General features: G+C 65.1%; 110 protein-coding genes, 2 tRNA genes and 1 other RNA gene (2 of these 113 running past the window's edge). 60 read left to right on the top strand and 53 right to left on the bottom strand.

Going from position 1 to position 110,364, the window contains the following annotated elements; translation table 11 throughout:
- From XW59_RS07165 to XW59_RS07150, 4 genes are all read right to left on the bottom strand, one after another.
- Positions 1–217, bottom strand: the 5' portion of a protein-coding gene (locus tag XW59_RS07165) for a ribbon-helix-helix domain-containing protein (RefSeq protein ID WP_047144180.1). Its footprint begins 11 nt before the window's first position; the window shows 217 of its 228 coding nt (coding positions 1–217); its start codon is at positions 215–217; the stop codon falls past the left edge of the window.
- Complete coding sequence (locus XW59_RS07160; protein WP_047144181.1) at positions 214–411, bottom strand: DUF4169 family protein; 198 nt, start codon at positions 409–411, stop codon at positions 214–216. The genes XW59_RS07165 and XW59_RS07160 overlap by 4 nt, the downstream gene beginning before the upstream one ends.
- Positions 412–417: 6 nt before the next feature.
- Entirely contained in the window at positions 418–966 is a 549-nt protein-coding gene (locus XW59_RS07155) for an SspB family protein (RefSeq protein ID WP_047144182.1), read from the bottom strand.
- 151 nt (positions 967–1,117) lie between these two features.
- The gene (locus XW59_RS07150) at positions 1,118–1,765 is read right to left on the bottom strand and encodes a TetR/AcrR family transcriptional regulator (protein WP_047144183.1); all 648 of its coding nucleotides are present in this window, start codon (positions 1,763–1,765) and stop codon (positions 1,118–1,120) included.
- A 128-nt stretch (positions 1,766–1,893) separates the two neighbouring features.
- Here XW59_RS07150 and XW59_RS07145 point away from each other — a divergent pair, with 128 nt between their 5' ends.
- Positions 1,894–3,099: a multidrug effflux MFS transporter gene (locus XW59_RS07145; protein ID WP_047144184.1), complete on the top strand. Its 1,206-nt coding sequence runs from the start codon at positions 1,894–1,896 to the stop codon at positions 3,097–3,099.
- 71 nt (positions 3,100–3,170) lie between these two features.
- Here XW59_RS07145 and XW59_RS07140 read toward each other — a convergent pair whose 3' ends face one another.
- Positions 3,171–3,725: an AAA family ATPase gene (locus XW59_RS07140; protein ID WP_047144185.1), complete on the bottom strand. Its 555-nt coding sequence runs from the start codon at positions 3,723–3,725 to the stop codon at positions 3,171–3,173.
- Between the two features lie 107 nt (positions 3,726–3,832).
- Positions 3,833–4,192: a transfer-messenger RNA gene (ssrA, locus tag XW59_RS07135) on the bottom strand.
- Positions 4,193–4,352: 160 nt separating this feature from the next.
- Here ssrA and XW59_RS07130 point away from each other — a divergent pair.
- The 7 genes from XW59_RS07130 (at position 4,353) to XW59_RS07100 (ending at position 10,279) form a co-directional block, all read left to right on the top strand.
- Positions 4,353–4,664, top strand: coding sequence for a DUF2853 family protein (locus XW59_RS07130; RefSeq protein WP_047144186.1), 312 nt, complete (start codon positions 4,353–4,355; stop codon positions 4,662–4,664).
- Positions 4,665–4,800: 136 nt separating this feature from the next.
- Positions 4,801–5,595, top strand: a complete 795-nt coding sequence (locus XW59_RS07125) for a thymidylate synthase (protein WP_047144187.1) — start codon at positions 4,801–4,803, stop codon at positions 5,593–5,595.
- A gap of 74 nt (positions 5,596–5,669) precedes the next feature.
- Positions 5,670–6,182 (top strand): dihydrofolate reductase, encoded by a 513-nt coding sequence (locus tag XW59_RS07120; RefSeq protein ID WP_047144188.1) that lies wholly within the window; start codon positions 5,670–5,672, stop codon positions 6,180–6,182.
- 154 nt (positions 6,183–6,336) lie between these two features.
- Entirely contained in the window at positions 6,337–7,437 is a 1,101-nt protein-coding gene (gene hflK / locus XW59_RS07115) for an FtsH protease activity modulator HflK (protein WP_047144189.1), read from the top strand.
- A complete protein-coding gene (gene hflC / locus XW59_RS07110; RefSeq protein WP_047144190.1) occupies positions 7,437–8,396 on the top strand; it encodes a protease modulator HflC in 960 nt (319 codons plus the stop codon). Before hflK ends, hflC begins: the two co-directional genes overlap by 1 nt.
- 9 nt (positions 8,397–8,405) lie before the next feature.
- On the top strand, positions 8,406–8,591 hold the full coding sequence (locus tag XW59_RS07105; protein WP_047144191.1) for a DUF2065 domain-containing protein: 186 nt from the start codon (positions 8,406–8,408) through the stop codon (positions 8,589–8,591).
- Between the two features lie 149 nt (positions 8,592–8,740).
- Complete coding sequence (locus XW59_RS07100) at positions 8,741–10,279, top strand: DegQ family serine endoprotease (RefSeq protein ID WP_047144192.1); 1,539 nt, start codon at positions 8,741–8,743, stop codon at positions 10,277–10,279.
- Between the two features lie 44 nt (positions 10,280–10,323).
- On the opposite strand, the gene XW59_RS07095 is transcribed toward XW59_RS07100, so the two are convergent.
- Positions 10,324–10,893 carry a GNAT family N-acetyltransferase gene (locus XW59_RS07095; RefSeq protein ID WP_047144193.1) on the bottom strand — a complete coding sequence of 190 codons (570 nt, stop codon included), beginning with the start codon at positions 10,891–10,893 and terminating at the stop codon, positions 10,324–10,326.
- Entirely contained in the window at positions 10,890–11,777 is an 888-nt protein-coding gene (serB, locus tag XW59_RS07090) for a phosphoserine phosphatase SerB (RefSeq protein ID WP_082137449.1), read from the bottom strand. The genes XW59_RS07095 and serB overlap by 4 nt, the downstream gene beginning before the upstream one ends.
- Here serB and miaA point away from each other — a divergent pair.
- Positions 11,776–12,699 (top strand): tRNA (adenosine(37)-N6)-dimethylallyltransferase MiaA, encoded by a 924-nt coding sequence (gene miaA, locus XW59_RS07085; RefSeq protein WP_047144194.1) that lies wholly within the window; start codon positions 11,776–11,778, stop codon positions 12,697–12,699. The two genes, serB and miaA, sit on opposite strands and share 2 nt — an antisense overlap.
- A gap of 128 nt (positions 12,700–12,827) precedes the next feature.
- A complete protein-coding gene (locus XW59_RS07080; RefSeq protein ID WP_047144195.1) occupies positions 12,828–13,619 on the top strand; it encodes a GGDEF domain-containing protein in 792 nt (263 codons plus the stop codon).
- A gap of 63 nt (positions 13,620–13,682) precedes the next feature.
- On the opposite strand, the gene XW59_RS07075 is transcribed toward XW59_RS07080, so the two are convergent.
- Entirely contained in the window at positions 13,683–15,503 is a 1,821-nt protein-coding gene (locus XW59_RS07075) for an ATP-binding protein (protein ID WP_047144196.1), read from the bottom strand.
- 141 nt (positions 15,504–15,644) lie between these two features.
- Here XW59_RS07075 and XW59_RS07070 point away from each other — a divergent pair, with 141 nt between their 5' ends.
- The 11 genes from XW59_RS07070 (at position 15,645) to XW59_RS07015 (ending at position 24,270) form a co-directional block, all read left to right on the top strand.
- The gene (locus tag XW59_RS07070; RefSeq protein WP_047144197.1) at positions 15,645–16,205 is read left to right on the top strand and encodes an XRE family transcriptional regulator; all 561 of its coding nucleotides are present in this window, start codon (positions 15,645–15,647) and stop codon (positions 16,203–16,205) included.
- A 2-nt stretch (positions 16,206–16,207) separates the two neighbouring features.
- A complete protein-coding gene (locus tag XW59_RS07065; RefSeq protein ID WP_047144198.1) occupies positions 16,208–16,513 on the top strand; it encodes a hypothetical protein in 306 nt (101 codons plus the stop codon).
- A 293-nt stretch (positions 16,514–16,806) separates the two neighbouring features.
- Positions 16,807–18,594 carry an acetolactate synthase 3 large subunit gene (locus XW59_RS07055; RefSeq protein WP_082137450.1) on the top strand — a complete coding sequence of 596 codons (1,788 nt, stop codon included), beginning with the start codon at positions 16,807–16,809 and terminating at the stop codon, positions 18,592–18,594.
- 58 nt (positions 18,595–18,652) lie between these two features.
- Positions 18,653–19,225 carry an acetolactate synthase small subunit gene (gene ilvN / locus XW59_RS07050; protein WP_047144199.1) on the top strand — a complete coding sequence of 191 codons (573 nt, stop codon included), beginning with the start codon at positions 18,653–18,655 and terminating at the stop codon, positions 19,223–19,225.
- Positions 19,226–19,260: 35 nt separating this feature from the next.
- Positions 19,261–19,857 (top strand): LysE family translocator, encoded by a 597-nt coding sequence (locus XW59_RS07045; RefSeq protein WP_047144200.1) that lies wholly within the window; start codon positions 19,261–19,263, stop codon positions 19,855–19,857.
- 69 nt (positions 19,858–19,926) lie between these two features.
- Positions 19,927–20,421, top strand: a complete 495-nt coding sequence (locus XW59_RS07040) for a hypothetical protein (RefSeq protein WP_052958016.1) — start codon at positions 19,927–19,929, stop codon at positions 20,419–20,421.
- Between the two features lie 20 nt (positions 20,422–20,441).
- Complete coding sequence (gene nthA, locus XW59_RS07035) at positions 20,442–21,068, top strand: nitrile hydratase subunit alpha (protein WP_047144201.1); 627 nt, start codon at positions 20,442–20,444, stop codon at positions 21,066–21,068.
- The gene (gene nthB, locus XW59_RS07030) at positions 21,065–21,724 is read left to right on the top strand and encodes a nitrile hydratase subunit beta (RefSeq protein WP_047144202.1); all 660 of its coding nucleotides are present in this window, start codon (positions 21,065–21,067) and stop codon (positions 21,722–21,724) included. Before nthA ends, nthB begins: the two co-directional genes overlap by 4 nt.
- Complete coding sequence (locus XW59_RS07025; protein ID WP_047144203.1) at positions 21,711–22,061, top strand: nitrile hydratase accessory protein; 351 nt, start codon at positions 21,711–21,713, stop codon at positions 22,059–22,061. The genes nthB and XW59_RS07025 overlap by 14 nt, the downstream gene beginning before the upstream one ends.
- Positions 22,062–22,106: 45 nt before the next feature.
- Positions 22,107–23,075 (top strand): threo-3-hydroxy-L-aspartate ammonia-lyase, encoded by a 969-nt coding sequence (locus tag XW59_RS07020; protein ID WP_136068010.1) that lies wholly within the window; start codon positions 22,107–22,109, stop codon positions 23,073–23,075.
- A 67-nt stretch (positions 23,076–23,142) separates the two neighbouring features.
- On the top strand, positions 23,143–24,270 hold the full coding sequence (locus tag XW59_RS07015) for an ATP-dependent RecD-like DNA helicase (RefSeq protein WP_047144205.1): 1,128 nt from the start codon (positions 23,143–23,145) through the stop codon (positions 24,268–24,270).
- A gap of 30 nt (positions 24,271–24,300) precedes the next feature.
- Here XW59_RS07015 and XW59_RS07010 read toward each other — a convergent pair whose 3' ends face one another.
- From XW59_RS07010 to XW59_RS07000, 3 genes are all read right to left on the bottom strand, one after another.
- The gene (locus tag XW59_RS07010; RefSeq protein ID WP_047144206.1) at positions 24,301–25,167 is read right to left on the bottom strand and encodes a hypothetical protein; all 867 of its coding nucleotides are present in this window, start codon (positions 25,165–25,167) and stop codon (positions 24,301–24,303) included.
- Between the two features lie 90 nt (positions 25,168–25,257).
- Positions 25,258–25,599 (bottom strand): hypothetical protein, encoded by a 342-nt coding sequence (locus XW59_RS07005; RefSeq protein ID WP_047144207.1) that lies wholly within the window; start codon positions 25,597–25,599, stop codon positions 25,258–25,260.
- A gap of 33 nt (positions 25,600–25,632) precedes the next feature.
- Complete coding sequence (locus XW59_RS07000; protein WP_047144208.1) at positions 25,633–26,031, bottom strand: STAS/SEC14 domain-containing protein; 399 nt, start codon at positions 26,029–26,031, stop codon at positions 25,633–25,635.
- Positions 26,032–26,148: 117 nt separating this feature from the next.
- Here XW59_RS07000 and XW59_RS06995 point away from each other — a divergent pair, with 117 nt between their 5' ends.
- Together XW59_RS06995 and XW59_RS06990 are read left to right on the top strand one after the other, a co-directional pair.
- Positions 26,149–26,889, top strand: a complete 741-nt coding sequence (locus tag XW59_RS06995; RefSeq protein WP_047144209.1) for a pyridoxine 5'-phosphate synthase — start codon at positions 26,149–26,151, stop codon at positions 26,887–26,889.
- 138 nt (positions 26,890–27,027) lie between these two features.
- Positions 27,028–27,471 carry an SRPBCC family protein gene (locus XW59_RS06990; protein WP_047144210.1) on the top strand — a complete coding sequence of 148 codons (444 nt, stop codon included), beginning with the start codon at positions 27,028–27,030 and terminating at the stop codon, positions 27,469–27,471.
- Positions 27,472–27,611: 140 nt separating this feature from the next.
- On the opposite strand, the gene XW59_RS06985 is transcribed toward XW59_RS06990, so the two are convergent.
- Positions 27,612–28,124 (bottom strand): adenylate kinase, encoded by a 513-nt coding sequence (locus XW59_RS06985; RefSeq protein WP_047144520.1) that lies wholly within the window; start codon positions 28,122–28,124, stop codon positions 27,612–27,614.
- A gap of 232 nt (positions 28,125–28,356) precedes the next feature.
- Between XW59_RS06985 and XW59_RS06980 the strand changes: the two genes are divergently transcribed.
- Positions 28,357–30,282 (top strand): potassium transporter Kup, encoded by a 1,926-nt coding sequence (locus tag XW59_RS06980; protein WP_047144211.1) that lies wholly within the window; start codon positions 28,357–28,359, stop codon positions 30,280–30,282.
- A 38-nt stretch (positions 30,283–30,320) separates the two neighbouring features.
- Here XW59_RS06980 and XW59_RS06975 read toward each other — a convergent pair whose 3' ends face one another.
- The gene (locus tag XW59_RS06975) at positions 30,321–31,214 is read right to left on the bottom strand and encodes an SDR family oxidoreductase (protein WP_047144212.1); all 894 of its coding nucleotides are present in this window, start codon (positions 31,212–31,214) and stop codon (positions 30,321–30,323) included.
- Between the two features lie 137 nt (positions 31,215–31,351).
- On the opposite strand from XW59_RS06975, the gene XW59_RS06970 reads away from it, so the two are divergent.
- From XW59_RS06970 to XW59_RS06945, 6 genes are all read left to right on the top strand, one after another.
- A complete protein-coding gene (locus tag XW59_RS06970) occupies positions 31,352–31,765 on the top strand; it encodes a helix-turn-helix domain-containing protein (RefSeq protein ID WP_047144213.1) in 414 nt (137 codons plus the stop codon).
- Positions 31,766–31,771: 6 nt separating this feature from the next.
- Positions 31,772–33,037 carry an NAD(P)/FAD-dependent oxidoreductase gene (locus XW59_RS06965; RefSeq protein WP_047144214.1) on the top strand — a complete coding sequence of 422 codons (1,266 nt, stop codon included), beginning with the start codon at positions 31,772–31,774 and terminating at the stop codon, positions 33,035–33,037.
- A 104-nt stretch (positions 33,038–33,141) separates the two neighbouring features.
- Positions 33,142–33,885, top strand: a complete 744-nt coding sequence (locus tag XW59_RS06960) for a TetR/AcrR family transcriptional regulator C-terminal domain-containing protein (protein ID WP_246666020.1) — start codon at positions 33,142–33,144, stop codon at positions 33,883–33,885.
- A gap of 76 nt (positions 33,886–33,961) precedes the next feature.
- Complete coding sequence (gene ilvC, locus XW59_RS06955; RefSeq protein WP_047144215.1) at positions 33,962–34,981, top strand: ketol-acid reductoisomerase; 1,020 nt, start codon at positions 33,962–33,964, stop codon at positions 34,979–34,981.
- A 291-nt stretch (positions 34,982–35,272) separates the two neighbouring features.
- Complete coding sequence (locus XW59_RS06950; protein ID WP_136068012.1) at positions 35,273–36,334, top strand: hypothetical protein; 1,062 nt, start codon at positions 35,273–35,275, stop codon at positions 36,332–36,334.
- 29 nt (positions 36,335–36,363) lie between these two features.
- Positions 36,364–36,576, top strand: coding sequence for a hypothetical protein (locus XW59_RS06945; RefSeq protein WP_136068014.1), 213 nt, complete (start codon positions 36,364–36,366; stop codon positions 36,574–36,576).
- 76 nt (positions 36,577–36,652) lie between these two features.
- Here the strand turns inward: XW59_RS06945 and XW59_RS06940 are convergent, their stop codons facing one another.
- Entirely contained in the window at positions 36,653–37,141 is a 489-nt protein-coding gene (locus XW59_RS06940; RefSeq protein WP_082137451.1) for a BA14K family protein, read from the bottom strand.
- 174 nt (positions 37,142–37,315) lie between these two features.
- Between XW59_RS06940 and XW59_RS06935 the strand changes: the two genes are divergently transcribed.
- Positions 37,316–38,428, top strand: a complete 1,113-nt coding sequence (locus tag XW59_RS06935) for an endonuclease/exonuclease/phosphatase family protein (RefSeq protein ID WP_047144217.1) — start codon at positions 37,316–37,318, stop codon at positions 38,426–38,428.
- A 10-nt stretch (positions 38,429–38,438) separates the two neighbouring features.
- Entirely contained in the window at positions 38,439–39,161 is a 723-nt protein-coding gene (locus tag XW59_RS06930; RefSeq protein WP_047144218.1) for a hypothetical protein, read from the top strand.
- A gap of 12 nt (positions 39,162–39,173) precedes the next feature.
- Here XW59_RS06930 and XW59_RS06925 read toward each other — a convergent pair whose 3' ends face one another.
- From XW59_RS06925 to XW59_RS06915, 3 genes are read right to left on the bottom strand one after another with little or no spacing between them, the layout of a single operon-like run.
- Complete coding sequence (locus XW59_RS06925; protein WP_047144219.1) at positions 39,174–40,382, bottom strand: ABC transporter permease; 1,209 nt, start codon at positions 40,380–40,382, stop codon at positions 39,174–39,176.
- Positions 40,372–41,094 carry an ABC transporter ATP-binding protein gene (locus XW59_RS06920; protein WP_047144220.1) on the bottom strand — a complete coding sequence of 241 codons (723 nt, stop codon included), beginning with the start codon at positions 41,092–41,094 and terminating at the stop codon, positions 40,372–40,374. Before XW59_RS06920 ends, XW59_RS06925 begins: the two co-directional genes overlap by 11 nt.
- A 7-nt stretch (positions 41,095–41,101) precedes the next feature.
- On the bottom strand, positions 41,102–42,403 hold the full coding sequence (locus XW59_RS06915; protein WP_047144221.1) for an efflux RND transporter periplasmic adaptor subunit: 1,302 nt from the start codon (positions 42,401–42,403) through the stop codon (positions 41,102–41,104).
- Between the two features lie 122 nt (positions 42,404–42,525).
- On the opposite strand from XW59_RS06915, the gene XW59_RS06910 reads away from it, so the two are divergent.
- Positions 42,526–43,446 (top strand): PhzF family phenazine biosynthesis protein, encoded by a 921-nt coding sequence (locus XW59_RS06910; protein ID WP_047144222.1) that lies wholly within the window; start codon positions 42,526–42,528, stop codon positions 43,444–43,446.
- A 54-nt stretch (positions 43,447–43,500) separates the two neighbouring features.
- Here XW59_RS06910 and XW59_RS06905 read toward each other — a convergent pair.
- A tRNA-Lys gene (locus tag XW59_RS06905) sits at positions 43,501–43,576 on the bottom strand.
- A gap of 466 nt (positions 43,577–44,042) precedes the next feature.
- Here XW59_RS06905 and XW59_RS06900 point away from each other — a divergent pair.
- Entirely contained in the window at positions 44,043–44,303 is a 261-nt protein-coding gene (locus tag XW59_RS06900; protein WP_246666036.1) for a hypothetical protein, read from the top strand.
- A 20-nt stretch (positions 44,304–44,323) separates the two neighbouring features.
- Here the strand turns inward: XW59_RS06900 and XW59_RS06895 are convergent, their stop codons facing one another.
- Together XW59_RS06895 and XW59_RS06890 are read right to left on the bottom strand one after the other, a co-directional pair.
- Positions 44,324–48,925, bottom strand: a complete 4,602-nt coding sequence (locus XW59_RS06895; protein ID WP_082137452.1) for a translocation/assembly module TamB domain-containing protein — start codon at positions 48,923–48,925, stop codon at positions 44,324–44,326.
- Positions 48,922–50,796, bottom strand: a complete 1,875-nt coding sequence (locus XW59_RS06890) for an autotransporter assembly complex family protein (RefSeq protein WP_246666035.1) — start codon at positions 50,794–50,796, stop codon at positions 48,922–48,924. The genes XW59_RS06895 and XW59_RS06890 overlap by 4 nt, the downstream gene beginning before the upstream one ends.
- A gap of 412 nt (positions 50,797–51,208) precedes the next feature.
- Between XW59_RS06890 and XW59_RS06885 the strand changes: the two genes are divergently transcribed.
- The gene (locus XW59_RS06885) at positions 51,209–51,394 is read left to right on the top strand and encodes a DUF3008 family protein (RefSeq protein ID WP_047144526.1); all 186 of its coding nucleotides are present in this window, start codon (positions 51,209–51,211) and stop codon (positions 51,392–51,394) included.
- A 2-nt stretch (positions 51,395–51,396) separates the two neighbouring features.
- Entirely contained in the window at positions 51,397–51,594 is a 198-nt protein-coding gene (locus tag XW59_RS06880; protein WP_047144223.1) for a hypothetical protein, read from the top strand.
- A 19-nt stretch (positions 51,595–51,613) separates the two neighbouring features.
- Here the strand turns inward: XW59_RS06880 and XW59_RS06875 are convergent, their stop codons facing one another.
- On the bottom strand, positions 51,614–52,780 hold the full coding sequence (locus tag XW59_RS06875) for a diphosphate--fructose-6-phosphate 1-phosphotransferase (protein ID WP_047144224.1): 1,167 nt from the start codon (positions 52,778–52,780) through the stop codon (positions 51,614–51,616).
- Positions 52,781–52,991: 211 nt separating this feature from the next.
- Here XW59_RS06875 and XW59_RS06870 point away from each other — a divergent pair, with 211 nt between their 5' ends.
- Entirely contained in the window at positions 52,992–53,297 is a 306-nt protein-coding gene (locus XW59_RS06870; RefSeq protein ID WP_047144527.1) for a hypothetical protein, read from the top strand.
- Between the two features lie 32 nt (positions 53,298–53,329).
- Here XW59_RS06870 and XW59_RS06865 read toward each other — a convergent pair whose 3' ends face one another.
- On the bottom strand, positions 53,330–54,520 hold the full coding sequence (locus XW59_RS06865) for a pyridoxal phosphate-dependent aminotransferase (RefSeq protein WP_047144225.1): 1,191 nt from the start codon (positions 54,518–54,520) through the stop codon (positions 53,330–53,332).
- Positions 54,521–54,739: 219 nt separating this feature from the next.
- Here XW59_RS06865 and XW59_RS06860 point away from each other — a divergent pair, with 219 nt between their 5' ends.
- Complete coding sequence (locus tag XW59_RS06860) at positions 54,740–55,450, top strand: nitroreductase (protein WP_047144528.1); 711 nt, start codon at positions 54,740–54,742, stop codon at positions 55,448–55,450.
- Here XW59_RS06860 and XW59_RS06855 read toward each other — a convergent pair.
- Positions 55,443–56,057: a TetR/AcrR family transcriptional regulator gene (locus XW59_RS06855; RefSeq protein ID WP_047144226.1), complete on the bottom strand. Its 615-nt coding sequence runs from the start codon at positions 56,055–56,057 to the stop codon at positions 55,443–55,445. The two genes, XW59_RS06860 and XW59_RS06855, sit on opposite strands and share 8 nt — an antisense overlap.
- Positions 56,058–56,160: 103 nt before the next feature.
- On the opposite strand from XW59_RS06855, the gene XW59_RS06850 reads away from it, so the two are divergent.
- Positions 56,161–56,901 carry an SDR family oxidoreductase gene (locus tag XW59_RS06850; RefSeq protein ID WP_047144227.1) on the top strand — a complete coding sequence of 247 codons (741 nt, stop codon included), beginning with the start codon at positions 56,161–56,163 and terminating at the stop codon, positions 56,899–56,901.
- Positions 56,902–56,905: 4 nt separating this feature from the next.
- On the opposite strand, the gene XW59_RS06845 is transcribed toward XW59_RS06850, so the two are convergent.
- From XW59_RS06845 to XW59_RS06830, 4 genes are read right to left on the bottom strand one after another with little or no spacing between them, the layout of a single operon-like run.
- On the bottom strand, positions 56,906–57,493 hold the full coding sequence (locus XW59_RS06845) for a sarcosine oxidase subunit gamma (protein ID WP_047144228.1): 588 nt from the start codon (positions 57,491–57,493) through the stop codon (positions 56,906–56,908).
- Positions 57,486–60,479: a sarcosine oxidase subunit alpha family protein gene (locus XW59_RS06840; protein WP_047144229.1), complete on the bottom strand. Its 2,994-nt coding sequence runs from the start codon at positions 60,477–60,479 to the stop codon at positions 57,486–57,488. Before XW59_RS06840 ends, XW59_RS06845 begins: the two co-directional genes overlap by 8 nt.
- Complete coding sequence (locus XW59_RS06835) at positions 60,476–60,778, bottom strand: sarcosine oxidase subunit delta family protein (protein ID WP_047144230.1); 303 nt, start codon at positions 60,776–60,778, stop codon at positions 60,476–60,478. The genes XW59_RS06840 and XW59_RS06835 overlap by 4 nt, the downstream gene beginning before the upstream one ends.
- 11 nt (positions 60,779–60,789) lie before the next feature.
- Positions 60,790–62,049 (bottom strand): sarcosine oxidase subunit beta family protein, encoded by a 1,260-nt coding sequence (locus XW59_RS06830; RefSeq protein WP_047144231.1) that lies wholly within the window; start codon positions 62,047–62,049, stop codon positions 60,790–60,792.
- Between the two features lie 201 nt (positions 62,050–62,250).
- On the opposite strand from XW59_RS06830, the gene XW59_RS06825 reads away from it, so the two are divergent.
- From XW59_RS06825 to XW59_RS06795, 7 genes are all read left to right on the top strand, one after another.
- Positions 62,251–64,644, top strand: a complete 2,394-nt coding sequence (locus XW59_RS06825) for a mechanosensitive ion channel family protein (protein WP_052958020.1) — start codon at positions 62,251–62,253, stop codon at positions 64,642–64,644.
- Between the two features lie 107 nt (positions 64,645–64,751).
- The gene (locus XW59_RS06820) at positions 64,752–65,015 is read left to right on the top strand and encodes a hypothetical protein (protein WP_047144232.1); all 264 of its coding nucleotides are present in this window, start codon (positions 64,752–64,754) and stop codon (positions 65,013–65,015) included.
- Between the two features lie 167 nt (positions 65,016–65,182).
- Positions 65,183–66,616, top strand: coding sequence for a UbiA family prenyltransferase (locus XW59_RS06815; RefSeq protein ID WP_047144233.1), 1,434 nt, complete (start codon positions 65,183–65,185; stop codon positions 66,614–66,616).
- On the top strand, positions 66,617–67,966 hold the full coding sequence (locus XW59_RS06810; protein WP_047144234.1) for an FAD-binding oxidoreductase: 1,350 nt from the start codon (positions 66,617–66,619) through the stop codon (positions 67,964–67,966).
- A 75-nt stretch (positions 67,967–68,041) separates the two neighbouring features.
- Positions 68,042–68,476, top strand: a complete 435-nt coding sequence (locus tag XW59_RS06805) for a transporter (protein WP_047144235.1) — start codon at positions 68,042–68,044, stop codon at positions 68,474–68,476.
- Positions 68,473–69,483, top strand: a complete 1,011-nt coding sequence (locus XW59_RS06800) for an NAD(P)-dependent oxidoreductase (protein WP_047144236.1) — start codon at positions 68,473–68,475, stop codon at positions 69,481–69,483. Before XW59_RS06805 ends, XW59_RS06800 begins: the two co-directional genes overlap by 4 nt.
- 127 nt (positions 69,484–69,610) lie before the next feature.
- Positions 69,611–70,966 carry an aspartate aminotransferase family protein gene (locus XW59_RS06795; RefSeq protein WP_246666034.1) on the top strand — a complete coding sequence of 452 codons (1,356 nt, stop codon included), beginning with the start codon at positions 69,611–69,613 and terminating at the stop codon, positions 70,964–70,966.
- Between the two features lie 31 nt (positions 70,967–70,997).
- Here the strand turns inward: XW59_RS06795 and XW59_RS06790 are convergent, their stop codons facing one another.
- On the bottom strand, positions 70,998–72,740 hold the full coding sequence (locus XW59_RS06790; protein WP_047144238.1) for a hypothetical protein: 1,743 nt from the start codon (positions 72,738–72,740) through the stop codon (positions 70,998–71,000).
- A 253-nt stretch (positions 72,741–72,993) separates the two neighbouring features.
- Between XW59_RS06790 and XW59_RS06785 the strand changes: the two genes are divergently transcribed.
- Positions 72,994–75,507: an FAD-dependent oxidoreductase gene (locus tag XW59_RS06785; protein ID WP_047144239.1), complete on the top strand. Its 2,514-nt coding sequence runs from the start codon at positions 72,994–72,996 to the stop codon at positions 75,505–75,507.
- 118 nt (positions 75,508–75,625) lie between these two features.
- Positions 75,626–76,465 (top strand): DUF1194 domain-containing protein, encoded by an 840-nt coding sequence (locus XW59_RS06780; protein ID WP_047144240.1) that lies wholly within the window; start codon positions 75,626–75,628, stop codon positions 76,463–76,465.
- 14 nt (positions 76,466–76,479) lie between these two features.
- On the opposite strand, the gene XW59_RS06775 is transcribed toward XW59_RS06780, so the two are convergent.
- The 3 genes from XW59_RS06775 to XW59_RS06770 form a co-directional block, all read right to left on the bottom strand.
- Positions 76,480–77,478, bottom strand: a complete 999-nt coding sequence (locus XW59_RS06775) for a GlxA family transcriptional regulator (RefSeq protein WP_348639300.1) — start codon at positions 77,476–77,478, stop codon at positions 76,480–76,482.
- 201 nt (positions 77,479–77,679) lie between these two features.
- A complete protein-coding gene (locus XW59_RS29290; RefSeq protein ID WP_170990106.1) occupies positions 77,680–77,820 on the bottom strand; it encodes a hypothetical protein in 141 nt (46 codons plus the stop codon).
- 304 nt (positions 77,821–78,124) lie between these two features.
- Positions 78,125–78,307: a hypothetical protein gene (locus XW59_RS06770; protein WP_047144243.1), complete on the bottom strand. Its 183-nt coding sequence runs from the start codon at positions 78,305–78,307 to the stop codon at positions 78,125–78,127.
- A 130-nt stretch (positions 78,308–78,437) separates the two neighbouring features.
- Between XW59_RS06770 and XW59_RS06765 the strand changes: the two genes are divergently transcribed.
- Both XW59_RS06765 and ligD read left to right on the top strand, forming a co-directional pair.
- Positions 78,438–79,334, top strand: a complete 897-nt coding sequence (locus tag XW59_RS06765) for a LysR substrate-binding domain-containing protein (protein ID WP_047144244.1) — start codon at positions 78,438–78,440, stop codon at positions 79,332–79,334.
- A 169-nt stretch (positions 79,335–79,503) separates the two neighbouring features.
- Positions 79,504–82,062 (top strand): DNA ligase D, encoded by a 2,559-nt coding sequence (gene ligD / locus XW59_RS06760; RefSeq protein WP_047144245.1) that lies wholly within the window; start codon positions 79,504–79,506, stop codon positions 82,060–82,062.
- A 13-nt stretch (positions 82,063–82,075) separates the two neighbouring features.
- Here the strand turns inward: ligD and XW59_RS06755 are convergent, their stop codons facing one another.
- The gene (locus tag XW59_RS06755; protein WP_082137488.1) at positions 82,076–83,059 is read right to left on the bottom strand and encodes an alpha/beta hydrolase; all 984 of its coding nucleotides are present in this window, start codon (positions 83,057–83,059) and stop codon (positions 82,076–82,078) included.
- A gap of 843 nt (positions 83,060–83,902) precedes the next feature.
- Here XW59_RS06755 and XW59_RS06750 point away from each other — a divergent pair.
- On the top strand, positions 83,903–84,274 hold the full coding sequence (locus tag XW59_RS06750) for a hypothetical protein (RefSeq protein WP_047144246.1): 372 nt from the start codon (positions 83,903–83,905) through the stop codon (positions 84,272–84,274).
- Positions 84,275–84,515: 241 nt separating this feature from the next.
- Here XW59_RS06750 and XW59_RS06745 read toward each other — a convergent pair whose 3' ends face one another.
- From XW59_RS06745 to XW59_RS06710, 8 genes are all read right to left on the bottom strand, one after another.
- Positions 84,516–86,585, bottom strand: a complete 2,070-nt coding sequence (locus XW59_RS06745) for an ASKHA domain-containing protein (RefSeq protein WP_047144247.1) — start codon at positions 86,583–86,585, stop codon at positions 84,516–84,518.
- 576 nt (positions 86,586–87,161) lie between these two features.
- Positions 87,162–88,133 (bottom strand): methyltetrahydrofolate cobalamin methyltransferase, encoded by a 972-nt coding sequence (locus XW59_RS06740; RefSeq protein WP_047144532.1) that lies wholly within the window; start codon positions 88,131–88,133, stop codon positions 87,162–87,164.
- Between the two features lie 53 nt (positions 88,134–88,186).
- Positions 88,187–89,290: a methylenetetrahydrofolate reductase gene (locus XW59_RS06735; protein ID WP_047144248.1), complete on the bottom strand. Its 1,104-nt coding sequence runs from the start codon at positions 89,288–89,290 to the stop codon at positions 88,187–88,189.
- A complete protein-coding gene (locus XW59_RS06730) occupies positions 89,287–89,874 on the bottom strand; it encodes a methylenetetrahydrofolate reductase C-terminal domain-containing protein (RefSeq protein WP_047144249.1) in 588 nt (195 codons plus the stop codon). The genes XW59_RS06735 and XW59_RS06730 overlap by 4 nt, the downstream gene beginning before the upstream one ends.
- Entirely contained in the window at positions 89,867–90,169 is a 303-nt protein-coding gene (locus XW59_RS06725) for a virulence factor (RefSeq protein ID WP_047144250.1), read from the bottom strand. The genes XW59_RS06730 and XW59_RS06725 overlap by 8 nt, the downstream gene beginning before the upstream one ends.
- Positions 90,170–90,307: 138 nt before the next feature.
- Complete coding sequence (locus tag XW59_RS06720; RefSeq protein ID WP_052958021.1) at positions 90,308–90,970, bottom strand: exopolysaccharide biosynthesis protein; 663 nt, start codon at positions 90,968–90,970, stop codon at positions 90,308–90,310.
- A gap of 108 nt (positions 90,971–91,078) precedes the next feature.
- Positions 91,079–91,660, bottom strand: a complete 582-nt coding sequence (locus XW59_RS06715) for a DUF4893 domain-containing protein (protein WP_047144251.1) — start codon at positions 91,658–91,660, stop codon at positions 91,079–91,081.
- 68 nt (positions 91,661–91,728) lie between these two features.
- Complete coding sequence (locus XW59_RS06710; RefSeq protein ID WP_047144252.1) at positions 91,729–92,337, bottom strand: DUF1638 domain-containing protein; 609 nt, start codon at positions 92,335–92,337, stop codon at positions 91,729–91,731.
- Between the two features lie 54 nt (positions 92,338–92,391).
- Here XW59_RS06710 and XW59_RS06705 point away from each other — a divergent pair, with 54 nt between their 5' ends.
- On the top strand, positions 92,392–92,553 hold the full coding sequence (locus XW59_RS06705) for an entericidin (RefSeq protein ID WP_047144534.1): 162 nt from the start codon (positions 92,392–92,394) through the stop codon (positions 92,551–92,553).
- A gap of 23 nt (positions 92,554–92,576) precedes the next feature.
- Here XW59_RS06705 and XW59_RS06700 read toward each other — a convergent pair whose 3' ends face one another.
- Positions 92,577–93,275 (bottom strand): B12-binding domain-containing protein, encoded by a 699-nt coding sequence (locus XW59_RS06700; protein WP_047144253.1) that lies wholly within the window; start codon positions 93,273–93,275, stop codon positions 92,577–92,579.
- A 257-nt stretch (positions 93,276–93,532) separates the two neighbouring features.
- Between XW59_RS06700 and XW59_RS06695 the strand changes: the two genes are divergently transcribed.
- The gene (locus XW59_RS06695; protein WP_047144535.1) at positions 93,533–95,107 is read left to right on the top strand and encodes a trimethylamine methyltransferase family protein; all 1,575 of its coding nucleotides are present in this window, start codon (positions 93,533–93,535) and stop codon (positions 95,105–95,107) included.
- A 195-nt stretch (positions 95,108–95,302) separates the two neighbouring features.
- A complete protein-coding gene (locus XW59_RS06690; protein WP_047144536.1) occupies positions 95,303–95,998 on the top strand; it encodes a hypothetical protein in 696 nt (231 codons plus the stop codon).
- Positions 95,999–96,017: 19 nt separating this feature from the next.
- On the opposite strand, the gene bmt is transcribed toward XW59_RS06690, so the two are convergent.
- A complete protein-coding gene (gene bmt / locus XW59_RS06685; protein WP_047144254.1) occupies positions 96,018–97,031 on the bottom strand; it encodes a betaine--homocysteine S-methyltransferase in 1,014 nt (337 codons plus the stop codon).
- Between the two features lie 74 nt (positions 97,032–97,105).
- Positions 97,106–97,942 carry a helix-turn-helix transcriptional regulator gene (locus XW59_RS06680; protein ID WP_047144255.1) on the bottom strand — a complete coding sequence of 279 codons (837 nt, stop codon included), beginning with the start codon at positions 97,940–97,942 and terminating at the stop codon, positions 97,106–97,108.
- 154 nt (positions 97,943–98,096) lie between these two features.
- Between XW59_RS06680 and XW59_RS06675 the strand changes: the two genes are divergently transcribed.
- From XW59_RS06675 to XW59_RS06655, 5 genes are all read left to right on the top strand, one after another.
- The gene (locus XW59_RS06675; RefSeq protein WP_082137453.1) at positions 98,097–99,137 is read left to right on the top strand and encodes a fatty acid desaturase; all 1,041 of its coding nucleotides are present in this window, start codon (positions 98,097–98,099) and stop codon (positions 99,135–99,137) included.
- A 41-nt stretch (positions 99,138–99,178) separates the two neighbouring features.
- Positions 99,179–99,991, top strand: coding sequence for a PhnD/SsuA/transferrin family substrate-binding protein (locus tag XW59_RS06670; RefSeq protein WP_047144256.1), 813 nt, complete (start codon positions 99,179–99,181; stop codon positions 99,989–99,991).
- Between the two features lie 504 nt (positions 99,992–100,495).
- Positions 100,496–101,824, top strand: a complete 1,329-nt coding sequence (gene proS, locus XW59_RS06665; protein ID WP_047144257.1) for a proline--tRNA ligase — start codon at positions 100,496–100,498, stop codon at positions 101,822–101,824.
- A gap of 56 nt (positions 101,825–101,880) precedes the next feature.
- Positions 101,881–103,107 carry a lipoprotein-releasing ABC transporter permease subunit gene (locus XW59_RS06660; RefSeq protein WP_082137489.1) on the top strand — a complete coding sequence of 409 codons (1,227 nt, stop codon included), beginning with the start codon at positions 101,881–101,883 and terminating at the stop codon, positions 103,105–103,107.
- A complete protein-coding gene (locus XW59_RS06655; RefSeq protein ID WP_047144538.1) occupies positions 103,107–103,790 on the top strand; it encodes an ABC transporter ATP-binding protein in 684 nt (227 codons plus the stop codon). Before XW59_RS06660 ends, XW59_RS06655 begins: the two co-directional genes overlap by 1 nt.
- Positions 103,791–104,278: 488 nt before the next feature.
- On the opposite strand, the gene lipB is transcribed toward XW59_RS06655, so the two are convergent.
- Positions 104,279–105,022 (bottom strand): lipoyl(octanoyl) transferase LipB, encoded by a 744-nt coding sequence (lipB, locus tag XW59_RS06650; RefSeq protein WP_047144259.1) that lies wholly within the window; start codon positions 105,020–105,022, stop codon positions 104,279–104,281.
- A 186-nt stretch (positions 105,023–105,208) separates the two neighbouring features.
- On the opposite strand from lipB, the gene XW59_RS06645 reads away from it, so the two are divergent.
- Positions 105,209–105,293: transfer RNA gene (locus tag XW59_RS06645), tRNA-Leu, on the top strand.
- A 55-nt stretch (positions 105,294–105,348) separates the two neighbouring features.
- Here XW59_RS06645 and XW59_RS06640 read toward each other — a convergent pair.
- The 8 genes from XW59_RS06640 to XW59_RS06605 form a co-directional block, all read right to left on the bottom strand.
- Positions 105,349–106,194 carry a tyrosine-type recombinase/integrase gene (locus XW59_RS06640; RefSeq protein WP_246666019.1) on the bottom strand — a complete coding sequence of 282 codons (846 nt, stop codon included), beginning with the start codon at positions 106,192–106,194 and terminating at the stop codon, positions 105,349–105,351.
- 427 nt (positions 106,195–106,621) lie between these two features.
- Positions 106,622–106,870, bottom strand: coding sequence for a hypothetical protein (locus XW59_RS06635; protein WP_047144262.1), 249 nt, complete (start codon positions 106,868–106,870; stop codon positions 106,622–106,624).
- Entirely contained in the window at positions 106,870–107,817 is a 948-nt protein-coding gene (locus tag XW59_RS06630) for a hypothetical protein (RefSeq protein WP_047144263.1), read from the bottom strand. The genes XW59_RS06635 and XW59_RS06630 overlap by 1 nt, the downstream gene beginning before the upstream one ends.
- On the bottom strand, positions 107,814–108,215 hold the full coding sequence (locus XW59_RS06625) for an HNH endonuclease (RefSeq protein ID WP_047144539.1): 402 nt from the start codon (positions 108,213–108,215) through the stop codon (positions 107,814–107,816). Before XW59_RS06625 ends, XW59_RS06630 begins: the two co-directional genes overlap by 4 nt.
- A complete protein-coding gene (locus XW59_RS06620) occupies positions 108,215–108,808 on the bottom strand; it encodes a J domain-containing protein (protein ID WP_047144264.1) in 594 nt (197 codons plus the stop codon). The genes XW59_RS06625 and XW59_RS06620 overlap by 1 nt, the downstream gene beginning before the upstream one ends.
- Positions 108,808–109,581: a recombination protein NinB gene (locus XW59_RS06615; RefSeq protein WP_082137454.1), complete on the bottom strand. Its 774-nt coding sequence runs from the start codon at positions 109,579–109,581 to the stop codon at positions 108,808–108,810. Before XW59_RS06615 ends, XW59_RS06620 begins: the two co-directional genes overlap by 1 nt.
- A gap of 2 nt (positions 109,582–109,583) precedes the next feature.
- Complete coding sequence (locus XW59_RS06610; protein WP_047144265.1) at positions 109,584–110,216, bottom strand: lambda exonuclease family protein; 633 nt, start codon at positions 110,214–110,216, stop codon at positions 109,584–109,586.
- Positions 110,216–110,364 carry the 3' end of an ERF family protein gene (locus XW59_RS06605; protein ID WP_052958022.1) on the bottom strand. The gene runs 676 nt beyond the window's last position, so the window shows 149 of its 825 coding nt (coding positions 677–825); its start codon lies beyond the right edge, outside the window; it ends in the stop codon at positions 110,216–110,218. Before XW59_RS06605 ends, XW59_RS06610 begins: the two co-directional genes overlap by 1 nt.

Raw genomic sequence — 110,364 nt, 5'->3', positions numbered from 1 at the left:
GCGCGCGCTCCTTCAGACAGTCGAGCACGTGGAGCCTGAGCGCGGAGGACAGGTTGGTGTCGCGCCGTCGCTTCTCGTCGATCTCGCCGACAAGGGCCGCGAGCGCCATTCCGCGTGCCTCGGCTATCACGGCGAGTTCGTCGAAGAAGGGCTGTTCCAGGGAAAAGCTGGTTCTGTGACCGCGGATCGACACCGACCTCTTGACGACCGCGCTCAATCCTCGCGCGTCCCGTCGGTTTTTTCGCGCCGGTGGTTTTCAAGCGCGCTCAGCGCTCTTTCGCGCTCGGTGCTCGCCGCCTTGCGTTCCGCCTTCGGCAGGCCATGCAGGATGCGGTTGCGGTCAGCCTCGCGCTCCTTGTCGGCGCGCGCGCGGCGTTTTCGTGCCATCCGGAGATTGAGGATCTCCGCCATCGCCGATCACTTCTTGCGGAATGCGTCGAGCGAGACGACATCCGCGGATTTGGCCGCCTCCTTCGCTTCCTCGGGGGCGGTGCCCTTGTCCTCGGATTTTGCCTTGGCACGAGGCTTTCGCGGGGCGATCGCAGGCGTCGGCGCGGGAGCGGCTTCAGGCTGATCGCCTTCGTCGTCCACCTCCTCTTCCTCGTTTTCCGCCTTCACCTCGAATTCGAGCGAGAAGTCGACCGAGGGATCGTAGAACCCCCGCACGGCGGTGAAGGGAATCTCCAGTTTCTCCGGCACGTCGGAGAAGGAGAGGCCGACCTCGAAGCCGCTGTCGGTCACCTTCAGGTCCCAGTACTGATACTGCAGCACGATCGTCATCTGATCAGGATAGCGCTCGCGCAGGCGGCTCGATATGCGAACGCCGGCCGCCTTGGTGAGGAAGGTGATGAAGAAATGATGGTTGCCCGGAAGGCCGGTACGCGCGACCTCTCCCAGCACCTTCCGCATTACCCCGCGCAAGGCTTCCTGGGCAAGAATGTCGTAGCGTATCAGGTCTTCTGCCATGGGCACTTCCAGCCTTCATGAATCGAATTCACACACCTGTAATCAAGCTTGGTGCGGACGTAAACCGAATATAGCGCCGTCGCAGCCTTCGGCAGCCTTCGTGGTGAAGAACGTGAACGAAGAGCGGGGGACGACGAACGGTCCGAAGGAATTACGGGCGTTTTCCGTAGGCCCGCAGGAACATGCGCACCGCGTTCTGCGCGGATTGGCGCTGCTGCTCCTCCGAGGGCTGGCGGCCCATCTGCAGGAGCATCTGCAGATCGGCATTGATGAGGGCGAGGAACTGCCGCGCAACCATGTCAGGCTCGTCGATTTCGATGAGGCCGGCATGGGCGAGACGGGCGAAGCGAGCGCCGAGCGCGGCCCAGATCTTCGCCGGGCCCTGGTCGCACCAGCCGCTGAACAGCTCCGGATAGCGGTCGCTTTCCGCCTGCAGCAGCTTGCGCAGGAAGCGGCCCTCCGAATTGCAGACGCAGTTCCGGTTCAGGCGAACCGCGAACTCGACGAGATCGGCTTCAAGATCGTCGGGACGGTCGGGAAAGGTGGAAAGGGTTTCGAAGATCGCGGCGTTGGTGCGGTCGGATATGTCCTGGACGACGGCGACGAAGAGTTTTTCCTTGTCGCCGTGGTGATTGTAGACCGTCTGCCGGGACACGCCGGCTTCCGCGGCGATCAGGTCGATGTTGGCTCCCGCAAATCCCTCGCGGCAGAAGACGCGCGCCGCCGCCTCGATGATGCAGAGGCGCTTGGCCGAATGGCTGCGTGGCAGGGCTATGTCAGGAGCGATACCGGTCGTCATAAAAATCTATATAGGGCTGATTGACAATTTAGACAAGAATGTCCAAAAATATAGACCTATGCGAACGGCAACTCGTGGAGGAGAGGGGCGGTCGCATGAACACAGTTCAACTCCGAAAGATCCACGTCATGTCGCTCAACTTCCTCCGCATCGCGGTCGTGCTCGGCCTGTTGTCGGCAATCGGCCCCTTCGCCATCGATATGTATCTTCCCGCGCTGCCGACGATCGGCGCGGACCTCAATGCGAGCACCAGCGCCGTGCAGATGAGCCTGCTCGTGTTCTTCCTTTCCATGGGATTCGGCCAGATCGTCGTCGGTCCGATTTCCGACATGACGGGACGCAAGGCGCCGCTCTATTTCGGACTCGGCCTCTTCGCCGTCGGCGGCATCGGCTCGGCGCTCGCGCCGTCGATCGAATGGCTGATCGCCTTCCGTTTCCTGCAGGGGCTCGGCGCCAGCGCCGGCATGGTGGTGCCGCGCGCCATAGTGCGCGACCTGCACACCGGCAACGAGGCGGCCAAGCTCATGTCGCTTCTGATGCTGGTGTTCAGCGTCTCGCCGATCCTCGCGCCGCTGACCGGCAGCCTGGTCATCGAAGCGTTCGGCTGGCGCGCCGTGTTCTGGACGGTGACCGGCGCGGCTGTCCTCGCCGTCGTGCTGCTGACGACCTCGCTCGCCGAGACGCGGCCCGTCGAGCACCGGCAAGGCAGCTCCTTCGCCAGCGCGCTCGCCGGCTACCGCTTCCTGATGGGCGACCGCAACTTCCTCGGCTTGACGCTGATCGGCGGCTTCGGGATTTCGAGCTTCTTCATCTATCTGGCGAGCTCGTCCTTCATCCTGATCGACCATTACGGCCTGTCGCCTTCGGTCTACAGCGTCTTCTTCTCGATCAACGCGGTGGCCTTCATCGGCATGTCGCAGCTCACCGGCGTGCTGTCGGATCGCTTCGGCCTGCGCCGCGTCGTGCGGCTGGCGGTCGCCGGCTACACCACGACGATGGTCGTGCTGCTCGCGATCATGTCGAGCGGCGTCGACCGGTTGGATGTGATGGCCGCGCTGCTCTTCGTCGGCTACGGCTTCCTCGGCCTCGTCATCCCGACCACGTCGGTGCTGGCCATGGACGACCATGGCGAGATCGCCGGCACGGCGTCGGCGCTGCTCGGCACGCTGCATTTCGCGACCGGCGCGGTTGCCATGGCGGTCGCAGGCCTGTTCTTCGACGGAACGGCACTGCCGATGGTCGTCGGCATCGCCACCTGCGCCATCCTCGCCTTCGTGCTGACGCAACTGACGCTGGGCCGGGCGCGGCAGGTGGCCGAGGCGCCGGCGGAGTGAGACGCAAAGATACCCCACGACCGTTTACCCGGCAGGTGAGCGGTCGTGGGGCGGCCTGGCGAGGATCGCATTCAGGTTGACGCGCCGACCTCGGCCAACACGAAGCGCCGGCGTTCCTCGACCGAGGCCGGCGGAACGGCGACCAGCTCATAGCCGCAGGCCTCGTAGGCATGCGACACCGCCTCGAAGGTTCGGCGCGCTTCGTCCAGATCCTGCCTGCGCTCGGCGTCCTGCGTGAAGATTTCCGGCCAGGGCGGCAGCACGAAGACCTTGCGGTTGTAGCGGAAGATTTCCGCCGCCTTCCCGACATGCGCGGGCACGGGCAGTCCGGAGAGCTTCAGATAGCCGGCGATGTCCGGCACCCCGCGATCGAAGAACACGATCCCGTCTTCGTCTCGCGCGATCGCGTGCGAGCGCATTTCCCAGGACAGCATCGTCTCGGCAAAGAGCGCGGGATCGTTCCAGGGCAGCACGGGACCGGAAATCGCCATATGCTGCTGGATGATGCCACGCCCGGCCTCGACCGAGGAGACATGGCCTGAGTCTCGCAACGCCTCGATCAGCGTGGTCTTGCCCGATCCGGGCCCGCCGGTGAGCACGAAGAAACGGTCTGAGTCCGTCGACATGTGAATATCCTCGTTGAAGGCATGTTGCGCGCGAGGAGATGCAGCCGCGGGGAGACGGCCTGCGCGCTACGACTGATGATGTGAAGGAGAGATTTTTAGGAGAGGGAAGTGGAGGCTTCTGTTGCCAGGTGCCTCCGGACCCCGCCTAGACCTGCGACGGCCTAGGGCTTGAATTGAAGCTATCGCGCCGCATTAAGCAGCGAGACGTGCTTCCGCATAGTTGTCGTTGGCAACTATAATTGTAGCCCGATAACGGTGGTACAATGCCGGGCAAAAGTCCGATCTTTACACCCTCGTCGATCCTATTTCGCCCCCATCAGAAACCGTCGCTCGACGACGGCGGCTTCTGGTGGAGGCGCCGGGTACCGCCCCCGGGTCCGAATGGCTTATTTCATCGGCCGTTTATCGCCATAGTCAGGCAAGCTGACGGGGCGAATATAGGTGCGGGGAAAGCGAAATGGAAGGGGGGCGGGGACGTTAATCAGGCCGCAAAAGCAAGCCGAACCACAGGCTTGACACCGGTTGTGCAAGAACGGAAGCTTCAACCGGCTCGGCTCAGCGCATGATGCGCGGTCGCGCCGAGGCCGGATTTGCGAATCCACAACCGGATCAGGAGGGAAATATCCGATGGCCGACTACCTTGCAGATGTGAAGAAATACGATGCCAGCGCGAGCGAAGACGTCGTGAAGAAGATCGTCCGGCATCTCGGCATCGCGTTGCGCAACCGCGATTCGTCGCTGGTTGCCTGCCAGGATCCGGAGGAATTGAAGCGCGTGCGTCAGAAATGGTGCGCCAAGAAGCTCGGCGTCACCGACGAGGGGAAGGCGGACAAGGCGATCGAGCTCGTCTGCGAGACCATGGCGAAGGACAGCTCCAAGAGCCGCGTTACATTCTATTACCTGGTGGCCAAGCATCTGGGGAAGCTCGGGGACCTCTGATCAGCTCGACTTGAACGATCTTTCGCGGTCGCGGGGCGGGTTTTCCGCCGCGCGGCTGGGGAAAGACGCGGCGGCGCATGGGCGGACGCGACCCGCTGGTCTATGATGGGCCAAACTGTCGAATCGGCTGAGCCATATGCGTCAATATCTCGATCTTCTCGCCCATGTCCTGGAGAATGGCGTCGACCGCGACGACCGCACCGGAACCGGCACGCGTGGCGTCTTCGGCCACCAGATGCGCTTCGATCTCGCGCAGGGGTTTCCGGTCACCACGACCAAGAAGCTGCATCTGCGCTCGATCATCCACGAGCTGCTCTGGTTCCTGAAAGGCGACACCAACGTCGCTTATCTGCGCGAAAACGGGGTGACGATCTGGGACGAGTGGGCGGACGAGAACGGCGATCTCGGCCCCGTCTACGGGTCGCAATGGCGCTCCTGGCCGGCGCCGGATGGCCGCTCCATCGACCAGATCTCGAATCTTCTCAGCCAGATACGCTCGAATCCTAATTCGCGGCGGCTGATCGTTTCGGCCTGGAACCCGGCCGAAATCGACCAGATGGCCCTGCCGCCCTGCCATTGCCTGTTCCAGTTCTATGTTTCCGAGGGCCGGCTTTCCTGCCAGCTCTACCAGCGCTCGGCCGACATATTCCTCGGCGTGCCCTTCAACATCGCCTCCTACGCGCTGCTGACGATGATGGTGGCGCAGGTCACCGGGCTGAAAGCCGGCGACTTCGTCCACACGCTCGGCGACGCGCATATCTACTCGAACCATTTCGACCAGGCACGCGAGCAGCTTGCGAGGATGCCCAAGCCGTTGCCGGGCATGTGGATCAATCCGGAAGTGACGGACCTATTCGCCTTCCGCTACGAGGATTTCAGGCTCGAAGGTTACGAGGCCGATCCGCACATCAAGGCCCCGGTGGCGGTCTGATCCCGCAAAAGTATCCGGCCGCGGGTTCCTCCCGTCTCCGACCATTGCAGCGAAAGTACAGGACAGGAGAACGGATGAAGACGGCAATCGTCGTGGCGATCGGCGAAAACGGCGTGATCGGGAATGACGGCGGCCTGCCGTGGCGGCTTTCGACCGACATGAAGCGCTTCAAGGCGCAGACGATGGGCAAGCCCATCATCATGGGCCGCAAGACCTGGGAGAGCTTTCCGCGCCGTCCGCTGCCCGGTCGTCTCAACATCGTCATCACGCGCGACGGGAACTATCGGGCCGAGGGCGCCCGGGTCGTCGGATCGCTTGGCGAGGCGATTGCCATCGCCCGCGAGCAGGCGGAGGCGGACGGGATCGATGAAATCTGCGTGATCGGCGGCGGCGAGATCTATGCGCAGGCCCTAAATTCGGCCGATACCCTCCATGTGACGCATGTCGCGGCCGCTCCCCGAGGCGACACGCGATTCCCGGAAATAGATCCCGAAACGTGGTATGTTGCGGAGGAGGAAAGCTTTCCGGCTGGTGAAAAGGACAGTCACCCGACCCGCTACGTGGTCTATGAACGCCACAGGAAGTAGAAAATTCAAGAAAATGGCGCGGCGAACTGCCGCTAAGCCACTTAGACAAAGCGGGGCTCGTTGAAAGCATGACGGCGGGTGCCTATAACCACATGAAACGGCAACGCTCGGCGGAAGTTCCGTCGTAATGTGAATCCTAGACAAGAGGAAATATATGCCCTGGAACAATCAAAGCGGCGGAGGTCCGTGGGGAGGCGGCGGCAACAATGGCGGCGGGGGAGGACCTTGGGGACAGGGGCCGCGCGGCCCTGGCGGACCACAGGGAAATCCGCCCGACCTCGAGGACATCATTCGCCGCGGCCAGGATCGCCTTAAACAGGCGCTGCCGGGCGGCGGTCAGGCCAATCCGGCCTTCTTCGCGCTGGTGGCGGTGGCCGTCGTCGCGCTCTGGCTGTTCCAGTCGGTCTATACCGTCCAGCCGGACGAACTCGCGGTCGAACTGCGCTTCGGCAAGCCGAAGGAAGAAATTTCGGAACCGGGCCTGCATTTCCATTGGTGGCCGATCGAAACCGTGGAAAAGGCAAGCATCGCCGAAAAGCTTCTCAATATCGGCGAGGTGCGCGGCGGCTCGTCTTCGGGCCTCATGCTTTCAGGCGACCAGAACCTCGTCGATGTGAGATTTTCCGTCGCCTATCAGGTCGACGATCCCAATGCCTATCTCTTCAGGGTGGCTGCGCCCGACGAAATGCTGCGCCAGGTTGCCGAAAGCGCGATGCGCGAGGTGGTCGGGCGCCGTCCCGCGCAGGATATTTTCCGCGACGACCGCCAGGGCATCGCCGAGAACGTCCGTTCGATCATGCAGCAGACGCTCAACGACTTCGGAGCCGGGCTGGCCGTGAACGCCATCTCGATCGAGGACGCGGCCCCGCCGCGCGAAGTGGCCGACGCGTTCGACGAGGTGCAGCGCGCCGAGCAGGACGAGGACCGTTTCGTGGAGGAATCGAACCAGTACTCCAACCAGAAGCTCGGCCAGGCGCGAGGCGAGGCGGCTCAGATCCGCGAAGAGGCGGCGGCCTACAAGAACCGCGTCGTTCAGGAAGCGGAAGGTGAGGCCCAGCGCTTCATCTCCGTTCACGAAGAGTATGCCAAGGCCCCCGACGTGACCCGCCGGCGCCTGTTCCTGGAGACCATGGAGAACGTTCTGAAGAATTCCAACAAGGTGATCGTCGAGCAAGGCAACGGCCAGGGCGTGATACCGTATCTGCCGCTGCCCGAACTGCGTGGCCAGCAGACCGGACAGGGAGGAAACAACTGATGGGAAACCGTTTTCCGATCATCGCGGCCGTAGCCGCAGTCATCCTTTTCCTCCTCTATTCCTCGATCTTCGTGGTGAACGAGCGCGAGCAGGCGATCGTCCTGCGCTTCGGCGAGATCGTCGACGTCAAGACCGAGCCCGGCATCTACTTCAAGGCGCCGTTCAGCTTTCTGGAGGCCGATAACGTCCAGATGATCGAGGATCGCGTCCTGCGCTTCGATCTCGACGACATCCGCGTTCAGGTCTCGGGCGGCAAGTTCTACGAGGTGGACGCGTTCGTCGCCTACCGCATTTCGGATCCGCGGCGGTTCCGCCAGGCCGTGTCGGGCAGCGTGCAGCTAGCCGAGCAGCGGCTGCGCACCCGTCTCGACGCTGCCCTGCGCCGTGTCTACGGCCAGCGCGGCTTCGAAGCGGCGCTGTCGGAAGAGCGCGGCTCGATGATGCGTGACGTGGCCGAGCAGTTGCGCCCGGATGCCACCTCGCTCGGCCTCGAGATCGTCGATGTCCGCATCCGCCGCACCGACCTCACGCAGGAGGTCTCGCAGCAGACCTACGAGCGCATGAAGGCCGAGCGCCTGGCCGAGGCCGAGCGTCTGCGTGCGCGTGGCCGCGAGGCGGCGCAGCGCATCCGCGCCCGTGCGGATCGCGAGGTCGTGGAGATCGTCGCCGAGGCGCGCAGGGAATCCGAAATCCTGCGCGGTGAAGGCGAAGCCGAGCGGAATTCCATCTTCGCGGACGCGTTCCAGCGCGATCCCGACTTCTTCGACTTCTACCGTTCGATGTCGGCCTACACGGCCGCGCTAGACGGCACGGGGACGACGATGCTGCTTTCGCCGGATTCCGATTTCTTCCGTTACTTTGGCAGTTCGGCGGGCCAACCGTCGAACGGCACACAGCCGAACGGCGCCATCCCGGCGCCGTCGGCGGGCACCGGCCTCACCACCGGCTCGACGCAATAGGCCGACGCGGTGGGCGATTTTTTCGCCGCGCTCGGGCTCGTCCTCGTCATCGAGGGCATCTTCTACGGCGGGTTTCCGCGCTTGGCGCGGCGGCTCGCCGAAGAGGTGCTTTCGATGCCGGAGCAGACACTTCGCACGGCCGGTTTGTGTTGCGCGGCAATCGGCGTGGGACTAGTCTGGCTCGTCCGCGGCTGAACTCGTTTGCCGGCCGCGCCGCCGGGTGCTCATCACAATTGTGAGTGTTCAACTCGCGCTCTGTCGCAAACACGCCGCATTCTGTGCCATCATGCCGCAACGCCAAGCGCGGGCCGGTGACGGCTCCCCGCATCCAAATCGGAGATGTCATGACTTCCACGAACCCTGGCACCGAACCACGAAGGGCTTTCCTTGCCGCCGCCGCGCTGGCAGCGGGGGTGGCCATGTCGTTCGCGCCGCCTGCGGCCAATGCGCAGACCCAGCCGCAGGCACAGCCCCCGGCGTCCATGCAGCCGCACGGGCCTTCCTCGGTGGCCGACCTGGCCGAAGGGCTTCTGGGCGCGGTCGTCAACATTTCCACCGCGCAGAACATCGGCAGCGGGGGAAGCGGGCGCGGCCCGGTTCCCGCGCCTAGACTGCCGGAAGGCTCGCCCTTCCAGGATTTCTTCGACGAATTCTTCAACAATCCGGAAGGCGGGACCAACGAAGGTCCGCGCCGCGTGCAGTCGCTCGGCTCCGGTTTCATCCTCGACGCCAAGGAAGGCATCGTCGTCACCAACAACCACGTGATCGCCGATGCCGACGAGATCGAGGTCAACTTCGCCGACGGCGGCAAGCTGAAGGCGGAACTGGTCGGCACCGATCCCAAGACCGACCTTGCGGTCCTCAAGATCGACCCCACGAAGCGCGAGCTTACCGACGTTTCCTTCGGCGATTCACGGGCGATGCGGATCGGCGACTGGGTGATGGCGATCGGCAACCCCTTCGGGCTCGGCGGCTCGGTGTCGATCGGCATCGTTTCGGCGCGCGGACGCGACATCAATTCCGGTCCCTATGACGATTTCATCCAGACGGACGCCGCCATCAACCGCGGCAATTCCGGCGGTCCGCTGTTCGACATGCACGGCAGGGTGATCGGCATCAACACCGCGATCATCTCGCCATCGGGCGGATCGATCGGCATCGGCTTTGCCATCCCCTCGGAGCTGGCGATCAACGTGATCGACCAGTTGCGCGAGTTCGGCGAGACCCGCCGCGGCTGGCTCGGCGTACGCATCCAGCCGGTGACGGACGACATCGCCGAAAGCCTCGGCATGGACAGCGCCAAGGGCGCGCTGGTCGCCGGCATCATCAAGGGCGGTCCCGTCGACAACGGCACCGTCCAGCCCGGCGACGTGATCATCTCGTTCGACGGCAAGGAGGTGAAGGCAATGCGCGACCTGCCGCGCGTGGTGGCCGAAAGCCCGGTCGGAAAAGCCGTGGACGTGGTCATCGTGCGCAAGGGAGAGCAGCAGACCGTCAAGGTCACGCTCGGCCGCCTCGAGGATGGCGAGCGCCTGACCGAGGACGCCGCGGCGACGCCTTCCGACGAGGAAGCGCCGCTTGCGAGCGCGGATGTGCTCGGCATGAAGATCGCGGAGCTCAACGACGAGTCGCGCGCGGAGTTCGAGATTCCGGCCGAGGTTTCCGGCGTGCTCATCACCGAGGTGGGCCAGAATTCCGCCGCCGCGGAAAAGGGCGTGGCCGCCGGCGACGTCATCACGGAGATTGCGCAGGAGTCCGTCTCCTCGCCGGAAGACGTCGCCAACCGCATTGCCGCGCTCAAGGAGCAGGGCCGGCGCAACGCGCTGCTGATGCTCTCGTCGAAGACCGGCGAGTTGCGTTTCGTCACCATCCGGATGGATTGACGAGCCGGGGCCGGCTTAGGGAAAGGGCATGAAAAAGGCGGTTCTCAGACCGCCTTTTTTCTCATCCGCCATTCGTCGCGCGTGATCCTGTAGAAGGCGTGGCGCTTCAGGTGCGGGTGCGTGTCGGGAACGCGGGGGTGGTCGAAATCGCTTTCCGGCTCGGCAGCCATGCCGATGCGGCGCATCACCGAGGTCGAGCGGTCGTTGTCCCACACCGCGAAGGAAATGATCTCGTCGAGATCGAGCGTGACGAAGCCGAAGTCGAGCAGGGCTTCTGCCGCTTCCGTCACATAGCCCTTGCCCCAATATTCCGGCGCGAGACGCCAGCCGATCTCCATCGCGCCGGGCAGGCGGGCAGGGGCGACGCTGTCGGAATGGAGGCCGGCAAAACCCATGCATTCGCCGGTCTCGCGCAGCTCGAGAGCGGCAAAGCCGTAGCCGCGCTCCTCGTTCGCCGCGCGGATGGTCTCCATGAAGGCGTCAGCCTCCTCCCGCGTCCTGCGGAAGGGAAAGAATTCCATGACCCTGTCGTCGGAATTGATCCGGTGGAAGAGGTCGCGGTCGCGCTCCTCCCAGTTGCGGATGATCAGTCGCGGCGTCTCGATGCGCATCATCTGACGAATTCCTCCCGGCGGTAGCCTTGCAGATAGAGCAGCGCGGTCAAATCGCCATGATCGATGCGGATGTCGGCCTGTTCCGCGACGGACGGCTTCGCGTGAAGCGCGACGCCGATACCCGCGAGCGCCAGCATGTCGAGGTCGTTCGCCCCGTCGCCGACGGCGATCGCGTCCTCGGGCGACAGGCCCAGCCGGGCGGATATCTCGATCAGCGCCTCGGCCTTGGCGGCCCGGCCGAGGATCGGCTCCGTCACTTCGCCGACGAGCAGCCCGTTCTCCTCGACAAGCGTGTTGGCACGGTTCTCGCGGAAGCCTAGCCTGGCGGCGATCGGGCCGGTGAAGCTGAGAAAGCCGCCCGAGACGAGCGCCGTCCAGGCGCCGGCGGCGTTCATCGTCGCCACCAGCTCGCGCCCGCCGGAAGCGAGCGTCAGGCGGTTCTCGATAATCCGCTCGATGACCGTGGTCTCCAGCCCCTTCAACAGGGCGACACGCTCCCGCAAGGCCGGCTCGAAGGCGATCTCACCGTTCATCGAGCGGGCGGTGATGGCCGCAACATGTTCCTTGACGCCGATCTCGTCGGCGAGCTCGTCTATGCATTCCTGGTCGATCATGGTGGAATCCATGTCGGCCAGCAGGATTTTCTTGCGGCGGCCTTCGGCCTCCTGCACGGCGACGTCGATTGGCTCGCCGGCAAGCAATTCGCGAAGCATGGCCTCCGCGGCGTCTTTCCCGGCGCCGGTGGGCAGATAAAGGTCGAGCGCGGTATTTTCGCCAAGCCAGTCGATCCGGCTTGCCCCGACATGCTGCGACGCCCTATGTGCCAGTTCGTCGGAGAGAACGTCGTTGGCGGGATTTGCGATCAAGGTGGCGACGAGAGGCATGGAGATATCCGTGGAAGCGGCCGAAGACAGGCCCTTGAAGAATGCGATCCTGATAGCCGGGCCGACGGCCAGCGGCAAGTCGGCCCATGCGCTGCGGCTTGCGGAACGGGTCGGCGGTGTCATCGTGAATGCGGATTCCATGCAGGTCTATTCGATCCTGCGCGTGCTCACCGCCCGTCCCGACGCCGACGAGACGCGTCGCGTGCCGCACCTGCTCTACGGGCACATCCATCCGGGCGACAGCTATTCAACCGGCCAATGGCTGCGTGACGTCGAAGATCTTCGCGAGGCCGGCGCCTTCGAGGGGCGGCGGCCCATTTTCGTCGGCGGCACCGGGCTCTATTTCCGCGCGCTGACGGAAGGACTTTCCGTCATGCCCGAGGTCGCGCCGGAAATCCGCGAGCGCTGGCGACGGCGCCTCGCGCTGGACGGGGTGGAGGAACTGCACCGTGCACTGGAGCGCGACGATCCAGCCGCCGCGGCGAAGCTGCGCCCCGGCGACGGGCAGCGCATATTGCGGGCGCTGGAGGTTCTGGAAGCTTCCGGCCGCTCGATCCTCGACTGGCAGGCGGAGGCGGGCACGCCGTTGGTCGACGCCGAAAGCGCGGACCGCGTCGTGATCGCGCCCGACCGCGCCCTTTTGGTCGCCCGCATCGAAAAGCGTTTCGATCGCATGGTGGAGGACGGTGCCCTCGACGAGGTTCGCGCGCTGGCGGCGTTGAAACTGGACCCGGCGCTGCCGGCGATGAAGGCGATCGGCGTTCGTGAGCTCATGGAGGCCGAGGAAGGATCGCTTTCGCTCGACGAGGCAATCGAGCGGGCGAAGATCGCCACCCGCCAATATGCCAAGCGCCAGGCGACATGGTTCCGCAACCAGTTCGGACCGGAATGGCGCCGCGTCGACCCGGCCGATCTTGCCTGAGGCGAACGCTGCGGCTCGCCTACCAGGAGCTGGATATTCCCTTCTCGCCTCGACCGGCGGTTGTCTCGATTAACCTCGCGTAAGGAGGAGCCGTGCGATAACAAGGGCAGCTTCGCGGTGGGGAGATTATGCGATTTCACAAGGCCGAGTCGGCTTTCTTTGTCTTCATAGCCGTCGTGCTCGCGGCGGGTGTGTTGCTTCTCCACGCCTATCAGATGCTCCACGGTGTCGCGGAAGCGACGGGCGCTGTGCAGCGCGCCGGCCTGATCGGCTACATGGCACGGCTCCTGTTCGGCGCCGGTGTCCTTCTGGCGACCGCTCTCTTCTTCGGCATGTTCTTCATCTACCCGCTGATCCGGACCCAGGTTCGCGAGGAGGGCAAGCTGCGCGCGATGACGGAATCGCTCAGTGCGCGCTCCCAGACGCTGGAATATGCCGCGCTGACCGATGGTCTCACCGGGATGCAGAACCGCAGGTTCTTCGACGATGCACTGCGCGAGTACATCGAGGAATTCCGCAAGATCGACAAGCCGGTGGGGCTGATGGTCCTCGACCTCGACCACTTCAAGCTCGTCAACGACACGCATGGCCATGACGTCGGCGACCAGGTGCTGAAAGCCGTCGCCAACTGCCTGAAGGACATGACGCGGTATCACGACGTCGTCGCGCGGCTCGGCGGCGAGGAATTCGCCATCGTCACGCCGAACATGGACGACGAAGCCCTGACCAAGCTCGCCGAACGCATCCGCAAGGCGGTTTCGGCGCTGACGGTGACGGCCGGCAATGTCCGCATCAAGGTCACGACCAGTGTCGGCCTTGCCGTTTGGGACCGCAGGGAAACGGCGGAGGAACTCTATCGCCGCGCCGATCGCCAGCTCTATGAGGCCAAGCGTCTCGGGCGCAACCGCATCTGCGCATAGGCCGGGCTCGCGGGGATCGATCGCGGCCGACGAAATCTCGATTTCCGGGGCACCGAGGCCGCTCTATTCGTAGAGGCGGCGAAAGCTTTCGTCCGCGACGCGCGTGCGGGAGAGTTCCCCGCTTTGCCGGGGGTCGGCGTCCCGAATCTCCGCCTGCGGTCTTTCGCCGGCTTGGCGGCGCGGGTCGGTCGGTGTTCCGAAGCTCGCCTGCTGGTGCTGTGCCGGCCTGTGAACGTTGCGCAGCCGCTCGACGATGCCGAAGAGGTCGATATCGTCCCCCGTCAAACAGTCCTGGTCGGTCTCGCCGGTCGACGAGCCCGGCAGCAGCGCCGGCTCCAGCTGCTCGAACTTCATTCGCATCGTGGTCGCCACGCCTTCGCCGAAGGCGATCGCCTCGCGCTGGCCCATGGAGGACAGGAAGGAGAGGGTGGAGGCGGACGAGTCGGCGATCGCCGAGCGGATGATCTCCTGATCGTGCTCGTTGGCGAGCCGCATGGCGAAGACCGTCGAGCACTGCGACAGCACGGTCGGGTCGAGCTCGCCGGGCCGCTGCGTCACCACGCCGAGATAGCAGCCGTATTTGCGGCCTTCCTTGGCGATGCGCGACAGCGCGTGGCGGGTGGGCGCGAAACCCAGCCGCGAGTCGGCCGGCATGTAGCGATGCGCCTCCTCGCAAAGTACGAGCAGCTTCAGCCTGCCCTGGCTGCCGAGCGCCAGGTCGAAGGCAAGCCGCGCCAGCACCGAGCACACGGAATTGACCACCTCGGCAGGCAATCCGGCCATCTCGAAGCAGGTGATCGGCCGGCCGTCATGCGGGACGCGGAAGATGCGGCCGATGGTTTCGTGAATGGAATCCTCGATCAGCCGCGACGCGAACATGAAGCGATAGCGCGGGTCGCTGATCGCTGCGTCGACGCGCGCGCGCAGCGATCGATAGGCCGGGCGCTCGTTCTTCGTCTCGAGCATGCCCATGCGTTCGTCGATCAGCCGGATCACGTCGGCCATGCGATAGGGGATCGGCGTATCGGCCGTGATCCCCATCGCGTCGGTCGAGCGGCGCATGAGGCCGTTGGAGGCCGGATTGCGGTAGAGGTGCTTCGCGGCCGGGATCAGGTCGCGCAGAAGGTCGATCTCGTCGGCGGCCGGCTCGCGGCCGCGAAACAGCACTTCCACGAACTCCTCCAGCCTGAACAGCCAGAAGGGCAGATCGAGCGAGGACGTGTCGATGCGGATGGACGTGTCGGGAAACGCGCTCGAAAATTCGTTGTGCGGGTCGAGGATCAGCACGCGCAGGTCGGGGCGCGCCGCGATCGCCTTGCGCAGCAGCAGCGAGACGGCGGTCGACTTACCGACGCCGGTGGTGCCGACGACGGCGAAGTGGCGGTTGAGCGTGTCGTCGATCGCGATGCGGGCGTCGATGCTTTCGTCCTGGGAAAGCTGGCCGATCTTGAGCGCGCGCCGGCCGGCCAGGTCGTAGACCGCCTCCAGATCGCGCGCGCGGATGCGGTGCGAAATGGCGCCGATATGCGGATAGACGGTGATGCCGCGGTCGAAGACCGGTTTGCCTTCGGCGTCGCGCACCTCGCCGATCAGTTCGACATGGACCGAGATCGGGTTCTGCGCGCCGTCGGTCCAGGCATGGTTCGGAGTGTCGATGCGGTAGACGAGGCCGACGGTGCGGATATTGCCGAGGTTGATCGATACCATCCGGCCGACGGTCCAGAGGCCGGTCTGGCCGGTCGTCTCGTCGGCGAAGGCGGAGATGGTCGCGCGGGCGCCGTCGCACTGGACGACGCGGCCGAGCACCCGTGAATCGGGCTGCGCCCTGTCGCGGCGCTCCTGGCCGACCTTCTCGCCTCTCGGTTCCGCTCGATCCAAGAACATGATGATACCTTCCCCCGTACCAGCGGGAGAAACTAGCAGGCTCAAGTTAAGGTCGCGTGTGGGCGGATGGTTGAACGCCGGTTAAGCGGCCGGGCGCAAATTTACGGTTGCGCGACCATTTTCGTTCGCTATAGTTGACATATGTCTATTATAGCAGACGAACTGCGCCTGGGCGAGCGTATCAGGCAAGAGCGGCAGGCGCGAGGCTGGTCGCTCGGCGAGATGGCGGAACAGTCCGGTGTGTCGAAGGCGATGCTCAGCAAGGTCGAGCGCGAGGAGGCGAGCCCGACGGCGGAACTGCTGGTGCGGATCGCCGCCGCCTTCGCCATGACGCTTTCCTCGCTGATCGCGCGTGCTGAAGGGGCGGGCGGCCAGGTGCTGCGGGCAGCCGACCAGCCGCGCTGGCGCGATCCGGCGACCGGCTATGTGCGCCGCCACGTCTCGCCCGCCGGCGGCGCGCCGATCGAGCTGATCCATGTCGAGTTGCCGGCGGGAAAGGAGGTTCGTTTTCCGGCCGCCTCCTACACGTTCATCCGGCAGCTCATCTGGGTGATCTCCGGAAGCCTCCATTTCAACGAGGAAAAGGTCGAGCATCGCCTGGCGGCAGGGGATTGCCTGCGGCTCGGGGCGCCGAGCGACTGCAGGTTCTTCGCGCCGGGTCCCGATGCCGCGACCTATCTCGTCGCCCTGCTCAGGAGTTGAGGATGGCCCGCCGGCGGCGCATGGGAGACAATGGCGGACCGCCGCTCGACGACTACGAGGGCCCGCCCTGGGGCAAGGGCGATGCGTATCTCTACCTCGCCTGGAAGTCCGCTTACGACGAAGCATGGAAGTCGATCCCGCCGCAGATCGCGCTCATGCGGCTCGAACGCGCCGAAAGGCTCGGCCTCACCTATGAGGAATACACGCTGGAGATACTGGAGCGCGGGCGCTTCCTGCAGGCGGAGGACACGGAACGCATCGCCGAGATCAAGTCGAGGCGGCGACGGCGGCGTCGAAAAACGTCCTAGCAGCCCGAATGCACGCCAGCCCGCGATCTCGGCCGTGGGTCGCCGTCGACCGGCCGGGCGCGACGGCGGCTTTTCCTGATTGACACCCGGCCGTTTTCGCTTCTATTGTCCGCGCCCATGATGACGACGATCATTCTCGTAGTAGGAACGCGCGTGGGCAAGGCGGTGTAACCGCCGGGCGAGAGCACCCCATGCGCGAAAACAGGCTCCCTCGGGGGCCTTTTTTATTGGCCGAAACGCAGATAAACGACAGTCGAAATCGCGAGCAGCGAAGTCAAGACGGGATGAGACCGATGAGCGACGGAAGAAACGAAACCGGCAGACGTGAAATGACCGGTGCGGAGATGGTGGTGCAGGCGTTGAAGGACAACGGCGTCAAGCACATTTTCGGCTATCCCGGTGGTGCGGTACTTCCGATCTATGACGAGATTTTCCAGCAGGAGGAGGTCGAGCACATCCTCGTCCGCCATGAGCAGGGGGCGGGCCACGCCGCCGAAGGCTATGCCCGCTCGACCGGCAAGGCCGGCGTCATGCTGGTCACCTCCGGCCCCGGCGCGACCAATGCGGTGACGCCGCTGCAGGACGCGCTGATGGATTCCATTCCGCTCGTCTGCATCAGCGGCCAGGTGCCGACCTCGCTCATCGGCTCCGACGCCTTCCAGGAATGCGACACGGTCGGCATCACGCGCCCCTGCACCAAGCACAACTGGCTGGTGAAAGACGTCAACGAGCTCGCCGGCATCCTGCACGAGGCGTTTCATGTCGCCACGACCGGCCGACCCGGCCCGGTCGTCGTCGACATTCCCAAGGATGTCCAGTTCGCCAAGGGCATCTACACGCCGCCGCAGACCGCGCCGCGCACCTCCTACCACCCGAAGACGCAGGGCGACATGGAGGCGATCAAGGCAGCGGTCGCGCTGATGGCGAACGCGCGGCAGCCGGTCATCTATTCGGGCGGCGGCGTGGTCAATTCCGGTCCCGAGGCCAGCCATTTGCTGCGCGAGCTGGTCGATTTGACCGGCTTTCCGATCACCTCCACCCTGATGGGCCTCGGCGCCTACCCGGCTTCCGGCAAGAACTGGCTGGGCATGCTCGGCATGCACGGCACCTACGAGGCCAATATGGCGATGCATGATTGCGACGTCATGCTGTGCATCGGCGCGCGCTTCGACGACCGCATCACCGGCCGCCTGGATGCCTTCTCGCCGAACTCGAAGAAGATCCATATCGATATCGACCCTTCCTCGCTCAACAAGAACGTGCGCGCCGATATTCCGATCCTCGGCGACGTCGGATTGGTGCTGGAGGACATGGTCCGCCTGTGGCGCGCGACGGCCAAGGTCGAGAAGGGCGCGCTGCGGTCCTGGTGGGAGCAGATCGAGCGCTGGCGGGCGCGGGATTCGCTCGCCTTCAAGGCCAATGACGACGTGATCATGCCGCAATACGCGATCCAGCGGCTCTACGAGCTGACCAAGGACCGCGACACCTACATCACCACCGAGGTCGGCCAGCACCAGATGTGGGCCGCCCAGCATTATGGCTTCGAGAAGCCGAACCGCTGGATGACCTCGGGCGGGCTCGGCACGATGGGCTACGGCCTGCCGGCGGCGCTGGGCGTGCAGATCGCGCATCGCGACGCGCTCGTCATCGACATTGCCGGCGACGCCTCGGTGCAGATGACGATGCAGGAGATGTCGGCGGCGGTGCAGTACGAGGCGCCGATCAAGATCTTCATCCTGAACAACCAGTACATGGGCATGGTGCGCCAATGGCAGCAATTGCTGCACGGCAATCGCCTGTCGCACTCCTATACGGAAGCGATGCCCGACTTCGTCAAGCTGGCGGAAGCCTATGGCGGCCACGGCATACGCTGCCACAAGCCGGGCGAGCTCGACGACGCGATCCGCGAGATGATCGACGTGAAGAAGCCGGTGCTGTTCGACTGCCGCGTGGCGAACCTCGCCAACTGCTTCCCGATGATTCCCTCGGGCAAGGCGCACAACGAGATGCTGCTGCCGGACGAGGCGACCGACGAGGCCGTCGCCAACGCCATCGACGCCAAGGGCAGGGAGCTGGTGTAGTTCCGCAAAATAGCCGGAAACAAGCAGCCAAGCCAAAATTCGACGGAAAAACAAAATCATGAACGCCCAACTTCAACCCACCGGATCGGCCTATTTCATCTCCAAGGAGACGCAGAAGCCGGAATCCCACACGCTTTCCGTCCTCGTGGACAACGAGCCCGGCGTCCTCGCCCGCGTCATCGGCCTGTTTTCGGGACGCGGCTACAACATCGACAGCCTCACCGTCTCCGAAACCGAGCATGAGAAGCATCTGTCGCGCATCACCATCGTGACGCGCGGAACGCCGCATGTGCTGGAGCAGATCAAGCACCAGCTCGAGCGCATCGTTCCGGTGCACCGGGTGGTGGATCTGACGGTCGTGGCGCAGGAGCGCGGCCACGAGCGGCCGCTGGAGCGCGAGGTCGCGCTGGTCAAGGTTTCGGGTAGCGGCGATGCGCGCGTCGAGGCGCTGCGGCTGGCGGAGGCTTTTCACGCCAAGGTATCGGACGCGACCACCGAGCATTTCATCTTCGAGATCACCGGCAAGAGCTCGAAGATCGACCAGTTCATCTCGATCATGAAGCCGCTCGGCCTCATCGAGATCTGCCGCACCGGCGTCGCCGCCATGAACCGCGGCCCGCAGGGAATGTAATCCGCAACCGATCCTTCCTTCCACGGAATCCTCCGATGTCCGCCGACGTCTTCCTTGCGCTCGTCGTTTTTGCCTTCGTCACCTCGATCACGCCGGGGCCGAACAATTTCATGCTGATGGCGTCCGGCGTGAATTTCGGCTTCTGGCGGACCGTGCCGCACATGCTGGGCATCGGCGTCGGCTTCTTCTCCCTGCTTCTCGGCGTCGGCTTCGGGCTGGGCGCGGCGCTCACCGCCTATCCGGCGCTCCACGTCGCGCTCAAAGTGGCCGGCGGCGCCTACCTGCTCTATCTCGCCTGGCGGATCGCCATGTCGCGTTCGATCGGCGACGGCAAGGATGCCGATGCGCGGCCGATGAGCTTTCTGGAGGCCGCGGCGTTCCAATGGGTCAATCCGAAGGCGTGGGTCATGGCGGTCACGGCGATGTCGATCTACACCAATCCGAGCGCGCCCTTCGTCTCCGTTTCGCTGGTGGCGATCGCCTTCGCGCTGGTCAACGTGCCGAGCGTCTCGACATGGGCGGGCTTCGGCGTCGCCCTGCGCGGCTTCCTCGCCGATCCGGTGCGGCTCAAATGGTTCAACATCGCCATGGGCGCGCTGCTGGCGCTGACGCTCTGGCCGATGCTGAAATAGCCGCTCCCGGCAGGACATATCGGCTCTGGCCCAATCGACGGTCGATCGTGAAAGTGCTAGCTTTCACGCATGATCGAGCGCTTCTCAGTCAAGGGCATCGTGATCGCGGCGGCCGCGCTGCTCGCCGTCCTGTTCGCGATCGGCTGGATGTCGCGCGTCGATCCCGAAACCAAGCCCTATCTGAATATCCTCGGCGGCGGCTTCATGTTCAATTACCGCATCGCCGAGGTCTATTACGGCTTCACCGCCGTGGTCGAGCGGCCGCTGCCGACCGGCTCGATCATCGAGGCGCGGTTCGAGGATCCGGGCGGCGGCGCCGACCTTATCGTGCGCCAGCGCGTCGGCACGGACACGGAGCGCTACTCCCTGCGCTCCCCGCCGGTGCGCGGCGTCGAGGCGGGCAAGCCCTATCACGTCGCGATCCGCGTCTTCGATCGCGAGGAACGGCAGCTTCTGTGGACCCACGGGCTCGACTTCAAGAGCCAGATCAGCGACACCGTGGTTCCGGACAAGCCGTTGACTGTCGGCCCAGGCTATACGCCTAATCCCGAAGCCGGCGGGTAGAAAAACGGGAACGAGCCGCAATGCATGACGATCATGACCATGATGGCCACCACCACGACAATCATCTCGACCCGACTGCGGCGAGGGTGAAGGCACTGGAGACGATCCTGACCCGCAAGGGGCTGATCGACCCGGCGGCGATCGACGCGATCGTCGACATCTATGAAAACAGGATCGGTCCCCGCAACGGCGCGAAGGTGGTCGCGAAAGCGTGGGACGACCAGGCCTATGCGGACTGGCTGAAGCGCGATGCGACCGCCGCTATCGCCTCGCTCGGCTTCACCGGGCGGCAGGGCGAGCACATGCGGGCGGTGTTCAATGCGCCGGACACGCACAATCTCGTCGTCTGCACCCTGTGCTCCTGCTATCCGTGGTCGGTGCTGGGCCTGCCGCCGGTCTGGTACAAATCGCCGCCCTATCGCTCGAAGGCGGTGATCGACCCGCGCGGCGTGCTTGCGGAATTCGGTCTCGCACTGCCCGACGGAACCAATATCCGCGTATGGGATTCCACCGCCGAGCTGCGCTATCTCGTGGTGCCGATGCGCCCCGCCGGCACGACGGGCTGGAGCGAGGAGCGGCTGGCCGACCTCGTCACGCGCGATTCCATGATCGGAACCGCGCTTGCAAGGGAGCCCGAAACGGCATGAACGGAGCGCAGGATCTCGGCGGCCAGATGGGCTTCGGCCCGGTCGCGCCGGAAAAGGACGAGCCCTATTTCCACGCCGAATGGGAGAAGCGTGCCCTCGGCGTCACGCTCTGCGCCGGCGCCATGGGCCACTGGAACATCGACGAGAGCCGACATGCGCGGGAAACGCTGCATCCGGCGGACTACTATTCCTCCAGCTACTACGAGATCTGGATCAAGGCGCTGGAGAAGCTTCTGGTAAGGCACGGCTTCGTCACCGGCGGCGAATTGGCTTCCGGTGAGGCCGGGTCCGACGGCACGACGCCGCGACGGGTGCTGAAGGCCGCGGACGTGCCGGCCATGCTTGCCCGCGGCGGCCCGTGCGAGCGCGAGATCCAGGCGGCGCCGCGCTTTGCGGCCGGCGATAGGGTGCGTACGAGGAACATGAACCCGGCCGGCCACACGCGGCTGCCGCGCTATACACGGGGCAGGGTGGGCGTGGTGGAGACCGTTCACGAGGGCTTCGTGTTTCCCGACACCAACGCGCATGGCAAGGGCGAGGATCCGCAGCGGGTCTATACGGTCGTCTTCGACGGCCGCGAGATCTGGGGTGCGGACGCCGACCCGAGCCTGACCGTCTCGATCGACGCATGGGAGAGCTATCTTGAGCCGGCCTGAACGCGCCGCGATCATCAGCGGCGACGAGCCGCCCTTCGCCGAGCCGTGGCAGGCGGAAGCCTTCGCCCTGACGGTCGCGCTGCACGAGCGCGGCCTGTTCTCCTGGGCGGAATGGGCCGAGACGCTTTCCACGGAGGTCAAGGCGCCAGGCGCCGCCGACGACGGCAGCGACTATTACGCCTGCTGGCTGCGGGCGCTGGAAAAGCTGATCGCCGGAAAGGGCGTCGCGGCACCGCGGGACGTGGAGGCGCTTTCGCAAGCATGGCAGCGCGCCGCCCACGCCACCCCGCACGGCAAGCCGATCCTGCTCGAGAACGATCCGCTGCGCGGCGGATGACCGTTCGCCGTCTCAATCCCATCGCATCCAATGAAAGGCACGCCCGTGCAAGATCTGCCGACTTATGAAGACGTCGCCGCCGCCGCCCGCCGCATCGAGGGGCATGCGTACAAGACCCCCGTCCTGACGTCGGCCACGCTCGACAAGGAATTGGGCGCGCGGGTCTTTCTCAAGGCCGAGAACTTCCAGCGCATGGGCGCGTTCAAGTTCCGCGGCGCCTACAACGCGCTTTCGCGCTTCACCGATGCACAGAAGAAGGCGGGCGTGCTGGCATTCTCTTCCGGCAACCACGCACAGGCGATCGCGCTTTCGGCGAAACTGCTGGGGATCGCGGCGACAATCATCATGCCGGAGGATGCGCCGGCCGCGAAGCTCGAAGCCACGAAAGGCTATGGTGGGCGGGTGGTCATCTACGACCGCTACAGCCAGGACCGCGACGAGGTGAGCCGCCGGGTGCAGGAGGAAACGGGCGCGACGCTGATTCCGCCCTTCGATCATCCGGACATCATCGCCGGGCAAGGGACGGCGGTGAAGGAGCTGATCGAGGAAGCGGGCGAGCTCGACGCGCTGTTCGTCTGTCTCGGCGGCGGCGGGCTGCTCGCAGGCAGCGCGCTCGCCGCAAGGGGGCTTTCGCCCGAGGCCGAGATTTACGGCGTCGAGCCGGAAGCCGGCAATGACGGACAGCAGTCGTTCCGCGCGGGAAGCATCGTGCGCATCGCGACCCCGAAGACCATTGCGGACGGCGCCCAGACGACGGCGCTCGGCGCGTTGACCTTCGAAATCATCCGGCGCGAGGCGCGCGACATTCTTGCCGTCTCCGATGCCGAGCTGGTGGCGGCGATGCGCTTCTTCGCCGAGCGCATGAAGATCGTCGTGGAGCCGACCGGGTGCCTCGGCCTCGCGGGCCTGCGCCGGTCGGCGGAGCAGGTCAGGGGCAAGCGCGTCGGCGTCATCATCAGCGGCGGCAATGTCGATCTCCACCGCTTCGCGGCATTGCTCGCCGGCTCCGCCTGACGGACACAGGTGAACAAAGCGGGAATTTTGCCTTGCCCCGGCGACGCGAATCCGTCACTCACAGGCGATGCAATTTTCTCCGCAACAGGATGAGGCGCTCAAGGCCGTCGAACTCTGGCTCAAGGGCGGCGGGCCGCAGATCTTCCGGCTGTTCGGCTATGCCGGCACCGGCAAGACCACGCTGGCGAGATATTTCGCCGAGCATGTCGACGGCCAGGTGCAGTTCGCGGCCTTCACCGGCAAGGCCGCGCAGGTGCTGCGCTCGAAGGGCGCGACCAATGCACGTACCATCCATTCGCTGATCTACCGCCCTCGGGGCGAGGAGGCGGTCGAGGACGAGAGCACCGGCAAGACGTCGATGTCGCCGACTTTCTCGCTCAACCGGCAGAGCCCGATCGCCCGCGCGAAGCTGGTGGTGATCGACGAATGCTCGATGGTCGACGAGCAGCTCGGCCGCGACCTGATGTCGTTCGGCACGCCGATCCTCGTGCTCGGCGATCCAGCCCAGCTTCCGCCGATCTCGGGCGGCGGGTTCTTCACCGAACACGAGCCCGACTATCTGCTGACGGAAATCCATCGCCAGGCGCGCGACAATCCGATCATCCGGCTCGCGCTCGACGTGCGCGAGGGGCGCGAGTTCATGCATGGCGACTTCGGAACCGCGCAGGTCATCGGCCGCGGCGACGTCGACCAGGAGCTCGTGCTCGCCGCCGACCAGGTTCTCGTCGGCACCAACCGCACGCGCCGGCGCTACAATCAAAGGCTGCGCGAGCTCAAGGGGTTCGACGCAGCCTATCCGCAGGCCGGCGACAAGCTGGTCTGCCTGCGCAACGATCCCGCCAAGGGGCTGCTCAACGGTTCGCTCTGGAAGGTGATGACCTCGTCGCGCGAGACGGTGAAGCCCGGCATCAACCTGCTGGTTTCGCCGGAAGAGGACGATCCGGATCGCGGCATCGCCAAGATCAAGCTGCTGAAGGCAGCGTTCGAGGACCCGGAAGCCGACATTCCATGGCAGACGAAGAAGCGCTTCGACGATTTCGACTACGGCTATGCGCTCACGGTCCACAAGGCGCAGGGCTCGCAATGGGACAATGTCGTGCTGTTCGACGAGAGCTATGCGTTCAAGGACACGCGCCAGCGCTGGCTCTACACGGCGATCACCCGCGCGGCGCAGAAACTGACCGTGGTGCGGTAGCGTTCCCGCAAATAGCGGCGGCGCCGGTCCTCACACGATCTCGAAAAGCACCGCGGTGGCGTCGTCGCTTACCTTGAAGCGCGGATAGGCGAGGCCGTCCGGGTCCTCGCGGTGCTCGATCATGCGGAGCTCGGCAAGAAGCGCCACCAGCCCGTCGCTTGCCGCCTTCCTGACGAGGGAGGCTGCGTCGTAGCGCGCGTATTGGTCGACAAGGGCTGCGAAGCCGTCGCTGCAGAGCAGGCCGCGCGCCGGCAACGCGGGATGGAGCCGTTCGGAGGCGATGTGACCGGCGGCGTCGGGCTCCGGCCCCAACGTCCAGACGTCGCCTAGCGGGTGGTTGTAGAGGGCGCGGCTGCGGCGAAGCTCGTCTCGGATGGCGGGATCCTTCGTCAGCGATTTCAGCTTCGCCAGCCCGCCGGCGTGGGCGATCGCGCGCCTTGCGCCCTCCTGCTCACGCTCCCGGGCGCCCGTCAGGGCCGTCGCATCCAGGGCCGTGCCGCCGGCGCCGAGCAGGAACAGCCGGCAGTCGCCGAGCCCGTGGGTGGAAACGCCGTCGCTGCCGCAGCGGATCATCTGGAAGCTCGCGACCGGCAGGTTCCAGGCCTCGGGCTGCCACCCGTCGAGCGTCTCGGTGATCACCGCGCGCACGCGCTCGTTGAGGGTGCGGACGATATCGGCAACCGGACGTTCCGGCGTCGAAAGCTCCTCGAAGCAGTTTTTCGCGAAGCCGGCCAGCCAGGCGGCGTCCGAATCCCCTATCTGCAAGAGGTTTTCGCCAAGGCCGGTCGCACCGTCGATGACGAAAGCGCAATGTCGATTGCCGCCCGAGGAATCCTCGTTCGCCCGGAAGGGATCGCCGCGGTCGGTGATGGAATCAAGAATGCGAAGCGTAGGCATGGTGGCTGTTCGGTGCGCCATTCAGATGGAAAGAATGTGACATGCCTGCCGGTCGCGACGCTTTTTTGCCGTGGCGTCAGAAGCGGGAAGCTATGGACCTCCGACCGGCAGGTTCCTTTGCTGCCGTGCCGTAATGCATTTGACCTCGACCATAAACGGAATCGCGTCCCGGTAGGGCAAGATATCGAAAGTGTCCGCCTTGGAAACTATCTCCTGCCAGCGCTTGTCCGGATCGTCGCAGACTATCCGCCTGCTTCCATGGATGGCGGTGCAATGCTGAAAGACCTCGGGCGCGGCATCGACCACTGATGCGTAGCCGTTCCAACCGGCATGCAAATCAACGACGAAAACGCAGTCACCGTACACTCCGACGACGTCGAAGGAAACAGCGCGATGCGAACCGATCTCGCAGGGAAGCGTGACGATGCTCATTGACGTTCCTTCTTTTCGCCAGCCCGAAAAAGCTTACGCGATCTCGCGAGCGCCGATCCAGCGCCACGCGGCGGCTTCGTCCTCGAGATCGAAATAGCGCAGCTCGACCGGCACGGAGGGCGAGAAGAAGCCGCCGACCGACGAGGTCCAGTCCGGGCCGCCGACCGCGGCGCAACGGCGGACGTGCTCGATGGCATGGTTGCGGCCTTCCTCCGTGGTCCTCGACGAAACGCCGGTCCAGTCGACCCCGTCATAGTTGACGACGCGAACAAGCAGGTCGAGCCGGTCGTGCAAGGCATATGCACCTTCGAGAAGGCCATAGAGATTTTCCACATCCGACGCCGACACGTGGCCGGCGATCTCGACGGCGAAGAGGTCCGGGCGGTCGGTGTCGATGCGGCGTATGGCTGGGATGGGGTCCAATGGGTGCATGAAGATCCTCTCGTGAGCCCGAAAAGCATGTATCGGGCTTGGAACACACAAAACCCCCTGTCTGTTCCATGCAAAGACGCTATAGCAGACGTGAAACGAAGCGCCCGAAAGACCGTCATGCCCGCCAAGCTCTCCGTGAACCTCAATGCGATCGCCATGCTGCGCAACCGCCGCGACCTGCCGTGGCCGAGCGTCATCGGGCTCGGCCGCGTCGCGTTGCAGGCGGGCGCGCAGGGGCTCACCGTCCATCCACGGCCCGACCAGCGACACATACGCTTCACCGACCTGCCGGGGATCCGTGCGCTCATCGACGACGAGTTTCCGCGGGCCGAGTTCAACATCGAGGGGTTTCCGAGCGAGGATTTCCTGCGCCTTGTGGAGGAGCACCAGCCGGAGCAGGTGACGCTGGTGCCGGACGATCCCACGCAGGCGACGTCGGACCATGGCTGGGACTTCGAGCACGAGGCCGATTTCCTGCGCCCGATCGTGGCGAGGTTGAAGAAGGGTGGTTTCAGGGTGTCGCTGTTCGTCGATGCCGACGCTTCGGCGATGGCCGCGGCACAGGCGATCGGCGCCGACCGGGTCGAGCTCTATACCGGGCCTTATGGCGGCTCATACGGTGATTCGGCAAAAGCGGTTAAGGAGCTGGAATTGCTCGGTAAAACGGCCGAGGCTGCGCGAGCCAAGGGGCTTGCGGTCAATGCCGGGCACGATTTGACGGTTGCCAATCTGCCGGCGCTCGCGGCGCGCATTCCCGATCTCGCGGAAGTCTCGATCGGCCACGCGCTGACGGCCGACGCGCTGGAGCACGGCATGGCCGAGACGGTGCGCCGGTTCCTGGCCGCGTCTGGTTGGTGACGACGAGTTCGCCGAGCCGGTTGGGCTGTCGAGGAAGGGTTGCGACGGCGGTTCCAAAAAAATCTGATTACTCGTGTCGAATTGGCCAGGCCGCGTTCGTCGTTGGAGCATTGATCGGCAATCACAAGGAGAAACGATATGCCCAGCACCGTACGCCTGCACCGCGTTCTGGCAACCAGCCCGGAGAAAGTCTATCGCGCATTCCTCGAAGCGGATGCGCTCGCGAAATGGCTGCCGCCAAACGGCTTTACCTGCACGGTTCATCATCTGGAACCCGAAGTCGGCGGTACCTTCAGAATGTCCTTCCGCAACTTCACGACGACCGCCAGCCACTCGTTCGGCGGTGAATATGTCGAACTCGTTCCGGGCGAACGCCTGCGTTATACGGACAAATTCGACGATCCCAACCTGCCCGGCGAGATACAGGTGACCGTGATTCTGAAGAAGGTCTCAGTTGGCACCGAGCTGGATATCACGCAGGAAGGCATTCCCGACCTCATTCCGGCCGAGGCTTGCTATCTCGGTTGGCAGGAATCCCTGCGGAACCTGGCTAGGCTCGTGGAGCCGGAGATCAATCAATAAGGCATGAGCCCGCATGCCGGAGCCAAGGCCTGTCGCGCTTGGCTCCGGAGGCGGCCTCGTCGCCAAAGGATCGTCTCGGTCCTTTGGCGAACGTCTGCTTCGAAGAAATGAAGGGGCCGAACCGGATGACGATCGGCCCCTCAATTCGAGCCGGCAAACACGTCGATCGCCTCGAGCGAACCCAATCGGACGACAGTTTTGCCATGTGCTTCATGTTCATCGCACAGCGATCGCAGGGCGGGCATCCAATCACGATCCACTTCCCACATGATCTCGAAGAGCCTGCGCGTGGGCGGTACATCGACGACGCCGGCAGGCGGGTGCTCGAGTGTTCCGTTTGCCCACAAGATCTGTCGTTCCGCCGCCAGCCAGAAATGAACCCAGAGCGGCATATCTATGAGGATTATTTCCGTCGCCCTGTCCGCGCGTGCGCGAACCGTCGCGAGATTGCCGCCGCCGTCGATGATCCAGTCGTCCCGATCGACTATCTCTGCGTGCCGGCGCTCATAGAGGTCCGTGGGCGTGGTCGACCAATCGGGCTGCCAATAAAGACGGTCGATCTCGATATGCGGCAGGTTCCGCTTCTTCGAGAGATGGCGAGCCAGGGTCGATTTCCCTCCTGACGTGTTTCCAAGGATCACTATGCGAGGCATGGGTTCGATCACTGTTGCGGGCATCGCAAACTACAGTGGGAGCCCACCTCCCACAACGGCTCGATTTTCCGGACGCTTGACTCTTGCCCGCGTTCCGGTCTGCATGCTGGACGCAGACGCAGGCTTTCGCGGCAACCGGCAAGGCCGGCGTGGTTTTTCGCAACGCACCATTGCTTTTGGTGTCCGGCAGGCGTAGAAGCCCCGCCCGTCCTTCAAAGGAGGGCAGGAGGCTATGGATAGCCGCACAGGTTCCGACGGCAGATCACCGCCGTCAGATGGCGCTGCGGGCGCTTCGGAAACCAGACACGGTACCGCGGCGCTGGCGCTCGGTGCGGTCGGCGTCGTCTATGGCGACATCGGAACCAGCCCGATCTATGCGCTGCGCGAGGCGATCCGGGCCGTCGCCGGCGACCGGTCGCCGGCCGAGGACGAGGTGCTCGGCGTCCTTTCGATCATCGTCTGGTCGCTGACGCTCATCGTTTCGATAAAATATGCATTGTTCGTGCTGCGCGCCGACAATCGCGGCGAGGGCGGCACGCTTTCGCTGATGGCGCTCGCCCGGCGAAATGCCGGCAGCAGCTACACGCCGGCGATCATCCTGCTCGGCCTTTTCGGCGCGGCGCTGTTCTACGGCGACGCGATCATCACGCCGGCGATCTCGGTGCTTTCCGCGGTGGAGGGGCTGGAGGTCGTGGCGCCGGGACTGTCGGACTACGTCATCCCGATCACGCTGGTGATCCTGGTGAGCCTCTTCTCGGTGCAGCGCTTAGGCACGGCGAGGGTGGCGAGCGTCTTCGGGCCGATAACGGCACTGTGGTTCCTGGTGCTCGCCGGCATCGGCCTCTACCATGTTGCGGCTAACCCCGCGGTGCTGTGGGCACTCAACCCGGCCGTGGCGGTCGGCTTCCTGGTCAACAACGGCGGCGTGGCGCTCGTCGTCATGGGCGCGGCCTTCCTGGCGGTGACGGGCGCGGAGGCGCTCTATGCCGATCTCGGCCATTTCGGGCGCCGGCCGATCGTGCTCGCCTGGTTCAGCCTGGTCTTCCCGTCGCTCCTGCTCAACTATTTCGGCCAGGGCGCCTACGTGCTTTCGCATGCCGGTCCCGTGGGGCAGCCGCTCTTCCAGATGGTGCCGGCCTGGATGACGCTGCCGCTGGTGGTGCTGGCGACGATCGCGACGGTGATCGCGAGCCAGGCGGTGATCAGCGGCGCCTATTCGCTGACCCGGCAGGCGATCCAGATGCAGTTCCTGCCGCGGCTCGACGTGCTGCACACGTCGGAAACCCTGTCCGGCCAGATCTACATGCCGCAGGTGAACCTGCTGCTGCTGATCGGCGTCGTGATACTGGTGCTGGAATTCGGCTCCTCCAGCGCGCTCGCGTCGGCCTACGGCATCTCGGTGACGGGCGAGATGATCGTCACGGCGCTGCTTCTGTTCTTCGTGATCTGGAAGATATGGAAGCGGTCGGCGCTTCTGGCGGCGGTCGTGGTGCTGCCCTTCCTCGTGCTCGACGTCACCTTCCTGTGGGCGAACGCGCTGAAGATCCTCGATGGCGGCTGGATTTCCGTCGCGGTGGCCGCCTTGCTGGTCCTCGTCATGCTGACCTGGAGGCGAGGCTCGCGGCTGCTCTTCGACAAGACACGCAAGACCGAGGTGCCGCTCACGGTGCTGACCGACAATCTCGCCAGGAAGGTGCCGACACTCGTGGAAGGGACGGCCGTCTTCCTCACCAGCGATCCGGAAAGCGCGCCGACGGCGCTGATGCACAGCCTCAAGCATTACCACGTGCTGCACAAGAACAACGTGATCCTGTCGGTGGTGACGACCGAGCAGCCGCGCATTCCCGAGGACGAGCGGGTCGAAATGGAGATGCTCAACCCGCTCTTCATGCGGGTCAGGCTCAATTTCGGCTATATGGAGCAGCCCAACGTTCCGAAGGCTCTGGCGATCTGCCGCAAGCTCGGATGGAAGTTCGACATCATGACGACGTCCTTCTTCCTGTCGCGCCGCTCGCTGAAGGCGTCCGAGCAGTCGGGCATGCCGGTCTGGCAGGACAAGCTCTTCATCGCGCTGGCGCGCAACGCTTCCGACGCCAGCGTGTATTTCCGCCTGCCGACGGGGCGGGTGGTGGAGATCGGCACCCAGGTCACCGTCTGAACCGGCCGCCCGTCGCGGCCGGCCCGTCGTTGCGGGAGTTATGCGCCGAGGCTCGCCTTGTTGGCATTGAGGAAGGCGCGAAGCGACGCCGGCTCGCGGCCCGTGAGCTTCCTCACGTCGTCTGTGACGAAATCGACGCGTCCGAGCCGGGTGTTGGTGTCGAAGGAGACGATGAGATTCACCACCGGTGCCGGAAGTCCGGTGGCCGCCTTGATGCCTTCGGCGAGCGCCTCGTCGGAGACCTTGACCACCTCTATCGGCTTGCCGGTGGCCTCGCTCACCTGCGCCGCGATTTCGGCGGTCGTAAAGGAAGTCGGGCCGGTCAGCGTGTAGATGGCGCTTTCGTTCGTCGAGGAGGCAAGGGCGGCGGCGATCGCGGCCGCCGTGTCGTCGCGCGCGACGTGCGAGACGCGTCCGTCGCCGGCCGAGCTATACCATTTGCCGGACGAGACGACCTGCGGCAGCGAGCCGAGCAGGTTCTCCTGATACCAGGAATTGCGGATGATCGTGTAGGGAATGCCGGTCGCCTTGACGGATTCCTCGGTCTCGCGGTGGTCGCCGGCGAAGGTGACGGGAGAACCCGCGTCGGGCTTCGGCATGGAGGTGTAGAGAATGTGGGCCACGCCCGCCTTCTTCGCCGCCTCGACGGCCGCGAGGTGCTGGCGCAGGCGCTTGCCCGGTTCGCCCACGGCATCCGTGGAGATGATGAGCACCCGGTCGATGCCCTCGAAAGCGGCGGGCAGGGAAGTTTCGTCGTCGAAATCGGCCTTGCGGACCTCGACGCCCTTCGCGGTGAATTCGGCGAGCTTCGACGTGTCGCGCGAGGCGGCGACGATGCGCTGCGGCCGGACCTTTTGCGTTTCAAGGAGATGGTGGAGGACGAGGCGGCCAAGCTGGCCGGACGCGCCGGTGACGAGAAGTTTGTCGCTCATGTTCGGTTTTCCTTGCGCCTTGATGTGGCGGAATGAGTGATAGTCTCGAAAAGAGACCAGCGCTAAAATAGGAATTGACCGGGAGGCGTAAAGAAGGCAGTTTCCGGGCCGATGGTTACTTGCCGGGAACCGACCCGATGGATGCGAAGATCACCGACATGAAGACGAGGCTCGAAATCTATCGGGCAAGCCCGGAGGCCAATGGCCGCCTCGGCAATTGCCCGATCCGCGATGTCTTCAACAATATCGGCGGCAAGTGGAACTCGCTGCTGGTGGCCTTGCTTGCGGAGCGGCCCTATCGCTTCGGCGAATTGCGCCGGCTGGTGCCCGACATTTCCCAGCGCATGCTGACCCAGACGCTGCGCGAATTGCAGCGCGACGGCTATGTCCATCGCGAGGTTTTCCCGACCAAGCCACCGAGCGTCGAATACAGTCTGACCGATCTCGGCCGGTCGATGTTCGGCCCGCTGAACGAGCTGATGCGCTGGGCGGACCACAATGCGGCCGCCGTGCGCGAGGCCCGCGCGCGCTTCGACACCGATCAGGCGTGACGCCACATGCATAGCATCGACATTGCCGTCGTCGGGGCGGGACCGGCGGGGCTTGCCGCCGCTCTGATGTTGCACGCAAGCGGCCATCGCGTGACCGTCATCGAGCGTTTCGAGACGCCGAAGCCGCTGGGGTCGGGACTGATCCTCCAGCCGACCGGGCTGACGGTGCTGCACCATCTGGGGCTGTACGAGCGGATCCTTGCGCGGGGAAGCCGCATCGACCGCCTCTTCGGCACCGATGCCCGGAGCGGACGAGCCGTTCTGGACGTGCGCTACCGAACGCAGGGAAAGGGGCGTTTCGGCATCGGGATTCATCGTGCCGCGCTGTTCGGGGTGCTGCACGATGCGGCGATCGCGGCGGGGATCCCCGTCGTCACCGGAGTGGACGTGGCTGCTCTCGATGTCGGCGAAAGCTCCGCCCGGCTCCTCGACCAGGCGGGCCGCTCCGTGGGCGCGTTCGACCTCGTCGTCGATGCGAGCGGCGCCCGCTCGTGTCTCAAATCCTTCGCGGCGCATCCCGCCGAACCGACGCCGCTCGCCTACGGGGCATTTTGGGCCTCGCTCGACTGGCGCGCGGGCTTCGATCCAAATGCGCTGACCCAGCGCTACCGGCGCGCGAGCGTGATGATCGGCGTCCTGCCGATAGGCCGGGTTTCGCCCGGAGAACGGGAGCAGGCCGCCTTTTTCTGGAGCCTCAAGCCCGACGATGCGGACCGTGTCGTCGCGGGAGGCCTGGATGCGTGGAAAGGCCGCGTCGCGGCGCTCTGGCCCGAGACCGAAGGGTATCTCGACCAGATCCGCTCGTTCGAGGACCTCACCCTGGCGCACTATGGCCATCACACGCTGCGCGTTCCCGCCGGCCGCCGCCTAGCCGTGATAGGGGATGCCGCTCACTCCACCAGCCCGCAACTGGGGCAGGGGGCCAACATGGCGCTGCTGGATGCCATGGCTCTCTCCCACGCGATCGATCGTTCGGGCGCCATACCGGACACGCTCGATGCCTATGCGCGTGCGCGGCGCTGGCATGTGCGGGCCTTTCAGGCGATGTCGTGGGCCTTTACGCCTTTCTATCAATCGGATTCGACCATTCTTCCGTTCATCCGCGACAGGATCGTGGCGACATTCGCGAAAATTCCGCCTGCTCCGCAAATCCTCGCGGCGATGGTGGCGGGCACGATCGTCGACCCGTTCGCAACCGTCGGTCTCCGGGAGCACGATTGGAGCCTGACCCGGCACAAGGCCGAGGCTGCCGACGAGATCGAGCTGACGTAACAATCCCGCTTTTCACGCCAAATCGGTATTGCAATTAATTGCACACTCCGGCATAGAAGCCGAACCGTAACGTACGGTACGGTTCTTGGAGAGGTTCAGCGGCGGTGCAGGAAGCCAACGACATCGAGACGAGTGAGACGCTGACGGCGCGACAGGGCGAGGTGCTCGACGCCGTGTTCGACCTCTTGATGAAAGGCGGCGACGCGGTGACCATGACGGCGGTCGCCCGGCGCGCGAGCTGTTCCAAGGAAACGCTCTACAAATGGTTCGGCGATCGCGACGGCCTCCTGACGGCCTCCGTGCGTTGGCAGGCCTCGAAGGTGCGCGCCGGCAGCTATGACCGGCATCATCTCGACGCCAATTCGCTGCGCGAGAGCCTGCAGGGTTTCTGGGGAAACTGGCTGCGGGTGATTTCGGGGCCGAAGTCGATCGCGCTCAACCGGGTGGCGGTCAGCCACGCCTGGTCGGGCAAGAGCAATCTCGGCTCGATCGTGCTCGAAAACGGGCGGTTCGCCATCGGCGAGCGACTGAAGCCGTTGCTGGAGGACGGCCGCGCCGCCGGGCTGCTCGATTTCGACGATACCGAAACCGCTTTCCGGACCTTCTTCGGTCTGGTCAGCCGCGACATTCAGATCCGGTTGCTGCTCGGCGACCGGCTGGAGATAACCGAAGCCGAGATCGCGCAGGACGCCGCGCGCGCGACGCAACAGTTCTTTGCTCTTTACGGAGCAAGGGATCGTGCGTCCTTCGAGGATCGCCCCGCAAGTTTTCCACCCCAGCCCTCAGAGACTCACCCACGGGGAGCGCCTGAGGACGAGGACGGGAAGCACAAACCGCCCTCGTCCTGAGGTGCGAGCGAAGCGAGCCTCGAAGGACGCACGACCTGAACAACAGCAAGAAGCAAACCAAGGAAGGACATCACCAATGCGCGTTTATTACGATCGCGATGCCGATCTCAACCTGATCAAGGGCAAGAAGGTCGCCATCATCGGCTATGGCAGCCAGGGCAGGGCGCATGCGCTCAACCTCAAGGATTCGGGCGTCAAGGACATCGCCGTCGGCCTCAAGGCCGGCTCGGCGACCGCCAAGAAGGTCGAGGCCGACGGCCTCAAGGTGATGACCGTCGCCGAAGTGGCGAAATGGGCCGACCTGATGATGATGGCGACGCCGGACGAACTCCAGGCCGACATCTATCGCGACGAGATCGCGCCGAACATCCGCGACGGTGCGGCAATCGCCTTCGCCCACGGCCTCAATGTGCATTTCGGTCTGATCGAGCCCAAGGCCACGGTCGACGTGCTGATGGTCGCACCGAAGGGCCCCGGCCATACGGTGCGCGGCGAATATCAGAAGGGCGGCGGCGTGCCGTGCCTGGTCGCCGTCCATCAGGACGCTTCGGGCAACGCGCTCGACCTCGGCCTCTCCTATGCGTGCGGCGTCGGCGGCGGCCGTTCCGGCATCATCGAGACCAATTTCAAGGAAGAATGCGAGACCGACCTCTTCGGTGAACAGGTCGTGCTCTGCGGCGGTCTGGTCGAGCTCATCCGCGCCGGTTTCGAGACGCTGGTGGAAGCCGGCTACGCGCCGGAAATGGCCTATTTCGAGTGCCTCCACGAAGTGAAGCTGATCGTCGACCTCATCTATGAGGGCGGTATCGCCAACATGAACTACTCGATCTCCAACACCGCGGAATGGGGCGAATATGTCTCCGGCCCGCGCATCATCACCGCCGAGACCAAGGCCGAGATGAAGCGCATCCTGAACGATATCCAGACCGGAAAGTTCACTTCCGACTGGATGCAGGAGTACAGGTCGGGCGCGGCCCGCTTCAAGGGCATCCGCCGCATGAACGACGCTCACCAGATCGAGGAAGTCGGCGAGAAACTGCGCGGCATGATGCCGTGGATCGCCAAGAACAAGCTGGTGGACAAGGCCAAGAACTAAGGCGATCCACGGTTCTTCTCCTGCGCGTCCTCGGGCTTCGCCCTGCGGGTGCGCGGCGATCGCCAAGAACAAGCTGGTGGACAAGGCCAAGAACTAGGGCGATCCACGGTTCTTCTCCTGCGCGTCCTCGGGTTACACCCTGCGGGCGCGCGGAGATCGCCAGGAACAGGCTGGTGGACAAGAACCAGGCTTGTCAGCAGGCTGAAAATCTCATGGGGCCGCGGTGCAGACCGCGGCCCCAATTTTTTGCTAAGTTGCGAATCGCTCGGGCGGGGCGCGTTGGAGGACATGATGAAGGTCGATTCCGCGCTTGAGCTCCAGGCACGCATTTTTTCCCAGATTTTCGAGTTCGTCGAAGCGCCGGTGGCCGCCGGCATGGAACATCCTTCGCCCGGCCTGTTCCTGGATCCTGCCCTTTTGGAAACCAAGGCGGCTCGACCACGCAAGCCCAAGCGCCGGGCGGTCGAGGACATCGCGCTCGGCGTCACGACGGACCGCGCGGATGAGGACGCCAGGCTCGCGATCTTGGTGCAGGACAGAAACAAGGTGCGTGGCGCGGTGGTCGAACGGATCGTGGAAGCGGCGCGCGGCGAGGTGGAGATACTCTATATCGGCCGGCAGAAGCCGCTGTGGACCACGAGCCGCAACGATCCGGTCAGGCTCGGCTGCAGCATTTCGCCGACGACGGTCGAATATGCGGGAACGCTCGGCTGCTTTTGCCGCGACGACCAGAGCGGCAGGGTCGGAATACTGTCGAACAACCACGTGCTCGCCGACGTCAACAGCGTGCCCGTCTCCACGACCATCATGCAGCCGGGGGCGCGGGACGGCGGCCGGCCGGGACGGGACGACATCGCCGAGCTCGTCCGTTTCGTGCCGATCCAGTTCGGCGGCTATCCCAACCCGGTCGACGCGGCCTTCGCCGCGCTCATCGATCATGGCCGGGCCGAGGACAGGGCGACGCTCTACGACAGTTCGGACGAGCCGAAGCCCGCGATCGAGCTGCAACCCGGTTCGCCGGTGGACGCCACACCCGGCATGGCGGTGCTGAAGACGGGTCGGACCACGCGCCACACGCGCGGCGTGGTTCGCGCGGTCAACGTGAACAATTTCCTCGTCGACGTGGGCACGGGCGTCGCGCGGTTCGACAATCAGATCATCATCGAGACTGCGGCACCTCCGCAGCCTTTCGGCAGGCCCGGCGACAGCGGATCGCTGATCGTCGACGAAGAGGGCAGGCCGGTGGCGCTGCTGTTCGCCGGCTCGGCTTCCGGCGGCGCAGGCAATGTTGGAATTACCGGTGCAAACCCTATATCATCCGTGACCAGTCAACTGGGAGTGACATTGATCTGAGGTATCGGATGGCTGCCACGAAACACTCGATGCAAGAAGCCGTCGAGATACAGAAAGCCTTCGAGGAGCGGTTCGGCGACAAGCACCGGCTGTTGAGCGTCGGCATCGGCCTCAACCGCTCGATGGACGACCTTGCCATCAATGTATGCGTTTCGCGGCCGAACGAGGCCGAGCACCTGCCAAAGAATTTCAACGGACTGGATGTCGTCGTGGACATCGTCGGCACGATCCGCGCTTATTAGGCGGCGCGGGAAGTTCCAATGAAAAACGGCCGGAAGCGGACTTCCGGCCGTTTTTTCGTAAGGTGCGCCGGCCTCGTCAGACGAAGGGCGAGACGCACTGGCGGCGCGGGCCGTAATAGGGCTGGAACGTGTTGTCGTAGGCCCGGTACGACCGGTAGCGCGAGGCGCACCAGCTATAGTGATCTCCCGCCGGCCGGACGTGGCGGCGCGGCGCGTAGACCGGCGGTCTTGCGTAGTAGGGCGGACGATAGGCCGGTCCGCCATACCAGAACTCGATATGAGGTCGGGGCCGGTAGTGCGGCCGGTGGTGGCGATGATGGTGCCGGCGCCAGCGCCTGTCGTCGTCGCGTCCACGCCATTCGCGGCGATGATCGCGGCGCCAGTCACGACGGTCGCCGCGCCATTGACGCCGGTCCCACCGGTCCTGCACCTGCACGACACCATTGTCGGACGGAACGGCAATGGACGGGGCAGGGGCCGCGCCCGCGGCGCTGGCCGGTCCCGCGCCGCCCAGCCCGAGGCCAAGAGCGGCGGCAAGGAGGATTGCCGATAATTTCTCTCTCATGTGAGTCTCCAGCGAATATCCCACGCCCGGTTAACCCTTGGCCGGAGAATGGCGAAATCCACATGAACCGTCGATGAACGTCGCCCGCACCCTTCAGGCGCATGCTTCTCCGCGTTGAAAAGGCAAGCAGGTGCACACTTGTAATTGCTGCGATAGCCGGGCAAAGCTCATGGCATGTCGCTGCGCCTCGCCACCTTCAACGTCGAAAATCTGATGAACCGGTTCGACTTCTCCGGTTATCGAAACGAACTCCAGCAGGATCGGGTCCTCGCCCTCTACGACATCAAGGACGAGGCGCATTACCGCCTGCTCGAAAGCGCGCGGATGATCTCGCATACCGACGATACCCGCCAGCATTCGGCGCTCGCCATCGCGGCGACCGGCGCCGACATCCTGTGCCTTCAGGAAGTGGACAATGTCGAGGCCCTGAAGGCCTTCGAATACGGTTATCTGTTCAAGATGATCGGCGAGGGCTACCGCCAGAAATACACGACCGCGGGCAATGACAGCCGGGGCATCGACGTGGCGGTGATGATGCGCGACGAGACGCATCACGGCCAGAAGATCGAATTCGTGCGCATGCAGAGCCACGCGCATGTCACCTTCGCCGATTTCGGCCTGCTCTCGCCTGAACTCGCGGCAACCGGCGTGGAGCCGCACCAGCGCATCTTCCGGCGCGACTGTCTCGAGATCGACGTCAAGATCGACGGCAAGCCGTTGACGATCTACACCGTGCATTTCAAATCCATGGGCGGCCAGCGCAACGGCCTGCCTGGCCGCGAGGCCTCGATGCCGCTGAGGATCGCGGAGGCGAGCGCGGTGCGGCGCATCATCGAGAACCGTTTCGGGACGGAGCATGCCGCGAACAAGCGCTGGGTGATCTGCGGCGACTTCAACGATTATCGCGAGCGCATCGTCATCTCCGGCGGCGGGGCGGAAGGCTTGCGCTTCGATCCGGCGCAGGAGGCGCAGTCCTGCGTGAACGTGCTCACCGCCGGCGGCTTCTGCGAAAACATCGTCGAGCGCAGGCCCGAGATGGACCGCTGGACGCTCTATCATACGCGCGGCCCGCAGGAGCGGCATCTGTGCCAGCTCGACTACATATTGGTCTCGGCGGCGCTGGCGCGTACCAACGCGGCCGCCATTCCCGACATCATCCGCAACGGCCAGCCCTATCGCACGCCCTTCCCGCCGGGACAGGAGGTGGAGCGCTATCCGCGCGTCGGCTGGGACCGTCCGAAGGCATCAGACCATTGCCCGGTGGCGGTGACACTGGACATCGTCTGAGGAGGTGGGCTTGGCTTTCGACGTGCCCCGCGACGTGGTCTTTCCCGTCAGTTCCGTCTCGGTGCGCCTGAGCGGGGAACCGCACCCGTTCGAGTTCGCGCACTCCGCCGAGATCGCGGCGAGCTGGCAGCGCGAGATCGCGGCCAATCCAGCGCTCTTCGACGGCCGGGTCGCGCTGCTCGCGGAGCTTTCCTACCATGAAGGCGCGCTTCTGGGCCTTTGCCACATCGTGCGCTATTCGACCTTCCTCTACTGGCGCAGGCTGCGGCCGATGGCGGTCGCCGAGCATGCCTATGCGCACGCCATGCCGGTGACGAGCGACGGCGCCCTGGTGGCGATCCGTATGGGGCCGCACACGGTCGGCGCCGGCCAGGTCTATTTCGCGGCCGGCTCCTTCGAGCCGGCGGATTTCCGTGACGGCGCGGTCGACCTCGACTTCAACATGCGCCGCGAGGTTCTCGAGGAAACCGGGCTCGATCTCGGAAACTGCGCGCATGAAGACGCGTTTCACGCGCTTTCCAAATCCACAGGAACGGCGATCTTCCGCAGATACCGCCTCGACATGACCGCAGGGGAGGCCGTCGCGAGAATCGAGGCGCATGTGGCCGCGGAGGCCGAGCCGGAGATCGAAGGGCCGATCGTCATCCGCGGCGCGCACGATCTTCCCGACGGTCTCGCTCCGCAGATGCCCGGTCTCATCGACTGGCATTTCGCCAATCCGATCGATCTCTGACGCCTCCCGCCGCTATTCGTGACGCAGGGCGTCGATCGGATCGAGCCGGGCGCCGCGAAGCGCCGGGAAGAAGCCGAACACCATGCCGATCATCGCCGAGAAGCCGACGGCCAGCGCGACCACCGCCAAGCTCGGGACGAAGGGGATCGACAGCGTGAGCGAGGCGATGCCGGCGAGCGACAGGCCGAGGATGATGCCGATGATGCCGCCCAGCAGCGAAAGCACCGTCGCCTCGACAAGGAACTGCACGAGTATGTGCTTCTCGTGCGCGCCGATGGCGAGCCTGATGCCGATCTCGCGCGTGCGCTCGGTGACCGACACCAGCATGATGTTCATGATGCCGATCCCGCCGACGAGAAGGCTGACGCCCGCCAGCGCGCCGAGCATGCCGGTCATCACCGTCGTGGTGCTGGTCATGGCGTCGGCGATCTGCGTCATGTCGCGGACGGTGAAATTGTCCTCCTGCTCGGGCGCGATCCGCCGCGTCTGCCGCAATATGCCTTCTATGTCGGCGAGCACGGTGCTGGTCGAGACCCCGTCCTGTGCCGCCACATAGATCGTGTCGATGTTGCGGTTGCCGGCGATGCGCCGCTGGAAGGTAGAAAGCGGCATCATCACGACATTGTCCTGGTCCTGCCCGAAGCCGGAGAAACCCTTGGGCTCCAGGACGCCGATGACGCGGCAGCTCATGCGGTTGACGCGGATCGCTTCGCCCGTCGGGTCGCCGGCGCCGAAGAACTGGTCGCGAACGGTCTGGCCAATCAGGCAGACATTGGTGCCGCCGCGCACCTCCGCGTCGGTGAAGGCCCTGCCGAGCACCACGTCCCAGTCGCGCGCGATGAAATACTCGGCGTCGGTCCCGGTGACCTGCGCGGAAATATTCTCCGCGCCGTAGACGACGCGCACCTGGCGCTGCGAGGCGGGCGAGACCGCCTTGACGTTCTCCAACTCCTTCGAAAGTCCTTCCACGTCCCTGTCGTCGAGCTGGCGCGGGGTGAAGTTGGTCGTTCCGCCGCGTCCCGGCCGTGCCGCCTGCACGACGAGCAAATTGCTGCCGAGCTTCGAGATGTCCTGCTTCACCTTTTCGGTGGTGCCCGAGCCGACCGTGATCATCGTGATTACCGCGGCGACGCCGATCACGATGCCGAGCAGCGTCAGGAAGGAGCGAAGCGCGTTGCGGCGCACCGAGCGCAGCGCCAGCCTGATCGTCTCAAACAGCATCGGCCGTCTCCGCCTTCGACGTGTCGTAGGCGATGTGGCCGTCGAGGAAGCCGATCGTGCGCTGCGCATAGGCGGCGATGTCGGGCTCGTGCGTCACCATCACCACGGTCAGGCCGAAATCGACATTGAGCTGCGTCAGCAGTTCCATGATTTCGTGGCTGCGTGCGGTGTCGAGATTGCCTGTCGGCTCGTCGGCGACGAGCAGGGTGGGGCGCGTGACGATCGCGCGGGCGATCGCGACGCGCTGCTGCTGGCCGCCGGAAAGCTCCGCCGGCGTGTGGTTCTCGCGGCCCTGGAGCCCCACCTGAGCGAGCGCCTCCATTGCGAGCTCGCGGCGTTCGGAGGAAGGTACGCCGCGATAGACGAGGGGGAGCTCGACATTTTCGGCGGCGGTGGTGCGCGGCAGCAGATTGTAGCCCTGAAAGACGAAGCCGATATAGCGGTTGCGCAGCACGGCGCGGCGGCCCCGGTCGAGCGCGCCGGCGTCGATGCCCATGAAGCCGTAGCGGCCCCTGGACGGCGTGTCGAGGCAGCCGATGATGTTCATGGCGGTCGACTTGCCCGAGCCGGAGGGACCCATGATCGCGACGAACTCGCCGCGGTCGATGGAGAGATCGACACCGGCGAGCGCGTTCACCCGCGCCTCGCCGTCGCCATAGCTCTTCCAGACCTTCTTGAAGGTCAGGAGCGGGATATCGGGTGCCGCGTTCATGACGCCCTCAGCGACGGGTCGCCGCGAGGATGACCTGGTCGCCCGCCGAAAGGCCGGACAGGACCTCGACGTGCTCGCCGTCCGTGTCGCCGGTCGTCACGCGCACCATCTGCGGCTCGCCGTCGCGCAGGACATAGAGCGGGCGTCCACCCTCGGCGCCGCCGCGCTCCCTTGCGCCGGCGCCGCGCTGGCGGCCGGGACCCATGCGCGGCATGAACAGCGACTGGATGCTGAAGCCGCGCGACTGCGCGGCCGGAGCGGGGCTGAAGCGGAAGGCGGCGCTGGGCACGAGCAGGACGTCGTTCGCCTCGCGGGTGACGATGTCGACCGTCGCGGTCATGCCGGGACGCAGAAGCAGTTCCTGATTGCCCACGGTCAGCCGCGCCTCGTAGGTCACCACGCCCTCGGTGACGACCGAGGCATAGGCGATGTCGCGGATTTCCGCGTCGAAACGGCGCGCGGGGAAGGAATCGACCGTGAAGCGCGCGGTCTGGCCCGGCGCGACCGAGCCTATGTCGGCCTCGTCCACCGCGGCCTTCAACTCCATGCGCTCGAGGTTCTCGGCGATGACGAACAGCACCGGCGCGGACATGGAGGATGCGACCGTCTGGCCCGGATTGACCGAACGGGTAAGCACGATGCCGTCGATCGGCGCGTAGATCGTGCTTTTGGCGAGGTCGGCTTCCTGCAGTTTCAGCTCGGCCCGGGCCACTTCGAGATTGGCCTCGGCGATCGCCACCGCGCTCGCCGCGCGGTCGCGCGCCGCCCGCGCCGTCTCCAGCGCCTGATCGGTCACCGCGCCGCGTCCGGCAAGCCGGGTGGTGCGGGCGAGCGTCTGCTCGGTCTCCGTCAGCGTTATCTCGGCGTCGGCGACACGGGCGTCGGAAGCGGAGACATTGGCCCGTGCCCGCTCGATCTGCGCGACGATCCGGGTCGTGTCGAGTTCCGCCAGGACGTCGCCCTTGGCGACGCGCTGGTTCTCGTCGACCGAAACCGAGCGCATGACGCCCGAAAGCTCGCTCGACACGTCGACCTGCGTCAACGGCTGCAGCGTGCCGGTGGCCGAGACCTCGACCGTGAGGCTGCCCTTCTCGACGGGCGCCGCGCGATAGACGATCTGCGGTGCGGATTGTCCGAACCACGAATAGGCCATTGCCGCCGCGAGCGCCGCCACCGCAAGCGCGGCCGCGACCCACCACCTGCGCCGGCGCGGCCGCGATTTTCCGTTGCCATCTATGGCGAGTACGGCTTCAATCGTCTCGGGAGAGGCCGATTTTGCCTTCTTTGGCCGATCGACGATCTGGTCCATGAGGCCCCTGCCTGTCAAAAAGAATCCCTTCGAACCACACATCATGGATATCGGGGCGGATTTCAAATTAAAGTTTGGCCATGTTCGAAGGCTAAGCAGGCGACGAAGGAAGAATATCCCTCATGCAAAAGCGCAGATACCTGATCTACGACGTGTTCGCGGACCAGCCGCTGGCCGGCAATCCGCTGGCCGTGGTGCTCGACGGCGAGGGGCTGGACGACGCCGCGATGATGAAAATTGCCAGGGAGTTCAATCTTTCGGAAACGGTTTTCGTCCGCCCTCCCGCAAGGCCCGCCCACGGTGCATCGATCCGCATTTTCACGCCGGAATACGAGCTTCCCTTCGCAGGCCATCCGACCGTCGGCACGGCGATCGCGCTGAGCGAGCTGCCGGAGGCGCCGAACGCGGACAGCGGTACCGCGCTCGTCGTCCTTGAGGAGAAGATCGGCAATGTGCGCTGCGCGGTCTCGCGCGAGAACGGCCGGGCCTTCGCCGAATTCGACCTTCCGCAGCTCCCCCGGTCGCTGGAATTCAGCCCCGACGTTGAGGCCATCGCGGCCTCGCTGGGGCTCGGCCCGCACGAGATCGGCTTCGAAAACCACCGTGTCAGCCTGTGGAGCGCGGGCGTGCCTTACGTGCTGGTTCCGGTCGCCGGGCTCGATGCCGCGCGCCGTGCGCGGCTTGACGGGCCGGCCTGGCTGGAGCTTGCGCCGCGGCGCGACGGCGGCAATCCTGCCTGCGCCTTCCTCTATTGCCGCGAGGCGATCAGCCACGACAGCGATTTTCATGCGCGGATGTTCGTTCCCGGTCCGCCGGTCTACGAGGATCCGGCAACCGGCTCGGCGGTGGCCGCTTTCGCCGGGGCGCTCGTCTTCTTCGACGAATTGCGGGACGGCGCGCATCAGTTACGGATAGAGCAGGGGCTGGAAATGGGCCGCCCGTCGCACATTCGGCTGGAGATAGACATCGACGGGAGGGAAATCGCGGGCGCGCGCATCGGCGGTCATGCGGTGAAGGTGGCGGAGGGCTGGCTGGCCGTGTGAGGCGTCAAGCCGATCCCGTGCTTGTTAAGCGTTTCTGCCGGAGATCGCGAAAAATGGTGGGTGATGTAGGGATCGAACCTACGACCCGCTGATTAAGAGTCAGCTGCTCTACCAACTGAGCTAATCACCCGCCGGGCCAACGGCTTTACCGTCGGAGTGATGGCCCTATAGCGGCTATGGTTGCGGCTGTCCAGACGCTAATGCGCCGGAAATCGCATTTCATTCAACTGCGCGTGGAAAACTGAATCGTCCAGGGCGCGAGCAGCGTTCGGAACTTCCGCCGCCTTCAGTTCGTTGGATTCGGGAACGGCGCGGGCCGCGCCAACCGGACCCGGCGGCAAGGAGAACAGGGAAGGTTTTTCCGGTTTCTCTCCCTGGCCAACGAAACGGCAGACGAGCTCCTGTCCCGCCCGGCCCCGTGCCGTTCGTCATTTCGTGGGCCCCGCGAAACGAATGCGTGCCTCGCACGTTTCGCGCTGACAAGGAGTTCTGACATGGATGCATTCTGGTTGCTGGTCGTCGCGGGTGGTCCCCTGCTGATCGCGATCGTTGTCGCCTACGTGCTTCTGACGAGAAGGAACCGCTCGGTCGGCGAAATGGCCGCCACGCGACGTGCGACCCGGCGTATCTACGAGGAGGATGAAGACGTGAAAACCGAAGACCGGCGGCCGGCTCCCGAGCGGGAAACGCCGGCGACGAGATCATTCACGGCCGAGCGGGAAAAGAGGAGCCGGATGAGCAAGGAGGAGGAAGAGCTCGAAGAGGGGCTGGAGGACACGTTCCCGGCGAGCGACCCCGTCTCCGTCACGTCGAGCACGACATCGGGCGGCCCGAAGGATGCGGAACGGCGCCGCTGATCGGAGCGGCGCGTCCGCGGTCAGTAATCCCGCTCGTAGAAAATGCCCAGGCTCGAATCGCCGTCGGTACCGAGCCCGCCGCGCGCCTTGAGATCCTCGGTGATGTCGAGGTTGATCGTGCCCTTGGTCGTGCCTCCGGCGCCGGCTTCCACGCCCAGATAGATATTATCCTGGATGTAACGCCCGGCGCGGACCGCTGCGTTGCCCTCGCTGTCGGTGACGATGTCGAGGTCGTCCAGGCCGGTCGCGCCGCGCAAGCTGCCCAGCAGCGAGGTGTTGCCGCCGCCGGCGAGTTCGGCGGCGGCGGCAGCAAGCTGCGCTATCTGGAAGGCGGAGAGCTCGTCGATGCCGCGATTGAAGATCAATCGTGCCAGCACCTCGTCCTCCGGCAGTTCCGGCTGTGAGGAGAACGCGATGTTGAGGTCGTTGACCCTGCCCGAAACGGTGATGAACACGGTGATGTCGTTGCCGCCCGAGCGCGCGACGAAATTGAGGAACGGGTTCAGGTCGCCGATCAGCGTGACGGTGCCCTCGTCGAAATCGATGCGCTGGCCGAGGATTGAGAGCCGCCCGCGAATGAGATTGAACGCACCCACCGGCTGGATATCGGTGACTGGCCCTGTGAGTTGGACCTGCCCGCCGAGTTCGGTGTCGAGCCCGCGGCCACGCACGAAGATGCGGTTCGGTGCGTTGACCGTCATGTTGAGCCGGACGATGCTCGGTCGGCTGGTCGGGGTCGGGGTTCCGTCGTTGGCACGGGCGCGGCGCAGTGTCTCCTTCACGCCGGGCGGCGGGTTGATATGGACCACGTCGATCGCTGCTGCTCCGCCGCCAAGACTTTCCGGAACCGTTATCTCCGCCCGCGCGACGTCGATCGTTCCCGAGAGCAGCGGATCGCGGGTGAGGGGGCCGGTGAAGGCGAGATTGCCGTTTACCGTCGCGACGACCATTTCGCCGTCGCTGTAGCGGGCCTGGTTCAGGACGATGTTCAAATCCGCCGGGAAGCCGGCGGCCGCGTTCGTCGAGATCGTGCCGCTGGCATTGATGGTGCCTCCGGAGGCGAAGGTGCCGGAAGCCGAGCGCAGCGTTATCGTTTCGCCGTCCATGCTTGCCATGACGTTGATGCCGCCGAGCCTGACATTGCTGCCCGGATCGACGACCTCGGCACCGGTGGTCGACGCCATCGCCCGGATCACGGGCTGTCGGACGCTGCCAGAGACGCTGCCGCTCAGTTGCAGCGTGCCGGAAACCTGGGTTCCGCGGTCGGCCAGGAAGTTGTTGGCAAGGCCGAGCGGAACGGCGCCGGTAAGGCTCACGTCCATCCCGCTGCCCGTCAGGGGGATGCGCCCGCTGGCATCGACCGTGAGCCCTTGCGGACCGTTGATACCAGCCGATGTGAGCATGACCGCGTTGTTTTCGAAGCGTCCGGCGACAGCGGCCTCGAGCGAGGCGATGCCCGCCGACTGCAGGGGCGCCGCGCTGATACCGCTTCCGCGCAGGTCGAAGACCGCCTGCGGCGCTGCGGTCGTCCCGGTGACGCGTGCCGTGCCGGTCACCGAGCCGCCGAGATTCTGGCCGGGAACGGCCCGGTTCAGCGCGGCGAGCGGGAAGGCGTTGAGGTTCACGTCGAGCGCCAGTGCTCCGTCGCCCAGCGGCACGCCGCCGCGCAGTTCGGCGCGCAGCCCTTCCGGGCTGGCGATGGAGGCATTGACGTTGAGCCGGTCGGTCGTGGTGGTGCCTTCCGCGTTGACCGAGATCGAGCTCTGGCCCGCCTGCCTCAGGGCAGACGCGGTGATCGCCTCGCCGCGCAGCGTGAAATTGGCGTTGGGCGCGTCGCGGGCGCCGGTGATCCGCGCCTGGCCGTTGAGCGTTCCGCCGAGCCCGAGGTCGGGTCGCACGAGATTGGCGATGGCGAGCGGAAGGTTGGCGATCGAAAGGTCGAGGTCGAGCGTTTCGGCGGCGCGGCCGCGCGCGGCGATGCGGCCGCCGCCGATGTCGAGGGCGAGACCGTCGATCGTCACGTTCTGGCCCTCGACCAGCAGCGAGGCCGGTTCCAACAGGCGGGCGCCGAGTTGTCCCTGCGCGAGCGAAAGGCTGTCGAGCCGCAGCCGGTAGCCCTGTCCCTCGGGCGAGAGGGCGCCACCGGTACTGGCGGTGGTGCGGTTCGCGAGCGTCGCGTTGGCCGTGAAATTGGTGGTCTCGCCGCTGCGGTCGGCATTCGCCGTCAGGGTCGAAACGTCGATACCGGCGGCCTTCAGGCCGCGCGCGTCGAGCGTGCCCTGGATCATCGGGACATTGAATGCGTCCTCGACGGCGGCCTGCAGCTCGGCCTGCGAAATTTCGATGTCGTTCAGAAGGAAACGGCGCACATTCGCGTCGGCGGTAAGGTTCTGCCGGCCGTCTTGCGTGGAGAGCGCGACATTCGCCTGTACCGCGCCCGACGCTTCGGCGAGGAAAAGCGCGGCGGCAGTCGAGATATCGGCGGCGTTGACCGCGATCTCGCCCTCGAACAGACCCGAGGCGAGCTGCGTCACCGCGCCGGCGACGCGCGCGCCACCGGCCGAAAAGTCGAGGTCGGTCAGCCGGCGCTCGCCGTCGATGACGGCAATGCCCGTCGAAAGCTGCGCGCGCACGCCGTCGAGGAAGGTGTTGCTGGCGACCGTCCCTTCAAGGTTGCCCTCCCGCAGCGTGCCCTCGAAGGCAAGCTGCGCGTCGCGCAGCGTTTTCCCGGCCAGGTTGCCCGTCGGCACGGATGCCTGGGTGGTCAGCGTGATCAGGCCTTCGGAACCGACCGCGCGGCCGTTCGCCTCGAGCCTGCCGCCCGCCTGCGGAGAGACGAGCGCCAGATCGGTCAGCGCGAGATTGTAGGTGAAGTCGGCGGACTGCGATGCGAAGACGCCGTCGGCGAGAAGCTCGATCTGGTCGTTGCCGACGCGCAGATTGTCGGCGAGCAGGCCGGTTTCGCCGCGCGCCACGCGCCCGGTGATCGTCGTCGTGCCGCCGAGGAGATTGTCGGCCGCCTCGGTGCCGATGCGCAGCTCGTTCGCCGAGCTGTCCAAGGTCAGATCAAAGGCACCGCTGACCGGACGCAGCTCGCCATTGGCCTTCAGGTCGAGCGAGCCGGAAAGGTCGCGTCCGGCAAGGCTGGAGAAGGGGGCGATGTTGTTTGCGCGAACGCCGATGTCGCCGTTGAAGGCGAGCTCGGCGATGTCGCCGGCAAGCGATACCGAAAGGCCGTTTCCGGAAAGCAGCGCCTGCGCCAACCGCACCGGCTCGCCCGCGTTCCAGGCGCCCTCGACGTCGAGATCGATCCGCTCGCCGAGCGCCTGTGCGATTTCCTCGCGCGGCGCGGTGATGCCCGTCACGGCGCCGTCGACATTGAAGGTGATCTGCCGGTTCTGTGCCTGCTCGAGATTGCGGGCGAGGCCGCCAAGGTCGAATTCGGCGCGCCCGGCGGAGAATTCCGGCGTTGCAAGCTGCTCCACCAGGATTTTGCCGGTCCATTGCTCGTCGGCGCTGTCGCCGAAGGCGACGGTGAGCTTGGCACGATCGACCGTCGTGTTGCCGCCCGGAACCGGCAGGACGACCGGCTCGGCGCTGTTGTTGTCGACATTGGCGTCGATCGCCAGGCGATGGAGGAAGCCGTCGCCGCCGGTCTCGGCGGATGCGGTGAGGTCGAGCGCTGCGCTTTGCAGGTCGAGCGCTTCGAGCACGAAGCCGCCGGCGTCCCTGACGAGGCCGTTCGCCGTCAGCGTGGTCTCCGCCCCGAAGAAGGAGCGGAACTGTACCGGAATGAGCTGGGCTATCGGACCGGAAAGATCGGTTGCGAATGTAAGCCCCTCGGTCTCGCGGCGCAGCCGCGTCTCGCCGGTCAGCACGCGCTCGCCCGCCGCGTCGAGCGTCAGGCCGACGTCGAGGTCCGAAAGCGGACCGTTGCCGGCCACGGCGAGTTCGACGGGCGGCCGGCCGTCGATGTTGAGGAGGTTGGCGACGATGCCGTTCGCGGGCTCGGACAGGCGCAGGTCGAGGGCGAGAAGCTCGGTCTCGTTGGCATAGGTCGCGTTGAGCGCGAACTGCCCGCCCGGCCCGTCGATCCGGGTGATGTCCAGAGCCGTGTCGAGCGCGCCTCCCTCGAGGCGGATGCGCCCGGTGATGCCGAGCTCCGAGGCGAGGCCGAACACGTCTTGGCCGAAGGTGACGCGCGGCACGTCGAGCGCGTCGAGATTGATCGCGATCGGCAGTTCCGGAAGGCTGAACGAGGAGGATTCGGGCGAGGGCAGGCTTTCGTCGGGCACCGGGCGACGCATCACTTCGACATGCTCGGCCGAAAGCGTGTCGATCTGCAGGCGCTGGCTGAGCAGCAGCGCCGAACGGCTCCACACGATCGAGGCGTTGGTTATGCGCAGCCAGACACCTTCCCGGTCGGCGACCGTGATCTGGCCGATGCGCGCATTCGAGGAAAGCACGCCCTGAATGCCGGAAATGCGGATCTGCCGGTTGGGTGCCGAAAGCTGGTCTTCCACGAAGGAGAGGAAGAAGGAGCGCTCCTCCTCCGGCGTGTCCTGCGCGAGCGCGGGCCAGGCAAACAGCAGGAAGACTATCGCGAGCAGAGACCGGATCAAAACGCCTGTCCTATTCCGACATAGAAAGCCACGCTGGGGTCGCCGCTGCGCCTGTCGAGCGGCACGGCGACGTCGAGCCTTATCGGGCCTAGCCCGGTAAGATAGCGCAGGCCCGCGCCTACGCCGATCCTCAGATCCTCGTTGAAGCTCGGCACGGTGTCCTCGTCCACATAGCCGGCGTCGACGAAGCCGACGAGGCCGATCGAGTTGGTCACGCGCACGCGCGCCTCCACCGAGGCCTCGGCGAGCGAGCGGCCGCCGATGATGTTGCCGTCCGGTGTGCGCACGCCGATATTGCGATAAGCATAGCCGCGCACCGAACCGCCGCCGCCGGCGAAGAACAGCTTGTCGGGCGAGATTTCCGCGGTCTCCGGGCCGATGAGCGCGCCGACCTTCAGCCGTCCGGCAAGGACGAAGCGGTTCTTCTCGCCGAAGCCGAAATAGGCGCGGCCTTCGGCGGTCGCCTTGAACGCGCCGTTGCCGTACTGGAATTCGTAGAAGGGCTCGAGCACGGTGTCGACATAGAAGCCGCTGGTCGCGTCGGCCGGATTGTCGCGGCTGTCATAGGTCAAGCCGCCGAGCAGCCCGACCGTGGTGAAATCGCGGGTGCCGAATTCGTCGTCCTCGAACTGGGCGTGACCGCCGCTGAGGAGGAGCTTTCCGGAAAGCTCCTCGGTGAAGATGTGGGTGAAGCCGGCGGTGCCGGTCACGGCGGTGCGCGTATAGGCGTCGAGCACCTCGCGGTCGCCGATCAGCGAGGTCGTGAAGTCCGTATCGGGCGTGAACACGCCGGGCTTCACGAAGGTCGGGCCGAAGCGGTAGGTGAATTCCTCCGGCTTGAAGGTCTTGCCGATGCCGGCGACCTTGGCGTCGAAGCGCAGGCGCTCGGCGCGCCCGAACAGGTTGCGGTGGAGCCAGAAGGATTCGAGCCCGAGCCCATCGACGGTCGAATAGGTGCCGCCGACGCCGAAACGGCGCGGCAGGCGCTCCTGCACGATCATGGTGATCGGCAGGAGACCGTTCTCGCCGATCATGTCGGCTTCCTGGAAGCGGGCGGCGCGGAACACGTCGAGGCGCGCGATGCGCTTGCTGGCGCGCTCGATGTCGTCGGGGTCGTATTCCTCGCCCTGCCTGAGGCCGGTCATCCAGGCGACGAATTGCGGGTCCATGCGCTCGGTCCCGTCGACCGTGACCGGGCCGTAATAGGCCTTGCGGCCGGGATCGAGAGCGATGCGCGCATTCACGATGTCCGTATTGTGCGCGGCCTCCACCCGCCGGTCGGCGACGCGGGCCTTGGCGTGTCCCTGCTGGCGCCAGGCTTCGACGGAAAGCCGCTCGGCGCGGAGGATCGTGCCCGAGCGGGCGACCTCTCCGGGCATGAAACCCTCATGCGGGTTGTCGACGCTGTCCTTGCGGTTGGTGGGCGGAGGCGCCTCGTTGACGATCGCGGCCTCGCCGAAATGGAAGAGCGGGCCGGGATCGACCGAGACGAGGACGGCGGCGGGATTGGCGAGCGTCGCGTCCGGCGGCAGATCGGCGGCTTCCCGTCCGTCTATGCGGATGCTGATGGTGCCGCCGTAGCGGCCCTCGGAATAGAGCGTTGCGAGCAGGCGGCGATAGTCGCTCCGCGCCTTGGCGATCAGGCCGGCCGCCCCCGACGCCGGATCCTCGCGATCGCCCCAGAGCGACGAGGCCGATTTCAGCTTCGATTCGAGGCCGTCGGTGTCGGCGACGGCGAAATCGACATTGTAGGGCTGCGGTTCGCCGATGGTCAGCTCTTCCTCGGCTTCCTTGTTTCCGCCGAAGAGCTTTATGCCGAAAAGCTCGAAGGAATGGGCAGGCAGCGTCCCCGCCAGCGCGGAGAGGCCAATGGCAGCGAGGAAGAGCCGGCTGCGGCGCCAGAACGGCGGGCTTTGCTCGGTCAAAATTACTCCTCACCACCGTCACAAGGCGAAACCGAAGGCACGCCGCATCCCCACAAAAAGCCGGCAACTACACCGCCAGCCTACGAAACACCCCGAGCCGCTCCCCTTCGATCATGTCGGCTCTTGGTAAACAATCCGAGAAAATCGAAAAATTCAGCCCGCGGGCGCATGTTTCCCGGATAGCCCGATCTTAAAGGGCCGGGCGGGGCTTGTCCAACCGGCGGCCATCAAAAGACTGTTGCAGCGCCGTCCGCAAAACGGTCCTGCTTGTCTCGAAAAGCGCATCATCGAGGCTTCAACGGAACATTTCGGCCCGCAAAGGCATTTTTCCAGTTTGGAAAAACCATGGGAAAAGACCATGCCTGCCAAATCGAAAGCCCAGCAGAAAGCCGCCGGAGCCGCGCTCTCCGCAAAACGTGGCGATACCAAGAAGTCCGAGCTCAAGGGCGCCTCGAAGGGAATGTACGAATCGATGAGCAAGTCCGAGCTCGAGGAAATGGCCGAAACCAAGCGCAAGAACCTGCCCAACAAGAAGAAGGGCTAGGCATGAAGCCGGTCGATCCCGAAGCGCCGAACCTCATTCTGGACAATGGGCCTGAGATCGAACTGCCGCCCTCCGCCCTGATCGACAGTCCGAAGGTCGACGAGGAGATGATGGAGGGCGAGGAGCGCTTCAACTGGAAACCGACGATCGCCTTCGCGGCGCTGGCCGTCGTGGCGATGCTGGCGTTCGCCTATCTCTAGCGGCCGCTTCCCCCTCGGCTCAGACGAACGGTTCGCCGAGATCGTATTTGCGCGGCAGCAGCCGGTCGAAATATGCATAGGCCGCATCTCCGAGCTGGTTGCGGTCGGGATGCAGAAAATCCTTCGGCATGTGGCGCGTCCTGCCAGCGACCGCGGTCAGCGGCACCAGGCGAATCGCCGTCTTGCCCTTTTCCTCCTGGAGTGCGACCGAACCGCCGCCGCGCGACGCCGCCTCGATCGCGAAGATGCCCGCGTCATGCGCCTCCTGCGCGTCGGTGGGGTTGACCGCGCCGATATTGCCGCGCGGCAGATAGCCGAAGGTGTCGACGCGCGAACGCATGCCCTTCAGATCGTCGGCGAGGATGCGCTCCATCGCCTGGCCGAGATCGGTGCCGGAAAGGCGTACATTGCCATGCGCGTCGCGCTCCAGCATGTCGGGCGAGACCAGTTCCTCGACGAGCGAGCGGCCGGAAGCCGACGAGACGCCTTCCGACATGGCGATGATGCAGCGTTTGTGGCGGGACATGGTCTCCTTGACGTCCTCCACGAAGCGGGCGCGCTCGAACGGCCGCTCCGGCACGTAGACGAGATGCGGGCCGCTTTCCTCGTTCATCCGCCAGGCCGCCGCCGAAGCGGTGAGGAAGCCGGCGTGACGCCCCATGACGATCCCGACATAGATGCCGGGAAGGGCGCGGAAATCGAGGTCGACGCTGACGAAGGCGGACGCCACGAATTCGGCGGCGGAGATGAAGCCGGGCGTGTGGTCGTTCTCCTCGAGGTCGTTGTCGATGGTTTTCGGCGCGTGCACGAAGGCGATGCTGCCGCCGGCGGCGTCGTGGAGGATCTGCTGGGTGCCGGCCGTGTCGTTGCCGCCGATATAGATGAAGGCGTCGGCGCCCACCTCCCGCAGGCCCTTCAACACCGCCTCGCAATAGGCCGCGTCCGGCTTGTCCCGGGTGGAGCCCAGGGCGGCGCTGGGCAGCGCGGCGACGCGGCGAAGCCGCTCCTCCGAGAGCTCGGAAAGGTCGACATAGTCTCCCGCCCTGATGCCGCGCACGCCGTAGCGTGCGCCGAGAACGCGGCAGCCGGGATGGCGCCTGCGCGCTTCCAATGCGGCGCCGACGAGCGTCTGGTTGATGACGGCGGTGGGGCCGCCGCCCTGGGCGATGACGAAGGTGGTGCTCATGGCGGGTCCATTCGGGTATCAGATCAGCCTAATAGACCATGCTTTCGGTTCCGCCGAAAGCGACAGTTCATCGACCGGTCGCGTTCAATTCCATATCACGAGGATATGTCGCCGACGGCTTTGCCTGCGCCGGCTCGCCGATGATAGAGTGACGGCGACGGGATTTGGCCGGATCGGGCGGAAAGTTCGGCGAGAGCGAAGGAAGAAGATGATGAAGACCCATCTTGCAGCACTGGGCGCCGCACTCGTTTCGGCCGCTATCGCGACCGCCGCGGTTGCGCAGGGCCGGCCGGACACGCGCATGATGAGTTGCGAGCAGACCCAGGCGCTCATCCAGCGCTCGGGCGCGATCGTGCTGACCACTGGCCGCCACACCTACGACCGCTACGTCGCGGCCTGGCGCTTCTGCAACTATCCCGACGTCCCGAAGCAGACCTGGATAGCCACGCGCGATACGCCGCAATGCCTCGTCTACAATTGCCAGCGCGAAGAGATCCCGCGCGAGAGCTTCCGCTGAAACCCGTTGCCGTTGGCAGGCCTGTTTCGAAATCAGCCGGGCCTGCCGACACGCTCGCCATATGAGGCGATGAAGCGGGCAAGCCGCGCGGCCGCTTCCCGCAGCACGTCCTCCGGTTGGCAGAGGCTGACGCGGATATGCCCGCTGGCCGCCTCGCCGAAGCTCGAGCCGGGCATGACCGCGACATTCTCCCCGTCGAGCAGCGCCCAGGCGAAGGCCTCGCAGTCGGGTTCGACGCCGGAAATGTCGAGCATGACGTACATGCCGCCTTCCGACCCGCGCACGGTGACGGCGTTGAGCCCGCGTATCGCCTCGAGGAAGAAGGCGCGCCTTGCCGCGTAGCGCGCGGCGATCTCCTCCACGCCGTAGCCGTTTTCGAGCGCCGCGATCGCCGCGCGGCTGACGAAATCGGGCAGGCCGTAGGTGGAGACCAGATTGAGGCTGATGAGGGTGGTGATGAAGTCGCGCGGGCCGGTCAGCCAGCCGAGCCGCCAGCCGGTCATGCCGTGGCTCTTCGACATCGAGTTTATGACGAGCGTGCGCTCGGCCATGCCGGGAAGCGACCGCGGCGAGAGATGCTTGCCGCCGCCGAGCGTCCAGTAGACTTCGTCGGAGAGAAGCCAGAGATCGTGCCGGCGGCAGATTTCGGCGATGCCCTCCAGACTCTCTCGGGTATAGACGGCGCCCGTCGGATTGTTGGGCGTGTTGATGAGGATCGCGCGCGTGTTCGGCTCCACCGCCTTCTCGATCGCCGCCGCGTTTGGCTGGAAGCCGTCCTCGGCGCGCGCCTCGACCACCGTGAAGCCGGCGCCGGCGGCGCGGAACGTGCCGGGATAGGTCGCGTAATAGGGCGCGACGACGATCGCATGGCCGCCCGGATCGATCGTGCCGAGCACGGCGGAAAAGAGCGCCGCCTGGCCGCCGGGCGTCGCCAACACCTCCTCTGCAGCCGTTTCCACGCCCGTGCATGCCGTCGACACCGCGGCCATCGCCTGGCGGAGGCGCGGCAAACCGGGGAGGTGCGTGTAGTGATGGTGGCCGGCGCGGACCTCGCGCACGCAGGCCTCGACGGTCGCCTCCGGCGTGTCGAAATCATGGTCGCCCACCGACAGCATGATGATGTCATCGCCGGCCTGCTTGCGGCTCCAGGCTTCGAAATGCACCTCCCAGCCGTCCTTGCCGGAAGGTGTTATGCCGGAAACGCGGGAGGAGGGACGAGGCATGTTGGTCCTTCGGTTCTGGCTGGCGGTTCTGGCCGGTGGTGGGTTTCCCACAGGATTCCACGGTCGCGCGCGGCGTGCGAGACACAATCCTCCGTCGGCATTTGGGCCAAGGACGTCGCCGGGGGAATTGCTTGTGGAGGAAACTTCGCCTATGCGATGGCTCCGAAAACAGTTGGCGCTCCGCGCCGCCCGATTTTGCCGCATGCCGAAGGACTGGAGATGCTGGCTCCCGACAACAAGACGCAAACGATGGATGAAGCTGCAATCGTGGACGAAGCGATCTCGTCGCGCCGTTCTGTCCGGGCCTTCCTGCCCACGCCGGTCGACGAGGAAACGATCAAGGATATCCTCCGGGTCGCCTCGCGCGCGCCTTCCGGCACCAACATGCAGCCGTGGAAGGTCTATGTGACCACCGGCGAGACCAAGCAGAAGATCGCCGACGCGATCCTCAACTCCGGCGTGCGCGCGGAAAAGGTCGAATGGGACGAGTACCGCTACTATCCCGACCAGTTCTTCGAACCCTATCTGACGCGCCGCCGCGCCGTGGGCTTCGCTCTCTACGGGCTGCTGGGCATCGGCCGGCGCGAGGTGGAGCGCATGCGCGCCCAGCATGACCGCAACTTCGTCTTCTTCGACGCGCCGGTAGGCATGATCTTCACCATCGACCGACGCTTGAACATGGGGTCGTGGATCGACCACGGCATGTTCCTGCAGTCGATCATGATCGCGGCGCGGGGCAGGGGATTGCACACTTGTCCGCAGGCGGCTTTTGCTCCCTATCACAGGGAGATAAGGCCGATTCTTGGAATTCCGGATGAAGAGATCGTCGTCTGCGGGATGGCGCTCGGCCATGAGGACGAATCGAAGCCGGAGAACGAGCTCCGCTCCGAGCGCGCGCCGCTCGAGGAATTCGTGACCTTCGTCAGGTAGACTCAGCGGTCGTCAGGCGATCCCAGGCCGCCATGGCGCCGTCCGCGATGGCGAGAAGCGTTTCGCGGCTCGCCCCATCGCGCGCCTGGATCGACATGCCCTGCTGCACCGTCACGTAGAAGGACGCGATCGCGTCGCAGTCGATCGACGGCGGCAGTTCGCCCTCGGCGATCGCCCGTTTAAGCCGCTCGCTGATTTCGGCGACGTTTTCCACGCGCTTGTCGCGCAAGGCTCCGCATACTGCCTCGCCGGCGTCGTCGGCATGCAGCGCGCCCAGAACGACAAGGCAACCCGCTGGCTTGCCAGGCCGGGTGAAAGAGATCGCGGTGCCGTGCAGGAAACCGGCGATCGCCTCGCGCGCCGTGCGTCCGGTTACGATCGGTTCCCAAATCTCCCCGCTTTCGCTTTTGCCGTAGAGCGCCAGCGCTTCGCGAAAAAGCGCTTCCTTGGAGCCGAAGGCGGCGTAGAGGCTGGGCGAGTTTATGCCCATCGCCGCCGTCAGGTCGGAAAGCGACGCGCCCGCGTAGCCCTTTTTCCAGAACAGCACCATCGCGCTCTTCAGCGCGTTCTCGCGATCGAACCTGCGCGGCCGGCCTCTGTCTGCCATGGCTGTTTCCTTTTTTGTATTGATCGATAAATAAATCACTTGACCGTGCCCGACAAGGCTGCAATGAAATATGTATCGATTGATACATAAATGGAGAAACAACATGCGGAATTTGTCCGGCAAGGTCGCGCTCGTCACCGGCGGCAGTCGCGGCATCGGCGCGGCCATCGCCAGGAAGCTCGCCGCGGACGGCGCCGACGTCGCGATCACCTATGCGCGTTCGGCGGAGCGTGCCGCGTCCGTCGTGCGGGATATCGAAGGAGCGGGCGGGAGCGGGCTGGCGATCTCCGCCGACAATCGCGACGCCGCAGCCGTCGAGGCCGCCATAGCCGCGACCGTCGAGCGGTTCGGTCGCGTGGACATATTGGTCAACAATGCCGGCATCTTCGACGCGGGCCATATCTCCGAGCTGACCCTCGAGGATTTCGACCGGACGGTGGACGTCAATGTCCGCGCCGTCTTCGCCGCCACCCGCGCGGCGGTCGCCCATATGCGCGACGGCGGCCGCACCGTCATGATCGGCAGCAATCTCGCCCGGCGCGTGCCGGGACCGGGCATCAGCCTCTATGCGTTGAGCAAGGCGGCGCTGACCGGCTTCGCGCGCGGCCTCGCCCGTGATCTCGGGCCGCGCGGCATAACCGCCAATGTGGTGCATCCCGGTTCGACCGACACCGACATGAACCCGGCGGCGGGCGAAGACGCCGACACGCAGCGTTCGCTGATGGCGATCCAGCGCTACGGTGACCCGGCCGACGTCGCCGATCTCGTCGCCTGGCTCGCCGGACCGGCGGCGCGCGGCGTCACCGGGGCCGAGTTCACCATCGACGGCGGCGCGAACGCCTGAGGCGCTATCTCACCTCGTATCCGACCTCTTCCGCTCCATGGCAGAGCGTGGTCCAGAAGCCGCGCGCGAAGGAGCGGAAGACATAGAGGTCGAACTGATCCTCGCCCGTCCGTTGGATCTGGGTGAAGATGTCGTGATGGACGGTGGCGCGGCCGGCGGAAACGGGAAAGGCCGGCAACGAGAAGTCCAGCGCGTAGAATTTGGCAAGCACCCATTCCGCCTTGGGTCCGGCGATGCGCAGCGCCGTGCGCCCATGCGAAAGATCCGTTACCGTGCCGGTTTCGATCGGGATTTCGGCGCGAAGCGCCTCGGCGGCGCCCTCCGCCTGGTCGACGATCAGGAATTTTCCCGGGGCGATGCCGAAGGCGGATCTGGACTTGGCCGTGGTGCCCCCGCCGGCGCCGTCAGGCAGGGCGAGGCCGGTCGCCTTCCTGATGGCGGCGATCAGCGCCTTCTCGGCGCCGGGCCAGCCCGCGGCCTCGACGATCGAGCCCGGCCGCGTCTCGCTCAGCGTCACGCCGATACCGCTGGCGGGATTGCCGTGCCGGCCGGGGCGATGGGCCGGGCCGAGCGGGGAAACGGGCTCAACCATGCATGCGGCTCCCTTCCGGATCGAAGAAGTGATGGCTGACGATCTCGACCGGGCCGAAGCGCTTGCGCAGGGGATCGGAGACATGGGCGCGGGTGCCGTGGCGCGCCTTGCCACCCTTCACCAGCGCCAGGCCGATATATTTGCCGAGCACGGGCGAGTAGCAGGCCGCCGTCACATGGCCGACGGAGCCGCGCGGATTTTCCGGATCGAGTTCCTCGACGATGTGCGCGCCGCCGTTGAGTGCCCGGTTGTCGAGCGAAACGACGCCGACGAGCTGGATGCGATCCGGCGCGACGAGTCCCTCGCGGTCCATCATCGCGGAGCCGATGAAGGGCTTCCTTTTCGAAAGCATCCAGTCGAGATGCAGGTCGCGCGCCGTGGTGCGGCCGTCGATCTCGGCGCCGGTGACATGGCCCTTCTCGATGCGCATGGTGCCGAGCGCCTCGAGGCCGTAGGGCACGATGCCGAAAGGCTCTCCCGCCTCCATGAGCGCTTCCCAGACATGGATGCCATGGCCCGCGCCGCAATAGATTTCATAGGCGAGCTCGCCTGAGAAGGAGAGCCGGCAGACCGTCACCGGCACGTCGGCGATCTCGCCATGGACGATGCCCATGAAGGGCAAGGCGTCGTCGCCGACGGCCGTGCCCTTCATGCAGGCGGCAAGCACCTCGCGAGATTTCGGCCCGGACAGGGCCGCGCCCGCCCATTGGTCGGTGACCGAGGCGACGTGGACGCGCAGCTCCGGCCACACCGTGTCGAGGTAATATTCCAGATGCTGCATCACCTTGCCGGCATTCGCCGTGGTGGTGGTCATCAGGAATTCGTGCTCGGCGAGGCGCCAGGTGGTGCCGTCGTCGAAGGCGATGCCTTCCTCACGCAGCATCAGGCCGTAGCGCGCCTTGTTGACCGGCAGCGTCGAGAACAGATTGGTGTAGACCCGGTCGAGGAATTCGGCCGCGTCGGGGCCTTGCACGGCGATCTTTCCGAGCGTGGAGACGTCGACGATGCCGACGCCGTCGCGTACCGTCCGCGTCTCGCGCACATAGGCCTGCTCGACCGTCTCGCCGGGCAGGCCGTAGATCTGCGGTCGCAGCCACAGGCCCGCCGTGTACATCCTCGCTCCATTCTCGACATGCCAGTCATGCATCGGCGTCAGCCGCTCGGGTTTCAGGTCGCCATGGCGCTCGGCCGCCAGCGCGCCCAGCGGAACCGACGAAAAGGGCGGGCGGAAGCGCGTGGTGCCGACCTCGGGTATCGACTTGCCCGCCGCATCCGCCATGATGGCGAGACCGGGAACGTTCGACGTCTTGCCCTGGTCGGTGGCCATGCCGAGCGTCGTGTAGCGTTTCAGATGCTCCACCGAGACGAAGCCTTCACGATGGGCGAGCCGCACGTCCTCGGCGGTCACGTCGTGCTGGAGGTCGACGAAGGCCTTGCCCTTGGCCTTGATCTCGAAGATAGGGGCGGGCGCGGCATCCAATTCGGGAGCTTCGACCTCGGGAGGCTTCGCCCGCGAAGCACGCGCGCCGGCTGCAGTCGCACCGGCCGCCGTTCCTTCGGCTATCGTCTCCCGCGTGGTGAAGGCGCCGTCGAATGCGCCGGCTCCGATCCAGTTCTGTGTCGGCTTCGGCGGCAGGAAGGCCTGCAGCCGCTCGTCCCACTGCGGGGCCTGGCCGGCCTGGCTGGCGAGGTGGATGGCGGGCGACCAGCCGCCCGAAACGGCGAGGCAATCCGCCTCGATCTGGCGAGGCTCTCCGGAAAGCACTTCGGAAGCGGCGTCGTACCGTTGAACCGATATGCCGGAAAGCGCCTTGCGGCCGCTGGTCGCCACAACGGCATGGCCGGTGAGCAGCTCGCCGCCCGCTTCCTGCGCGAGCTGCCGCGCGCCGGCCGAAATCTCGCGGCGCGCATCGATGATCGCCGCGATCGCGGCGCCAGCGCGCCGCAGGGCGGCCGCTGCTCGATAGGTGCTGTCGTTGTTGGTGAAAAGGACGATCCGACGCCCGGGCAAGACGCCGTATTCGACCGCGTAGCGCTCGGCTGCGCCTGCCAGCATCACGCCCGGCACGTCGTTGCCCGGAAATACCAGCGGCCGCTCGAAGGCGCCGGTGGCGAGCACCACCGCGCCGGCGCGGATCGTCCAATGGCGGTGGCGCGGCTCGCCCGGCGCGGCATCGGCCTTGTGGTCGTTCACGCGCTCCAGGGCGGCGAGCGTGTTGCCGTCGTAATAGCCCCAGACGGCGGTGCGCGGCAGGAGCCGCACATCGGGCATGCCGGCAAGCTCCGCCTCGCGCGCCGACGCCCATTCGGCGGCCTCGATCCCGTCGATCGTCTCGCCGCTCCATTTGGCAGAGCCGCCGAGAACCGGCTCCTGCTCGGCGAGGATCACACGCTTGCCACCCACGGCCGCCGCCTTCGCCGCGGCAAGACCCGCGGGACCGGAACCCACGACAAGCACGTCGCAGAAGGCGTTCATGCGTTCGTAGCGGGCAGGATCCCGCTCATGGCCGGCGCGGCCGAGACCGGCGGCCCTGCGAATGAACCATTCGCAGAACATCCAGAAGCGCGTGCCCCGAAGCGGCCCGATCACCGGCCCCATGAAGGTCTTGTAGTAGAAGCCGGCCGAGAAGAGATCTCCGGCGAGGCTGTTCATTGCGCCGAAGTCGAAATCCAGCGAGGGGAACCGGTTCTGGCTTTCGGTGACGAGGCCGTCGAAAATCTCGATCTGCGTCGCCGGGACGTTGGGTTCCCGGACCTTGCCCCTGAGGACTGTGACCAGCGCGGAAGGTTCGTCGACGCCGGCCGAAAGGACGCCGCGCGGACGGTGGTACTTGAACGAGCGGGCGACCATCGACACGCCGTTGGCAAGCAGCGCGGAGGCCAGCGTGTCGCCCGCATGCCCGGAATAGCTCCTTCCGTCGAAGGTGAAGCGGATGCTGCGGGCGCGGTCGATCCGGCCGCCGCTGGGGGCACGTCCAGCGCTCATGCCTTCGCCCCCGTCTTCCTGCGCGCGGAAGGTTTTTTCACAGCGCCGTCGCGGGCGAGGGCGACGTCCTTTATTTCGTGGGTCAGCGTGTTCCGGGTCACCGCGAGATGGACGCGGCAGCCGCCCGAATGCTGCCAGTATTCGCGGTGGTCGCCGGCGGTGTTCGCCCGGTCGTAGACGTAGGCGTTCCAGGCTTCCGGGTCGGTCGACGCAGGATCCGGCCGGGTGCGGTTGGCGTCTCCCTGGTAGGAGAATTCAGCCAGGTCGCGCGGTCCGCAATAGGGGCAGGTGATCAGCATCTTCGTACCCGTCAGTGAAGCTTCGGCGTGGCGCCCTGACCCTTTTCGTCGATGAGAATGCCGCGATGGAAGCGGTCGAGCGCGAAGGGGGCGTTGATTGGATGGGGCTCGTCCCTGGCGATCGTCCAGGCGAAGCACCAGCCGGACGCGGGCGTCGCCTTGAAGCCGCCGTAGCACCAGCCGCAGTTGAGATACATGCCGGGCAGGGGGCCGGTTGTGATGATCGGCGAGCCGTCCATCGACATGTCCATGATCCCGCCCCAGGAGCGCAGCAGGCGCACGCGCGTCAGGCCGGGGAACATGGCGCACATTTCCGACATCACGTCCTCGACGATCGGCAGGTTGCCGCGCTGGGCATAGGTGTTGTAGCCGTCGATGTCGCCGCCGAACACCATGCCGCCCTTGTCGGACTGCGTGACGTAGAGATGGCCCGCCCCGAAAGTCACGACCGTGTCCATGAACGGCTTGATGCCTTCCGACACGAAGGCCTGCAGCACGTGGCTCTCGATCGGCAGCCGGTCGACGCCGGCGAGCTTCATGACGCGCCCGGTCGAGCCCGCCACCGCGACCGCCACCTTTCCGGCGCGGATTTCGCCGCGCGTGGTCGCCACGCCGACGATGCGGTCGGCGTCGCGCAGGAAGCCCGTCACCTCGCAGTTCTCGATGATGTCCACCCCGCGCCTGTCGGCGGCGCGGGCATAGCCCCAGGCGACCGCGTCGTGGCGCGCCGTGCCGGCGCGGCGCTGTATCAGCCCGCCCACGACGGGAAAGCGGCCGCCGAAATCGATGTCGAGCGCCGGCACGAAGCGGCGTATCTGCTCCCTGCTCATCAGTTCGGCGTCGATGCCGGCGTGGCGCATGGCGTTGCCGCGCCGGGCGAAATCGTCCAGCTGCGCCGGCGAGTGCGCGAGGTTCAGGCATCCGCGCTGCGAGAACATCACATTGTAGTTGAGGTCGTGGGAGAGGCTTTCCCACAGCTTCATCGAATGCTCGTAGAAACGCTGGTTGGCCGGCAGCAGGTAGTTCGACCGGATCATCGTCGTGTTGCGGCCGATATTGCCGGAACCGAGATAGCCCTTCTCCAGCACCGCCACATTGGCGATGCCGTGCTCCTTGGCGAGGTAATAGGCCGTCGAGAGCCCATGCCCGCCACCGCCTATGATGACGACGTCATAGGCCGGCCTTGGGTCGGGCTTGCGCCAGGCCGGTTTCCAGTCCCGATTGCCGTTCCATGCATTCTTGAGAAGCGAAAGAAATGAATATTCCGCCATGCCTTGCCAGCCGTTTGAATGTCCCCGCGGGCGACGAACGATCCGCAACCCTATAGATCACGCCGGCGGCGCAAGGTAAATAAAGCGCCATGGGCTTTCGCTGGACCGACCTTCCCCAGGGTCGCCGCGTCCTGCGGCTTGCCGGCTCCTCGCGCGCTCAGTATCAATGCGGGCTCGGATCCAAAGAGAGCCTTCCATAGAATGAAGCTGCCGGTTCCCGTTACTTCGCGCCTTGCGGTCTTGGTGGCGCTGTTGCTCGCCATTCTGTCCTCGCCTTCCTTCGGGCAGGACAACGGCTCCAATTTGCTGGTGGAGCAGCGGGCGGCGATCGCCGAGATCACCCGGCGCACCGACGATCTCGAACTGCGCATGCGTTCCAATCTCTACGACGACGCGGCGCTCGTCGAAGTGCGCAATCATCTCGAGGAGCAGGCACGCCGCCTGATCGCGAGCGGCGTCGCCTTTCGTCCCCGGCTTGCCGCCATCAACAACCGCCTCGACGAGATCGGCCCGGCGCCCGGCGAGGGAAGCCCGCCCGAGCCGGCCGCGCTGACGGAGGAGCGTCAGAGCCTCCTCAACGAGAAGGCGGAAATCAACACGCTCCTGGGCGACGCGGAAAAGCTTTCGCTGCGCGCCAACAAGATGATCGAGGAGATCGCGCAGATCAGGCGCGACCTGTTCTCCAACACGCTTTCCCGGCGCTACGATCTTTCGACGGCGCTGAGTCCGAGGGTGCTCGGCGAATTCGCGGCCGAGAGCTCGAAGCTCTATCAGGCCCTGTCCTCCTGGGTCCGCTTCGCGGTCAACTACAAGCTCTCCTCGGTGCTCCTGGCCACGTTCTTCGCGCTGCTGGCCGCCGCGGTGCTGTTGTTCGGCGGAAGGCGCCTGTTCGGCAACCTCATCGAGGCCGACCCGGAAAACGAGGAGCCGTCCTACCTGACGCGCCTCTCGGTGGCGTTCTGGTCGACATTGCTGCCGTCGGCCGCGCTCGCCGTCTTCCTGTTCGCCACCCACTTCTTCTTCAACTATTTCGGCGTGCTGAGGCACGACATCGCGCAGTTGATGGTGTCGTTCTTCAACGTCATCGCCATCGTCTTCTTCGTCTATCGGCTCGCGAGCGCGGTATTTTCGCCGAACCTCCCGGAATGGCGGCTCGTTCCGGTCGAGCCGCGCGCGGCGCGCGTGCTTTTCTGGCTGGTCTGGCTGACGGCGCTGGTCGCCAGCGCGGATTTCTTCCTGAGCCGGGTGAACGTGGTGATGAGCTCGCCGCTTTCGCTCACCATCGCCAAGAGCCTCGTCGCCACCGTCATCGTCGGCGTGCTGGTCATCCTGATCGCCACGGTGAAGCCCTATATCGGCTATGACGGAAGGCCGCGCCGCTGGGGGACGCTGTTCCGCGTGCTGCTCTTCGGTCTCGGCGGCACGACGGTCCTTGCCGCGCTGCTCGGCTATATCGGCTTCGCCCGCTTCATGTCGCAGCAGATCGTCATCACCGGCGCGATCCTGGCGACCATGTATATCGGCTACCTCTCGGCCAGCGCGATCTCCGAGCTCGGCGCATTCGGGAAAACCGCGCTCGGACGGCGGCTCACGGCGCGCTTCCATTTCGACGAGACAACGGAGGACCAGCTCGGCCTCGCCGCCAGCGTCGTCATCGACATCCTCATCCTCGCCGTCGGCATTCCGCTGATCCTCCTGCAATGGGGCTTCCAGTGGGGCGACATGCGCGCCTGGACCTACAATTTCGCCACCGAGGTGCGCATCGGCTCGATCTCGATCTCGCTGATCGGCATCCTCACCGGCGTGCTGGTCTTCGTGATCGGCTATTTCCTCACCCGCGGGTTCCAGCACTGGCTCGACGGCAAGGTCATGGCGCGCGGACGCGTGGATGCCGGTGTGCGCAATTCGATCAGCACGGCGGTCGGCTATGCCGGCGTGGCGCTCGCCGGCCTGATCGGCATTTCCGCCGCCGGCATCGATCTCTCGAGCCTGGCGCTCATCGCCGGCGCGCTTTCGCTCGGCATCGGCTTCGGCCTGCAGAACGTGGTGTCGAACTTCGTCTCCGGTCTCATCCTTCTCGCGGAGCGGCCGTTCAAGGTCGGCGACTGGATCGTCGCCGGCGCCGTGACCGGCACGGTCAAGAAGATCAGCGTGCGCGCGACCGAGATCGAGACTTTCCAGAAGCAGACGGTCATCCTGCCCAATTCGGAGCTAATCAATTCGGCGGTCGGCAACTGGACCCACCGCAACAAGCTCGGCCGCACGGAAATCCGCGTCGGCGTCCCCTATGGCTCCGACGTCCGCAAGGTGCACCAGCTTCTCACGGATATCATCGCCAGCCACCCGCTCGCGCTGAGGAACCCCGAGCCGTTCGTCGCATTCACCAATTTCGGCACCAATTTCCTGGAGTTCGAGGCGCGCCTGTTCCTCGCCGACATCAACACGCAAGGTTCGGTCGGCAACGAGATACGTTTCCAGATTATCGAGGTTTTCGGGCGGGAGGGGATCGAGATCGCCTACACCGCGCCTCCGGCGACGGCAAAGCCGGCACCGCCGAAGCGGCGCAGGTCCAGACGCGACGCGGTTCCCGAATGAATGCTTCATTCAGCGGACATTCAGGTAGAATGCACTACATGGTTTGATGAAAAGCGGGATTCGTTCCCGCAGGGCAAGAAGGGCGGTGTGGAAACACCGGTAAGACAATGAAGAAATACCTGTTCGCCTCCGCGATGTTACTGGCAACCGGCAGCGCAGCCATGGCAGCAAGCGTGACCAATCTCGACAACGAGACGTTGACGCTGGTCGTGACCGAGGGCGGCAGCCAGTCGGAACTGCAGGTCGGAGCGGGGCAAACCATCGAGTTCTGTTCGTCCGGATGCTTCGTCACCATGCCGAACGGCGACCGCGAGGCGCTGACCGGCTCGGAGAACCTCGAGATACAGGGCGGCAGGGCGCGGGTACTCTGAATACCCGAATGGAATTCATTCTAACCATTTCCGAAGCCGGTCGTTAACGCTGCTTCGCGAAACATGCTCTTCCGTCTTGCTTCGACCGCGTCGCATTAATCTTCCCTAGGCGGTTTTCCATGTATTCCCGGTCGATCGTTTCGACCAAGGGGCATGGGGCTGCGAGAATGGATGCGCGCACGGAAAGGATCGCCACGCCGCTGGCGGTTGATCTGGACGGCACGCTTATCGCCACGGATCTGTTGTGGGAGAGTGTCTTTCTGCTTCTGCGCAGGAATCCGCTCTATCTCTTCCTGCTTCCCGTCTGGCTGCTTTCGGGCAAGGCGCATCTGAAATGCGAGATCGCCGAACGCGTCGAGATCGACCCGGCGGGGCTGCCTTATCGCCCGGAAATCCTGCGGAGGCTGGCCGAGGACAAGGCCGCCGGGCGTCACATCGCGCTCGCCACCGCCCAGCCGAGGAAATTCGCCGAGGTGGTCGCCGCCCATCTCGGTTTCTTCGACAAAGTGATTTCGACCGACAGGGGCTGCAACATGACCTCCGGTTCGAAACGCCGGGCGCTGGTGGAAGCCTATGGCGACGGCGGCTTCGACTATGCCGGCAACGAGAAGGCCGACATCGCCGTCTTCGAGGCCGCGCGGGCGGCGATCGTCGTCGCGCCCGACACGGCTGCCGCGCGCTGGCATGCGCGCCATGGCGGGGAGCTCGTCGCCGCTCCGCGACCGACGCTGCGCACCATGGCCAAGATGCTGCGCGCGCATCAATGGCTCAAGAATACGCTGATCGCCGTGCCGCTGGTGCTGTCGCACGAATATTTCAACCCGGCCGCGGTCGTCGCCTGCGCGCTCGCCTTCATCTCGTTCAGCTCGGCGGCCTCGGCGATCTATATCCTCAACGACCTGTTCGATCTCTCGCTCGACCGCGCCCATCCGACGAAGCGCAACCGGCCCTTCGCCAGCGGCGTGTTGTCGATCCCCTTCGGCTTTGCCGCCATCGGCGCGCTGCTGGCGTTCAGCTTCGCGGTCGCGCTCTGGCTGCCGCCCCTGTTCATGCTGGTGCTGTGTGGTTATCTGGCCGCGACGACCGCCTATTCGCTGTCGTTCAAGCGCATGCTTCTGATCGACGTCTTCGCGCTTTCCGGCCTCTACACGATACGCATTCTCGCCGGCGGCGTGGCGACGAACGCCGAATGGTCGTTCTGGCTGCTCGCCTTCTCGATCTTCTTCTTCCTCTCGCTGGCACTGGTGAAGCGCTATGTCGAATTGCGCGGAACGGACGTTCCGCCCGGCGAGCGGATGGCGGGGCGCGGCTACCGGCCGGAGGATCTCGAGACGATTTCGCAGGCCGGCATGGCGGCCGCCTTCTCCGCCGCGCTGGTGATGGCGATGTTCATCGACAGCGAGGCGGCGACCGGCCAGTACAGCCGTCCATGGCTGATGTGGCCGCTGGCGCCGCTCATCCTCTATCTGACGATGCGGCTGTGGATACTCGCCCGGCGCGACACGATGCATGACGATCCGGTCGTCTTCATCATCCGCGACTGGCGCAGCCAGCTCGTCGGGGGCTTCGGTATCCTACTTCTCCTGGCGGCGGGGATGTAGATGGCGCCCGTCTATCAGAGCTTCGGCAGGACGACGTCCGCCTCCCGGCGTGCCATTCCGGCACAGGAGGCGATCAGGCTGCTTCAAACCGTTCCGTCCGGCGTTTCGCTGCTGCCCTACGGCAACGGGCGCAGCTATGGCGACACCTGCCTGAATTTTGAAGGCACGCTCGTCGACATGCGGACGATGAACCGGATCCTCGATTTCGACGCGGAGAGCGGCATCATCGAGGCGGAAGCGGGTACGATGCTCTCCGACATCATCGGGCATGTCGCGCCGCACGGCTTCTTTCCGGCCGTGGTTCCCGGCACGCGCCACGTCACGCTCGGCGGCGCGGTGGCGAACGACATCCACGGCAAGAACCACCATCGCCGCGGCACTTTCGGCCGCCACGTCGTCGGGCTGACGCTGATGCGTTCCGACGGGATCGTCTACAATTGCAACGCGGAGCGGAACAGCGAGCTTTTCGCCGCAACGATCGGCGGAATGGGTCTGACCGGCCTCATCCTGACGGTTTCGCTGCGGCTGATGCGCGTGCCGTCGCTCATGATCGAGGAAAAAATCCGCCGATTCAGGAGCTTGTCTGAATATTTCGAACTGGCGGAGGAAGCCGACAGGCACAATGAATATGCCGTCGCTTGGGTCGACCAGCTTGCCGTCGGCGGCAAGGCGGGGCGGGGCCTGCTGATCACCGGAAACCACGCCGCCAGCACGGGCCCGACAACGGCGCGACCGGGCAATTTCCTTTCCGTTCCGTTCCAGCCGCCGCTCAACCTCCTGAACCGGCCTTTCCTGCGGCTCTTCAACGAAGCCTATTTCCGCCGCAAGGGCCGGACGGAGGAGATGCGGGCGACCTCGGCGGAAAGTTTCTTCTTTCCGCTCGACAGCGTCGCCCATTGGAACAGGCTCTACGGTCCGGCAGGCCTGATGCAGCACCAGAGCGTCATACCGGCGCAGGCCGCGCCGAAGGCGATCCCGCAGATGATGGAGCGGGCCCGCGCGGCCGGGCAGGGCTCCTTCCTGACCGTGCTGAAACGGTTCGGAGCGATCGCCTCGCCGGGCATTCTCTCCTTTCCGCGTCCCGGCTACACGCTGACGCTCGATTTTTCCTTCAAGGGGACGGCGACGCGCGATCTTTTCACCGAGCTCGACCGCATCACGGTCGAAGCCGGCGGCGCCGTCAACGCTTACAAGGACGCGCGGATGTCGGCGGAAACCTTCGCCGCCTCATTCCCGCAATGGCGGCGGCTGGCGCGGCTTCGCGATCCCGGCTTCGTCTCCGATTTCTGGAACCGCACGGCGATGCGGCTGCCACGCGCAGACGCTGGCGGGGCGATGGCGGCCGAATGATGGACGGGTTTTTGGCGAACAGCTTCATGCGATCCCGGCGGGCGCCGGCGCAATGACGCTTCGGGCAGGGAAAAGATGAAATATATCGGCTTCATACTCTTCACCGTGATGACCAACGCGGCCGCGCAACTCATGCTGAAGCACGGCATGACGACGCTCGGCCCGCTTTCCTTCGCCGGGGCCAACCCGATCCTGAAGATTTTCGAGATCGTCTTCAGCCCGTGGGTGTTCCTCGGGCTCTGCACCTTCGTCATCTCGATGGCGTCGCATCTGTTCGTCCTTTCCAAGGTAGAACTGTCCTTCGCCTATCCCTTCCTCAGCCTGGCTTACGTCGCGGTGGCTGTCTTCGCCTATTTCATCTTCCGCGAGGATCTGAACGCCTGGCGCATCGCCGGCATCGCCTTCATCTGCGTCGGGACCGTTCTGATCGCGCAGAGCGGACGTTCCGGCCACGAAGATGGCACGAAGCTTGCGACGGCTCCGTTGCAAACCAGTGAGATGTCAAAATGAGACACATCATCTTCGGTGGCGACGGGTTCGTCGGTCGCCATCTCGCACCGAAGCTCCTCGCCGACGGCCACGAGGTCGTCGTCGCCGACATCGTGAAGAGCGATCTGCCGCACTATCGCGGCATCGAATTCGTCCGCTGCGACGTCACCGACCCGGCTTCCGTTGCCTCGGTGGGCATCCGGGCCGACGACATGGTCTACAACCTTTCCGCCAAGATGCTTTCGCCGCTCCAGGTGCGGGCGAAGCGGCGCGATTTCTTCTGGCCGGTGAATTTCCACGGCACGGAAAACATCATCCATGCGATGGACAGGGCCGGCGCCGCCAAGCTGGTCCATTTCACCACCGACATGATCTACGGCCACACCGTCGCCCATCCGATGACCGAGGAGCATCCGGTCGCGCCGCTCGGCGAATACGGACTTTCCAAGCTGAAGACCGAGGAGCTCGCCGTCGAATGGCGCGAGCGCGGCATGCGGATATCGCTGTTCCGACCGCGCCTGATCATCGGACCGGGACGGCTCGGAATCCTGGAAAAGCTCTTCAAGCTGATCGACCTGAACCTGCCGGTGCCGATGATCGGCTCCGGGCGCAATCCCTACCAATTCATCTCCGTCTTCGACTGCGCCGAGGCCGCGCGGCTCGCCTTCAAGGCGGGTGTGCCCGACGAGGCCTACAATCTCGGCTCGCTCAACCCGCCGCCGGTGCGCAAGCTGCTCGGCGATCTCGTCCGCCATGCCGGGTCGCGATCGATCCTCCTGCCGACGCCCGGCTGGGCGGTGAAGCGCACGCTCGACCTGCTCGATCTCGCCAACATGCCGATCATGGATCCGGAGCAGTATCTGATCGCCGACGAGGAATGCGTGCTCGACGTGTCGAAGGGCGAGCGTCAGCTCGGCTGGGTGCCGAAGCATCGCGACGAGGACATGCTGATCGCCGCCTATCGCGAATATCGTTTGAGGAAGAACGGCGGCTTCGCCGCCGCCGGACGCCAGGTTCCGGCTGAATAGGAGGACGAGGATGACCGTCATGTCGAAGCCGCCCGTCGGCGAAGCCCGCACCGCCATCGACGCGCCGGAGCTTTCGCCGCGCACTTTCGCCAAGCCGGCGCTGATTTCGGTCGAAGAGGCGAAGTCGATGGACGTCGCCCGCATGACCGACCTTTTCAAGGCGCATCTGAACCCCGGCCAGCTCCATTTCATGAAGCTGCTGGGCTTCCACAAGGTGAAGGTCGAGCGCGCCGAGGGCATGTATTATTTCGACCAGAACGGTCGGAAGATCCTCGATTTCTTCGGCGGTTTCGGCTCGCTGGCCTTCGGCCACAACCACCCGCGCATCCTCGCCGCCCGCAAGGCCTTCCAGGAGGAGAAGCGGCACGAGATCGCGATCGCCTTCATGTCGCAATACGCGTCGGCGCTGGCGCACAATCTCGCCCGGTGCTCGCCGGGCGATCTCGACATGGTGTTCCTCGGATCGTCCGGCTCGGAGGCGATGGAGGCGGCGGTCAAGGTGGCCGAGCGCGCCGCCGGGCCGAAGAAGCCGAAGATCGTCTATGCCGAAAATTCCTTCCACGGGAAGACCAAGGGCGTCCTGTCGATCACCGACGGACCGCTCTATCGCGGCGAGTTCAGGCTGGTCGACAACACGGTGCGTGTTCCGTTCGCCGATATCGAGGCGATCGAGAACGCCTTCCGCTCCGATCCCGGGATTGGCGCGATCGTGCTCGAAACCGTGCAGGGCGGCGGCGGCATCAACCAGGCGCCGGCGGAATTCTGGCAGAAGCTGCGGCGACTCTGCGACGAGCACGGCGTGCTCTGGGTCGCCGACGAGGTGCAGTGCGGGCTCGGCCGCACCGGCCGCTTCTACGCCTTCGAGCATTACGGCGTCGTGCCGGATGTCACCGCGCTCGCCAAGTCGCTCGGCGGCGGCAAGACGGCGATGGCCGCGATGATCGCGCGCCGCGAGGTCTACATGAAGGCCTATGGCACGCCGAAGACGGCGATGATCCACGCGCAGGCGACCTTCGGCGGCATCGGCGAGGCCTGCATCACCTCGATCGAGGCGCTCAACCTGCTCTACGACGAGGGGCTCATCGAGAACGCGGCCACCGTGGGCGACTACCTGCTCGAGCGCCTGGCGGATCTCCAGGCGAAGCACCCGAAGATCATCAAGGAGGTGCGCGGCAAGGGTCTGATGGTGGGGCTGGAGTTCCACGATTTCTCCCAAACCCTGCCGATGGTGCTGCGGCCGGTCGTCGGCGTGCTCGACGATAAGTTGAAGGGCTCGCTTTCCGGCTTCGTCGGTTCGCTGCTCCTGCGCGACTACGGCGTGCTCGTCGCCTTCACCGAATACAACCGCAATGTCGTGCGCCTCGAGCCGCCGCTGATCTGCGAGCGCAAACATGTCGACGATTTCGTCGAGGCGCTCGACGGCCTGCTGTCGCGCGGCATCGTCGCGATCGTGAAGGATTTCGTTAAAAGCCAGGTGAGCTGAGGATTCGCCGGCTTTTAATGGCCGGTTCCAGTCAGTTTCCAGCCATCTTGCCGGCAAGGCGCGGGTTGACGTAGCCGACATAGCAGCGGCCGAGCCGTACCGGCCGGTGTTCGGCGAGATAGGGCGCATAGAGCGCGCGCAGCTTGTCGGCCGCGACCATCTCCGGGCAGGTCGGATAGAGCGCGAGGTCTACGTCGCGGATCGCCTCTCCCTCGCGGGAGCCGGGAGGAGGCACCGTACGGCTGATGTCGGCGCCGATCGAGATGTGGCGCGGCGCGTGGCGGTCCATCAGCCACGGAAAGGCATTGGTGAAGGAGAGCGTCATCATCGTCTCGAAACGAACGCCCTTTTCCTTCTCCAGCTTCAGGATCGCCTCGATCGCCTCGTCGATCGCCTTGAGATAGGTGATCTGGAAATCGAGATCCCAGGTCAGGATCTGCGAGGGCATCTCGCCGATGTCGACGAATTCTCGGAACATGTCCGGATGGCGCGAATACATTTCGATCAGCCGGTCGGTACGCCCGGCGAGCTCGGGACGCATGCTGACGGCGCCCATCGTCTTCAGGTGGCGATGCTCCAGCGGAACGTTGTTGACCGAGCCGACATAGGTCCTGGCCGCGCGCTCGACCGTATTGACCAGGAGCGGCAGGGCGACCATGCCCGCGAGCGTGACGGTGGCCGCAAGCAGCCTGGGCGTGGCGAACATCGACGGCACCCGCAGCAGGACCGCCCAGAGGACCGGCCACACCATGATCATCGCCTGGCTGCCGGTGTTCTGCGTCTCGTAGAACCAGCCGGCGAAGAGCACGACGGCGAGCCACAGGGCATGGTTGTCGAGCACCGCAGGCACCGAGGAGAGAGAAGGCTTCGCCAGGAGGTTGGCTGACGCCTTTCGCAGCCTGTCGCGGCCGGCGAAGAGCAGGACCAGAACGAGCGCTCCGCCCGGTGCAAGCGCGCCGAAATTCAGCGATGCCGCGCGCAGGAAGCGCGAGGCGAGCACGTCCTCGTTCATCGCGACAAGTTCGAGAATGTCGCGGAAATAGCCCGACACCATCCCGTCCGTGAACTCCAGCAGAGCAAGGACGCCGAAGAAGGCCAGCGCGCTCGCCGCCGCCGGCCGGAAGGCGATGCGTCCGGCCGCGAACGCATAGGCGCAGATGAGCAGGCCGGCGATGAAGGCGGTGATCTTCAGCAGGAACATGGCGAGCATCGCAATCGCGACGATCGATGCCAGCCGGCGCTGGTCCTTCACGAGGAGCACGGCGGCGACCAGAACGTAGAGAAGCTGCGCGCCCTGCCTGTTGTACATGCCGAACCCGTCCGAGCCGGGGTAGGGGTAGAAGTCGCGCGTGTTGAAGGGGAGGAGGGCAAAAACCAGGAACGGGATGAGCAGCGCAAAGGCGCTGGCGCGCGATTTCGCATCGACATGCGCCACGATCAGCGCCATCAGCGGCGCGGTGACGGCAAGCATCGACCAATGGACGAGCAGGGCCGGCTGCGCGTCCGGAAAGAGCGCGACCGCGCCCGCGAAGAGGTAATAGGAGAGCGGCCCCACGGGTGCGAAGAAGTCGACGATCGGAACCTGGCCGTCGAAGATGCGGTTGGCGCCGTCGAAATAGAGATAGAGATCCCAATAGGCGGAACCGATCGGCACGACGAGAGGAAGAAGCGACAGAACGGCGACGAGGACGAGCGACAGGAACAGCACGCCGAGCGGCGCGCGCAGACCGAGGCCCGCGACCAGCCATCTTTCCCGTTCGGTGGCGCTGCTCATATTGCCCCGTTGCCCCTTCGATCCGGTGGCCGCGCCGGCAAGCGCGGATTCCGCCGACGCGCCATCTTCGCCGCTTCCCCTTAAGAACTGCCTACCGAACAGGCAGCCTCGATCCCGGCCTCGTCGCGACCCGTTTCGCCCATGTCGCAAACAGGCCGAACGCCGGCTCTCCGGCCGGAATATTGTCGCCGAGGATCAGAGGGATTTGCCACGCCGAACGGGCGCGGCCGGAAAATCGGGAGCTGATATGTCAATGAAAGCCGAAACGCGTGCGGTCGTCATCGGTGGCGGGGTGGTCGGCGTCTCGACGCTCTACCATCTGGCGAGGAAAGGCTGGACCGACGCCGTCCTGATCGAGCGCAAGGAGCTGACGTCGGGCTCGACCTGGCACGCGGCCGGCCTGCTTCCGCTTTTCAACATGAGCTATTCGGTCGGCCAGATCCACAAATACTCCGTCCGCTTCTATCAGGAACTGCAGGAGGAGACCGGCATGAATGTCGGCTTCACCAACTGCACCAACGTCCGTCTCGCCCGCACCAAGGACCGCTGGGACGAGTACATGTACTACGCGGGCATCGCCGAGACGATCGGCGTGCCGGTGAAGGTGCTGACGCCCGAACAGCTGAAGGAGGTCTGGCCGCTTTGCGAGACCGATGGCATTCTCGGCGCGATCCAGCATCCCGATGACGGCTATATCCAGCCGGCGGATCTCACCCAGGCGCTGGCCAAGGGCGCGCGCGACCGCGGCGCCACCATCTATCGCAACACCGCCGTCACCGCGATCGAGCAGCGCGGGGACGGCAAATGGCTGGTCAGCACCGACAAGGGCGACATCGTCGCCGAGCATGTCGTCTCGGCCACGGGCAATTTCGCCCGCCGGACCGGCGCCATGGTCGGGCTCGACGTGCCGGTCATCCCGGTCGAGCACCAGTACATCGTCACCGAGCCGCATCCGGTGATCGTCGAGCGTAAGCGGCAGGGCCTGCCGGAAATGGGCGTGCTGCGCGAAAGCGACTCGTCCTGGTACATGCGCGAGGAGAATGGCGGTCTGCTGCTCGGGCCTTACGAGAAGGGCGCGCCGGTCTGCTACGTCGACGGGCCGTCGGACGATTCCGAATACGAGCTGTTCCAGGAGGATCTGGAGCGCCTGATGCCGCATATCGAGGCGGCGATCGCGCGCGTGCCGGCCTTCGGCGAGGTCGGCATCAAGAAGGTCTATAACGGCGCGATCGCCTATACGCCCGACGGCTCGCCGATCATCGGGCCGGCGCCTGGCCTGAAGAATTTCTGGCTCAACGAGGGCCATTCCTTCGGCGTCACGGCCGCGGGCGGTGCCGGCTGGCAGCTTGCCGAGTGGATCGTCGACGGCGAACCCAGCATCGACATGATGGGCGTCGACCCGCGCCGTTTCGGCCCTTACGCAACCGAGGGCTACCTCATCGAGAAGAACGAGGAGGCTTATGCCAACGTCTTCACCATGCACTATCCGGACGAGGAACGCGCCGCCGCCCGCCCGCTCAAGACCACGCCGCTCTACGACCGCCTGAAGAAACTCGGCGCCGTGTTCGGCTCGGTCTATGGCTGGGAGCGGGCGAATTGGTACGCGCCGGCGGGTCACGAAGTGCCGAAGGAGCAGCTAGGCGTCGGTGCCGACGTGCTCACCGGCGAAAACCACGCCCCGCCGCTGGAGGACGGGCGCATCGTCGAAAAATGGTCGTTCCGCCGCTCCAACTATTTCGAGCATGTCGGCAACGAGGTCAGGAACGTCCACGAGCATGTCGGCGTCCTCGACATGTCGGCCTTCGCCAAGGCAAGGGTTTCCGGTCGGGGTGCCCGGGAATGGTTGGAAAGCGTTCTCGCCAACAAGATACCGAAGAAGCGGGGCCGCATCGCACTCTGCCACCTGCTCACCAGGCAGGGCGGCGTCAGGTCCGAGTTCACCGTCTACGAGAGCAGCCCGGGCGTGTTCTACCTCGTCTCGGCGGGCGCCTACGAGGCGCATGATCACGACGTGATGCGCAAGCTGCTGCCGGAGGACGGCAGCGTCAGGTTCGATGCGGTCACGCAGGCCCTGGGCGTCCTCGTCCTTGCCGGCCCCGACAGCCGGAGGGTCCTGCAGAAGCTGACCCGCACGCCGCTCGACAATGCCGGCTTTCCGTGGCTGTCCGGAAAGAAGATATCGGTCGGCACGGCCACGGCCGATGCGCTGCGCGTCAACTTCGTCGGCGAGCTCGGCTGGGAACTGCACCATCCGATAGAGATGCAGAACCACATCTTCGACAAGCTGATGGAGGCGGGGGCGGAGTTCGGCATCAAGCCGTTCGGCATCCGCGCGATGACCGCCATGGCCATCGAGAAGAGCTACCGGCTCATCCCGCGCGAGCTGTCGATCGAATATTCGGCCTGGGAAAGCGGGCTCGACCGCTTCGTCCATCCCGACAAGGGCGATTTCATCGGCCGCGACGCGCTCGTCGCGCTGCGCGAGAAGGGACCGCGCTGGAGCTTCGTCACGCTGGAGGTCCACGACGTCACCGATGCGGACGCGCGCGGTTCGGAGGCGATCTATCGCGACCGCGTCCTCGTCGGCCGGGCCACCCATGGCGGCTACGGCTTCCGCGTCGGCAAGAGCCTTGCGCTCGCCATGGTGAAGCCGGAGCACGCGGCGCCGGGCACCGGCCTCGAAATCCGGATCCTCGGCAGGCTGCACAGGGCGACCGTCATCGGCGAGAGCCCGTTCGACCCGGAAAACACCGCGCTCAGGGCGTGACGGGAGCCTTTTCGAGCGGAGAAGAGCGCGACGGCGGTCGCGAAATTGTGAAGGGAGAGCGCGGGCCGCAAGCGCGGGGCTTTCTTTCCAACGCCGGCTTTTCGCGTACCCTGTCTGCATGGCTCGTCTGCGAAAGATTCGGCGGGGGCTTGTCACGGGCGCGTCCGCCGCGCTGATTGCCGCGTTCCTGCCGCAGGCGGCGGAGGCGGAACAGGTCGATGTCGAGCTGATCCTGGCGGTCGACGTCTCGCTTTCCATGTCGCCCGACGAACTCGCCATCCAGCGCGATGGCTACGCCGCCGCGCTGACCCACGAGGTAGTCCTGCGGGCGATACAGGACGGGGTGCACGGAAAGATCGCGCTGACCTATGTCGAATGGGCAGGTGCCACCGTCCAGCACGTGGTGGTGCCCTGGACGGTCATCGCCACGCTCGAAGACGCGAAGGCCGTCGCCGAGAAGCTCACCATTCATCCGCCCAACAGCGCGCGGCGGACCTCGATCTCCGGCGCGCTGCAATTTGCCGGCGATCTCTTCGCCGAGAGCGGGCATCGCGGCCTGAAGCGCGTCGTCGACATTTCCGGCGACGGTCCGAACAACCAGGGAAGCCCGGTGGCGGAGGCGCGCGACGCGCTGGTCCGCCAGGGCATCACCGTCAACGGGCTGCCGCTGATGACGACGGGCGGCTTCACCAGCGCCTACGACGTGCCGAACCTCGATCTCTACTATTCGAACTGCGTGATCGGCGGGCCGGGCGCCTTCATGATCCCGGTCAACGACTGGGCGCAGTTTCCGGAAGCCGTGAGGCGCAAGCTGGTGCTGGAACTGGTCGATGCCGTTCCCGACACGGAAGATGAGGGCGGCCTGCCGGTGATCAAGGCCGCCGCCGAGCGGTCATACGATTGCATGGTCGGCGAGAAGATGTGGCGCGACCGCTCCTGGATGTGGGACAGCCGGTAGTTTCGGGCCGCCGGTCACGCCGCCATGAGCTGCTTGCGGTCGGCGCGCTCCTGCTGCGGAGAGCGCGCGTAGAGCTCGCGGTAGCATTTCGAGAAATGCGAGGCCGAGACGAAGCCGCAGGCGACCGCTACCTCCACCACCGGCAGCGACGACTGGATCAGCAGGTGCCGGGCGCGGTCGAGCCTGATCTCGAGATAATAGCGCGCCGGCGAGCGGCCCATCTCCTGCCGGAAAAGCCGCTCGATCTGGCGGCGGGAGAGGCCGACATGATCGGCGATCTCGACCAGCGACAGGGGCTCGGCGAGGTTCGCCTCCATCAATTCGATGATCGTCAGCACCTTTGAGTTCTGCACGCCGAGACGGGCGCGCAGCGGCAGGCGCTGGCGGTCGGTGGGGCTGCGCACGCGGTCGGTGAGCACCTGCTCGCAGACGCGGTTGACCAGATTGTCGTCGAAATCGTCGCCGATGAGCTTCAGCATCATGTCGAGCGCCGCGGTGCCGCCGGCGCAGGTGTAGATGTTGGAATCCACCTCGAAGAGATCGGCGAAGACGTTGGCCTTGGGGAATGCCTCCGAAAAGCCCGGCAGGTTTTCCCAATGGATCGCGCAGCGCTTGTTGGAGAGCAGCCCCGCCTGGGCGAGCACATAGGCGCCGGTGCACAGCCCGCCGATGGCGACGCCGCGGTTGTATTCCTCCCGCAGCCAGGCGAAGGCGGATTTCTGATTGTACTTCTCGACGTTGAGGCCGGAGCAGACGATGACCATGGACGGCCGGTCCGGTCCCGCCATCTTCCTGCGCTCCTCGTCGAGCGAGGTATTGACGGCACATTCGACGCCGTTCGACGCGTTGACCGGCTTTCCGTCGATGCTGGCGAGCCGCCACTGGTAGGCCGGGTAGCCGAGCATCCGGTTCGCCGAACGCAAGGGTTCGAGCGCCGTCGCGAAGGCTATCATCGTGAAGTCTGGGACGAGATAGAAGACGATCGATCGTCTGACGGCGTTCTTCTGGGTCAACCTGGCCTCCCACACGCGCAAAACCTGCCGACGGATCATGTCGCGATTAGCAAAGCGTCATCAGGAAAGCCCAGGTTTGTCAATGGGCTGCGACTGCGCGGTTTGAACAATTTTTGCGACGGCGCGCACGGGGGGAAATGGCAACGAAAAAAGCGACCCGCCGCAGCGGATCGCCGGTCGTTCCGAAGACGTCGTCCAGCGTCAGTTGACGAGGAAACCGAAGCGCGATGCGGCGAGTGCCGCGGTCTGCCCCGGCATCGTCTTGGCGAGACGCTGGCGTTCGAGTGCGGTGGTCAGGTTGCTGTCGCGGCGTTTGCCACGGAAGCGCGAAAAGAGTTTCATGACACATCTCCATGCGGGATCGCTTCACACGGAGCGGCCTTCGCATCATGGAGTGGGGCTGCCCGTTCGATGCTCATATAGTGCTCGCCGTGATATCCCGCGCTGACAAAAGCGAAGCCCAACATGGGAAAAGCGACATGCCTGCTGGCGAATGGCTGCCATGCGTCCGAAATCGGATGCAATTTCAGATATTTGCCTGCCATCGACGGAGCCATGCTTCCCGCTCATGGGCATCATGCGAAAATCCCGTGCCTCCGCCGCGCCGGGAAAGGTGCGGCGCGGCGGGAGGCCTCGGCACGACCGCTCATTGGCGGCCCAGGCCGCTGACGGGGTTCGGGCGGCCGCGATTGTTGTAGTAGGCGCTCGGCCAGCCGATGTCCTTCTGCATATCGAGCGGCAGTTCGCTGATCAGGCGTGCCGTGCTGTTGCGCACGCGATTGCGGTTCAGTTCGGTGATGAAACGTCCGACCGTCGTCAAAATCGACATTGTTCTCTCCCTTGAGGCTGCGGCAGGGGGAACTTCCCTGTCTTCGAGCTTGACTATGCGGCAGGGTTGAGGTTCAATCAAACGAAATGGAATGATCCTTTCATTCAGAAAAGTTGATGGGAAGAGAGACATGAACGCTCCGCTCAATCATCCCCTGCCGCTTCTCGATCTGGACGTGCTGCGCACCTTCGTGGCCATCGCGGAGACCGGCAGCTTCACGCTCGCCGCCAACGCCGTTTTCCGCACGCCCTCGGCCGTGTCGATGCAGATCAAGAAGCTCGAGGACATACTCGGACGCTCCGTCTTCATGCGCGACGCGCGTTCCGTGTCGCTCACCCAGGACGGCGAGATGCTGCTCGGCTATGCGCGCCGCATCCTGGCGCTCAACCGCGAGGCGGTCTCGAAATTCATCATTCCCGACATCAGCGGCGTGGTGCGGCTCGGCTCGCCGGACGATTATGGCGAACGGGTTCTTCCCAACGTGCTCAAGCGTTTCGCGCAGTCGCACCCTTCGGTCGCCGTCGACGTCGTCATCGACCAGAGCTCCAACCTTCGCCGGCGGCTCGCCGAGCGGCAGCTGGACATCACGCTTTTCACCGTTTGCCGGAATATTCCGCCGGAAGCCGAGGTCCTGCTCACCGAGCCGATCGTCTGGGGCGGCGCCAAGGGCGGTTGCGCGCATATGCGCGAGCCGCTGCCGTTGTCGATCTGGGAGGATGGCTGTGCCTGGCGCGCCGACGCGCTGGAGGCGCTCGGCCGCGACGGGCGCGACTACCGGATCGCCTATATGAGCGCGCACACGGCCGGTCAGCGCTCGGCCATCCTGTCCGATCTCGCGATCGCGCCGTTCCCGAAATCCTTCATCGGCGACGACATCGTCGCGCTCGGCCCGAAGGAGGGCCTGCCGGAGCTTTCCAACTACAGCCTGGCGATGATCGTCGCGCACGACGCATCCGCGCCGGTGAAGGCGGCTGCGGATCACATAAGGGCAACCTTCGAGCTGTTTCGCGAGACCGGCAGGTTCTGAACGAAGGCTCGCCGGAACCTTTCGGACGGCCCGCGGGTTGTTGCCTCAGTTCATACGCGGTCTGCGTAAACCGGGGTTTGCAATGACGAGAAGCCTGGCCTTTGGGGAACTGCTTTCCCTTTCGATCGTCCATGCGCTCGCCGGACGTAATACCGGCTGAGGTCGCGCAATGGCCAAGCCCGAGATCGACGAACTCCTCAAGGATTATCGCGCCAAGCGCGACTTTTCGAAGACGTCCGAGCCGGCCGCCGAAACCGCGCGCAAGGCCGGCAAGCGGGCGAAGAACGCGCTTTCCTTCGTCGTCCAGAAGCACGACGCCACCCGTCTTCATTATGATTTCCGCCTGGAATGGGACGGCGTCCTGAAGAGCTGGGCGGTCACGCGCGGCCCGAGCTACGACCCGGCGGAAAAGCGGCTGGCCGTCCGCACGGAGGACCATCCTCTCGCCTATGGCGGCTTCGAGGGCGTGATCCCGAGGAGCCAGTATGGCGGCGGCACGGTGATGCTCTGGGACACCGGCATCTGGGAGCCGGTCGAGGATTTCGACAAGGGACTGAAAAACGGGAAGCTCGTCTTCCGCCTCCATGGCGAACGGCTCGAGGGCGAGTGGACGCTGGTGCGCATGAAGCCCCGGGACGGCGAGACGCGCGAGAACTGGCTGATGATCAAGCACCGCGAGGAAGGCTTCAGGCCGCCGCGCGGCGACGTCCTGAAGAAATACGTGAAAAGCGTGGCGAGCGACCGGACCATGGCGCAGATCGCCAAGGGCGGGCGGACGCTCGCCAAGAGCGACCTCACGGACCGCAGGCCGGCGAAGCGGACGCCGAAAGCCAAGGCCGGCGCGGAAGGAAAGGAGGACGGCAAGCGGAAATCCTCCGCCGTCGCGATGCCGCGCTGGCGGGAGGTCCAGCTCGCCACGCTCGTCGCGGCCCCACCGGAAGGCGGCGAATGGCTGTCCGAGATGAAATATGACGGCTACCGCGCGCTTCTCGCGATCGCCGGGGGCAAGGCCAAGGTCTTCACGCGCAGCGGGCTCGACTGGACGGCGAAATTTCCCGGCATCGCCGCCGCCGCCGCGGCCCTCGATACCGACGGGGCGCTGATCGACGGCGAAATCGTCGCCTTCGATGGGAACGGCAAGACGAATTTCTCCGCGCTCCAGGATGCGATCTCGTCCGGCGGGCAGGGGCTTTCCTGCTTCTGCTTCGATCTCCTGGAGGAGGATGGCGAGGACATCCGCCGGCTCCCGCTGGTCGAGCGCAAGGCGCGATTGGAGGAGCTTCTGGGCGAGGGATCGGCGCCGCTGATCTATTCGACCCATGTGGCGGGAAGCGCCGAAAAGGTCTTCGACCAGGTCTGCGGCGCCGGGCACGAAGGCATCGTCGCCAAGCGCGCGGACGATCCTTATCGCTCGGGGCGCGGGCGGAGCTGGTTGAAGGTCAAATGCACGAAAAGCCAGGAATTCGTCATCGGCGGCTATACGCCGACCGACAAGAAGAACAGGCCGTTCCGTTCGCTGCTCGTCGGCGTGCGCGAAAACGGCAGGCTCGTCTACAAGGGGCGCGTCGGCGCGTTCGAGGGAAACTCGCTCGCGGAAGCCGCTCCCCTGATATTGGAGCACAAGCGCGCCTCCTCTCCCTTCTCGGAATTGCCGCGCGAGGCGGCACGCAAGGCGAAATTCGTCGAGCCGGATCTCGTCGCCGAGATCGGTTTTGCCGAATTCACCTCCGACGGCGTGGTGAGGCACGGCGTCTTCAAGGGATTGCGGGAAGACAAGAAGGCGGGCGAAGTCGTCCTCGAACGCGCGGAAGGAGCACCGATGCCGGAACGTGAAAAACGCCAGGAATTCGCCGGCGTGAAACTTTCGAGCCCCGACAAGGTGCTGTTCGAGGAAGAGGGCGTGACCAAGGCCGACATCGCCGCGCATTACGAGCGGGTCGCCGAACGGATGATGCCGGAAGCCGGAGGGCGGCTCCTGAGCCTCGTGCGCTGCCCCGACGGCACCTCGGGCGAATGCTTCTTCCAGAAGCACGAGAGCAGGGGATTCCCGAAAGAGCTGAAGCGGCTGGAAGTCACCGAAGCCGACGGCAAGAAGGACAATTATCTCCATGTCGAGGGTCTTTCCGGCATCATCGCCGGCGTGCAGATGGGAACGCTGGAGTTCCACATCTGGGGCTCGCGGATCGACAGGATCGAGCAGCCGGACCGGCTGGTCTTCGACCTCGATCCCGACGAGGGGCTCGGCTTCAGGGACGTCCGCGACGCCGCCTTCGATCTTCGCGAGCGGCTCGCCGGGATCGGGCTGGAAACGCTGGCGATGGTGACCGGCGGCAAGGGCGTCCATGTGATCGCGCCGCTGGCGCGCCGCGCCGAATGGCCGGAGGTCAAGGCGTTCGCGCGCGATTTTTCCCGCATGATCGCCGAGGAGGAGCCGGAACGCTATGTGGCGCAGGCCGCCAAAGCCAAGCGCAAGGGCCGCATCTTCGTCGACTGGCTGCGCAACGAGCGCGGCGCGACCGCGATTTCGCCCTATTCCACGCGGGCGAGAAAGGGCGCTCCCATAGCCACACCGGTTTCATGGGAGGAGCTTAAGTCGCTCGACGCGGCGAACGTGTTCCATCTCGGCGACATGGAAAAACGCCTCGCGATGGCCGACCCCTGGGCGCAGAGCGCCGGCTGGAAGCAGTCGATCACCAAGAAGATGCTGGCGAAGGTGGCGGCGGCGTAAGCCGGCACGTCGGTCATTTCCGACTTCGCGAGCGAGCCAAGCGAGCGGTCGGGAATGCAGGCTCCGACGCGGATGGCGAACTCGATATCGAATGGCCCGCCGGCACAGCGTCATCGCCCCGCAGAAACTCCACCATGCGATCGCGCGCGATGCGCGTCTCCGGCATGTCGATCAGCGGCCAGACATGGATCATGCCCTTGCCGGTGACGAGCTCGACCTCGGCGCCGGCCGCGCGTGCCTTTTCGGCGAACACAACCGTGTCGGGATAGAGCAGGTCGCGGGTGCCGGAAAAGATCAGCGTCGGCGGCAGCACGGAAAGCTCGCCATAGGAGGGACTGATGCGCCAGTCGGAAAAATCGAGCTCGGCGGCATAGATGCGCACGGCTTCCATGCCTCCCGGTATGTCGAGCCACGGGTCGAGCAGGGCTGCCCGGCGCGTCTCGTCATTGGTCAGCGTCATGTCGACCCCGGGCGAGATCAGGACCAGGCGGGAAGGCAGCTTCCACCCCTCTTCCGCCGCCATCAGGGTCAGCACCAGCGCCATGTTGCCGCCGGCCGAATCGCCCATCACCGCGACCTCGTCGGCGGCCGCCATCACGTCGCGATAGACCGCAGCGCCCATGCCGAAGATCGCGTGGAAATCATGTTCCGGCGCAAGCGGATAGACCGGAACGCTGATGTGGGCCGAGAGCCGCTCGCACATCTCCGCGATCAGCCGCCAGTGAAACGAGGTGATCTCGAAGCAATAGGCACCGCCATGCAGGTAGAGCACGCGGCGGGTTGCCTCGCCGTCTTTCGGTCGCACCTCGTAGACGACGTGGCCATCGACCTGCCGCTGCGTGACGGCGACGCGTCCGGCGACCTCGACCGGCGGGCGGTGGTCCTGCGTCTTGCGCGACTTGACGATCCAGGCATGCAGCCCTTCCGGGCTCGCGAAGGCCTTCTTGCGCGTGTGCTTCAGGACGAAGGCGACGAGATACGACTTCAGGCTGGGCATGGTGTCGAAACGGTTCCCGGTGGCGGCCGCGAATTCCAGCGCGTGGACTGAACCGGGCACTTTGCCGGAAAAACCTCAGCCGAGGCAATAGGTTGGCGAAAAGCGGCGCGCCCTTCGATCCACCTCCTTCCGGTTTGCCGCACCCTAGTCGCGGACGAGCGACGAGAGGTGGCGAAGCGTGGAGAGCAAGGAATCGACGGCACATCGGACCGGCTGGTGGCTGGCGGGTTTGAGAATGCAGCTCGCGACCGGGCGCCTGATATCGGCCTCCAAGGCCGGCTTTCGGCCCGATCAACCACGTGTGCCGCGTGGAAACCCCGACGGTGGAAAATGGACGTACGAGCCGGGCTATGCCCGCGTTCATCGGGTTGCGCGCCGGCGCGCGGGCGGCGGCCATGTCCGGATAGGAAACCGGTGGCATTCGATAACGCTCGCGCAGGAAGCGCGGCTGGCGCAATCAACCGGCGCGATGCGCGGCGCTCTCCGCGACGTCAGGAAGCTCGATCCGAAGTGGAAACCGCCGCCGCAGGCATACTCGACCGTAGAAGGTCTGATTTCTGCGAACCGCGCCGAGCCGGGTCCCTTTGCTCGTGAGTGGGTATCGGCACCATCCACCAATCGTCGCTTGGCGCGGTCTGAGCAGCAGGAAGTCGATCGGATAGGGCGAAAATGGGGATGTCATCGCTGTGGGACTAAGGAACCTGGAACACGGTCCAGCTCTTTCGTGGGCGATCACCAAGTGCCAAAGTCAATGGGCAAGCCGACGAGAATCTATCCTCATTGCCTCCGATGCAGCAGCAGCCAGGGCGGTCTCTTGAGCACTTATCTGTTTAGGGTGCAAAAATGACGATCAAATTTGCCGATGTCGCACCCGAATATGTAAGCTTTTACATAGCCGGCGCCTTGGATGTGCGAATCCCGTTGGACCATGATCTGACCGGGCTGATTGCCAGTGATGAATGCATCAATGTGATGTGCCTCTACTGGAACGAAGGTGATACCAAGATCACCCTCGGGCCCGTCGAGGAACTGCCGTACCGATCAGAAGCTCCGCGCTTTGACGGCATGCTCCAGACCCCGGAGCACAAGGTCATCCTCTTCGACGTGAACACGCCCGAAATTCTGTCGATGGATGTTTCGGAAACGAAAACCAGGGTGCGCATCTGGACCAATCACCCGACCCAGCCGGACGACGTCGTAATCGGGCTGGGCTGATGCGAGACGGAACTTTTAGCGGGATCGTATACGGAGGTGAGCGAGAAAGGCCCCGCCGGTCTTCGACGACACCATCGCCACGCCCAGCGGGACGATCGTGTTCGGCGATGCGGAATTGGCCGAATGGCTCCGCATGCCGGCTGGCAGGCCCAGAACGCGCATTCGCATCTGGACGGACGAAAAGGAGTTTCCCGAGCGGGTCGTCGTCGCCCTCGGCTGAGACGGCCGGTGGTCCGGGCGGCTACCCCCGCCCGCGTCTGGCCGCGCGTTCCTCGCGCGAGCGGCGGCGCGGCGCGGCATCGCCCGCCGATGCTTCGTCGGATAGCAGCTTGCGCGGCGGTAGGCTGACCTGCTCGGCGAGCTTGGCGAAGGGATCGACCTTGTTGGGTATCGCCATGGCGTTGACGAAGAGCTGCTGAAAATTCGGCTCGAGCGCGGTTTCGATCTTCTCGATGCGGCGCACCACCTCCTCGATCTCGCGCCGGTGTCCGCGGTTCAAGAGCGCCATCAGCGCGCCGGTGCCGGCGGCGTTGCCCACCGCCTTGACCTCGGCTAGGTCGCAATCGGGGATCAGCCCCAGCACCATGGCGTATTTCGGATCGATGAAGGAGCCGAAGGCGCCGGCGAAGCGGATCGTGTCGACGCTCGTCACGCCCTGCTTCTCCATGAGCAGCTTCACGCCGGCGTAGAGCGCCGACTTGGCGAGCTGGATCGCCCGCACGTCGTTCTGCGTGACCGTGATGCGCGGCGTGCCGTCATGGAGCAGATAGGAGAAGGTGCGGCCGCTCTGGAAGATGCGCGGGCTTCTCGCCGCCAGCGCGCCGTCGATGACGCCGTCCTCCGAGATGACGCCCGAAAGGAACATCTCCGCCACGACCTCGATGATTGCCGAGCCGCATATGCCGGTGATGCCGAGCCGCTCCGCATCGGCCGCGAACCCGTCCTCGTCCGACCATCTGTCGGAGCCGATGATGCGGAAGCGCGGCTCGAGCGTCTCGGCGTCGATGCGCACCCGTTCGATCGCGCCGGGGGCGGCGCGCTGGCCGGAGGAGATTTCCGCGCCCTCGAAGGCCGGACCCGTGGGAGAGGAGGCCGCCACCACGCGATCGCGATTGCCGAGCACGATCTCGGCATTGGTGCCGACATCGACCAGGAGCATCATCCGGTCCTGCTTGTAGGGTGCTTCCGAAAGCGTGGCGCCGGCGGCGTCCGCGCCGACATGGCCGGCGATGCAGGGCAGCAGGTAGACGCGCGCGCCCTCGTTGATCTTCAGCCCGAGCTCGCTGCCCCAGGTATGGACCGCGCCGGACACGGCGAGCGCGAAGGGCGCCTGGCCGAGCTCGGTCGGGTCGATGCCGAGGAAGAGGTGGTGCATGATCGGGTTGGCGACGAAGACGGCGTCGAGCACGTCGTCGGGGCTGACGCCGCCTTCCGCGCACACCTTCGCCGTCAGTTCGTTGATCGCGCCACGCACCGCGCTGGTCATCGCCTCTTGTCCGTCCGGGTTCATCATCACGTAGGAGACCCGGCTCATCAGGTCCTCGCCGAAGCGGATCTGCGGGTTGGGCGCGCCCGAGGATGCGACGATGCGGCCCGACAGAAGCGAGACGAGATGCATGGCGATCGTCGTCGAGCCGATGTCGCAGGCGATCCCGTAGGCCTCGTTGTGGAGGCCGGGCCAGAGCGCGATGATCGTCGGCCGCGACAGGTCCATGTCGCGGTGGATGGCGGCGGTGACGCCCCATTCGCCCTTGCGCAATATCTTCTGAACGCTCGGCAAGAGATGCTGGGAGACGAGCGGGTCCTTCCAGCCCCAGTCCCTTTCCAGCATCGCCTTCAGCCGGTCGAGATCGCCCAGCGGCTTGTGCATGTCGGGCTCGTCCACCTCCACGTAGCAGAGCTGGACGGCCGGATTGCGCTCGATGACGCGGTCGATCGCGGCCTTGCGGATCACCTGCGCGTTGATCACCGTGTCCTGCGGCACGTCGATGACGAGATCGCCCTCGATGGCGGAGGAGCAGGAGAGGCGGCGGCCGTCGGCAAGCCCGCGCACGCGGGCGTAGCGTTCCTCCTTGGCGCCGAAGGCCGAGATGTGGTCGTTGGAGGAGACGATCTTGTGCTTGGCGAAATTGCCTTCCTGCACGACCACCTGGCAGCGCCCGCAGGTCGCGCGTCCGCCGCACACGCTCTCCACATAGACGCCGAGCTGACGCGCCGCGTCGAGCACGGTCGTGCCTTTCGGGAAACGCCCGCGCTTGCCCGAGGGCATGAACAGGACGAGCGGGTCGGTGATGTTGGCGGGCGGGTTCATCTATCGTGCGTCCTTCGAGGCTCGCCCGCGCAAGGATGAGGAAGCCTTCGACCGCCGGCGCGGGCTCGCGCCTCAGGATGAGGGCGGTTGTGGGTTACACCGCAAGTTCCGGACAGTTGGCGCGGAAGTGTTTCGGTATTGCGTGATGCCACCTTCGATCCCACCGAGGTAAGCGCAACGAGCCTCAGCCGCGCCCGATCTCTGTCGCTACCTCTCAACCCCCGGCCTGAAGCCCGCCATCCTCCCTCATCCTGAGGTGCGAGCCCGCGCCTGCGTTCGACATGCTGGCGCAGGATCGGAAGGGCGAGCCTCGAAGGACGCACCACTTCTCGACCTCTCAAACCGCGGCCTGAAGCCCACCGTCCGCCCTCATCCTGAGGCGCGAGCCCGCGCCTGCGTTCGACATGTTGGCGCAGGATCGGAAGGGCGAGCCTCGAAGGACGCACCGCTTCTCGACTTCTCAAACCGCGGCCTGAAACCCACCGTCTTCCCTCATCCTGAGGCGCGAGCCCGCGCCTGCGTTCGACATGCAGGCGCAGGATCGGAAGGGCGAGCCTCGAAGGACGCACCATCGAGCTATCCCCTTGCCATGCGCGCTTCGCGCCCGCCGCGCCGCCGGCCGCCATTGCCGCCTTCGCCGGGCGCGTTGGCCGGAACCGGCGCTGCGACCGCATGGCCGCCCTCGGCGGGCTTGTAGTCCTTGTAGGTCCTGATCCAGGTCATGCAATCCCTGTCGGTTCCGGCAAGCACGTTTGCGCCGCGCACCGCCTCCATCTCCTGCGGGCGGCAGGGATTCATGATCGCCGAGGTCATGCCGGCGCCGATCACCATCGGGATGAAGGCGGCGTTGATGCCGTGGCGGTGCGGCAGGCCGAAGGAGATGTTGGAGAGGCCGCAGGTCGTGTTGACCTTCAGCTCCTCGCGCAGCCGGCGCAGCAGCGCGAAGACCTGGCGGCCGGCGTCGCCCAGCGCGCCGATCGGCATCACCAGCGGGTCGACCACCACGTCATGCGCGGGGATGCCATGGTCGGCGCAGCGCTCGACGATCTTCTTCGCCACCGCAAAGCGCACGTCCGGATCCATGGAAATGCCGGTCTCGTCGTTGGAGATGGCGACGACCGGCACGTCGTATTTCTTCACCAGCGGCAGGATCGCCTCCAGCTTCTCCTCCTCCCCGGTGACGGAATTGACCAGCGGGCGCCCCTTGGCGACCTTGAGCGCGGCCTCGATCGCCGCGGTCACCGACGAGTCGATCGAAAGCGGCACGTCGACCAGGCTTTGGACGATCTCGAGCGTCTGCACCAGCAGTGCCGGCTCCGTCGCGTTCGGGTCGACCGCGGTGACGCCTGCATTGACGTCGAGCATGGTGGCGCCCGCCGCGACCTGTTCGAGCGCGTCCTTCCTCACCGTCTCGAAATTGCCTTCCACCATCTCGGCGGCGAGCTTCTTGCGGCCGGTCGGGTTGATGCGTTCGCCGATCACGCAGAAGGGCTGGTCGAAGCCGATGACGATTTCCTTTGTCGCGGATGCGACGATCGTGCGGGTCATGTGGTTGTCTCCGTGGAGGTTCTCGTTTGCCGCCCTGAATCGCGGGAATGGTTTCAATGCGCCGCCGCCTTGACGATTTCCTGCGGCCGTTCGGTGGTGTCGTCGTGAAGGATGTGGCCGAGCCTTTCGGCCACCATCGCGTCGTCGGCGCGGGCTTCGCGCTTCCAGGGCTTGCGGCCCTTCAGCACGCCGGATTCATGGACGATCTCGGCGACATATTCCTCCTGCCGGTAGGCCATGACATGGATGCCGGAAACGCCCTCGATCTCCTTCACCTCGTTGATGATGTCGATGCAGAGCCGCTTGCCTTCCGCCTTCTGGTCGGCCGCGCCCTCGAGCCGGGCGATGACGGGGTCGGGAATATGGATGCCGGGCACGTTGGAGCGTATCCAGCGCGCCGTCTTGGCGGAGGCGAGGGGGCCGACGCCGCACAGTACGAAGCATTTCTCGGTGAGGCCGAGATCGCGCACGCGCTTCATGTAGTCGCGGAACATCGGCACGTCGAAGCAATACTGGCTTTGGACGAACTGCGCGCCGGCGGCGATCTTCTTGGCCAGCCGCAGCGGGCGGAAATCGTAGGGCGGCGCGAAGGGATTGATAGCCGCCCCGAGGAAGACCGAGGGCGGGGTCGTCAGCTTGCGGCCGGAGAGGAATTTCCGCTCGTCGCGCATGGTCCGCACGGCCTCCAGCAGCGACATGCAGTCGAGGTCGAAGACGGGCTTCGCGCCGGGCTGGTCGCCCGCCTGCACGCCGTCGCCGGTCAGGCACAATATGTTGGCGACGCCCATCGCGGCCGCGCCCAGCACGTCGCCCTGTATGGCGATGCGGTTACGGTCGCGGCACGAGATCTGGTAGACCGGCGCGTAGCCCATGCGCGTCAGCAGCGCACAGATGCCCACCGACGACATGTGGCAGTTGGCGCCGGATGCATCCACCGCGTTGATGGCGTCCACCCAGCCGTCGAACACCCTGGCGCGCTCGTAGACATCCTCCGGATCGGCGCTGTCGGGCGGGTTGAGTTCCGCCGTCACGGCGAACTCGCCGCGTCGCAGCACGCGCTCCAGCCGGCCGCGCGAGGAATGGCCCGGCAAAGGATCGAGCGGCAGGTGGATGCCGGCCGGGTTCTCGTCGGTCTGGGGAGGGCGGGGCTCGATCATGCCGCCTCACTCGACTTCGCGTTCTCCCGCTCCGCCGCCGCGCGCGCCGTCACACGCAGCCAGGCCGAGGTTTCGCGCAGCGACTGGTCGACGGGGTTCTGCACGTTGAGGATGGCGTCGCCATGCACCATGTTCCGCGAGCCTTCCCAGGCCTTCACCCACACGCAGGGCATATCCGGCTCGACCTCGCAATTGCCATTGGCGCGCACGCCGCCGCAGGGGCCGTTGCGCAATTGCTTGGGACAGTTCATCGGGCACGACATGCCGGTGGAGGAAAGGATGCACTGGCCGCACATGCGGCAGTCGAACATCAAGCCCTTCACCCGCTTCTCGACGAATTTCACCGGCGTCTCGACGCGCGAATATCCGATCGCCTTCCAGAGCGGGTGCAGCATCAGGAAGACGGAGGCGAAGCGCTCGTAGAACCATTCGAGAAAGCGCGAGTGGCGCACCGACCAGAGGCGCACGGCATAGGAGCGCTGCACGCGGCGCTGCGGCGAGACGTCGGCGGGCTTGTAGTCGGATTTCGGCGCCGCCTGCCTGACCCGCGTCGCCTGGGTGACCGTCGGGTGCCGCTCAGACATTGTCCTTCCCGCCAGCCTTGACCAACGCGACGAGCCGGTCGCGATCATATCGCTCGTCGATCTCGGCGGCGGCCTTGTCGGCTTCCGCCTCCAGGTCGTCGCCGACCGGCACCGGTTCGGCCTTGCGCCACTCGGCGAGATAGGCGTCGGTGTCGCCCGCGCCGGTGCGCATGGCGCACATGTCGATCGCCTCGGTGAAGCGCAGCGGCAGCTCGCGCTTGGCGTTCTGCCTGCCCTTCCTGACGATCACCTGGGCGGGGATGTCGCGCCAGTAGACTATGATGAGATCGGCCATATCCGCTCCGCACGTGCCAATGAGGGAGCATTGCCGAAAGCGCAAACCACCTGCTTGTTGTGAGACGACGCGCGCGCATTCAAAAGCGACGTCGCGCCGGGCTGCGTCAGGTCCGGGGTTCGGCGCGGGCGAAAGAGATCAGAAATGCAGGCCGAAAGCGGCGTTGGCGACCACGCCGGCGGTTCCGAACACCAGGCCGATGACGGCGAAGGCGAGCACGGTGACCGCCACGCCGATGCCGAGAAACACGCCGTCGCGCTCGGAAAGGGCGAGGCCGAAGATGCCGGTCGCGAAGGCGGGCAGCCAGTTTCCGAGCGGTATCGGCAAGGTGACGACGATCGCGAGGATCAGGCTCAGGATGCCGACGATCCGGTCCGCCTGCCCGCCGCGGAACGGCCAGTAGCGAGGCCGCACCATGCGTTCGAGCCATTCGAGCCGCGGAACGATCTTGGCGATCGATATCCTGAACCGGTCGATGGCTATGGATTTGTCGAGAAAGCGGCGCGGCAGCCAGGCGGTGTCGTGGCCCAGCACCATCTGTGCCGAGATCAGGATCAGCGGGATGCCGAACAGAAGCGTCGAGCCGGGAGGAAGCGGCAGCAAATTGAGCGCCGCGAACAGGACGAGCAGCGCGGCGAAGCTGCGGTCGCCGATGGCGTCGCGTATCTGCCGGATGGAGATGGAAGCATCGGTCCTGCCGGCCAGGTCGGTGAATATCTGCGACAGGCGGCAGGAGGCATTGCAGTCGAACCTCTGGTCCGCCGGTGGCATTTTTTCCATCTCGGTGGTGTCGAAATTCATTCTCGCGGTGCCTGCTGGCAATTACGCCGGTACTGACTGAGCCCCGCACTTAGTGCGTAAGCACCCCCGTCGCAAGGTTGAAAGGTTCTTTCCACGGCATTCGGACGCTCAGCGCCGGAACTCCAATATGTCGAACTTCGATTCGTAGCGCGGAGCGGGAAACTCGATTCGCCACGCATTCTTTCCGGTCCGGAATGCGTAGCCCGCCTGGTCGCTGTCCTGGCTCGTGCCATAGGGAAGGGCCTGCTCGTTGTTCACCGAAAAAGTGCCGAGATAGGTCAGGCGGGTGTCTGAATCGGTGAAGAAACGGCCATTGGTGCGCTGCGAGCCGGTGAGTTTCTGCAGGTGCCAGCCGGAGCCGTCATCCGTCACCTGGCAGCGGAACCAGCCATAGACGACGAGTGCCGCCTCGCCGCCGGCCTTGATCGTGCGGCATTGCCAGTTTCCGGTCATGTCGAAATCCTCGAAGGAGATCGCCTCCCTGACCAGAACCTCGTCCAGGGTCGTCACGTCCTCGGGTTTTCCCTTCTCCTTGGCCTCGGCGAGCGCTCCCTCGCGCGTCTGGTCGTAGGCCTCCAGCCGCGCGCGGTCGGCGGGTGTGATCAGGCTCTCGATCTCGCCGGTGGCGCCGGCGGGAGAGGAGAGGGCGGCCAGAAGCGTCAGCGAGGTGGCGGCAAGGCGAAAGGACATGCGGGCGGGTCTCCTGTTGCGGCGCCGCCATTTCAAACCCGGGAATGGGACAGTTTCAAGATGCGGGATCAGGAGGCGGCCGCCTTCGCGAGCGCGGCCGGCAGATCGCCGTAACCGGTGAGGCGCTTCTCATAGGCGAGGCCGAGCATCCTTGCCGCCCGCCGCGCCACCTTTTCCAGTTCGGGATCGTCCGTCTGGGCCAGGTAGACCAGCTTTTCGTAATTGCCGAAAAAATCCTCGATCAGTTCGGGATGACGGTCGAGGCCGAGCGGCTTCATGAAGAAGGCGTCGAACTGGCGGCACAGGAAATCCGTCATGTAGAACGACGTCATGTCGTCGTCCGCGACCGCGTCGAAGGTGGCAATGCCCTGATAGAAGGCGAAGCAGTGCGGTCCGTCGATGCGTTCGACATCCTGCGCCTCGCACACCCTGTCCAGCATTCCGCCAGTGCCGCAATCCGCGTAGCCGACGAATATGCGCCGGTATCCGTCCGCCCTGGCCTTGGCGATCGCGGCTTCCATCGCTGGCGCTATACGGTCCGGATAGTAGTGGAACTCGGCCGGCAGGCAGGTGAGATCCAGATGGTCGAGGCGCAACCGTTCCTTAACCGCGATCACCTCGCGGGCGATCATTCCGCATGCGATCACGAGAACCTTTTCCGGCTCCGTGCGTTGCATGTCCGTTACCTTACTTCCGCGCGATCGAGCGCACAGATGATCCGGAGAGAAAACATGACCGCCTCATTCATTTCCCGCATTGCAGTCGTCCTGGTGGTTGCAGGATTTGCGGCTGGATGCGCCAACACCATCCGTGGCATGGGACAGGATACCGCCGGCGCGGTCACTGCGACGCAGCAGGCCGGACAAAACATCGATCGCGCCGCGCGCTACTAAGTCACCGATCCGGCGTCCGCGTCTCAGGCCGAGGCGCGGACGTTGTGCTTGCGCTTCATGAAATCCTTCGCCGTCTCCACCGCAACCGCCGCATCGCGGCAATAGGCATCAGCTCCCACGGCCTTGCCGAACTCCTCGTTCAGCGGCGCGCCGCCGACGAGCACGACATAGTCGTCGCGAATGCCCTTTTCCTTCATCGTGTCGATCACGACCTTCATGTAGGGCATGGTCGTGGTCAGCAGCGCCGACATGCCGACGATGTCGGGCTGATGCTCCTCGATGGCATTGAGATAGTTCTCGACCGGGTTGTTGATGCCGAGGTCGATGACGTCGAAGCCGGCGCCTTCCATCATCATGCCGACGAGGTTCTTGCCGATGTCGTGGATGTCGCCCTTGACGGTGCCGATGATCATCTTGCCCTGCTTCGGCGCGCCGGTGGCAGCGAGCAACGGACGCAGGATCGCCATGCCGGCCTTCATCGCGTTTGCCGACAACAGAACTTCCGGCACGAACAGGATGCCGTCGCGAAAATCCTCGCCGACGATGCGCATGCCCTCGACCAGCGCCTCGGTCAGCACGCTGTAGGGCAGCCAGCCGCGTTCGAGCAGGATGTTCGTGCCTTCCTCGATCTCCTCCTTCAGCCCGTCATAAAGGTCGTCGTGCATCTGCTGCACGAGCTCGTCGTCGGAGAGTTCGGAAAGGATGATTTCGTCGTCGGACATGTCTGGGCTCCTGAAGGCCATGTCTCACGGCACGTGAAGTGCCCGCTGTTCCTTGCCGATTCATATTCCGCCGCAGAGCCGTTTTCATAGTCGAATTGCGACGTCGCACAAAAGGAAAGCGACTGGCACAACCGCATGGTTTCTTGTCGATTTTGCGACATGGGCTGGCGCTGCCGGGCCGTTTCGGCAAGGGTGCATCGCTACGATCTGGCGGGAGAACGCCGAAGCGGCGACGAACGATTCAAGGAAGCATGGTCATGGAAGACAATCTGGCTGCCGAGCAGGAAGCGGGCGCGGGGCGGCGTGGACGCGGCGATCGTGGTGGTGCGGCGGCGCGGCGCGCGGCGCGGTCGGGCGGCGGTCCGGGCGTGCAGCAACCCTATATCCGGCGTGCCATCAAGGTCTACGAGGTGCTCGACGAGGAAGGCCTGGCGCTGATCGAGAAGAACGCCGACACCGTTCTGGAGGAGATCGGCATCGAGTTTCGCGACGATGCGGAAGCGCTCCGGCTCTGGAAGGAGGCAGGCGCCGACGTGAAGGGCGAGCGGGTGCATTTTCCGAAGGGGCTCTGCCGCGAATTGCTGAAGACGGCGCCCGCCGCCTTCACGCAGCACGCGCGCAATCCGGAGCGGTCGGTGCAGATCGGCGGCGACGCCACCGTGTTCGCGCCGGTCTACGGCCCGCCCTTCGTGCGCGATCTCGACGGCAACCGGCGCTATGCGACGATCGAGGATTTCCGCAATTTCGTGAAGCTCGCCTATATGGCGCCGTCGATTCACCATTCCGGCGGCACGGTGTGCGAGCCGGTCGACGTGCCCGTCAACAAGCGCCATCTCGACATGGTGTTCTCCCACATGAAGTTCTCCGACAAGCCCTTCATGGGCTCGGTCACGGCGCCGGAGCGCGCCGAGGACACGGTGGAGATGGCGAAGATCCTGTTCGGCGACAAGTTCGTCGAGGAAAACACCGTCATCATCAACCTGATCAACGCCAATTCGCCGATGGTCTTCGACGAGACCATGCTCGGCGCGCTGAAGGTCTACGCGCGCAACAATCAGGCATGCATCGTCACGCCCTTCATCCTCGCCGGCGCGATGAGCCCGGTGACGGTGGCCGGCACGCTGACGCAGGTTCTGGCCGAGGTGCTGGCGGGCGCTTCCTTCACCCAGCTTATCCGACCGGGCGCGCCGGTGCTGTTCGGCACCTTCGCCTCCTCGATCTCCATGCAGTCGGGCGCCCCGACCTTCGGCACGCCGGAGCCGTCGCTGGTTTCCTACGGCGCCGCGCAGCTCGCCCGCCGTCTCGGCCTGCCGTTCCGCACCGGCGGTTCGCTCTGCGCCTCCAAGGTGCCGGACGCGCAGGCCGCCTATGAAAGCGCCAACACGCTCAATTCGACCCTGCTCGCCGGCACCAATTTCGTGCTTCATTCGGCCGGCTGGCTCGAGGGCGGGCTCGCCTCCTGCTACGAGAAGTTCATGATGGACATCGACCAGCTCGGCATGGCGCAGAAGCTCGCCGCCGGCGTTGACCTTTCCGAGAACGGGCAGGCGATGGACGCGATCCGCGAGGTCGGCCCCGGCAGTCATTATCTCGGCTGCTCGCACACGCAGGCGAATTTCCAGACCGCCTTCTACCGCTCGACGATCGCCGACAACAATTCCTACGAGCAATGGCAGGCGGAGGGCCAGAAGACCGCGCCGCAGCGGGCGAACGAACTTGCCCGGCGCTGGCTCGAAAGCTACGAGGCGCCGTATCTCGACCCCGGCATAGAGGACGGGCTGAAGGACTTCGTCGCGATGAAGAAGGAGTCCATGCCCGACGCCTTCACTTGAAGGGAGCCCGATTCAGGCGGGGCTAAAGTCGCCAAAATCATCCACAACGAAGTCTGGCGCAGCACAGTTCGCGGGCCAGGCGAGGGGTGATGTTCGTGCTTTTGGACGGCCACTTCCTGGACCGTTCCGATCGGCCGCAAGTCTCCGGCCTGAATGCTGAAGATCAGGACCGGAATCGGCGGAATAGATGCGGTGATGAGTGACCGTCTTGCCGATATCTCCACAGCCCTTGCCACCCATGGCCTAACCCTCCGTGGGGGCTTCAACTTCGACGCTGACGACGATTCTCCCGCCGGACCTTCCGGCGCCCCCGCAAAATCCGTGCTTCTCGTCGGGCAGGCGGGCGCCGCCCCGTGGCCTCACTTCAAGCGCTGGCGGAAGGCTCGTCCGGCCGATCTTGCCAACCCGCTCGACACCTGGTCGCGCGAGGTGATCGGCGCGGTCGGGAAACGTTTCGGCGCCCGCGCTGCCATGCCCAACGACCAGCCGTATTTGCCGTTCCAGCAATGGGCGATGCGCGCCGAAGGATTGCGGCCTTCGCCGCTCGGCATCCTCATCCATCCCGAATACGGTCTCTGGCACGCCTATCGCGGCGCGCTGCTTTTAGACGAGACGTTTACCTTCCCGCCGGTTGAGAAACCGATTCACCTTTGCGACCTATGTGCCTCGAAACCTTGCCTGAATGCCTGTCCGGTCGGTGCGTTCTCAGGCGACACCTTCGCCTATGAGGCGTGCATCGCGCATGTGCGCGGACCTGCGGGCGAATCATGCAGGGAGGGCGGCTGCCTGGCGCGCAACGCCTGTCCGCATGGCGGCGACTATCGTTATCCGAGGGAGGTTCAGGCGTTTCACCAGAGAAGTTTTGCCGGATTGCCCCGGCCAAAAACTTAACCGGAGCCCGGGCGGCGGCTTAGCCCCGTGCCCGCCGGCGTTCGCGCCGCCCGCCTTCCGCGCCTTCGGACGTGCTCGCCTGCTTGTTGCGCAGGGGCCCGATGCGCCCGACGATGTCCTCGACGGTCGGGCGCTGCGCCTTCTCGTGACGATCCAGCGCCTCGCGCATCGCCGCCAGGTGCCGGAACGATGTGCCGCAGCAGCCGCCGACGATCTTCGCGCCGCCGTCGACGGCGAGACGCACATATTCGGCCATCAGCTCCGGCGTGCCAGAATAGTGGATTTCCGAACCGCGGAATTCCGGAATGCCGCAATTGCCCTTGACCACGATCGTCGCCTCGGGCCGCGCGGCGCTCATGTCGAGCAGCGAGGCGAGAATGTCGGAGGCACCGACGCCGCAATTGGCGCCCACCGCCAGCGGGGTCTCGGCGAGCCCGTCCGCGACGGCGTGGATGTCCCTCGGCGCCAGCCCCATCATGGTGCGGCCGGCCGTGTCGAAGGAGCCGGTGAAGGTGTAGGGAAGGCCGACCCTTATCGCCGCCTCGGCGGCGGCGCGGATCTCGTCGGGCGCCGACATGGTCTCGATCCAGGCCACTTCGGCGCCGCCCGCCTTCAACCCCTCGATCTGTTCGGCGAAGGCCTCGACGGCCTCGTCATAACTCATCGCGCCGAGGGGCTGGAAAAGCTCGCCGGTCGGCCCGACGGAGCCCGCCACGATGACCTTGCGGCCGGCCTTGTCGGCGACGGAGCGCGCGATCTCGGCGGCGCGTCGGTTCAACTCGTGCACCCGGCTCTCGGCCTTGTGCAGCTTCAGGCGATGCCTGGTGCCGCCAAAGGAGTTGGTCAGGATGATGTCGGCGCCGGCATCGACGAAGCCCTGGTGCAGCGCCTCGATCTTCTCCGGCGCGGTCTCGTTCCACAATTCGGGCGCGTCGCCGGCTTCAAGGCCCATGGCGAAGAGGTTGGTGCCGGTGGCGCCGTCGGCCAGGAGCACGCCCTTTTCGACGATCAGCGCTTCAATGGGATTGTTCATGCGTCAAATCCCGTCTCTCTTTGATGAGATAATGATATAAGGAAGTCTTTATATGTGGTCAATCGAGGATCGCATCAATCTCGCATGAGCGATCGCGCGAAAGCGGCGGTTTCATGCGCGTTCACGTCGGCGGCGCGGATGAGATTGTCGAAATGGCGCGTCAGGCTGCGCACGGCGGCCGTCGCGTTCAGCACCAGATACATGTCGCCCATGTAGATCGCCGCCCTGAGCTGGCCGAAGATCGTATAGGGCACGGAATAGCGCAGTCGTCCGTCATAGAGATAAAGACGGAAGCTCGGATAGAGATCGTCGAGAAGCTGCGCCATATGGGCGAGCTGCGCCTCGCGCTGCCCGCTCGTCAGCCCCGACCACACGCCCATCCCGCCGGCGAAGATTTCCAGCACGTGCCGCGGCATGCAGACCTCCATGTCGGTCTCCGGCCGACGGTTGTAGTCGATCCGGTACTGGGTCTCGCCCATCTGCGATTCGGTGCTTTTCCGGGTTATGCCGGCCTCGTATTCGATCAGGTCGTCGCTGCGCAGCAGATCGGGAATGCCGGCCGGCACGTAGCGTATCTTCGTGCCGGCGGCCTCGGCGTGCCATTTGGCGAGCAGGGTTCGGTCGAAGCCCTCCAGCCCCTCCTCGATCTCGAAGCTCTCGCGGATCTCGCTGCCCAGGCCCTCGTCCTGGCTGACCCCGAGCAGCCAGTCGAGCGAGACCTTGTGCTCGGCGGCGATGTTGAGCAGCGTTTCGGCGCGGGGCAGCCGCGTCGATTGGCCGGAGAGAAGCTGCGAAAGGGCCGACCGGTCGATGCCGACGGCGGTGGCGAAGGCCGACTGGCTCGTGCCCGATCGATCGATCAGCGTCGCCAGCCTCCGTTTGAAGATTTCCGAGAGATCGCGCTTGTCCATGACATGAAAATACGCGAGTTGATTACTTTTCACAACAATTGCGGCGTTTGGTTTGCAAATTCAACGCTTCGTTCGCATTATCTCGTTGTGCGCTGCAATGCCTCCTGACAACGTGATGACAGGATCGGGGGATTCTGTCTTTCCGGGGTAAGGAATGGGCGACGAAAGAGCATACCGGCGCGAGAAGGCGCAAAAGAGCCATAAGCGGGCAAGGGGCGTCCTGCGAACCGAATGGCCTACGGTTGCCCTGATCGCCTCGTGCTATGCCGCCTGGGCGGGGGCGGGCCTTTTCCTCTGGACGTTCAGCCCGTGGCTCGCGATTGCCCTGCTGGTCCTCGTCGTCGCACTTCAATCCTCGTTGATGCACGAGGCTGCCCACGGCCACCCGACGCGCAGCGCGCTCGTCAACGAGCTGCTCGTCGGCCTGCCCATCGGGCTCGTCTATCCGTTCCGCCGCTTCAAGACCCTGCACCTTCGCCATCATGCCGACGAGCGGCTGACCGATCCGTTCGACGATCCCGAGAGCTATTATCGCGCCCTGTGGAAACACCGCGACCTGCCGGACTGGCTGAAGCTTCTGCTGCAGGTCAACAACACCATGGTCGGCCGCTTCGTGATCGGACCGCTGATCGCCAATATCGGCTTTTTCATCACGGAGGCGAAGCTGCTGGCGCAGGGCGACGAGGCGGTGCGCCGCGCATGGCTCCACCATCTCGCCGGCCTCGCCCTCGTGCTACCGGTCGTCGTCCTCGCTTTCGACATGCCTTTCTGGGCCTATCTCGTTCCCGTCTATGTCGGGCAGTCGCTGATCGCGGTACGCACCTTCGCCGAGCATCAGTGGTCGGAGCGGCCCGACGGGCGCACGATCATCGTCGAGCGCTCGCCGCTGGCGCTGCTCTTTCTCAACAACAATCTGCACCTCGTGCACCACAAGATGCCGACGGTTGCCTGGTACAGGCTGCCGGCGCTGTTCCGCGAGCGGCGCGACGAATGGCTGAGGATGAACGACGGCTATTCCTATCCGAACTATTTCGCGCTGCTGCGGGATTACGCCTTCCGCGCGAAGGAGCCGGTGGTGCATCCTTTCCTGCGCCGCATGCCCGAGGTGGGCCGCGTCTTCCGTCCGCGGCTGCGCGCCCGCAACGTCAGCGGGCTCGGCACCGCGCCGGTGCCGGCCGAGCCGCCCAAGGAATAGCCGTGCTTGCATCCCGCGCGATCAGCCGCGCATAAGAAGGCATGAGCGAGTTCATTGCCGCGCTGCCCATGTATGACTGGCCCGAGAGGCGGGAGGAGGTCGATGCCGAATGGCGGGCCATCCGCGACCGGCTGCGCGGGCAGGGCATCGCTGCGCCCGAGCGGCTGACGCGGCGCAACGCCGACATGCCTTCCGTGCCGGGCGGCATCCGTGACGCCGGCGGCGCACTCATCGCCCCGGATCCCGCGACGTTGCCTTCCGACGAGCTCGATTTGCCGACGCTGTGGCGTCATCCCGGGCTGCTTTTCGCCCAAGCCTGCTGGGGCCCGCTGGAGGCCGGGCTTTCCGGACATGTCCGCGTTCTCGGTCAGCCGGACTACTCGGCCTTCGATGGCGGGCAGGGCGAATCTTATTCGAGCGCGATCCTGACGCGCAGGGAAGGGGCGGCGGAGGAGAGGCCGCCGGCCGACGGCTACGCTATCCTCCCGCTCGATCTCCTTGCCGGCCGGCGGCTCGCCTACAACAGCCCTGATTCGATGTCCGGCATCATCGCGCTGACACGCGATCTGGAGACGCTGGGCGAGGACATCGGCACCTTCGCCGCACGCATCGAGACCGGCGGGCATCGCGCCTCGATCAGGGCGGTGGCGGAGGGCAGGGCTGACATCTGCGCGATCGACTGCCGCAGTTGGGCGATGGCACGGCGTTTCGATCCGGCCGCCCGCGCTCTCTCGGTCGTCGGCTGGACGGCGCGGCGCAAGGGATTGCCCTATGTCGCCTCGCGACTCGCCCCGCATTTTTCCCTATTTGCTGAAAAAAGCACGCAGGGCCCGGTAGACTTCCCGCGCGGATGAAGTTGGCGGAAGAGGCGGACCGCCCTTTTCTTTCGCTCACGAAAGATCACTGTCTCGTCGGCGTGCCCGGCTTTGCCGGCTAGCCTGTTTCAACTGCACAAAAAAAATGCAAGGCACGAGGCCTTGCAATTTAACGCGTCCGATCTGCTTTCCGTTTTTCGGCGGCAGCGTAGTAATCGCGCCTAGATCGCATCCTCCCAAGACTTTGACCGCGTAGGAAGGCAGATTATTTGCTCTGCCTTCTCGATTATGTGGAGCACATTAGACCAAACTTTAGAGCCGTGTCATCAAAAATATTGCGTCGGGAGCCGCTTAGATGTGCTGCGCTGCACAATAAGCAATCAGCGCCTGCTCATGAATGCGACAGAAGCGAATAGTTGTCGGGGCAAGACGTTGTGTCGGGTTTTCATCCTGCCTTGAAATCGCTATGAAGCGCTAGCAATCCAGGCTGCGGCGGGGCTGCGGATGATTCCGCCCTCGTTTCCTCTTCTAACGGAATTTCTCATGCGTTTGTCGCGTTACTTCCTGCCCATCCTCAAGGAAAATCCGCGCGAGGCGGAAATCGTCTCCCACCGGCTCATGCTGCGTGCCGGCATGCTGCGCCAGCAGGGCGCCGGCAGCTTCTCCTGGCTGCCATTGGGCAAGCGCGTGCTCGACAAGGTCTGCAAGGTCATCCGCGAGGAGCAGAATCGCGCCGGCGCGCTCGAAATCCTCATGCCGACGATCCAGTCCGCCGATCTCTGGCGCGAGAGCGGCCGCTATGACGATTACGGCAAGGAGATGCTGCGCATCACCGACCGGCACGAGCGCGACATGCTCTACGGCCCGACCAACGAAGAGATGGTGACCGACATCTTCCGGTCCTACGTCAAGTCCTACAAGGACCTGCCGCTCAATCTCTATCATATCCAGTGGAAGTTCCGCGACGAGGTGCGGCCGCGCTTCGGCGTGATGCGCTCGCGCGAATTCCTGATGAAGGACGCCTATTCCTTCGATCTCGATTTCGAAGGAGCCAAGGCCGCCTACAACCGGATGTTCGTGTCCTATCTGCGCACCTTCACCCGCCTGGGGCTCAAGGCCATACCGATGCGCGCAGACACCGGCCCGATCGGCGGCGACCTCAGCCATGAGTTCATCATCCTCGCCGACACCGGCGAAAGCCAGGTCTACTGCAATCGCGAATTCCTCGAACTGCCGGTGCCGGGCGCCGACACGGACTTTTCCGACGATCACGGCATCGCCGGCATCGTCAAGGATTGGACGACGCCCTACGCGGCCACCGACGAGATGCATGACGAGGCCGTCTGGGAAAGCGTTCCGGAAGGCGACCGGCTGGCGGCGCGCGGCATCGAGGTCGGCCACATTTTCCATTTCGGCACGAAATATTCGAAGCCGATGAACGCCAAGGTGACCGGTCCGGACGGCAAGGACCATTTCGTCTCCATGGGCTCCTACGGCATCGGGCCGTCGCGCCTGGTCGCGGCGATCATCGAGGCGAGCCACGACGAGAACGGCATCATCTGGCCGGAGGCGGTCGCGCCGTTCGACGTCGCCATCATCAACATGAAGGCCGGCGATCCCGAATGCGACCGCGTCTGCGCCGAGCTCGAGGCCGCCTATGAGGCCGCCGGCCACGAGGTGCTGCTCGACGACACCGACCAGCGCCCCGGCGCCAAGTTCGCCACCACGGACCTCATCGGCATCCCGACGCAGGTGATCGTCGGCCCGCGCGGCATTGCCGAAGGCCAGGTCGAGGTCAAGCGCCGCGCCACCGGCGAGCGCGAGAACAAGCCGATCGCCGAGCTTCTGGCGCAGTCAGGGGCAAAGGCGTGAGCGGAGCCGCCGCGAAAAGCCCGGCCGGCGCGCGGCCCTTCTCCGCCTTCGAGAGGATGGTCGCCTGGCGTTACCTGCGTTCCAAGCGCAAGGAGACGGTGGTCTCGGTCATTTCCTGGATCTCCTTCATCGGCATCATGCTCGGCGTGGCGACGCTGATCATCGTCATGGCGGTGATGAACGGGTTCCGCGCCGAGCTGCTCAACCGGATTCTCGGCGTCAACGGCCACATGATCGTGGCGCCCATCGACCGTTCCTTCGACGACTACGCCGAGGTGGCGCACCGCATCGAGGGCGTGCAGGGCGTGCGCTATGCGATTCCGCTGGTGGAAGGGCAGGTGCTCGCCACCGGACCGGGCGGCAACGGCACCGGCGCGATCGTCAGGGGCATTCGCGAGCAGGACGTCGCCAAGATCCAGCTCGTCGCCGACAATATCCGACAGGGCGCGCTCACGGGCTTCGACGGCAGCGAGGGCATCGCCATCGGCAAGCGCATGGCGGATTCGGTGGGCGTGGCGCTCGGTGATTCGATCATGCTTACCGCGCCGGAAGGCGACGTCACGCCGTTCGGCACCACGCCGCGGCGCAAGGCCTATCCGGTGACGGCGATATTCGAGGTCGGCATGTCGGAATACGACGCCTCGATCATCTACATGCCGCTGCAGGAGGCGCAGCTCTTCTTCAATTCCGAAGGCACCGTCCAGTCGGTCGAGGTCTATGTCGACAATCCCGACAATGTCGACGCGCTTCGTCCCATGATCGAGGACGCCGCGCAGCGGCAGGTCTTCATCACCGATTGGCGCCAGCGCAACCAGACCTTCTTCTCCGCCCTCCAGGTCGAGCGCAACGTGATGTTCATGATCCTCACCTTGATCGTGCTGGTGGCGGCGCTGAACATCATTTCGGGCCTGATCATGCTGGTGAAGGACAAGGGGCGCGACATCGCCATCCTGCGCACCATGGGGGCGACCAGCGGCTCGGTCATGCGGATATTCATGATGACGGGCGCGGCGATCGGCGTGACGGGCACGGTGGCGGGCGTCATCCTCGGCATCGTCGTCTGCCTGAACGTCGAATCGATCCGCCAATTCTTCTCCTGGCTGTCAGGCACGACGCTCTTCAATCCCGAGCTCTATTTCCTCAGCCAGTTGCCGGCCAAGATGGACGGGCAGGAGACCTTCTCCGTCATTCTGATGGCGTTGCTCCTGTCCTTCCTCGCCACGCTGTTTCCGGCGTGGCGCGCCGCGAAGCTCGATCCGGTCGAGGCGCTCAGGTACGAATGATGGCGGCAGGCACACTTCTCGAACTCAAGGCGGTCGAACGTTACTACGACGAGGGACCGCGCAAGCTGACGATCCTTTCCGGCGCCGATTTCACGCTGAAGCGCGGCGAGATGGTGGCGCTCGTCGCGCCGTCCGGCGCCGGCAAGTCGACGCTGCTGCATACGGCCGGGCTTCTGGAGCGGCCGAACAGCGGCGACGTCATCCTCGACGGGCGCGCCTGCGGACGGCTCTCCGACGACGAACGCACGGCGATCCGCCGCAACGACATCGGTTTCGTCTATCAGTTCCACCATCTGCTGCCGGAGTTCTCCGCCCTGGAGAACATCGTCCTGCCACAGCTCATTCGCGGCCTGAGCGAGACGGCCGCGCGCGAACGCGCCGTTCAACTGCTCGACTACATGAAGATCGGACCGCGGGCCAATCATCGCCCGGCGGAGCTTTCCGGCGGCGAGCAGCAGCGGGTCGCCATCGCGCGGGCGGTCGCCAACGCGCCGCTGCTTCTCCTCGCCGACGAGCCGACCGGCAATCTCGATCCCTCGACCGCATCCTATGTTTTCGAGGCGCTGGAGGCGCTGGTGCGCCAGTCAGGTCTCACGGCGCTGATCGCCACGCACAATCACGAGCTGGCCGCCCGCATGGACCGGCGGGTAACGCTTTCCGAGGGCAAGGTCGTCGACGTCTAGGGCGTCGACCGATCCGTTCTCCGCTTCGCTGCGGCGCTCGAACGGGCAGGCGGAGAACTCTCCATCATGCATGCCTGCGGAGGCATGTCGACCAGCCCTTCGGGCGAACCTGTCCCTCCCATGCCAGGCGGTTAGCTCCTTCCGGCGTCGCGACGCTCGGCGGGACTTCATCCTTTCTTAACCACCGCGGCGCGTAGGGCGGAAAACGCCTTACCTTGCGTCAGCTATCGCCTTGACGCGTGAACAAAAATGGAACATAAGGAAAACACATCGCAAACAGGAGATGGGTATGTTGACCGATCTGATCCGGGATGTCGTTTCCCTCGTGTCCATGAGTGCTTTCATCGTCGCCATGGCAATGCTCATCGGCGCCATGTGATTGCGGCGTCGCAGGTTCCCGACAGAAGGGGATCGCAGACAAACCATGCCCGCGCAGAATGCGTCCGCGCGGGTTCGAAATTGCGAATTCTCAGGATAGCGTCGGACGCTCAGTCCTTCGCCGGTTCGCGAATCGCCTCCTCGGAAGCGACCTCACCGAAGACCTCCTCGAAGGCCGTCTTCAGCGCGACGTCGTAGTCGGCCATCGTCACCGGCAGGCCGAGGTCGACCAGGCTGGTGACGCCGTGGCCGGAAATCCCGCAAGGCACGATGCCGCCATAGTGGCCGAGGTCGGGTTCGACGTTCACGGCGATGCCGTGGAAGCTCACCCATTTGCGCAGCCGGATGCCGATCGCCGCGATCTTGTCCTCGGCGGGCGAGCCGTCGGGCAGGGGCGGGCGGTCCGGGCGGGCGACCCATACGCCGACGCGGTCCTCGCGGCGTTCGCCGCGCACGTTGAAGCGCGCGAGCGAGCGGATGATCCATTCCTCCAGCGCGGCCACGAAGGCGCGCACGTCCTCGCGCCGCCGTTTCAGGTCGAGCATCACATAGGCCACGCGCTGGCCGGGTCCGTGATAGGTGTATTCGCCGCCGCGCCCGGTCTGGTAGACCGGAAAGCGCTCCGCGTCGATCAGGTCGGCGGCGGTCGCGCTGGTCCCGCCGGTATAGAGCGGCGGATGCTCGACGAGCCAGACGAGTTCGGGTGCCGTGTCGTCGCGAATCGCCGCCGCGCGGTTTTCCATCGCCGCGACCGCCGCTTCATAGTCGAGCAGTCCCGGCTCTATCCGCCATTCGACGGGGCTGTCGCCAAGGGTGGGAAGAAAGGAGACGTTGATGAGGTTTCGTTCGAGCATCTGACCGGTTCCGCAATGCTCCCTTCATATGTCCCTTTCGCGGCGAAACGTCCAGTTCCGCGGGGCGCGTGCGGCGTGTGAACAAACTCACGCAATTATCCTCGAAAAGCGCGAAAGCACACTTGTCTCCCATAACCCGATTTGCTACATGCGCCGGGCCGGCCCAAACCGGCACCTGCGCGGCGTGCGGTCGTGGCGGAATTGGTAGACGCGCAGCGTTGAGGTCGCTGTGGGGCAACCCGTGGAAGTTCGAGTCTTCTCGACCGCACCAGCACCCATCTAAAAATCTTTATGGTTCAAGACGTTCAAGGGCATTGTGTCCCACGTCAACCCCATGCGTGGGACACATCGATCTTTTCGACGGCAGTCTTGGCAAGCTTCCAGCGCTCGACCCGACGCGTGTAAACCTCGCTCGTCTTGGCCTCCGAATGGCCAAGGATCGCCATGATCTCGTACTGGCTGCAGCCTAGCTCAGCGAGCAGCTCGGCAAGGCCTTTCCGGACGCCATGCGCGGACAGATGACCAAGCCCGGCGTCCTTGCACCACCGCTTGAACATCGCCGACATGCTGTCACCGCTTGAGAACGGTTTCCCACCACGGCCAAGCACGTAGGTCGCGCCCTGAATCTTCGGCACCCTGGTTGCTGCTTTTAAGGGCGGGAGGAGGGGCATCGTGACTTCCGAGGAACCTTTTTTGAGCGGCTGCCACCGAAGTGCCTCGATGCCGTCTAGAACGCATTCGTGAGCCCTGCCGAGGATGGTCAGATCCTCAATTCGGCACCCGGTCCAAAGAAGCACCGACATGGCAACATGAGCCTTGGTGCCGGCCGCATGTATTTTGTAGAAAGCTCTTACGTCGGCCGCCTTCCACGGCGTTGCGCCATCGCCTTTCTCGTACACCGACTTGATGCCGCGAGCGGGGTTCGTTCCGATGTGTTTGCGCTCGATCGCCCAGTCGTACATCACAGCAACCGCTTCGATGAAAGCGTCCGCCTGCGCCGGCGTTGCTCCCATATCATCCTGCATTTGGATTAGCTTTTCCTGAGGGATCAGCATCTTCTTGTCGGGCCGCGCGAGAAGCCGGTTGAGCAGGTTTCGCTTTTTCTTCAGCGTCTTGTGGCTCGTTGTTCCAGCTTTTACGCGAGCTTCGAGGTACTCCAGATAGGTGCTCACGAGCCATGCGATCGAACGAGGCTTAGCGTAATCCGACGCCACCTTTAGCGGTTCTGGCTTTTCTCCACGCCTGGCTGCCAGATACTGCCTCTGAAAATCATCATGGCCCGGGCCGCAGTGAATGCGGATCCGCTTCTTCCGCTCGCCCTCAGGCCGAACTCGGTATCGCGTGTTTCCTGACGGCAAGGGCTCCACTAGGAGCCCGGGATAATCGACCTTCACTGGCAACCTCACCATTCTTCGAGGCCGCTATCCTTGTTTTCTGGGCGATCGCCAGCAACGGACCGGCAGTGGATTTCAATCAGTCCACCGGATACGCACACCTTATCCACAGGCAGCCCGGCGTCCTGGATGGCCTTCAAGGCGGAGCGGATCGCTTTCTCGCTGGTGCGGACGCGAGAGGGCGCTTGGTCAGCCACCCTCGACATCATTTCCCTCCCTTACCGTTGTCAGATTCCAGCGCTGCGCGGCCGGCATCGGTGATGCGATAGCCATAGAGGCTATGCGCCGGCTCCTTCCCATACTCGATGAACCCGAGCCGCTTCAGTTCCGTCAGCGTATGGGCCGAGGCCCCGACGTGGCGGCGATTGCCATCCGGTAGGCGCGCCGGTGCACACCAACCCTCTATTGCTGACAGAAACTCGAGCACGGTCAGATGACGCCTCGTCAGCTTCATCACTTCCCTCCCTGCGCGGCTGCGAGGGCAGCGCGTGCGGCCGCATACACTTCTGCCTCTGGCGCATTGACGCGGCCAAGCAGCACTGATGTCGCCGCCTCTACCTGCGCCTCCGTTACTGCCTGTGCGGGAGGGGAGTATCGTTTGCGAACAATGCGCAACGCCCGATCGACTTGCGCGACGGAGAACGCTGTCAGCTGAGCGTGCTGTAGGTCGGTCTCATCCCGACTTGTCGCAAACTCCGTTTTGGGGTCGCTAAGAAGGTGGACGTGTCTGTGTTCGGCAACGATGAACTTGCGGACGCGGAGCAATATCGCCTCTGCAACGTTTCCCACCACCACCTCGGCTTCCTGCGGTGCGGCTGGGAAGTCCTCCCCGAAGCGCGCCCGAAGGATATTCCAGATGACCGACTGCACGTCGCCATCCAGCGTCTCGGTTGCCGCGTCCCACATTACCGCGTCTGGATCGACGCCAACAGCAGCACATAGCTGTTTCATTCCGAAATCGAGCCCGGCATTCCACCTTTCATCGGCGCTCGGATCGTCGTGCCAATCGTCCGCTTCCTGCGGTGCGGCTGGCTGTGTGAGGGCGGATTTAGCGATGGCCCGAACGGCGTTCATGGCCTCTGTTGCCGTTGCCACATTAAGGCTGATCGTGCTGGCCTCTGCGATGCGTTCCAACGCCTTCACCGCTGCGCTGGCTTCGGCCTTCTCGGCGCGTTGCTGTTCGCGCTCAAGCTCCGCTATCTTCGCCGCCTGCGCTTCGATGAGGTCGGCGGCTTCCACAACCAGATGGGCGGCTAAGTACCTGCGCAACCGGCGCGCAACCTTTTTCATATCGTCGGTAATAGCCTTGTCGAGATAGGCGTTGATGATGGCTTGTGCTTCGTCCACGTCGCAGCCGCTATCAAACTCCATAAGCGCCGCTGCCAGTGCTTTATTGTTCATGCGTCTGCCTCCTTGGGCTGGAACATTGAGCGCGGCGGCAGGGAGGGCTTCTGATCGCGTTCCTTGCGGTCGAACCCGCGCGAATGGATGGATTGCTTCGAGCGCTTTGCGCCTGTGTGCTTTTGGCGGACGCGCGCAACTTTCGACTTCTCGGCAAGATCGCGTGCTGTCTTGCCGACGTGGCAGTGAGAATGCGCCGGAGCCAGGTTCGCCTCTCGATGCTCGCCGCCGTTGATAAGGGCAACGACGTGATCAGCCTGCCAAGTTTCGCCGCTCTTGATCGGGAGCTTGCACAGGTGGCAGATGCCGCTATGCCGGTCGAAGACACGTAAGCGTACGCGGGGAGGGATGTTCACGCCGTGGTGTTTGCCGATCCATTCTGCAACGGGGCGCGCCATCATGACCCCCCGACTGCGCGCAAGGCTTCGTCACGCGCCTGCTGGAGTTCGGTGAACGCTTCGGTCGAGCCTCCGGCGTCGGGATGGGCGCGCTTGGCTTCCGAGCGGTAGGCAACCTCGATCCCTTCGCGGTCGGGGCGAGCCGAAGGCGGGAAGCCAAGAACCTCACGCCATGACCGGCGCGCGGTTGCGCCCGGCGCGGGCAGCGCCTCGAATGCGGAGAATGCACGCTCGAGCATGTCCGATGCGCCCCACCGTTCGATGCCGCGCATCGCCTCGATGGTCTTCTGAATGGCACGCATGTTGTCCTTGACCGTCTTCCAGCGGTCGCAGGCGAACACCATCTGCTTGCCCTTCCGCTCGAAGTAGACAGCAACGCCGGTGTCCTCAGGACTTCGCTGGTTGGAGTAGGGCAGACCATCACGGCGAAGCTCGATGTTGGTCGACAAGACCGGGTATCGACCGTTCAAGAGCCTGATTTGCTCCATCAGGCCATCGCGCGCCGCCGTAAACGACACATCGAACCGCGACTGTTGGGGCTGCTCGGTGCGCGGCCAGCCAGCAGGCCAGTGAAGTGGATACGCTTCAGCCATCACGCTACCTTCGCCATGAGATACTTGCGCGCCGTCTCTGCCTGCGACTGGTCTTCCACCAGCCGGCAGCAGGTTTCGAAGACGCGTTTCACGAACGGCTCATCGTCCGGAAGCTCTTTGAGCCAGGCCGTGTAGGCCTTGGACACGAGCTCTTCGCGCTTCGCCTTGTCGGCATCGGTGGCGGCGCGGATCATGTTGTCGATGCACTCGCGTTGAAGCTCGGATTTGACAGGATCGGGCGAGGCAGAGCCTGCCGTAGGACCATCCCCGGCTTCCACCTGCTCTGCCTCGCCCTCATCGCCCGGTAGGGCGGAACTATCGGGAGCGGACGGCGATGGGGCCACCTGTCCGCTCCCTTCTTCATCGGCTGAGGGGGCGGCCGATGAATTCTCGTCTGCGTCGTCAAAGGTAATGCCGCGCTCGGCGGCAAAGGCGTTGATCAGCTCGAGCAAGTCGGAAAACTCCTGCTTGGTCATGTCTGAGGTGCGCATGCCGAGCGGGACGAACGTGCCGGCGTCGATGCCTGGCACTACGCGGGTCCGGCGCAGGGCAGCGGTGAACACGTCCTTCCAGTCGTCAGCCGGAAGCTTCTGCCCGTACCAATCGACCTTGCGGGCTATTTCCGTCAGGCAGGCCCACAGGCGCGCGTTCTGGTCGAGGGTGCGCTTTGACTGCTTGAACTCTATTATGCAGCCCGTCGGGGCGCCCCTTGCCCATTGCGAGGCCCGGTCGCGATCATAGTTCCCATTGATGACGATGACGGCGCGCGACATGGCTATGCGACCTCCAGATCATAGGCGACGCGAAGCCGATCGACCTTCTGGCGCAGTTCGGAGAGGAACGTCTCGACCTCTGCCTCAAGCTCGGCAATGCGCTCAGCATCGCGAGCAACGCGGGCCACGAACAGGCGCATGCTTTCGGGCATCCTCGGATCAAAACTGACGAAATCGCACCACGCCCGTCCGGTGCATGCCATCTGCCACTGCATCTGCGTCAGGTATTTCGCCGGCACTGCCGCGCCGAGTAGCGTGTCGATGTGCGTTGCGGTGTTTGGACACTTGATCTCGACAAGGCCGTCTTCGTTGACAAGGCCGTCCGGCGATGCTCCGCTCTCGGCAAAGCGCGGATGCACGACGAACTCTGTCTCGACCACGTCGACATTGCGATAGAACTCATAGGCCACGCGAGCATGGGGCTCGGTGTCCGTGCCCCACTGCATTGCGCCATTGCTGAACCCTTCCGCGACGACGCCCGTCAGACGCTCGGCAATGAGCTGGGCCTCATAGTTGGCGCGAGACGCAGCCCATCCGCTCTTGGTGCGCGCCACCACGTCAGCGACCTTGCTGGCCGTGACCAATCCGCAGCGCGCCGCGAACCATTCCGGTGTTCCCTGAACAATCTCGGTCATCACGCGGCGCTCCGCTTCTTTTGGAGCATCGTCAGGACGCGAGGCAGCTCAGACGCCGGGATCTCCGGTATCGCCTCGATGCCGAGATACTGGCAGAACTTCGCGATATCCGTACCGGTCTCCTCGATCAGTGCCCGAACCTTCGATG

This window comes from Aquamicrobium sp. LC103, assembly GCF_001014615.2.
Lineage (GTDB): Bacteria > Pseudomonadota > Alphaproteobacteria > Rhizobiales > Rhizobiaceae > LBCQ02.
The sequence above is the reverse complement of the archived record's forward strand: the minus strand, read 5'-3'. Positions and strand labels throughout refer to the sequence as shown.

What these genes read in the sequence shown, in the direction of transcription:
- XW59_RS06690 (WP_047144536.1), top strand. Translation starts at nt 95,303, where the DNA reads ATGAGTGACCGTCTTGCCGATATCTCCACAGCCCTTGCCACCCATGGC.
- XW59_RS06995 (WP_047144209.1), top strand. Translation starts at nt 26,149, where the DNA reads ATGCCCGCCAAGCTCTCCGTGAACCTCAATGCGATCGCCATGCTGCGC.
- XW59_RS06845 (WP_047144228.1), bottom strand. Translation starts at nt 57,493, where the DNA reads ATGGTTGAGCCCGTTTCCCCGCTCGGCCCGGCCCATCGCCCCGGCCGG.
- XW59_RS07140 (WP_047144185.1), bottom strand. Translation starts at nt 3,725, where the DNA reads ATGTCGACGGACTCAGACCGTTTCTTCGTGCTCACCGGCGGGCCCGGA.
- XW59_RS06765 (WP_047144244.1), top strand. Translation starts at nt 78,438, where the DNA reads ATGAACGCTCCGCTCAATCATCCCCTGCCGCTTCTCGATCTGGACGTG.
- XW59_RS06925 (WP_047144219.1), bottom strand. Translation starts at nt 40,382, where the DNA reads ATGCTGTTTGAGACGATCAGGCTGGCGCTGCGCTCGGTGCGCCGCAAC.
- XW59_RS06855 (WP_047144226.1), bottom strand. Translation starts at nt 56,057, where the DNA reads ATGGCAGACAGAGGCCGGCCGCGCAGGTTCGATCGCGAGAACGCGCTG.
- serB (WP_082137449.1), bottom strand. Translation starts at nt 11,777, where the DNA reads ATGCCTCTCGTCGCCACCTTGATCGCAAATCCCGCCAACGACGTTCTC.
- XW59_RS06785 (WP_047144239.1), top strand. Translation starts at nt 72,994, where the DNA reads ATGAAAGCCGAAACGCGTGCGGTCGTCATCGGTGGCGGGGTGGTCGGC.
- XW59_RS06810 (WP_047144234.1), top strand. Translation starts at nt 66,617, where the DNA reads ATGGCGCCCGTCTATCAGAGCTTCGGCAGGACGACGTCCGCCTCCCGG.
- miaA (WP_047144194.1), top strand. Translation starts at nt 11,776, where the DNA reads ATGGAGATATCCGTGGAAGCGGCCGAAGACAGGCCCTTGAAGAATGCG.
- hflC (WP_047144190.1), top strand. Translation starts at nt 7,437, where the DNA reads ATGGGAAACCGTTTTCCGATCATCGCGGCCGTAGCCGCAGTCATCCTT.
- ilvC (WP_047144215.1), top strand. Translation starts at nt 33,962, where the DNA reads ATGCGCGTTTATTACGATCGCGATGCCGATCTCAACCTGATCAAGGGC.
- XW59_RS06730 (WP_047144249.1), bottom strand. Translation starts at nt 89,874, where the DNA reads ATGTCTGAGCGGCACCCGACGGTCACCCAGGCGACGCGGGTCAGGCAG.
- XW59_RS07070 (WP_047144197.1), top strand. Translation starts at nt 15,645, where the DNA reads ATGTCTATTATAGCAGACGAACTGCGCCTGGGCGAGCGTATCAGGCAA.
- XW59_RS06715 (WP_047144251.1), bottom strand. Translation starts at nt 91,660, where the DNA reads ATGTCCTTTCGCCTTGCCGCCACCTCGCTGACGCTTCTGGCCGCCCTC.
- XW59_RS06940 (WP_082137451.1), bottom strand. Translation starts at nt 37,141, where the DNA reads ATGAGAGAGAAATTATCGGCAATCCTCCTTGCCGCCGCTCTTGGCCTC.
- proS (WP_047144257.1), top strand. Translation starts at nt 100,496, where the DNA reads ATGCGTTTGTCGCGTTACTTCCTGCCCATCCTCAAGGAAAATCCGCGC.
- XW59_RS06820 (WP_047144232.1), top strand. Translation starts at nt 64,752, where the DNA reads ATGAAGAAATACCTGTTCGCCTCCGCGATGTTACTGGCAACCGGCAGC.
- nthB (WP_047144202.1), top strand. Translation starts at nt 21,065, where the DNA reads ATGAACGGAGCGCAGGATCTCGGCGGCCAGATGGGCTTCGGCCCGGTC.
- XW59_RS06920 (WP_047144220.1), bottom strand. Translation starts at nt 41,094, where the DNA reads ATGAACGCGGCACCCGATATCCCGCTCCTGACCTTCAAGAAGGTCTGG.
- XW59_RS06875 (WP_047144224.1), bottom strand. Translation starts at nt 52,780, where the DNA reads ATGAGCACCACCTTCGTCATCGCCCAGGGCGGCGGCCCCACCGCCGTC.
- XW59_RS07095 (WP_047144193.1), bottom strand. Translation starts at nt 10,893, where the DNA reads ATGATGCGCATCGAGACGCCGCGACTGATCATCCGCAACTGGGAGGAG.
- XW59_RS06630 (WP_047144263.1), bottom strand. Translation starts at nt 107,817, where the DNA reads ATGAACAATAAAGCACTGGCAGCGGCGCTTATGGAGTTTGATAGCGGC.
- XW59_RS06735 (WP_047144248.1), bottom strand. Translation starts at nt 89,290, where the DNA reads ATGATCGAGCCCCGCCCTCCCCAGACCGACGAGAACCCGGCCGGCATC.
- XW59_RS06790 (WP_047144238.1), bottom strand. Translation starts at nt 72,740, where the DNA reads ATGAGCAGCGCCACCGAACGGGAAAGATGGCTGGTCGCGGGCCTCGGT.
- ilvN (WP_047144199.1), top strand. Translation starts at nt 18,653, where the DNA reads ATGAACGCCCAACTTCAACCCACCGGATCGGCCTATTTCATCTCCAAG.
- XW59_RS07150 (WP_047144183.1), bottom strand. Translation starts at nt 1,765, where the DNA reads ATGACGACCGGTATCGCTCCTGACATAGCCCTGCCACGCAGCCATTCG.
- ligD (WP_047144245.1), top strand. Translation starts at nt 79,504, where the DNA reads ATGGCCAAGCCCGAGATCGACGAACTCCTCAAGGATTATCGCGCCAAG.
- XW59_RS07065 (WP_047144198.1), top strand. Translation starts at nt 16,208, where the DNA reads ATGGCCCGCCGGCGGCGCATGGGAGACAATGGCGGACCGCCGCTCGAC.
- XW59_RS07155 (WP_047144182.1), bottom strand. Translation starts at nt 966, where the DNA reads ATGGCAGAAGACCTGATACGCTACGACATTCTTGCCCAGGAAGCCTTG.
- XW59_RS07015 (WP_047144205.1), top strand. Translation starts at nt 23,143, where the DNA reads ATGCAATTTTCTCCGCAACAGGATGAGGCGCTCAAGGCCGTCGAACTC.
- bmt (WP_047144254.1), bottom strand. Translation starts at nt 97,031, where the DNA reads ATGAACAATCCCATTGAAGCGCTGATCGTCGAAAAGGGCGTGCTCCTG.
- XW59_RS06880 (WP_047144223.1), top strand. Translation starts at nt 51,397, where the DNA reads ATGAAGCCGGTCGATCCCGAAGCGCCGAACCTCATTCTGGACAATGGG.
- XW59_RS06990 (WP_047144210.1), top strand. Translation starts at nt 27,028, where the DNA reads ATGCCCAGCACCGTACGCCTGCACCGCGTTCTGGCAACCAGCCCGGAG.
- XW59_RS06835 (WP_047144230.1), bottom strand. Translation starts at nt 60,778, where the DNA reads ATGCTGATCACCTGCCCCTATTGCGGACCGCGCGACCTGGCTGAATTC.
- XW59_RS07130 (WP_047144186.1), top strand. Translation starts at nt 4,353, where the DNA reads ATGGCCGACTACCTTGCAGATGTGAAGAAATACGATGCCAGCGCGAGC.
- XW59_RS06840 (WP_047144229.1), bottom strand. Translation starts at nt 60,479, where the DNA reads ATGAGCGCTGGACGTGCCCCCAGCGGCGGCCGGATCGACCGCGCCCGC.
- XW59_RS06670 (WP_047144256.1), top strand. Translation starts at nt 99,179, where the DNA reads ATGAGCGAGTTCATTGCCGCGCTGCCCATGTATGACTGGCCCGAGAGG.
- XW59_RS06970 (WP_047144213.1), top strand. Translation starts at nt 31,352, where the DNA reads ATGGATGCGAAGATCACCGACATGAAGACGAGGCTCGAAATCTATCGG.
- XW59_RS06915 (WP_047144221.1), bottom strand. Translation starts at nt 42,403, where the DNA reads ATGGACCAGATCGTCGATCGGCCAAAGAAGGCAAAATCGGCCTCTCCC.
- XW59_RS06705 (WP_047144534.1), top strand. Translation starts at nt 92,392, where the DNA reads ATGACCGCCTCATTCATTTCCCGCATTGCAGTCGTCCTGGTGGTTGCA.
- XW59_RS06710 (WP_047144252.1), bottom strand. Translation starts at nt 92,337, where the DNA reads ATGCAACGCACGGAGCCGGAAAAGGTTCTCGTGATCGCATGCGGAATG.
- XW59_RS06660 (WP_082137489.1), top strand. Translation starts at nt 101,881, where the DNA reads ATGGTCGCCTGGCGTTACCTGCGTTCCAAGCGCAAGGAGACGGTGGTC.
- XW59_RS07010 (WP_047144206.1), bottom strand. Translation starts at nt 25,167, where the DNA reads ATGCCTACGCTTCGCATTCTTGATTCCATCACCGACCGCGGCGATCCC.
- XW59_RS06950 (WP_136068012.1), top strand. Translation starts at nt 35,273, where the DNA reads ATGAAGGTCGATTCCGCGCTTGAGCTCCAGGCACGCATTTTTTCCCAG.
- XW59_RS07145 (WP_047144184.1), top strand. Translation starts at nt 1,894, where the DNA reads ATGTCGCTCAACTTCCTCCGCATCGCGGTCGTGCTCGGCCTGTTGTCG.
- XW59_RS06965 (WP_047144214.1), top strand. Translation starts at nt 31,772, where the DNA reads ATGCATAGCATCGACATTGCCGTCGTCGGGGCGGGACCGGCGGGGCTT.
- XW59_RS06615 (WP_082137454.1), bottom strand. Translation starts at nt 109,581, where the DNA reads ATGTCGCGCGCCGTCATCGTCATCAATGGGAACTATGATCGCGACCGG.
- XW59_RS06680 (WP_047144255.1), bottom strand. Translation starts at nt 97,942, where the DNA reads ATGGACAAGCGCGATCTCTCGGAAATCTTCAAACGGAGGCTGGCGACG.
- XW59_RS07040 (WP_052958016.1), top strand. Translation starts at nt 19,927, where the DNA reads ATGATCGAGCGCTTCTCAGTCAAGGGCATCGTGATCGCGGCGGCCGCG.
- XW59_RS06655 (WP_047144538.1), top strand. Translation starts at nt 103,107, where the DNA reads ATGGCGGCAGGCACACTTCTCGAACTCAAGGCGGTCGAACGTTACTAC.
- nthA (WP_047144201.1), top strand. Translation starts at nt 20,442, where the DNA reads ATGCATGACGATCATGACCATGATGGCCACCACCACGACAATCATCTC.
- XW59_RS07160 (WP_047144181.1), bottom strand. Translation starts at nt 411, where the DNA reads ATGGCGGAGATCCTCAATCTCCGGATGGCACGAAAACGCCGCGCGCGC.
- XW59_RS06740 (WP_047144532.1), bottom strand. Translation starts at nt 88,133, where the DNA reads ATGACCCGCACGATCGTCGCATCCGCGACAAAGGAAATCGTCATCGGC.
- XW59_RS06910 (WP_047144222.1), top strand. Translation starts at nt 42,526, where the DNA reads ATGCAAAAGCGCAGATACCTGATCTACGACGTGTTCGCGGACCAGCCG.
- XW59_RS06695 (WP_047144535.1), top strand. Translation starts at nt 93,533, where the DNA reads ATGGAAGACAATCTGGCTGCCGAGCAGGAAGCGGGCGCGGGGCGGCGT.
- XW59_RS07075 (WP_047144196.1), bottom strand. Translation starts at nt 15,503, where the DNA reads ATGTTCTTGGATCGAGCGGAACCGAGAGGCGAGAAGGTCGGCCAGGAG.
- XW59_RS06635 (WP_047144262.1), bottom strand. Translation starts at nt 106,870, where the DNA reads ATGAAGCTGACGAGGCGTCATCTGACCGTGCTCGAGTTTCTGTCAGCA.
- XW59_RS07045 (WP_047144200.1), top strand. Translation starts at nt 19,261, where the DNA reads ATGTCCGCCGACGTCTTCCTTGCGCTCGTCGTTTTTGCCTTCGTCACC.
- XW59_RS06805 (WP_047144235.1), top strand. Translation starts at nt 68,042, where the DNA reads ATGAAATATATCGGCTTCATACTCTTCACCGTGATGACCAACGCGGCC.
- XW59_RS06870 (WP_047144527.1), top strand. Translation starts at nt 52,992, where the DNA reads ATGAAGACCCATCTTGCAGCACTGGGCGCCGCACTCGTTTCGGCCGCT.
- XW59_RS06725 (WP_047144250.1), bottom strand. Translation starts at nt 90,169, where the DNA reads ATGGCCGATCTCATCATAGTCTACTGGCGCGACATCCCCGCCCAGGTG.
- XW59_RS06825 (WP_052958020.1), top strand. Translation starts at nt 62,251, where the DNA reads ATGAAGCTGCCGGTTCCCGTTACTTCGCGCCTTGCGGTCTTGGTGGCG.
- XW59_RS07055 (WP_082137450.1), top strand. Translation starts at nt 16,807, where the DNA reads ATGAGCGACGGAAGAAACGAAACCGGCAGACGTGAAATGACCGGTGCG.
- XW59_RS06750 (WP_047144246.1), top strand. Translation starts at nt 83,903, where the DNA reads ATGACGATCAAATTTGCCGATGTCGCACCCGAATATGTAAGCTTTTAC.
- XW59_RS07080 (WP_047144195.1), top strand. Translation starts at nt 12,828, where the DNA reads ATGCGATTTCACAAGGCCGAGTCGGCTTTCTTTGTCTTCATAGCCGTC.
- XW59_RS07000 (WP_047144208.1), bottom strand. Translation starts at nt 26,031, where the DNA reads ATGCACCCATTGGACCCCATCCCAGCCATACGCCGCATCGACACCGAC.
- XW59_RS06610 (WP_047144265.1), bottom strand. Translation starts at nt 110,216, where the DNA reads ATGACCGAGATTGTTCAGGGAACACCGGAATGGTTCGCGGCGCGCTGC.
- XW59_RS06720 (WP_052958021.1), bottom strand. Translation starts at nt 90,970, where the DNA reads ATGAATTTCGACACCACCGAGATGGAAAAAATGCCACCGGCGGACCAG.
- XW59_RS06625 (WP_047144539.1), bottom strand. Translation starts at nt 108,215, where the DNA reads ATGGCGCGCCCCGTTGCAGAATGGATCGGCAAACACCACGGCGTGAAC.
- XW59_RS06865 (WP_047144225.1), bottom strand. Translation starts at nt 54,520, where the DNA reads ATGCCTCGTCCCTCCTCCCGCGTTTCCGGCATAACACCTTCCGGCAAG.
- XW59_RS06830 (WP_047144231.1), bottom strand. Translation starts at nt 62,049, where the DNA reads ATGGCGGAATATTCATTTCTTTCGCTTCTCAAGAATGCATGGAACGGC.
- XW59_RS06975 (WP_047144212.1), bottom strand. Translation starts at nt 31,214, where the DNA reads ATGAGCGACAAACTTCTCGTCACCGGCGCGTCCGGCCAGCTTGGCCGC.
- XW59_RS07120 (WP_047144188.1), top strand. Translation starts at nt 5,670, where the DNA reads ATGAAGACGGCAATCGTCGTGGCGATCGGCGAAAACGGCGTGATCGGG.
- XW59_RS06945 (WP_136068014.1), top strand. Translation starts at nt 36,364, where the DNA reads ATGCAAGAAGCCGTCGAGATACAGAAAGCCTTCGAGGAGCGGTTCGGC.
- XW59_RS07005 (WP_047144207.1), bottom strand. Translation starts at nt 25,599, where the DNA reads ATGAGCATCGTCACGCTTCCCTGCGAGATCGGTTCGCATCGCGCTGTT.
- XW59_RS06745 (WP_047144247.1), bottom strand. Translation starts at nt 86,585, where the DNA reads ATGAACCCGCCCGCCAACATCACCGACCCGCTCGTCCTGTTCATGCCC.
- XW59_RS06850 (WP_047144227.1), top strand. Translation starts at nt 56,161, where the DNA reads ATGCGGAATTTGTCCGGCAAGGTCGCGCTCGTCACCGGCGGCAGTCGC.
- XW59_RS06985 (WP_047144520.1), bottom strand. Translation starts at nt 28,124, where the DNA reads ATGCCTCGCATAGTGATCCTTGGAAACACGTCAGGAGGGAAATCGACC.
- XW59_RS06980 (WP_047144211.1), top strand. Translation starts at nt 28,357, where the DNA reads ATGGATAGCCGCACAGGTTCCGACGGCAGATCACCGCCGTCAGATGGC.
- XW59_RS06770 (WP_047144243.1), bottom strand. Translation starts at nt 78,307, where the DNA reads ATGTCGATTTTGACGACGGTCGGACGTTTCATCACCGAACTGAACCGC.
- XW59_RS06800 (WP_047144236.1), top strand. Translation starts at nt 68,473, where the DNA reads ATGAGACACATCATCTTCGGTGGCGACGGGTTCGTCGGTCGCCATCTC.
- XW59_RS06755 (WP_082137488.1), bottom strand. Translation starts at nt 83,059, where the DNA reads ATGCCCAGCCTGAAGTCGTATCTCGTCGCCTTCGTCCTGAAGCACACG.
- XW59_RS06885 (WP_047144526.1), top strand. Translation starts at nt 51,209, where the DNA reads ATGCCTGCCAAATCGAAAGCCCAGCAGAAAGCCGCCGGAGCCGCGCTC.
- XW59_RS06675 (WP_082137453.1), top strand. Translation starts at nt 98,097, where the DNA reads ATGGGCGACGAAAGAGCATACCGGCGCGAGAAGGCGCAAAAGAGCCAT.
- XW59_RS06780 (WP_047144240.1), top strand. Translation starts at nt 75,626, where the DNA reads ATGGCTCGTCTGCGAAAGATTCGGCGGGGGCTTGTCACGGGCGCGTCC.
- XW59_RS06900 (WP_246666036.1), top strand. Translation starts at nt 44,043, where the DNA reads ATGGCCGCCACGCGACGTGCGACCCGGCGTATCTACGAGGAGGATGAA.
- XW59_RS07100 (WP_047144192.1), top strand. Translation starts at nt 8,741, where the DNA reads ATGACTTCCACGAACCCTGGCACCGAACCACGAAGGGCTTTCCTTGCC.
- XW59_RS29290 (WP_170990106.1), bottom strand. Translation starts at nt 77,820, where the DNA reads ATGAAACTCTTTTCGCGCTTCCGTGGCAAACGCCGCGACAGCAACCTG.
- XW59_RS07125 (WP_047144187.1), top strand. Translation starts at nt 4,801, where the DNA reads ATGCGTCAATATCTCGATCTTCTCGCCCATGTCCTGGAGAATGGCGTC.
- hflK (WP_047144189.1), top strand. Translation starts at nt 6,337, where the DNA reads ATGCCCTGGAACAATCAAAGCGGCGGAGGTCCGTGGGGAGGCGGCGGC.
- XW59_RS06795 (WP_246666034.1), top strand. Translation starts at nt 69,611, where the DNA reads ATGGACGTCGCCCGCATGACCGACCTTTTCAAGGCGCATCTGAACCCC.
- XW59_RS06935 (WP_047144217.1), top strand. Translation starts at nt 37,316, where the DNA reads ATGTCGCTGCGCCTCGCCACCTTCAACGTCGAAAATCTGATGAACCGG.
- XW59_RS06815 (WP_047144233.1), top strand. Translation starts at nt 65,183, where the DNA reads ATGGATGCGCGCACGGAAAGGATCGCCACGCCGCTGGCGGTTGATCTG.
- XW59_RS06620 (WP_047144264.1), bottom strand. Translation starts at nt 108,808, where the DNA reads ATGGCTGAAGCGTATCCACTTCACTGGCCTGCTGGCTGGCCGCGCACC.
- XW59_RS06860 (WP_047144528.1), top strand. Translation starts at nt 54,740, where the DNA reads ATGCTGGCTCCCGACAACAAGACGCAAACGATGGATGAAGCTGCAATC.
- XW59_RS06700 (WP_047144253.1), bottom strand. Translation starts at nt 93,275, where the DNA reads ATGTCCGACGACGAAATCATCCTTTCCGAACTCTCCGACGACGAGCTC.
- lipB (WP_047144259.1), bottom strand. Translation starts at nt 105,022, where the DNA reads ATGCTCGAACGAAACCTCATCAACGTCTCCTTTCTTCCCACCCTTGGC.